The following is a 114016-nucleotide window of genomic DNA, read 5'->3' as shown; positions in this document are numbered from 1 at the left end:
TTCCCGGGTCGTCTCCGAGATGAACTGCCCGGAGGCGCCGGTGATGATCCCGATCAGGCCTGCCCACGAGCTGATGAGGTGCAGGCTGTTGAAGGCTGCCGTGATGAGAGCGGTGACTCCGAGCACCAGAGTCACCGCGAGCAGCGTGTCTTGGAGGGGGTGGGGTTTGTGGTCCGTCGCGAACAGAGAGCCGGCAACGGTGGGTCGCGTCTGTGCCATAGGGCACCTCCTGCGGAAGGCGGCGCATCGTAGCGCCATACACACCCGATGTGTACAGATTGACGGTGACCCCGGCCGGATTTCAACCGGAAGCGGGTGTGCAGGTACTCTGTACCCTCTGCACCGGTGTCTGCCCAGGCCATGGCCAGGTCACGACAAGGATTCCCCTTCGGTTCACCGATCACTCGGTTCATCGACGGAGTCCTCTTGTCAGTGGCGTTGTCAGTGGCGGCGGATACCGTTGCGAACGCATCACAACCCTCCTGCCACGGAACCGCCGTGGCCGTTGAGTCCAAAGGAGGTGGGTTCCACATGCGTCACTACGAGGTGATGGTCATCCTCGACCCCGATCTCGAGGAGCGCGCTGTCTCCCCGCTGATCGAGAACTTCCTCTCCGTCGTCCGTGAGGGCAACGGAAAGGTCGAGAAGGTCGACACCTGGGGCCGTCGTCGTCTCGCGTACGAGATCAAGAAGAAGCCCGAGGGCATCTACTCGGTCATCGACCTGCAGGCCGAGCCTGCGGTCGTCAAGGAGCTCGACCGCCAGATGAACCTGAACGAGTCGGTCCTCCGGACCAAGGTCCTCCGTCCCGAGACCCACTGAGCTCTGCAGCTCAGCTGATCTCGGGCATCGAGTAGCAGCACTAGCAGCCAGCAGCAAACCCGCCGAGAGGTTCCCCCATGGCAGGCGAGACCGTCATCACGGTCGTCGGCAATCTTGTCGACGACCCCGAGCTGCGCTTCACCCCTTCCGGTGCGGCGGTCGCGAAGTTCCGTGTCGCGTCCACTCCCCGCACCTTCGACCGTCAGACCAATGAGTGGAAGGACGGCGAGAGCCTGTTCCTGACCTGCTCGGTCTGGCGTCAGGCGGCGGAGAACGTCGCCGAGTCGCTCCAGCGAGGCATGCGCGTCATCGTGCAGGGCCGGCTGAAGCAGCGGTCCTACGAGGACCGTGAGGGCGTCAAGCGCACGGTCTACGAGCTGGACGTCGAGGAAGTCGGCGCCAGCCTGAAGAACGCCACGGCCAAGGTCACCAAGACCGCCGGTCGAGGTGGCCAGGGCGGTTACGGCGGCGGCGGTGGCGGCGGCCAGCAGGGCGGCGGCTGGGGCGGAGGCTCCGGCGGCGGCCAGCAGGGCGGCGGCGGAGCTCCCGCGGACGACCCCTGGGCGACCAGCGCTCCTGCCGGTGGCAACCAGGGCGGCGGCGGTGGCGGCTGGGGTGGAAACTCCGGCGGCTCCGGCGGCTCTGGCGGCGGCTACTCGGACGAGCCCCCCTTCTAGGCCCTCGGGCCGAGGGTGGGCCGTACCCCCACTTCTTGATCACACAGGAGATACACCATGGCGAAGCCGCCTGTGCGCAAGCCGAAGAAGAAGGTCTGCGCATTCTGCAAGGACAAGGTCACGTACGTGGACTACAAGGACACGAACATGCTGCGGAAGTTCATTTCCGACCGCGGCAAGATCCGTGCCCGCCGCGTGACCGGCAACTGCACGCAGCACCAGCGTGACGTCGCCACGGCCGTGAAGAACAGCCGTGAGATGGCGCTGCTGCCCTACACCTCCACCGCGCGATAAGGGAAGGGTGACCGACCAATGAAGATCATCCTCACCCACGAGGTCTCCGGCCTCGGTGCCGCGGGCGACGTCGTCGACGTCAAGGACGGTTACGCTCGCAACTACCTGATCCCGCGGAACTTTGCGATCCGCTGGACCAAGGGTGGCGAGAAGGACGTCGAGCAGATCCGTCGTGCTCGCAAGATCCACGAGATCGCGACCATCGAGCAGGCCAACGAGATCAAGGCCCGCCTCGAAGGCGTGAAGGTCCGTCTGGCCGTCCGCTCCGGCGACGCCGGTCGTCTCTTCGGTTCCGTCACCCCGGCCGACATCGCTTCGGCGATCAAGGCTTCCGGTGGCCCCGAGGTCGACAAGCGCCGCATCGAGCTGGGCTCGCCGATCAAGACCCTGGGCGCCCACGAGACGTCCGTGCGTCTGCACCCCGAGGTTGCCGCCAAGGTCAACATCGAGGTCGTCGCGGCCTGACCGCTGCGCTCGGCATAGCTGAGAGAAGGGCCGTACCCGCTGGGGTACGGCCCTTCTTCGTCCAGCAGGGCGAGCTGCTCTGTGTTTCACGTGAAACGGGCCTGAGCGTGACGGCGAGGACGACAGCGATGGCGACGGCCTGGGCGAGAGGCAGGGCCAGGGCGGGATGGCCGGCTGCACTGGCCGTTTCACGTGAAACGGCCAGTGCACTGGTTCAGCGTGTCGCGCCCGTGACGATCCAGCGTCCCGAGTGAGAGCGCACCCACAGGGTCAGCATCCTCACCGTCATCATCAGCGTCATCGCTCCCCAGAGCGCGGTGAGCCCGCCCCCGAGTGTGGGCACCAACAGCGCGACGGGAGTGAAGAGCGCCAGGGTGAGCAGCATGGCCCACGCCAGGTAGGGCCCGTCTCCCGCGCCCATCAGGACTCCGTCCAGGACGAAGACGACTCCGCTGATCGGTTGTGAGACGGCCACCAGAACCAGGGCGGGAAGCGCCGTGTTCTGGACGGCCGAGTCGCTGGTGAACAGGGGAAGGAAGATCGGGCGGGCGGCGATCACCAGCAGGCCGAGGGCGACACCGGAAGCGATGCCCCACTGGACCATGCGGCGGCAGGCCTCGCGAGCACCCTGCGCGTCGTTCGCACCGAGATAGCGTCCGATGATGGCCTGTCCGGCGATGGCGATGGCGTCGAGCGCGAAGGCGAGCAGACTCCACAGGGACAGGATGATCTGGTGTGCGGCCATGTCGGCGTCCCCGAGTCGTGCGGCGACAGCCGTGGCGATCATGAGGATCGTCCTCAGCGACAGCGTGCGCACGAGCAGCGGCGCACCGGCCTGAGCGCAGGCCCGTATCCCGGCGGCGTCCGGTCGTAGCGAGGCCCCGTGCTTCCGGGCTCCGCGGACGACGACGAAGAGATACACCGCGGCCATACCGAACTGGGCGATGACGGTGCCCCAGGCGGAGCCGGCGATACCCAGTCCGGCGCCGTAGACGAGGCCCGCGTTGAGCGCGGCGTTGGCGACGAAGCCCCCGACGGCGACATAGAGGGGGGTCTTCGTGTCCTGCAGTCCGCGCAGGACACCGGTGGATGCGAGCACGATGAGCATCGCTGGGATACCGAGCGAGGAGATGCGCAGATAGGTCGTCGCGTACGGGGCCGCGGTGTGCGAGGCGCCGAAGAGTTCCACGAGGGCGGGTGCCGTGGGCAGGACCGTGGCTATGACGACCGCGCCGAGCAGCAGCGCGAGCCAGATGCCGTCCATGCCCTGACGTATCGCGGCCCGCAGATCACCGGCGCCGACCCGTCGGGCGACGGCGGCGGTGGTGGCGTACGCGAGAAAGACGAAAACACTGACGGCGGTCGTGAGGAGGGCGGAGGCGACACCGAGGCCGGCCAGTTGCGCGGTGCCGAGGTGCCCGACGATGGCGCTGTCGGCCATCACGAAAAGAGGCTCGGCGACAAGAGCGCCGAAGGCCGGAACGGCCAACGCGACGATCTCTCGGTCGTGCCGGCGTCGGGCGGCCTCGGGTGCCGGGGGAGCCTGTGTCATGGGCACCAATCTAATCTTCCACAGGTAAGAGATGCAAAGTGATAGTGACCATTACCTGTGCGCTCGTCGGGCGTGTCGCCGTGTACCGTTTGCAGCGATCTTGGTCTGACCGGGAAAGTTTTTCTTCTGCACAGCCGGTGGATGGTTAAAGAGCAGGTCAGGGCGGTTTCTTTCGAGTGGTTGAGGGCTTGTTCACAGGCCTGTCCACCGGGTCGTGCACAGGTTTTGTGGAGTTCTCCACAGCATCGGGGCCGTCGTCCACATGGCCTGTGGATAACCAGATTGGCTGACGGTGCCCGCGGGCCTAACGTGGTGCGTCGCCCGCTCTCTTTTCTGCCCTCGGAAGCCTCGCAAAACCGACACGTCAGAACCGGAGTTGGGCCTCTTATTTGTCAGTGCCGTGCCGTAGAAATGAGAGGCACGGTTAGGTCCGCTCGGCGGACGGGAGGAGGTGGCTCGGTGAGTATTTCCGAGCCCTTGGACGACCCGTGGGCCGACAGCGGTCCCAGTGATCGTCTGCCCGCTTCCCGCCGGGGCCGCGAGGGTGGCCGGGGCCGCGACGAACAGCACGACCGCGACCGGGACAACGGGCCGTGGGAAGGCGGAGGATCGTCCTTCGAGCGCGTGCCTCCCCAGGACCTCGACGCGGAGCAGTCCGTTCTCGGTGGCATGCTCCTGTCCAAGGACGCCATCGCCGACGTCGTCGAGGTCATCAAGGGCCATGACTTCTACCGGCCCGCGCACGAGACCATCTACACCGCGATCCTCGATCTGTACGCGAAGGGCGAGCCGGCCGACCCGATCACGGTCGCAGCCGAGCTCACCAAGCGGGGTGAGATCACCAAGGTCGGTGGTGCCTCGTATCTGCACACCCTCGTCCAGACGGTCCCCACGGCGGCGAACGCCGAGTACTACGCGGAGATCGTCCATGAGCGCGCGGTCCTGCGCCGCCTGGTCGAGGCCGGCACGCGCATCACACAGATGGGGTACGCGGCCGACGGCGACGTGGACGAGATCGTCAACACCGCCCAGGCCGAGATCTACGCGGTCACCGAGCAGCGCACCACCGAGGACTACCTGCCGCTGGGCGACATCATGGAGGGTGCGCTCGACGAGATCGAGGCGATCGGTTCACGGTCGGGGGAGATGACCGGTGTGCCGACCGGCTTCACCGACCTCGACTCGCTCACGAACGGTCTGCACCCGGGCCAGATGATCATCATCGCGGCTCGTCCCGCCATGGGTAAGTCGACGCTGGCGCTGGACTTCGCGCGGGCCTGTTCGATCAAGCACAACATGCCCAGCGTGATCTTCTCGCTCGAAATGGGGCGCAACGAGATCGCGATGCGCCTGCTGTCAGCCGAAGCACGTGTGGCCCTGCACCACATGCGATCCGGCACGATGACCGACGAGGACTGGACGCGACTCGCGCGCCGGATGCCCGACGTCTCGGCCGCACCGCTCTACATCGACGACTCCCCGAACCTGTCCATGATGGAGATCCGCGCCAAGTGCCGGCGCCTCAAGCAGCGCGCCGATCTGAAGCTCGTCGTCATCGACTATCTGCAACTGATGCAGTCGGGCGGCAAGCGGTCCGAGAGCCGGCAGCAGGAGGTCTCCGACATGTCGCGAAACCTGAAGCTGCTGGCCAAGGAGCTGGAGCTGCCGGTGATCGCGCTGTCGCAGCTCAACCGTGGTCCCGAACAGCGCACGGACAAGAAGCCCATGGTCTCCGACCTGCGTGAATCCGGATCGATCGAGCAGGACGCGGACATGGTGATCCTGCTGCACCGCGAGGATGCCTACGAGAAGGAGTCACCGCGCGCGGGCGAGGCGGACATCATCGTCGGCAAGCACCGTAACGGCCCGACGGCCACGATCACCGTGGCCTTCCAGGGCCACTACTCGCGCTTCGTGGACATGGCACAGACCTGATCCCCCCTGGGCGCGGTGCGGAAGACATGAGCCCGCTTCGGGGAAATGCACTCGACGTGCGGTGCCGGGCCGGGTGGACTGAGGGCATGACGACACCCCAGGAAAAGCTCCTTCCCGGCACACGCCGGGCTCTGTTGCACCGCATCGCCGTCGCTCAGGCCGAGGGGCGGACGCCGTCGCTGGTCGCGGCGGTCGTCCGGGGCGGGGAGCCGGTGTGGCACGGGTCGCGCACCTCGGTGGACGGGCACGGGCCGGACGAGAACGTGCAGTACCGAATCGGTTCGATCACCAAGACCTTCACGGCCGTGCTGGTGCTGCGGCTGCGCGACGAGGGACTGCTCGACTTGGGCGACCCGCTGGAGAAGCATCTTCCGGGCACCGGCGCGGGGGAGGCCACCATCGCCCAACTCCTCGCGCACACCGCCGGGCTGGCGGCCGAGACGCCCGGCCCCTGGTGGGAACGCACACCCGGTTCGCTGCGCCCCGAGCTCTCGGACGTGCTCGGTGAGCAGCCCTTCCTGCATCCGGCCGGGCGGCTGCATCACTACTCGAACCCCGGCTACACCCTGCTGGGCGCACTGATCGAGGAACTGCGGGGAGTCCCCTGGGAAGAGGCCCTGCGGCGCGAGGTGCTCGACCCGCTGGGCCTGCACCGCACGAGTGGGCAGCCGCAGGCACCCCATGCGGGGGGCTGGGCCGTGCATCCGTGGGCGGACGTCATGATGCCGGAGCCCGCCGAGGACCTCGGCCGGATGGCTCCTGCCGGGCAATTGTGGTCCACCACCGGGGACTTGGCGCGGTTCGCCGTCTTCCTGACCACGGGACACGCGGCGGTGCTCGGCGCGGAGTCCCTGCGGGAGATGCGTACGCCCGCGGCGCCCTTGGAAGCCGACCAGCTGGCCTCGGGAGACTCCTACGGTCTGGGGCTGCAGGTGCTGCATCGATCGGGCCGGATCCTGGTGGGTCACTCGGGGTCTCTGCCCGGCTTCCTTGCGGCACTCGCCATCGGTGTGGAGGACGACGTGGCGGCGGTGGTGCTGTCCAACTGCACCTCCGGTCCGCGGGCGCTGACCGTCGCCACCGATCTCGTACGGATCGTCGCCGAGGCCGAGCCGCGCATTCCCGAGCCATGGCGTCCGGTCGCCGAAGTCGATCAGTCCGTCCTGGAATTGGCCGGCCCCTGGTACTGGGGCACCCAGGCCTGCGCGCTTCGCCTGAGGGCCGACGGCATGGTCGAGCTGGGCCCGCTGGCAGGGGGTGGCCGTGGGTCGCGCTTCCGGGCGAACGGGGACGGGACCTGGACGGGACTCGACGGCTACTACACGGGGGAGCCGCTACGGGCCGTACGGCGCCCGGACGGGTCCCTGAGCCACCTCGACCTGGGTTCGTTCGTCTTCACACGTGAGCCGTACGACGAGGGCGCTCCTGTGCCGGGCGGAGTGGACCCCGAGGGCTGGGGAGGGATTCAGTAGCCGCTGTCATACGGGGCCTGTTTCACGTGAAACAGGCCCTGGCGCACGCAGGTGGCTCAGAGCGCCAGCTTGAAGCCCACATGTGAGGCCGTGAAGCCGAGCCGCTCGTAGAAGCGGTGGGCGTCGGTGCGGGTGGCGTCGGAGGTCAGCTCGACCAACTGGCATCCCTGGCGCCGGGATTCCTCGATCGCCCACTCGATGAACCGGGTACCGAGACCGCTGCCGCGCTCGTCGGAGTGGATGCGCACGCCCTCGATGAGGGAGCGGGTCGAGCCCTTGCGGGACAGCCCGGGAAGGACCGTGAGCTGCAGGGTGCCGACGACGCGTCCCTCGCGCACCGCGACCACCAGGTGCTGATTCGGGTCGGCGCTCAGCCGCTCGAGCGCGGCCAGGTAGGGGGTCAGGTCATCGGGTGACTCCCGCTGGGCGCCGAGCGGATCATCGGCGAGCATCGCGACGATGGCGGGGACGTCGTCCGAAGCGGCCGGTCGAATCTCAAGATCTCCCATGGCCACAGCGTATCCAGGCACCCGTTCGGGCTGTGTGGACACCAGGCAGCGGGACGGGAGGCCGTCCCTGCCTAGGCGGACACACTCGCCGATTCCACGACGCGGACCAGTGGGGCCAGTTCGGGGGACTTGGCCGCTTCGTCGAGCGCCTCGCGCAGGGCGGTGTCGTTGGTGGGCCGTGCCTCTTCGAGGAGCTTGAGCCCGGCCTCGCTGACATTCGTGTAGATGCCGCGACGGTCGGTCGGGCACAGATAGCGGGCCAGCAGACCACGGTCCTCGAGCCGGGTGACGAGCCGTGTGGTGGCGCTCTGACTGAGCACGACCGCGTCCGCGACCTGCTTCATCTGCAAGTGACCACCCTCGCCGTCGTGCTGCCGGCTGAGCACGTCGAGCAGGGAGTATTCCCTCACGCTGAGCTCGTGCTTGGTCTGCAGGGCGCGCTCGATGTGGGCCTCGATCCTCCCGTGCAGCAGGGAGAGGGCGCACCACCCCTGAGCAAGGGCGGTGAGCGCGGGGTCCGTGGCTGTCATGGCGTGTTCCTCCGTCCCGGAGCGGCTGACACCAGGGTAGAGCACGAGCGCAATAGTCCGCGCTTGCACCTAGCCCGCGTGTGCAACTATTGTGAACGCACGCAAAGCGCTCCTGCAATCGTTTGGGAAGGTGTCCCCACCATGCCTCTCGCGCTTCTGGCCCTCGCGATCGGGGCCTTCGGAATCGGAACCACCGAGTTCGTGATCATGGGTGTGCTGCCCGAGGTCGCCGGTGACTTCGGTGTCTCCATCCCCACGGCCGGACTGTTGGTGACCGGCTATGCCCTCGGTGTGGTGATCGGCGCCCCGATCATGACCGCGCTCGGCACGAAGGTGTCCCGCAAGCGGATGCTGATGCTGCTGATGGGGTTGTTCATCGTCGGCAACCTGCTCTCCGCCGTCGCCCCGGCCTTCGGGCTGATGCTGGCGGGCCGGGTCGTCGCCTCTCTCGCTCACGGCGCGTTCTTCGGTATCGGATCGGTCGTCGCCGCCGAGCTTGTCGCGCCGGAGAAGAAGGCCGGTGCGATCGCCATGATGTTCAGCGGTCTCACCATCGCCAATGTGGTCGGTGTCCCCCTGGGTACGTTGATCGGACAGTCCGCGGGCTGGCGGGTCACCTTCGCCGGAGTCGCCGCGCTCGGAGTGATCGGTCTGCTCGGTATCGCCAAGCTGGTCCCCGAGATGCCGAAGCCCGAGGGTGTGCATCTCCGCCACGAGCTCGCCGCCTTCAAGAACGTCCAGGTCCTGCTGGCCATGGCGATGACCGTGCTCGGCTTCGGAGGTGTCTTCGCGGCCATCACCTACATCGCGCCGATGATGACCCACGTCGCCGGCTTCGCCGACACCTCCGTCACCTGGCTGCTGGTCCTCTTCGGCCTCGGCATGGTCGCCGGAAACCTCATCGGCGGCAGGTTCGCCGACCGCGCTCTGATGCCGATGCTGTACGTGTCCCTGGGCGGCCTCGCCATCGTGCTCGCCCTGTTCACGGTGACCGCGCACACCAAGATCCTGGCTGCCCTCACGATCGCGCTGATCGGCGCCCTCGGGTTCGCGACCGTGCCGCCGCTGCAGAAGCGTGTCCTCGACCAGGCGCACGGTGCCCCCACCCTGGCCTCAGCCGTGAACATCGGTGCCTTCAACCTCGGCAACGCCCTCTCGGCCTGGCTCGGTGGCCTCGTCATCGCAGCCGGCCTCGGTTACACCGCCCCCAACTGGGTCGGTGCGGCGCTCGCCGCGGGAGCTCTGGTTCTGGCCGTCGTCTCGGCAGCCCTGGAGCGCCGAGCCGATGCGGTCGGCACCGTCGCCACCGCAAGCGCGCCCATCGAGCAGCGGAGCGCCGTCCACCTCTGAGCCACTGAGGAGCAGCCGGCCTCTCACGGCTGAGCCCACCCCCCTGGTCGGCCACGCCCGAACAGCACCTCAAGGAGAAAGTCCCTCATGACCACCACCGTCGCCGTTGCTCCGCTGACCATCCAGGACGCCGAGGTTCTCGTCTCTGCGGCCCGCCGTGCCGCCGAGGCCGCCGGAGTCACGGTCAGCGTCACCGTCCTCGACGCGGGCGGCCATCTGCTCGCCTTCCGGCGCGACGACCGCGCCGTACTGATTTCCGGCGAGACCAGCACACGCAAGGCCTACACGGCCCTCCAGCTGGACTCCGCCACCAGGGAACTGGTTGACGCCGTCCAGCCCGGCGGCCTCTTCCACACCCTGCCCACCGCGCTCGACCGTCCGCTCCTGTTCATCGCGGGCGGTGTTCCGGTCCGTCGCGACGGCCGTCTGATCGGGGCGATCGGGGTCGGTGGCGGAGCGCCCGACCAGGACCACGACTTCGCCGTCGCGGCGGTGGAGACGCTCGTCTGACTGCGCCCCCGTAGACAAGCGCCGGTCCCCCACGGACGACGGGGACCGGCGCTTCTCTACGCGGTGAGTGGTTCTCCGGGCGGTGGATGCGACTGCACCCCGGCGGCTCTCAGCCCGCCGCCACCGTGAGCGGAGCGAAGCGTCGCGTCCAGTCCCCGGGCAACTCCGAGATCCCGTACGTCATGACCGCGTTGAAGCTCGTGGGCTCCAGGCCGTGTTCCTTCGCCCAGGACAGCAGCTTTTCGTGCCGTACGTCGATGTCGGTGCGGAGCGGGCGGTCGGTGTGGGCGGCGAGTGAGGCGATGAGTGCCTTCGCCGTCTCGGTGTCACGGGCGATCAGTGGACCCACCACATGGGTGTCCATGTTGGGCCAGGCCGCCGCATAGCCGATGATCCGGCCGTTCTCCACGGCGACACGCAACTGGTCGGAGAAGACGGGCAGCCGCGTGATCACATGGGTGCGGTCGGAGCCGAAGACCTCGGCGTCGAGCCGAAGAATCGTGGCGAGGTCCTCGGCGGTGGCCGCACGCGTGGACACCTTCGGATCTGGCCCGCCAGGAACGAAGTGTCCACGGACCATCTCGGCGCGGCCCGTGACCTTGAAGCCCAACTCCTCGTAGAGCGGTTGGCCATAGGGAGTCGCGTGCAGGGTCAGCGGGGTGGTGCCCATCTCTGCCACGACATGCCGCATCAGGCGTCGTCCGACACCCTGGCGGGCATGCCGCTCGGCGACCAGCACCATTCCGATCGCTCCCAGTTCAAGTCTCTCCGGCGTTCCGTACTCGGTCACGACGCAGGCGGTGACGAGACCGCCGTCGGGGTCGTCGATGCCGTAGCCCGTCCCGGCGGTGAGGAGCAGACCCCACTTGTGTTCCTCACGGGGCCACCCCCGGTTCTCTGACAAATCGGCGCAGGCGGTGAGATCGCGAGGCGTCAGGCGGCGGATGGGCAGAGGGGCGGGGGAAGGTGTCGACACGCAGGTCAGGCTGTCTGACATACACCCCTGGCGTCCACCTGTTTGCCCAGGGATCTATGCGCTTTTGGCCATGTCATGTCTCGGGTGAGGGCATGGAGACAGCGTCGCTTCCCACAGCGCACGGACAGATGTTTCACGTGAAACAGCGACAGACGCTCGGGCCGCTAGCCTCGGCTTCCATGCCACGACTTCACCTCTTCGACCTTGACGGAACGTTGCTGTACGGGAGTTCCGCGCCCCAGGAGATCTCACGGCAGATCGGTCTGGAGGCCGAGACTGTCGCGCTTGACCGAGCGATCTCGGCAGGACGGATCGGTCCGCCGGAGTACGCCGTACGGGTGCACGCCTTGTGGGCGGATCTCAGGGAGGAACATGTGGCGGCGGCCTTCGAGGGTGCGCCGTGGCTGTCGGGCATCGAGGACGTCTGGGCGGAGATCAGAGGCAATGGCGACTACTGTGCCGTCGTCTCCCTCTCGCCCTCGTTCTTCGTCGAGCGATTGACGGCGTGGGGTGCGCATGCGGCGTACGGTTCGCGTTTTCCCGCTCTGCCATTCAGCGAGCCCGTTGATCTCGCGGGCATTCTCAGTGCCGCGGCGAAGGTGCAGATCGCGGACCGGCTCTGTGAAGAGTTCGGGGTGATGCGGGCCGATTGTGTCGCCTACGGCGACTCGCTGTCCGACAAGGACCTGTTCGAGACGGTGCCGGTCTCCGTCGCCGTCAATGCGGATCGGCACCTGGCAGGCCTTGCCACGCACTCCTACGTGGGACGAGACCTGTGGGACGCCTATGAATTGGTCCGACGCGCCTTGTAATCAAGGCAGTTGAGAGTGGGGCAGCGCCTCCCCGGGCGGAAGGCAGGGGGTACTTGTTTGTGGGGCGGCTGCCGGTATGGTCGACTCCGGTTCGCGTCCATCGTGATGTACGCACGTCTCGTGGGGCACGAACGCAGGCCAATGCAGCGTAACGGGACGGAGAGATCGAAGACCCGTATTTTCCGTTATGCGGCCGGGTGCTGACTCGGAGTGGGATGCTGCAGTGAGGGTGGTGCGGCCAATGTCACATTCTCGCCTTACTTGTCCGTACAGAGTAGGAATGCGGGTTGAATGTGGCCGCATTGGCTGGTGGGGACTGAACGGGGCAGGAAAGCAAGTCGTCTACGGGGGAAAGTAGGCATCTTCCGACCGCGGAAGTGCGCAGACCGACCGAAAGATGTTCGAGGCGAGGCACACCATGGACGCTCCGACCACCACGTCGGCCGACAACGGCACTTCCGGAGGCAATGGCGGGGGCGGCTGGTTCACGCCGCGCAAGGAACCACTGCCGTCCGATGGGGAGAGGGAGCCCGCCGACGGCCGCCGTCTGGCCGCGATGCGCCCGGTCGGCCGACCTGCCGCGGGTCGGGCAACGACACAGCAGGAACGAATATCCTCCGCGGTGGAGGCAGAGCCGACTTCCCAGCCCGCACCCACTGAGGCCCCACGCCCCGAGCAGGAGCCCGCCCACGCATCCGCTCGGCCGTGGTCAGGTCCGGCCGGGCCCGGCCATGGCTCCTCTGCGCAGTCCGATGCCGGCCCGGAGCAGTCCGTGTTCGGGCGGGAGTGGACGGATCCCGGGCGTGAGCAGTCCGGCCCCGGCTCGCAGCCGCGTGTACCCGCCCAGGAGCAGCGGCTTGCCGAGCCTCGGGTCCCGGTCCAGGAGCAGCGGTTCCGCGAGCCTCCCGCGCCCTTCGACGGGCCTCGGTCGCCTGAATCTCCCGCTCCTTTCGACGGGCCGCGGTTGCCGGAGCCGCCCGAGCCCTTTCAGAAGCCGCGGTCGCCCGAGCCTCCCGTCTCCCATCAGGCGCCCCCACTGCCCGAGCCGGGACCGTCCGGCCCGGAGCCGCGGTTGTCCGTCCAGAGGTCCGCCCCCACTCCGCAGCCGTCTCCGGACGCCGTGCTCATCCGCCGGACCATGGCCGAGGTCGGCCCCGTCGCCGACAAGGTCACTTCTTACTTCTACGCACTCCTCTTCGTGCGCCACCCGGATCTACGGCCGCTGTTCCCCGCGGCGATGGACACCCAGCGAGACCGACTGCTCAAGGCGCTGCTGACCGCAGCCGAACACATCGACAACACTCCGGTTCTCGTCGACTACCTGCAGAACCTCGGCCGTGGCCACCGTAAGTACGGCACCCGGCCCGAGCACTACCCGGCCGTCGGTGAGTGCCTCATCGGCTCGCTCAGCCGGTTCGCCTCGGCGATCTGGGACGCGGAGACCGAGGCGGCCTGGGTGCGCGCGTACACGACGATCTCCCAGGTGATGATCGACGCGGCGGCCGCGGACGAGCTGCGCGCCCCGGCCTGGTGGTACGCCGAAGTCGTCGCGCACGATCTCAGGACGCCGGACATCGCCGTCATCACGGTCCGCCCCGACCAGCCGTACCCCTTCCTCGCCGGGCAGTACACGAGCCTGGAGACTCCGTGGTGGCCGCGTATTTGGCGGCACTACTCCTTCGCCTCGGCGTCCCGGTCCGACGGACTGCTGTCCTTCCATGTGAAGGCGGTCCCGGCGGGCTGGGTTTCCAACGCGCTGGTGCACCGTGCCCGTCCCGGTGACATCATCCGGCTCGGCCCGCCGGCCGGCTCGATGACCGTCGACCACACCACCGACAGCGGACTGCTCTGCCTCGGCGGCGGCACCGGCATCGCGCCCATCAAGGCGCTGGTCGAGGACGTCGCCGAGCACGGGGAGCGGCGGCCGGTCGAGGTCTTCTACGGTGCCCGCACCGATCACGACCTGTACGACATCGACACGATGCTCCGGCTGCAGCAGAGCCACCCATGGCTTGCCGTACGTCCGGTCGTCGACCAGCGGGCGCATCTCCATCTGCCCGACGCCGTACGCGAGTACGGCCCGTGGAACGAGTACGACGCCTATCTCTCGGGGCCACCCGGCATGATCCGCAGCGGGGTGGACGCTCTGAGGGAAGCGGGCATCCCGTCGGACCGCATACGCCACGACTCGGTCGAGGAACTCGTCGCGGCCGGGGACTGACCGGGCCCATCCGGCAGACCGGGCCACGACCCCGGCCCGAAGAGCCTCAGCCCAGGTCCGGTGCGTGCATCGCCCGTACGCCTTCGATGTTCCCGTCGAGATAGTGCCGCAGGGACAGCGGTACGAGGTGGACGGAGGCGATGCCGACCCGGGTGAACGGCACCCGCACGATCTCGTACTCGCCGCAGGGCTCGTCCACCTCGGGGCCGTGCCGCTGGGACGGATCCATGGACTCCAGACGACAGACGAAGAAGTGCTGCACTTTCACGCCGGTCGCGCCGCCGTCATCACCGATGTGCTCGACGGTGTCGACGAAACAGGGCACCACATCGGTGATCTTGGCACCGAGTTCCTCGTGCACCTCACGATGGAGTGCGTCGACGACAGTCGTGTCTTCCGGTTCGACCCCGCCACCGGGTGTCAGCCAGTAGGGATCGACGCCGGGTTTGGTGCGCTTGATCAAGATCAGGTCGTGGCCATCGAGCAGGATGGCGCGTGCGGTGCGCTTGACCACGGGTCGGACGGTCATGGGAGAAATGTGGCCCGGCTGGTTCCACGTGAAACATCGCGAAGCCCCAAGGCACTCAGGAAGGGCTCAGAAAGCCCCCTGGGGGGCTCAGGGGGCCCTGGGAGGCTCGGAGGGCATCAGGACCAGTCGGCCGCGGCATGGAGCAGCCAGTCGTGCGCCCGTGCGATGTGCGGCATGGCCAGTGTGCCGGTGCGGACCACCAGGAAGTACGTACGCAGCGGAGGCACCGCCGGGTCGAGAAGCGCGACCACGTCACCCCGTTCCAGGGCTCCGGCGCACAGATACCGGGGAAGCACCGCGAGGCCCGCACCCGTGGCGGCGCAGGCAAGCACGGCGCGCAGATCGGGGACGACGACGGTGCCCGAAGTGGCCGGGTGGGAGTCGAAGACGGATGCCCAGTAGCGGGCGACAAGCGGCAGCGACTCGTGCACTTCGACCACGGGGAAGTTCTCCAGTGCCGGCGAGCCCTTACGGCGGAGCTTTCCGGCACCTATACGGGCGGCCCAGCGCGGGGCGGCGACCAGCACGTGCTCCTCGTCGCAGAGCGGAGTCGCGGTGAGCAGGGTGCCACGGGGACGGGCCGTGGTGATGGCCAGATCATGATGTCCGGCGGCGAGCCCTTCCAGTGTCTCCTCGGCGTTGCCGAAGGAGGCGCGCAGCGCGAAACCCTGGCCGTCCTCGCCCGTGAGCTCCGTGAGCGCGGGCAGCGCCCGCTCGGCGGTGAACTCCGGTGGCCCGGCCAGATGCAGGGTGCGCAGTGACGAGTCCTCGTCGAGTCCGGTCTCGGCGATCTCCACCAGGGCGTCGAGATGCGGCGCGGCCTTGTGGGCGAGCTCGTCACCGATCGTCGTGGGGGTCACCCCACGGGCCTGGCGAAGAAAGAGCGGCCGCCCCACCTGCCGCTCCAACGTGCGGATCTGTGAGGTGACGGCAGGCTGCGAGAGACCGAGCAGCGCGGCGGCGCGAGTGAAGGAACCGGCCCGGTGCACGGTCACAAAAGTGCGCAGCAGGGCCAAATCCATGGTGCCCCTCCCCTCCCAGCACCCCCGACCGAGCCCCAACTATAAATAAGTCGATAGGTCTCTGTCGCTACTGTGATTGGACACTGACACAGAGTCAACTAGCCTTGTTCGCGCGGTTCTTCGCGCAAAGAACCGGGACGGTCCGAGCCACGAGGGGGGAGGCTCGGACCGTCCGTTGTACGTAGCAAGGTATTAAGCGGACAGCCTGGATGTATGCCGCAGGATACTCACCGGTCGTTCAGGCAGGGGTCACTGCGCGGATTCGTCGAGCGCGCGCAGTACGTCCGCCACCAGGTCCTCGTGGTCCTCGGCGCCGGCCGAGAAACGGATGAAGCCCTCTGGCACCGCGTCGCCGCCCCACCGGCCGCGCCGTTCGGCGGTGGACCGCACCCCGCCGAAGCTCGTCGCGTCGTCCACCAGGCGCAGCGCGTCCAGGAATCGGTCGGCACGCTCGCGCGTGGGCAGGGTGAAGGACACCACGCATCCGAAGCGCCGCATCTGCTGCGAGGCGATCTTGTGCGAGGGATCGTCGGGCAGTCCCGGATAGCGCAGCCCGGTCACCTCGGGCCGACCGCGCAGCGCCTCGGCGATCACCAGGGCGTTGGCGTTCTGCCGGTCGGCACGCAGCTGGAGCGTGGCGAGGGAGCGATGGGCCAGCCAGGCCTCCATGGGCCCGGGGATCGCTCCGACGATCTTCCGCCAGCGCTGCACGGGCGCCATCAGGTCGGCGTCCAGCGCGGTGACGTATCCGAGGAGGATGTCGCCGTGTCCGGTGAGCATCTTGGTGCCGCTGGCGACCGAGAAGTCGGCACCCAGCTCCAGCGGGCGCTGCCCGAGCGGGGTCGCCAGGGTGTTGTCGACCGCGACAAGGGTGCCCTGCGCGTGGGCTGCCGCGACGAGGCGTCGTACGTCGCAGACGTCGAGCCCCGGGTTCGACGGGGTCTCGATCCACAGCAGCTTCGCGCCGTCGAGCACCTCGAGCTGGGCGTCGCCGCCGGTCGGGGCGGTGCGTACCTCGATGCCGTACGCGGTGAGCTGCTCGCGCACCAGTGGCAGCACCTGGTAGCCGTCGGCGGGCAGGACCACCACGTCTCCGGCCTTCAGCTGGGAGAAGAGCACCGCCGAGATGGCGGCCATCCCGGAGGGGAAGGCGAGCGTCGTGGCACCGTCCTGCCCGGGTGCCTCCAACTCGCCGATGGCACGCTCCAGGAGCGTCCAGGTCGGGTTCTGGTCACGACCGTAGGTGTACGGGCCGGTCGGATCGCCCGGCAGATGGAAATGCGCGGCGAAGACCGGGCCCGGAAGCGTCGGCTCGTATTTGACGGGGTCGGGCAGCCCCGCCCGTACCGCTCGCGTGCCGTCGCCGCTTCCCGTGACGAAATCCCCTGACGTCATGCTGCCCGTCCCTCCAGTTCTTGCTGCACAGCGGCGAGCAGTCCGGGGCTCGCCGCCTCCACCATCTCAAGACATTCCTCGAAGCCGTCCATGGGTCCGTAATACGGATCGGGAACCTCCAGGTCGTCGCCCGCGGCGGGGTCGTACGACCGCAGCAGCCGGACCTTCGCCGCGTCCTCGGGAGTGGGCGCGAGCCGGCGCAGGGCCTTGAGGTGGCCGGAGTCGAGGGCGATCACGAGGTCGAGGCGGGAGAACCACGAGGCGTGGAACTGGCGGGCCGCATGGCCGCTCTCGTAGCCGGCCGCCTCCAGGACGGCGACGGTGCGCGAATCCGCACCGTCGCCCTCGTGCCAGCCGCCCGTGCCCGCGCTGTCGACCTCTACCAGGCCATCGAGTCCGGCCTCTTCTATGCGGGCACGGAAGACCGACTCGGCCATCGGCGAGCGGCAGATGTTGCCGGTACAGACGAAACAGACGCGAAAGGACATCGGACGCTCTCAGTCCTCGCCGTCGGGCAGCACGACATTGAGCGCCCAGGACACGACCGAAACGATCAGGCCGCCCACCACGGCGGTCCAGAAGCCCTCCACATGGAAACTGAGGTCGAGCTTGCCGGCCACCCACGAGGTGAGCAGCAGCATCAGGGCGTTGACCACGAGGGTGATCAGGCCGAGCGTCAGAATGAAGAGCGGGAAGGTCAGCACCTTCACCACCGGTTTGACCAGGAAGTTCACCAGACCGAAGACCAGGGCGACCACCAGCAGCGTGCCGACCTTCTTGCCGGTACTGGTCCCTGTCAGGGTGATCTTGTCGAGCAGCCACACCGCGACGGCCAGGGCCCCCGCGTTGGCGATCGTCTTGACTACGAAATTCTTCATGTGTCTGATCGTGGCAGAAGAGATCGACTGGCGAGCAAGGCTGTGGACACAGCTTTCGGAGCACGGGAGCGGACGAGGGCGATGAAGGCATTCCGGCTGGACGAACTGGAGGCGGAACGGGCCGCCAACGACGGTGCTTACCTGCAGTTTCTGCGCGAACGGAACATGTCGGTCGGCCTGTACGCGCTCGACGCGGGTGCGCCCGATCCGCAGAAGCCGCACCAGCAGGACGAGGTGTACTTCGTCGTGAGCGGCCGCGCTTCGATCACGGTGGGCCTGGAGACCACCCAGGTCGCACGCGGCAGCGTCGTCTACGTACCCGCGGGGGTCGCCCACAAGTTCCACCACGTCACCGAGGACCTGCGGGTTCTGGTGGTGTTCTCTCCGCCCGAGAGCTGACGGGGACCTCAGGGTTCCCTAGGGGGACGGTCAGGGGAGGACAAGGGGTGCGGGACCCCCGTCGGCGCCTTCGCGGCTCTAGCATCGAATGCAGGACATCACAGAACCCGGAATCAGAGTCCCGGACTTGGGGCCACGGGCGTAGAGAGGCTAAGGACAAGGGCGATGCGAGAGATCTTCGGCGGGATGCCGTGGTGGGTGAAGTGGATCGCGGTGCCGGTCATCGCTCTGGTCGTGTTCGGCACGGTGATAGTCAGCGTGCTCAGTGTGTTGATCGGCCTGCTTTTCAAGGTCCTGATCTTCGTCGCCCTCGTCGGCGGATTGATCTACGTGGTACGGAAGTTCATGTCGAGTTCGTCGTCGCGCAGCGACTGGTGAGACACAACCGGGTGAGTAACGGGTAACGGGCAGGTCGGGAAAGGGAACTCAAGGTTCCCTCGGCCGAGGGAAGTTTTCCGGCGAGGCCGTCTGCATGCGGTGATGGGCGGTTACAGTCCGGAATTCCACGCGGGGCCGACCCCCCGCGGGCAGCGCACAGCCCCCTCCCGTGTGCCCCCGCACGGGCGGTTCCCCTCGCGCTTCGGGAGTGCCCCTTGGCCACGGTTGACACCGCACCCGCACAATCACCCGTCCCACCCCTCCAGCGGTCCAGCGCTTCCGCGGGGACATGTCTCCCGCCCACCCAACCGCGCACCTCGCCCGCCGAGGCGCGTACCCCTCTGCCGGAGGCGCGTACTCCTCCCCTGGAAGCCGTGTCGCCGGAGCCGCATACCACGACCCTGATCGGCTCCGTCCAGCGGGCGATGCGCCTGCTGGAGGCCGTTGCCGCGCGCGAGCACGGGGCGCCCGCGAAGCAGCTCGCGCGGGAGGCCGGGCTCGCGCTGCCGACGGCCTACCACCTGCTGCGGACCCTGGTCCACGAGGGCTATCTGTGCCGTGACAAGGGGCTGTTCTTCCTCGGTGAGGCCGCCGAGCGGTTGGGCAGTAGCGGAGCGCAGCAGAAACGTCGCAGCATGGTGAGCGCGACGCTTGCCCAGTGGCGCGATTCGATCGGTGCGCCCGTGTACTACGCGGTCTACCGTGACGGCGAGATCGAGGTCATGTGCGTCGCCGACACTCCAGGGATTCCGGCGGTGGAGGAGTGGGCGGACTTCCGGGAGACCGGACACGCCCATGCGATCGGCCAGTGTCTGCTGTCCCAGCTCGACGAGAAGGCCCGTCGGGATCATCTCGACCGCTATCCCGTGCAGTCGATCACTCCCTATACGGTGCGCGACAGCGTCAGTCTGCTGCGGCGACTGGAGCGGACGGGACGGATGGAGACTGTCGTCGAGCGCCAGGAGTACGCGCTGGGCACGGTCTGCGCGGCCCTTCCCATCACGGTCGGCACAACTGCCGCCGCAATGGCCATTTCTCTCCCTCTTCACCAGGCCGATCGACTGCTGCCTGCGGCACGACAATTGCAAGGTGAGATCGGCAGACTACTGGGGACACTCTCGATCTCTATCAGCATCTGAAAACTCACTCCTTGTGATCTCTTGTGCACGTTGAGCAATATTTCAGCAGAGTCAGGGGGATGATTCCTGGCCAGTCGACGGCAAACGACGGGGTAGGCGATGCGCGAGTCGGTCCAGGCAGAGGTCATGATGAGCTTCCTCGTTTCGGAGGAGCTCTCTTTCCGCATTCCGGTGGAGCTGCGATACGAGACCTGTGATCCCTATGCCGTGCGGCTGACCTTCCACTTGCCCGGCGACGCGCCCGTGACCTGGGCGTTCGGGCGGGAATTGCTGATCGACGGCGTGGGACGGCCGTGCGGTGACGGGGATGTGCACATCGCGCCCGCCGACCCGGAGGCGTTCGGTGAGGTGCTGATCCGGCTCCAGGTGGGTGGCGACCACGCGCTGTTCCGGTCCGGGGCGGCGCCGCTCGTGGCCTTCCTCGACCGCACGGACAAGCTGGTGCCCCTGGGGCAGGAGCGTTCCCTCGCGGACTTCGACGCCCATCTCGACGAGGCGCTGGACCGCATCCTGGCGGAGGAGCAGAGCGCGGGCTGAGCCCCAGCACCCGCCAAGCGGAGTAACGCTTCCTCACCGGTGACGAGAGTGCGGGGAGGCTTCAGTGCTTGCGGCGACGGCCCTTCCCGCCGCGGGCCGGCGCCCGGCTCTCGACAGGCTCCGTGGCGGCGGCCGGGACGGCCGGACGGTCCGCGGAGACCACCAGGGCGGCCAGCAGCGTGGTCACCGGCACCGAGGCGACCAGTCCGATCGAGCCGACCAGGGTGCGCACGATCTCTTCGGCGACCAGTTCGCTGTTGGCGACCGTGCCCACACTGCTCTGCGCGATCGAGAAGAGCAGCAGCAGGGGAAGCGCGGCACCCGCGTACGCCAGGACGAGCGTGTTGACGACCGATGCGATGTGGTCACGGCCGATCCGGATGCCCGCACGGTACAGATCGCGCCAGCCCATCGTCGGACTGGCCTCGTGCAGCTCCCAGACCGCCGAGGTCTGCGTCACCGTCACATCGTCGAGCACACCGAGCGAACCGATGATGACGCCCGCGAGCAGCAGACCGCTCATGTCGATGGACGGATACAGGCCATGGATCAGACCGGTGTTGTCGTCCGTGTTGCCGGTCAGCGCCGCCCAGCCGATGAACTCCGAGCCGAGGATGCCGATCAGCACCAGGGAGAGCAGGGTGCCGAGCACCGCCACCGACGTACGGGCCGAGAGGCCATGGCACATGTAGAGCGCGATCAGCATGATCGCGCTTGCCCCGACCACGGCCACGACCAGAGGATTCGAGCCCTGAAGGATCGCGGGCAGGATGAAGAAGGTCAGGATCACGAAGCTGATGGCCAGTGCGACCAGCGCCATGACACCGCGCATCCGGCCCACCACCACGACGGCCAGCGCGAAAATCCCGGCGAGCAGCGCCATCGGGAACTTCCGGTTCACATCGGTGACCGAGTACTGCAGGTCCCTGGGCGCGGAGGGTTCGTAGGCGGCCACGACCTTCTCGCCCTCGTGCAACTGCCGTGACTGGTCGGGCTGGATGATCTCCGTGAACGTACGGCCCTTGTCCTTGCCGGTGTCGATCCGGATCGTCGCCTTTTTGCAGTCGCCCGTCGCCTCTTGTTGCGCGGAGGAGCCCTCGGCGGTGGATGTGTCGCCGGTCGGGGTCTCCCCCGACGCGTTCACGGACTTGCAGCTGACCTTGTCGACCTTGGTGACCGTGGCCTGCTGGGTCTGCCGGTCGAAGCCGACGCCGGTGCGCTCGTGGGAAGGGGCGCCACCGGGCCAGAGCACCGCGAGACCCACAACGACCGCGGCGGCGAAGGGGATCAGGATGGCCGCGATGACCTTGCGCAGATGCTTGGAGACGGGCGTGGCGGGCCCATGGCTGTGACTGTGCGAGTGCCCAGCCCCATGCCCTTCCCCGGGGCCGTGCCCGTCTCCAGGGCCGTGCCCGTTCCCCGGTCCAGGACCCTTCCCGGGCCCGCCCCCAGACCCGGACCCATGTCCGTGCCCGCCCCCGGGGCCGTGCCCGTGTCCCTCACCCGGTCCGTGCCCATGCCCGACCCCTGGACCGGGGACGCCACCACCGTCCGGCCCGTGTCCGCGGCCGTCTCCGGAGCCAGGTCCATAGCCGTCTCCGGGACCGCGTCGGCGCGGCGGCTCGGACGGCGGGAACGGGGGCTGCTGCGTTGTGGTCACCGACCGATCATCGCAAGAACGGCGAGGGCCCTCTGTTCACCGCGCCAGATATGACGCTAGCGTGGAGTCACCTTTGCACACGCGGGAGCTCGGAGCACCGGGCTGAGAGGGCGCTGACCTCCGTCTTAGCGATGTTTCACGTGGAACGAGTGATGTTTCACAAGGGACGTCTGCAGACGGAATCCGCTGCGTCGACCGCCGAACCTGTTACCGGGTAATGCCGGCGTAGGGAGTAGGTCTCATGACCAACAAGGACGTACGCACGCCTGCCTCCAGCCAGATGGGCGAGGCGCCTGCCGCGCCCGAGGGCGAACAGCCACGGGAGGCCGGGAAGTCCATCGGCTGGCACAAGGGGTACGTCGGGGGTTCGCGCCCTGATCTGCGGGTGCCGGTCCGTCAAGTGCACCTCACCAACGGGCAGTCCGTCACGCTGTACGACACCTCAGGGCCGTACACCGATCCGATCGTCGACACCGACGTACGCAGGGGTCTCGCGCCACTGCGCGAGAACTGGATCATCGCCCGCGGTGACACCGAGGAGTACGCGGGCCGTCCCGTCCGTCCCGAGGACGACGGAATCAAGCACACCTCACCGCGCGGGGGCCTGCGCAACCTCGACGCGGTCTTCCCGGGGCGGCCGCGCCAGCCGCGTCGAGGCCGTCCCGGAGAGGCGGTCACGCAGCTCGCGTACGCCCGGCGGGGTGAGATCACGCCCGAGATGGAGTTCGTGGCGGTTCGCGAGAACGTCGACCCCGAGGTTGTACGCGAGGAGATCGCCGCCGGTCGCGCGGTGCTGCCCGCCAACGTCAACCACCCGGAGATCGAGCCGATGATCATCGGCAAGCGATTCCTGGTGAAGGTCAACGCCAACATCGGCAACTCCGCCGTCACCTCCTCCATCGAGGAGGAGGTCGAGAAGATGACCTGGGCGACCCGCTGGGGCGCGGACACGGTGATGGACCTGTCCACCGGCCGCAATATCCACACCACGCGGGAATGGGTCCTGCGCAACTCCCCCGTCCCCATCGGCACGGTGCCGCTCTACCAGGCTCTGGAGAAGGTGGACGGCCGCGCCGAGGAGCTGACCTGGGAGATCTACAAGGACACGGTCATCGAGCAGGCCGAGCAGGGCGTGGACTACATGACGGTCCACGCGGGCGTGCGGCTGCCGTACGTGCCGCTCACCGCGAACCGCAAGACCGGCATCGTCTCCCGCGGCGGCTCGATCATGGCGGCCTGGTGCCTCGCGCACCACAAGGAATCGTTCCTCTACGAGAACTTCGAGGAACTCTGCGAGATTCTCGCGGCGTACGACGTCACGTACTCGCTCGGCGACGGGCTGCGGCCCGGGTCGATCGCGGACGCCAACGACGCAGCCCAGTTCGCGGAGTTGAGGACGCTCGGGGAACTCAACACGATCGCGAAGCGTTTTCATGTACAGACGATGATCGAGGGCCCGGGACATGTCCCGATGCACAAGATCAAGGAGAATATCGACCTTCAGCAGGAGATCTGTGATGAAGCTCCGTTCTATACGCTCGGCCCGCTGACGACGGACGTCGCGCCGGCTTACGACCACATCACCTCCGGCATCGGTGCCGCGATGATCGCCTGGTGGGGCACGGCCATGCTCTGCTACGTCACGCCCAAGGAGCACTTGGGCCTGCCCAATCGTGACGACGTCAAGACCGGCGTCATCACCTACAAGATCGCCGCCCACGCAGCCGACCTTGCCAAGGGGCACCCAGGTGCACAGGAATGGGACGACGCGCTGTCCGACGCCCGCTTCGAGTTCCGGTGGGAGGACCAGTTCAACCTGGCCCTCGACCCGGACACGGCACGGGAGTTCCACGACGAGACCCTGCCGGCCGAACCCGCCAAGACGGCGCACTTCTGCTCCATGTGCGGTCCGAAGTTCTGCTCGATGAAGATCAGCCAGAGCATCACCGAGCAGTTCGGCGGTACGGCGGCCGCGGGGGCGTCGGCTGAAGAGGTCGCCGAGGGGATGCTGCAGAAGTCTCGGGAGTTCGCCGCCGCGGGCAACCGGGTCTATCTGCCGCTCGCGGACTGAACCGCACGCACGCGCAGTCGTGCCCGGAGCCGTTCGCGGCGTACATCAGGCGCAACGAACGGCTCCCGGGCCGTGTTCTCTCGGCAGACTGGGCCCATGACATCGACATCCATGAGCAAGGGCGCCAACCTTCCCGTCGCCGCCGGGGCGGTGCGGGCCGTGCTCGGCTGGAGGGGAGGGGCCGGTGCGCCGGACGCGGATGCCTCGGCGCTGCTGCTCGGCCCGGGCGGACGCGTGCGGGACGACGGGGACTTCGTCTTCTACAACCAGCCGCAGCACGCCTCCGGCGCCGTACGGCATCTCGGGAAGCAGCGGGACGGCGCTGCCACGACGGACACCGTCGAGGTGGACCTGCGTGCCCTGGAACCGGAGATCGAGCGGGTCGTCCTGTGCGCCTCGGCCGATGGCGGCACCTTCGGCGGGCTGTCCGGACTGACGCTGCGGCTGCTCGATGCCGGGACCCAGCAGGAGATCGCGCGCTTCGAGATGGAGGCCACGACGGAGACGGCGTTCATCGGAGGCGAGCTCTATCTGCGGGGAGGTCAGTGGAAGTTCCGGGCGGTCGGACAGGGCTATGCGTCCGGGCTGGCCGGTCTCGCCACCGACTTCGGTATCAGCGTGGAGTCCGACGGGGCCGGTGAGTCCAGGCCGGAGCCGGCGGTTTCGTCCGGGGGCACACCGGCGGTCTCGCCCGCGCTCCCGCCGACGGGCTCGCTGACGGCCGCTTCCAGCGCTGCGGGCGCCTCGCCGGCACCTCCGGCACCGCCAGTGTCCCCAGTGTCTCCAGTGTCCCCGGCTTCCTCCCCGCGTCTCAGCAAGGGTGAGGAGCGGTTGCCCGTGGACATGCGCAAGCGGCTCTCGTTGCGCAAGGAGCAGGTGGCGGTCAGCCTGCGGAAGCACGGTGCGGAGGGGGTCACGGCGCGCGTCGTGTTGATTCTCGACGCCTCCGGTTCCATGTCGTTCCTGTACTCGAAGGGCGTCGTGGCCGATGTGGTGGAGCGGATGGCCGCGGTGGCGGCGCAGCTGGACGACGACGGGGTGATGCAGGCGTGGACGTTCGCCTCCCACGCCGCCCGGCTGCCGGACCTGAGTCTGGGCGAGCTGCCCGGGTGGCTGCAGCTCCATGTCCGGGTCGGTGAGCTGAGCCTGTTCCGGCGGAGCAAGAAGCCGCGGAAGGGCCTGCAGCCGGGGCAGGTGGACATGCGGTCGGTCGGTATCCAGAACGAGGAGCAGAAGGCGATCGCCGAGGTGCGTACGTATGTACGAGAGCACCCGGCTGTCGATCCCACGCTGGTGTTGTTCTTCTCCGACGGAGGTGTCTATCGGAACAAGGAGATCGAGCAGGAGCTGAGGGACGCGGTGGAGGAGCCGATCTTCTGGCAGTTCGTGGGCCTGGGGCGGTCGAACTACGGCGTGCTGGAGCGGTTCGACACGCTGCCCGGTCGGCGCGTCGACAATGTGGGGTTCTTCGCGGTGGACGACATCAGCGGCGTACCGGACCCGGAGTTGTACGACCGGCTGCTTTCCCAGTTCCCGGCCTGGATGAGGGCGGCCCGGGGGCTCGGCATCATCTGACGGGCGCGCCGGGACCGTACCGGCGGGACGAGCGGGGCGGCGTCGGTGAAGGGGCGGGCAGCGGCAAAAGGGCCCGCGCCGTATCGGCGCAGGCCCCTCGTTCCCGTCACCCCGGTGTCGGCCCGCCGGGTGTCACTCCGGCTGGTGCTCGGGCCCCCCGAAGTCCGGGCTGGTGAAGTCCGGGCTGGTGAAGCTCGGGCGCGGACCCGCCGCGGGGCCGCCGTCGGGGCTGCTGAACCCCGGCCGGTTGTAGCCGAGGTGCGGCATGCGGCCGGTGGTCGGTGTCGGTGACGGACGGGTCAGTGCCGCCGTGCCCGGATCGGCGAGGGCCTCCCGGAGGAACGGCATGATGCCGCGCTCCAGCAGGGCCTCGCGCCAGGCTTCCCTGGCCCGGGCCACCTCCGCGTTGAGCTCGCCGGGTGCTCCGGCCTGGAGCGAGGACGAGCCGTTGCGCAGAGCGGTGAGCAGCAGCCCGGCCGCGGCGACCAGGATCGCGGCCGCCGTGACCGCGCCGAAGACCCACCCGGTGGTCAGCAGGGTCTGGGCGAACGCCAGCTCGGGGGTGAGGACCTTCAGGATGAATCCCACGAGCAGGAAGATCGCCGCGGCTGTTCCGGCAAGGACGGGCGCGAGCACCGCGACGACGGCGATCGCGCCGGCTCCGGAGGTCTCGGTGACCTCGCCCATGGTGGCGGCGAGCCCCATCGCGGTCGCGCCGGGCTCCGCGGAGCCCGCTCCTTCGCTCACGGTTGGGGTGGACGGCGCCGGGCGGCGCAGTTCCTCGCGGACCTTCACGTAGTGCGCGTACTCGGTCGCCGCGGCCGCCGTGATGAGTGCGGTGGCGTTGAGCGCCATGGTGCGCAGCTGTTCGGCATTGAGCCGCCGGCCGACAGCGGCGAGTTCCGGGCGGTGTGGGGCGGAGCGCAGCGCCTCATCGAGGATCCGCTCGTATTCCTGGCGGTCCTCGCTCAGCAGGTGCTGCGGAACGCTGTTCATGTGCATCCCCCGATGCTCCGTAGGGCTGGTGGCTCGCACGCTGACGAGCCGTCGGGCAGAAACGGAGGGGAGCCTGCTACGGATAAGCCGATGGTAGAGCGGTGACGGCACGCCGTGACAGGGGGTTTCCAGAAATTGCCCCCTGGCCAGCGCTGTCCTTCGTAGGGGACGCTTGCCCGAAGAACCCTCAGCTATCCAGGGGCAGTTGCTGGACCAGCAGTTTTCCGGCCATGGTCACTCCGCCGTCCATCGCGATGGCCAGTCCGTCGGCGTAGAGATGTGGTCCCTCGACCACGGGTCCCGCGGTGTCCTCGCCGTCCTCCGAGCCGACCTCGCCCAGGAGGTACGGGATGGGGCTGTGGCCATGGACGACACGGGTGCCGCCGTAAGTGTCCAGCAGGGACAGCGCTGCCTCGGCGCCGCCCTCGTCGCGGAAGGCGAAGCGTCTGGTGAACTTCCGGAAGAGGTCCCAGCACTCGTCCGCGTCGTTGCGCGTGAGGGTTTCGCGGATGGTGTCGTTGACCGCCTCGATCGAGTCGCCGTAGTCGAGGTAGGCGGTGGTGTCGGAGTGCACGAGGAGGTGCCCGTCGACCTGCTCCATGGCGTCCAGGCGGGCCATCCACTGCAGGTGGTGGTCCTGGAGGCGGTCCATGTCGGTCTTCTGGCCGCCGTTGAGCAGCCACGCGGCCTGGAAGGTGGCGGTGCCCGCGCCGGAGTTGACGGGGGTGTCGCCGAACCGCTTGGCGCCGAGCAGCAGCAGCTCGTGGTTGCCCATGAGCGCCTTGCAGTAGCCGCCGACTGCGGCCGCCTCGGCGGACAGCCGCATCACGAGGTCGATCACGCCGATGCCGTCGGGGCCGCGGTCGGTGAAGTCGCCGAGGAACCACAGGCGCGCGGTCCCGGCGGACCAGTTGCCCGCGGCGTCGAGGAGGCCCTGCTCCTGGAGCGCGGCGACCAGCTGGTCGAGGTAGCCGTGCACGTCGCCCACGACGTACAGCGGACCCGGCCCGTCGGCGGGCTGGGGGGCCGCCACGGCGGCGGGGTCCATGGCGACCTGCACCGTGTCGCCCCGGTTGATGACGGGCAGGTCGCGCCGGGTGGGCGTGTAGCCCTCGGGCTCCTCGCCGACTCCGGCCGCCTCGCCGGGAGCTGCGCTCGGCGGGTACGGACCGGTCTCGTGGATGTACGCGGGCACCCGGAAGTCGCGCAACGTCTCCGTCCGCACCGCCTCGGGTCCCTGACCGGCCCCCTGAGTCATCGACCCCTCCACCACCATCGCGCCGCATCTGCACCGGATCGGACTGCCTGGTCGCAGCGGCCCGCGGTGTCGTGGGCCCATCATAGGAATGCGGATCGCGCCATGTGATGACCCAGGGGTGGTGAATCGGAGCAGGAGCCCTGTTCGCCACGGTTTTCGCCCGAATTGGGCGGGGCTTTCCCTGGTGGATGCCCCGCCGCCGACATGACGGACGTCAACCTCAGCGTACGCCGGGCCACTCCTCCCCGGGTGACCCGGACTACCCCTGCTCGGGTGACCGGGGCGGGCTGACCGTCGTACGGGGTGGACGGCGCTCGGAGGAGGTCCGCACGATCAGCTCCGTCGGTATGACCTGTTCGACGGGTTGGTCGGCTTCCGCTCCCTCGATGGCGTCGATGAGGAGCTGGACGACGGCGGTGCCGATGCGGCGAGGTTTGAGCGAGAGGGTGGTGATGGGCGGCTCGGTGCTGGCGTAGACGGTGGACTCGCTGCAGCAGACCAGCAGCAGGTCGTCCGGGACGCGCAGTCCGTAGCGCCGGGCCGCGGCCAGCAGATCGGTGCCGTTGGGGTCGAAGAGGCCGTAGACCGCGTCGGGGCGGTCGGGCCGGGCCAGCAGCCGGTCCGCGGCGACGGCGCCCGCACACGGGTCGTGGGCCGGGTAGGCCTCGTACACCGGATCCTGTCCGACCCGCTCGCACCAGTGCAGATACGCGGTGGTGGAGAGGTGGGTGTAGGTGTCGGTGGAGGTGCCGGTGAGGAGGCCGATGCGGCGGGCGCCGGCGTCGGCGAGGTGGTCGAGGATGTCCAGGACGGCGGCTTCGTGGTCGTTGTCGACCCAGGCGGTGACGGGCAGGGTGCCGGCGGGGCGGCCGTCGGAGACGACGGGTAAGCCCTGCCGGACGAGTTCGCTGACCACGGGGTCCTGGTCGGAGGGGTCGATGACGACGGTTCCGTCGAGGGCGACGTTGGACCAGACGTCGTGGCGTGAGGTGGCGGGGAGGATGACCAGGGCGTAGCCGCGGGCGAGTGCGGCGGAGGTGGCGGCTCTGGCCATCTCGGCGAAGTAGGCGAATTCGGTGAAGGTGAAAGGTTCATCCCCGTAGGTGGTCACGGTCAGGCCGATGAGGCCGGACTTGCCGGTACGGAGGGTGCGGGCGGCGGCCGACGGGCGATAGCCCAGCCGGTCGGCGACTTCGCGGACGTGGCGTCGGGTGGCGTCCGGGAGCCGGCCCTTGCCGTTGAGGGCGTCGGAGACGGTTGTGATGGAGACGCCTGCGGCCGCGGCGACGTCTCTGATTCCCGCTCGGCCCGGTCGACCGCCTCGGCGGGTAGTCTCCGCCCGGCTCACCTGGTGCTTCCCTGCTGCTGTCATGGCGAGCCGATAGTAGGGCTCATGCGGTGGGGTAGTGCGGACGCATATGCACGCGTTGACAGGCACGTTTCTGCATGATCAATAAGGCCCTACTTCCTTTGAAACCAAGTCAGTTAAACGATCCAATGGCAGTACGTGACGCGTCGGCGCGCATGGGCCTGCCAAGTGGGTCATGTTTCGAAGAGGTCTCAACTCACCTGCACGGGTGATGCGCGCTACGGCGTGAGCCACCAGCGCACAGCCTTGAAGGCAACGCGCCCCCCGATTCGTGCGCCTTCGTACGAGGATGACCGCGGAGTCCGCACGGAGACGGTCGCCGGGGAGTATGACGATGATCACCAAGGCGTACGCGGCGGGTCGTCGGCCAGGGCCAGGGGCGTCGCATGGTTGTCCCCGGCCCATTCGCAGCGGCGCCGAATCCTCATAAGGTGAGAAGCATTGGTAGCCGGTGGTGGTCATGAGCCAGCGGTGGTCGCGAGGAGGACTGCGGTGAGCGAGACGAGCCCCAAGCTGCGTGCCGAGCTGGCGGGTATCCCCAGCTACAAGCCGGGCAAGCCCGCCGCGGCCGGCGCGGTGGCGTACAAGCTGTCCTCCAATGAGAACCCCTACCCGCCGCTGCCCGGAGTGATGGAGAGCGTGACCGCCGCGGCCGGTACGTTCAACCGCTACCCGGACATGGCGTGCACAGGACTGATGAGCGAGCTGTCGGACCGCTTCGGGGTCCCCCTCTCGCACCTGGCGACCGGCACCGGTTCGGTCGGGGTGGCCCAGCAGCTGCTGCAGGCGACCAGCGGACCGGGCGACGAGGTGATCTACGCCTGGCGGTCCTTCGAGGCGTACCCGATCATCACGCAGATCAGCGGGGCGACCTCGGTACGGGTGCCGCTGACCTCGGACGAGGTGCACGACCTGGACGCCATGGCCGACGCGATCACCGACAGAACGCGGCTGATTTTCGTCTGCAACCCGAACAACCCGACCGGCACCGTGGTGCGCCGGGCCGAGCTGGAGCGATTCCTCGACCGGGTGCCTGGCGATGTCCTGGTGGTCCTGGACGAGGCGTACCGCGAGTTCATCCGGGACGTCGAGGTGCCGGACGGCGTTTCGATCTACCGTGACCGTCCCAACGTCGCTGTGCTGCGTACCTTCTCCAAGGCATACGGGCTCGCGGGCCTGAGGGTCGGTTTCGCGATCGCGCACGAGCCGGTGGCCGCGGCGCTGCGCAAGACCGCGGTGCCCTTCGGGGTCAGCCAGCTCGCGCAGGACGCGGCGGTCGCCTCGCTGCGCGCCGAGGACGAGCTGCTCGGCCGGGTCGGCGCTCTGGTGTGCGAGCGCAACCGTGTGGTCGAGGCGTTGCGCGGTCAGGGCTGGACGGTGCCCGAGACGCAGGCCAACTTCGTGTGGCTCAGGCTGGGGGAGCGCACGCTCGAATTCGCCGCCCACTGTGAGCAGGCCGGGGTCGTCGTGCGGCCCTTCGCCGGCGAAGGGGTGCGCGTGACGATCGGCGAGACCGAGGCGAACGACATCTTCCTCAAGGCGACTGACGGGTTCCGCAAGGAGCTCTGACGTCACATCCCGCTGACAACCCCGCTGCTCCAGTGCCTCGCGGCGCCGGAGCGGCGGGGTTGTTTCGTCGGTCCGGAGGACACCGTGGTGTGGTCCGGAGGACACCTTGGTGTGTTCGAGACCTTCCGAGGGGTTGACGCAAAGGGGGACCCCCCTTCGAGGGTCGAAAGCCGGTGCGTCATAATTGCTTGTGAATGTGAACGCGTTCACAAGCGTGTCCCGATTGTCCCGTGATGTATGTAGCAAAAGGGGCAAACTGCCGCTGTAACTACGGTGGCGTAAGGAGACTGACGACGTGGAACTGGCTTTGGCACCGGAGACTCTGGCTCGGTGGCAGTTCGGCATCACCACCGTCTACCACTTCCTTTTCGTCCCTCTGACGATCTCGCTCGCCGCTCTCACGGCGATTCTGGAGACCGCCTGGGTGCGGACGGGCAAGGAGCACTACCTCAGGGCGACCAAGTTCTGGGGAAAGCTGTTCCTGATCAACATCGCCATGGGTGTCGTGACCGGCATCGTGCAGGAGTTCCAGTTCGGCATGAACTGGTCCGACTACTCGCGCTTCGTCGGTGACGTGTTCGGTGCCCCGCTTGCCTTCGAGGCCCTGATCGCCTTCTTCTTCGAGTCCACCTTCATCGGGCTGTGGATCTTCGGCTGGGACAAACTGCCGAAGAAGGTGCACCTCGCCTGCATCTGGGTGGTCTCCATCGGCACGATCCTGTCGGCCTACTTCATCATGGCGGCCAACTCCTTCATGCAGCATCCGGTCGGCTACCGGCTGGTACAGAAGGCGGACGGCACGATGCGCGCCGAGCTGACCGACTTCCCCAAGGTGCTCTTCCAGGAGACGGCGCTCGTCAACTTCTGGCATGTGATCAGCGCGTCCATCCTGGTCGGCGGGGCCTTCATGACCGGCATCGCCGTGTTCCACCTGCGCAAGAAGCGGCACGTCCGCACCATGCGGATGTCGCTGCGGCTCGGCCTGATCACCGCGCTGGTGGGCACGCTGCTCACCGTCGTCAGCGCCGACACCCTCGGCAAGGTGATGTACGAGCAGCAGCCGATGAAGATGTCGGCGGCCGAGGCCCTGTGGGACTCGCAGCAGCCCGCGCCCTTCTCGCTCTTCGCATACGGCGATGTCGCCAAGGGCCACAACACCGTCGCCATCGAGATCCCGGGGATACTCTCCTTCCTCGCCAAGAACGACTTCAACGCCAAGATCCCCGGCATCAACGACATCAACAAGTCCGAACAGGAGAAGTTCGGGCCCGGTGACTACCGGCCCAACATCCCCACCGCCTACTGGGCGTACCGCTGGATGATCGGCTTCGGTGGGGTCTCGATGGCCCTGTGCACCGCCGGCCTCTGGCTGACCAGGCGGAAGTTCTGGCTGGGGCCGGAACACCGCACCGGGGACGAGGACGTCCCGAAGCTCATGCTCACCAAGAACATGGAGCTGACGCCGAAGCTCGGCATCTGGTGGTGGCGGCTGTCCCAGTGGACGTTGATCTTCCCGCTCATCGGCATCTCCTGGGGCTGGATCTTCACCGAGACGGGGCGTCAGCCCTGGGTGGTGTACGGCCTGTTGAGGACCAGGGACGCGGTCTCGCCCGGGGTCTCCCAGGCGGAGGTGCTGACCTCGCTGATCGTGTTCACCCTCATCTACGCGATCCTCGCCGTCATCGAGGTGAAGCTGATGCTCAAGTACGTGAAGCAGGGTCCGCCGGAGCTCACCGAGGCCGACCTCAACCCGCCCACCAAGATCGGCGGCGACCCCCATGACGCCGACAAGCCGATGGCCTTCTCCTACTAGGCTCAGGGAGCTGCTGAGTCATGGAACTCCACGACGTCTGGTTCGTCATCATCGCGGTCCTGTGGACCGGCTACTTCTTCCTGGAGGGCTTCGACTTCGGGGTCGGCGTCCTCACCAAGCTGCTGGCCCGTGACCGCACCGAGAAGCGGGTCCTCATCAACACCATCGGACCCGTCTGGGACGGCAACGAGGTGTGGCTGCTCTCGGCGGGCGGCGCGACCTTCGCCGCCTTCCCGGAGTGGTACGCCACGCTCTTCTCCGGCTTCTATCTGCCGCTGCTGCTCATCCTGGTCTGCCTGATCGTGCGCGGAGTCGCCTTCGAGTACCGGGTGAAGCGGCCCGAGGAGAACTGGCAGCGCAACTGGGAGGCGGCGATCTTCTGGACCTCGCTCGTCCCCGCGTTCATGTGGGGCGTGGCCTTCGGCAACATCGTGCACGGAGTGAAGATCGACAAGAACTTCGAGTACGTGGGCAACCTCGGTGACCTGCTCAACCCGTACGCGCTCCTGGGCGGTCTGGTCACGCTGACGCTGTTCACCTTCCACGGGACCGTGTTCGTGGGGCTCAAGACCGTCGGGGACATACGGGAGCGGGCGCGCAAGCTTTCGCTCGGGGTCGGGCTGGTGGCCTCCGTGGTGGCGCTCGTCTTCCTGATCTGGACCCAGGCCGACAACGGCGACGCGAAGTCCCTGGCCGCGTTGATCGTGGCCGTGGTCGCCCTCGTCGCCGCGATCGCGGTGGCTCAGACGGGACGCGAGGGCTGGGCGTTCGCGTTGTCGGGGCTCACTATCGTGGCGGCCGTCGCGATGCTCTTCCTGACGCTCTTCCCGAACGTCATGCCGTCCTCGCTCAACGCGGACTGGAGCCTGACGGTCAGCAACGCCTCGTCGTCGCCGTACACGCTGAGGATCATGACCTGGTGTGCGGGAATCGCCACACCGATGGTCCTGCTGTACCAGTCGTGGACGTACTGGGTGTTCCGCAAGAGGATCGGTACGCATCACATCGCCGCGGATGTTGCGCACTGAGCCCGGCCTTATGGGCTGAATCCGACCTCATGGACCAAGTCCGCCCCAAGGGCATGTTTCACGTGAAACATGCCGGATGAGCCAAGGGTGTGTTTCACGTGAAACCAATCGACCCGCGTCTGCTGCGGTACGCCCGTGCCACTCGCTTCTTCCTCATGGCGGTCGTGGGGCTGGGCGCGGCCGGGGCGGCGCTGGTCATTGCCCAGGCGATGCTGATCGCCGAAGTGGTCGTCGGCGCTTTCCAGCACGGTGACTCGGCTTCCGAGCTCCGGACGCCTCTGATCCTGCTGGTCGCGGTCGCCATCGGGCGAGCGGTTGTCTCCTGGCTTACCGAACTCGCCGCGCACCGGGCGAGCGCGGCAGTCAAGTCGGAGTTGCGGGGACGGTTGCTGGAGCGAGCCGCCGCGCTCGGCCCCGGGTGGCTGAGCGGGCAGCGAACCGGGTCGCTCGTCGCCCTCGCCACGCGAGGAGTGGATGCGCTCGACGACTACTTCTCGCGCTATCTCCCTCAGTTGGGACTCGCGGTCGTGGTGCCCGTGGCGGTGCTCGCGCGGATCGTCACCGAGGACTGGGTGTCGGCGGCGATCATCGTCGTCACCCTGCCGCTCATCCCTGTCTTCATGGCGCTGATCGGCTGGGCGACCCGGTCCCAGATGGATCGTCAGTGGCGACTGCTGTCCCGGCTCTCGGGGCACTTCCTTGATGTGGTCGCCGGTCTGCCCACGCTGAAGGTCTTCGGGCGGGCCAAGGCGCAGGCCGAGTCGATCCGGCGGATCACCGGCGAGTACCGCCAGGCGACCATGCGGACGCTGCGGATCGCCTTCCTCTCGTCCTTCGCACTGGAGCTGCTCGCCACGATCTCGGTCGCCCTGGTCGCGGTGACCATCGGGATGCGGCTCGTCCACGGCGACATGGATCTGTACGTCGGGCTCGTCATCCTCGTCCTCGCTCCCGAGGCGTATCTGCCGCTGAGGCAGGTGGGGGCGCAGTACCACGCTGCCGCCGAGGGGCTCGCGGCGGCGGAGGAGATCTTCTCGGTGCTGGAGACCCCAGTGCCGGCCACCGGTTCGCTCGTCGTGCCGGAGGGGGAGATCGGCTTCGAGGGAGTGACGGTCCGCTATCCGGGGCGCTCCGGGGACGCGGTCTCCGATGTCTCCTTCGTGGTCGGGCCCGGCGAGACGGTGGCCCTCGTCGGACCGAGCGGTGTGGGCAAGTCCACGCTGCTGAACGTGCTGCTGGGGTTCGTGGAGCCCGTCGCGGGGCGGGTGCGGATCGGAGGAGTCGATCTCGCCGAGGTCGACGTGGAGGAGTGGCGGTCCCGGGTGGCGTGGGTGCCACAGCGGCCGCACCTCTACGCCGGCTCGATCGCCGAGAACGTACGGCTCGCCCGGCTCGACGCCGACGACGCGGCGGTGCGGCGGGCGTTGGCCGACGCGGGGGCGCTGGAGTTCGTGGACGCCCTGCCCGACGGGGTCGGGACGGTCCTCGGCGAGGACGGCAGCGGACTCTCCGCCGGGCAGCGTCAACGTCTCGCGCTGGCCCGGGCGTTTCTCGCGGACCGGCCCGTGCTGCTGCTCGACGAGCCGACGGCCTCGCTGGACGGGGCGACGGAGGCGGAGGTCGTGGCGGCGGTGCGCAGGCTCGCCGTCGGCCGGACGGTGCTGCTGGTGGTGCACCGGCCCGCGCTGCTGGAGGTGGCCGACCGGGTGGTGCGGCTCGAGGCCGCGGCGTCGGTCGTCGCGACCGGTTCCGTCCCCGGCGAGGGCACGAAAGAGCCCCCGGCGGTCGAGCCGGAGGGTGTGCCCGCGGCCGCTATGGAAGAGGCTGACGCGGCCCCTCCGCGGCGCGGAGGCGTGCTTGCCCGGGTCCGCGCCGCGGCCGGCGCCCGGAGAGGCCGCTTCACGCTCGCCCTTCTCCTCGGGGGCCTCGCCCTTGGAAGTGCCGTCGGGCTGATGGCCACCTCCGGGTGGCTGATCTCGAGGGCGTCGCAGCAGCCTCCGGTGATGTATCTGATGCTGGCCGTGACCGCCACGCGGGCGTTCGGGATCGGCCGGGCCGTCTTCCGGTACGCCGAGCGGCTCGTGTCGCACGACGCGGTGCTGCGGATGCTGGCCGACACCCGGGTCGCCGTCTACCGACGCCTTGAGCGCCTGGCCCCCGCCGGACTGCGGACGGCCCGGCGGGGCGACCTGCTGTCGCGGCTCGTGGCCGATGTGGACGCGCTGCAGGACTACTGGCTGAGGTGGCTGCTGCCGGCCGGGGCGGCGCTTCTCGTGTCCGCCGCCTCCGTCGGCTTCACCGCCTGGCTGCTCCCCGAGGCCGGGGCCGCCCTCGCCGCCGGGTTGCTGGCGGCCGGGGTCGGTGTCCCGCTTCTGACCGGCGCCGTGGCGCGCCGCGCGGAGCACCGGCTGTCCCCCGCTCGCGGCGCCCTGGCGACCCGGGTGACCGACCTCCTCACAGGGACGGCCGAGCTGACGGTCGCGGGCGCGCTGCCCACCCGTACAGCCGAGGCGCGGCGGGCCGACACCGTGCTCACCCGCATCGCCTCGCGAGCTGCCACCGCGACCGCGCTGGGCGACGGGCTCACCGCGCTGGCGACCGGACTGACCGTCGCGGCGACCGCCCTCGTGGGCGCCCAGGCGGTCGCCGGCGGGCGCCTGAGCGGCGTGGCGATGGCCGTGGTCGTCCTCACTCCGCTGGCGGCGTTCGAGTCCGTCCTGGGGCTGCCGCTCGCCGTCCAGTACCGGCAGCGGGTGCGCAGGAGCGCGGAGCGTGTGTACGAGGTGCTGGACACCCCCGATCCCGTACGCGAACCGGAGCTCCCGCAGCCGGCGCCCGCGTCACCGTTCCCGCTGCGCGTACAAGGGCTCGGGGCGCGCCATGCCGGACAGGACCGGGACGCGCTCGCGGGCCTCGACCTGACCCTCGAACAGGGCCGCAGAGTCGCCGTCGTCGGCCCCTCCGGGTCCGGCAAGACCACGCTCGCACAGGTGCTGCTGCGGTTCCTGGACGCGGAGGCGGGGACGTACACGCTGGGCGGCACGGACGCGTACGGGATGGACGGGGACGACGTGCGCCGACTGGTCGGGCTCTGCGCCCAGGACGCGCACCTCTTCGACAGCACGGTGCGCGAGAACCTCCTGCTGGCCCGGAAGAACGCCACCGAGGCCGAACTGCGCGACGCGCTCGCACGGGCCCGGCTCCTGGAGTGGGCGGACGGACTGCCCGACGGGCTCGACACGCTCATCGGCGAGCACGGGGCGCGGCTGTCCGGTGGTCAGCGCCAGCGGCTGGCGCTCGCTCGCGCGCTGCTGGCCGACTTCCCCGTGCTCGTCCTCGACGAGCCCGCGGAACACCTCGACCTGCCGACGGCCGACGCGCTCACCGCGGACCTCCTGACCGCGACGGAGGGCCGTACGACGCTGCTGATCACGCATCGGCTGGCCGGTCTCGCGGCGGTGGACGAGGTGATCGTGCTGGCGGCGGGACGCGTGGCGCAGCGGGGTGCGTACGCGGAGCTGTCGGTCGTGGAGGGGCCGTTGCGGGAGATGCTGGAGCGGGAGGCGGCGGGGGATCTGCTGGTCGGGGCGGCGGCGCGCTAGCGACTCCCCGGGCAACGGTCCGACTTTCCTGCCCAAAGGGGACTGACTACTCTCGAGGCATGCCAGTGGTCCCCGCCTCCCCTTGTTCGGACGGCGGCCCGGACGTGCCGCGGCTGTTGGAGGCGGTGCGGTCGATCGGGTCGGGGCTGGAACTGCACTCGACGCTGGACCGGATCTGCGAGAAGGCGGCCGAGCTGGCGGACACGCGCTACGCCGCCATCGGGGTCGTGGCGGAAGACGGTGAGGGACTCGCGGACTTCGTCTTCCACGGCGTCGACGAGGAGACCGCCCGGCGGATCGGGCGGCTGCCCGACGGACACAAGGGGCTGCTCGGGGCGCTCATCCACGACCCGGCGCCGGTACGGCTCGCGCGGCTGGACGAGGATGCGCGCGCGTGCGGATTTCCCGAGCACCATCCGGCGATGCGCAACTTCCTTGGGGTTCCGATCCGGGTGCAGGGGGAGATCTTCGGGAATCTGTATCTGGCCGAGAAACGCGGCGGTGGCCCGTTCACCGACGACGACCTCAACATGGTCCGTGTGCTGGCCGCGGAGGCGGGTATCGCGATCGGCAACGCCCGGCTGTACGAGGCCGCCCAGCAGCGCGAACGGTGGATTGACGGCTCGGTGGCCGTGACCCGGGCACTCCTGTCGGCAGACGACGCCGAGGACGCGCTCCAGGTCGTCGCGGAACAGGCCCGCAGGCTCTCGGGATCGGTGGCCGGGATCGTGCTGCTGCCCGCGGCGGAGGGCGGTCTGGAGATCAGCGCGGTCGCCAAGGACCGCCCGTCCAAGGTGCTGGGAGCCGTCGTCCCGCCGGAGAGTGAACTGGTCGCCGAACTCCTCGACGGAGAGGCCGTGTTCCTCGACGACGCGGCCACCGACCCGCGCATGGTCACCGACTTCGCCCGCGAGTACGGGCCGACGATGATGCTTCCCCTGCAGAGCGACGGCCGTCTCCTGGGAGCCCTCGTCACTCCCCGCGAACGGGGCGGGCGTCCTTTCACCGAGACCGAGCGCACCCTCGCCGCGCACTTCGCCTCGCAGGCCGCCCTCGCGCTGATGATGGCCGAGACACAGCGCGACCGGGAGCGGCTCGCGGTCTACGAGGACCGTGACCGGATCGCCCGTGATCTGCACGACCTCGTCATCCAGCGGCTCTTCGCCACCGGGATGATGTTGGAGAGCGCACAGCGGAACTCGGCCGTGCCCGAGGTGCGGCAGGGCGTCGAAAAGGCGGTCGACGAACTCGACGTCACCATTCAGGAGATCCGCACCGCCGTCTTCGCGCTCCAACAGGGACCCGCCGAAGTGCCGTCCGGGCTGCGCACCCGGGTGCTGCGGGAGATCAACATGGCCGCCGTGCCGCTCGGCTTCAAGCCCACGCACGGCTTTGTCGGGCCCGTCGACACGGCGGTCGGTGAACTTACGGGCAAGAACCTCATCGCGGCCCTGCGGGAGGCGCTCTCCAACGCCTTCCGGCATGCCGGGGCCTCCCGCATCGACGTCGTCGTCGACGCGTCCGTCGTCCTGCCGGACGGTCGGCAGGGTGTCCGGCTGACCGTCGAGGACAACGGCATCGGCATCCCCGCGGGCGGCCGGCGCAGCGGCCTGCGCAACCTCGGGCGGCGCGCCGAGTCGCTGGGCGGCGACAGCTGGTACGGACCGGGGCCCGGAGCCGACGGCGGCGGTACGACGGTGGTGTGGCAGGCCCCGCACGTTCCGCGGGCGGAACCGCTTTAGAACCCCGGCCGCGGAACCGGTTTGGAACCCCGGGCCGCTGTGGAACCGCCGGTCCTGCCCAGCCGCTCCTACAGCCGCTCGGCGAGGATCTTCTCGATGACGACCGCCACCCCGTCCTCGTTGTTGGCGACCGTGCGACCGGAGGCCGCGGCGATCACGGCGGGGTGCGCGTTGCCCATCGCGTACGACGTGCCCGCCCAGGTCAGCATCTCGACGTCGTTCGGCATGTCTCCGAAGGCGACGACCTCCTCGGGGGAGATACCGCGCTCGGCGCAGCAGAGTTCGAGTGTGCTCGCCTTGGAGACGCCGGGGCCGCTGATCTCCAGCAGGGCGCTGGGGCTGGAGCGGGTGATGGTGGCGCGGTCGCCGGCGGCGCGACGGGCCACGGTGAGGAAGGCGTCGGGGTCGAGCTCGTGGTGGAAGGCGAGGATCTTGAGCACCGGTTCGCCGGCACCGGGGGCGTCCGGGGCCAGGAGCCGCTCGGCGGGCGCGAGGTTGTCGGGGATCTCCATGTGCAGCTTGGGGTACGCGGGCTCCTGGTAGAAGCCGTACGTCTGCTCGACGGCGAACACCGTGCCCGGTGCGGCCTCCCGCAGCAGTCGTACGGCGTCGAGCGCGTTCTCCCGCGCCAGCTCTCGGACCTTGACGAACCGGTGGGCGCCGGGGCCGCCGTGCAGGTCGACCACGGCGGCGCCGTTGCCGCAGATCGCCAGGCCGTGGCCGTGGACGTGGTCGCTGACGACGTCCATCCAGCGGGCCGGGCGGCCGGTCACGAAGAAGACCTCGATACCGGCCTCCTCGGTGGCGGCGAGGGCGGCGACCGTGCGCTCGGATACGGACTTGTCGTCGCGCAGGAGGGTGCCGTCGAGGTCCGTGGCGATCAGGCGCGGCGGAAGGGCGGCTGCCGGGGTCTGTGGCTGTCGGGTCGCTGAGGTCACCGGGCCATTCTCGCGCATATGCCCGCACGGCCGTGCGGGAGCCCGCACAGGTGAGTGGTTACCGCTCTCACCAGTACCGTTACACCCCGTTGTCGCCATCCGTGGTGCCGCTGGCCGTCAGGCCAGCTGCGCCGGGGCCTCCATGGCGATGCGCTCGAAGACCTTCTCGTCCGCGGCGAAGTCCGAGTCGGGGACGGGCCAGTGGATCACGATGTCGGTGAAGCCCAGCTCCGCGTGCCGGCCCGCGAACTCGACGAACGCGTCGAGGGACTCCAGCGGACGGGCTCGGTCCGGGGTGAAACCGGTGAGCAGGATCTTGTCGAGTCCGGACACGTCACGGCCGACCGCGGCGCAGGCGGCGGTCAGCTTCTCCACCTGTCCGTGAATGGCCTGAACCGACTGTTCAGGGGTGCCCGTTTCGTACAGCTTGGGGTCGCCGGTCGTCACCCAGGCCTGTCCGTGGCGGGCGGCGAGCTTCATGCCGCGCGGACCGGTGGCGGCCACCGCGAAGGGCAGTCGGGGCCGCTGGACACAGCCCGGGATGTTGCGTGCCTCGTGTGCCGAGTAGAAGTCGCCGTCGTAGGAGACCGAGTCCTCGGTGAGGAGGCGGTCGAGCAGCGGTACGAACTCACCGAAGCGGTCGGCGCGCTCACGCGGGGACCAGGGCTCCTGGTCGCTCTTCAGAAGCGTCGTGGCGTCGAATCCGTTGCCGCCCGCGCCGATGCCCAGGGTGATCCGGCCGTTCGAGATGTCGTCGAGGGAGATCAGTTCCTTGGCGAGGGTCACCGGGTGCCGGAAGTTCGGCGAGGTCACGAGCGTGCCCAGGCGGAGCCGGTCGGTGGCGGTGGCCGCGGCGGTGAGCGTGGGCACGGCACCGAACCAGGGGCCGTCCCGGAAGGTCCGCCACGACAGGTGGTCGTACGTGAACGCGGTGTGGAAGCCGAGCTGCTCAGCACGCTGCCAGGCGGCACGCCCGCCCTCGTGCCAGCGGAGGTACGGCAGGATCACAGTGCTCAGACGCAGACTCATGCATCGAGCGTAAGCGGAGTCGCGGGGTGGTCGCGGCCACCGTGTGATCGCTCCACCGGTGCCCCTTGGCCGGCCGGTCGGCGGACGATCAGTGCGGGCCGGGGAAGCGCAGGTACTTCGGCGGTACGGCCTCGGTGAGCCACACCCCGTTCGCGCTGACCCGGAAGACATGGCCGTCGCGGTGCATGGCGGCGGCGTCCACGCCGAGCACGACGGGCCGGCCGCGGCGGGCGCCGACGCGGGTGGCGGTCTCGCGGTCGGGCGAGAGATGCACGTCGTGCCGGTTCATGGGCCGCAGGCCCTCGGCCCGGATCGCGTCCAGATTGCGGGCCACGGTCCCGTGGTAGAGGTACTCCGGTGGGGTCGCCGGGGGCAGTCCGAGGTCGACCTCGACGGAGTGTCCCTGGCTGGCGCGGATGCGGGTGCCCTCCACGGCGAAGCGCCGCTTGTCGTTCGTGGCCACCACATGGTCGAGCTCCTCGCGGGTGATCCGGAAGCCGTGCTCCGCCGCTGCCGCGATCAGCGTGTCGATCTCGACCCAGCCTCCCTCGCCGAGCGTGAGCCCGATCCGCTCGGGCTGATGCCGCAGATGCTTCGAGAGGTACTTCGACACCTTCACGGTGCGTCTTTCATCCATCGGTTCGTTCATCCTGCCAGCGTGCCTGGCGAGAGGCGGATCACGCATTTGATTTTGGTTCGGAGGTTTGATCCACAAGCAAGTCTGGTTATCCACAGGTGAATTGACGAATCTGTGGACAACGCGCGGGCGATTTAGGGCTTTTCGTCAACGGTATTGTAATGGTTGTAATTTGAGGTGAGATGGTCCAACGTCCTGGTCTGGACCTCCCGTTCGGCTGCCGCCGCGACGAATGCCGCCACCTGTCCGGAACCAACCAAGGTCTCCACAGCGCGCATTGTGGAGACCGGGAGCTGAACGGAACGCGTCTCTTCCATGGCGTCCTGGGGCGGCCCCGCCCCAAGACGTTCACGCAGGTGCCGGGTCGCGAACAGCCGCATGGCACGGGCCAGTTCCGCGTCCACCGTCTGCTGCGCGAGCGGTCGCAGACGGCGTACCAGGGAGGCCGCCTCGACCGCCTCCGCGTCGCTCGGCGGATGCTCACCGAGATAGCGCGCGAAGACGTGCTCGGTCGTGAACTCCAGGAAACGCGCGGCGATGTGCTCGACCTTTCCTCTCAACTCCCGCAGATGGCCCGAGATCGCGGACAGTGGCACACCCGCCGCGTACAACTCCACTGCCACGGCGAGTTCTTGGGGGCTCGGGACGAGATACACCTCGCTCTCGCCGGGGAGGCGCTCCAGTACTCCGAGCTCCACCGCCTCCGCCACCGCCGCGTCGTCCGGGCTGCCACCGAACCGCTCGTCCAGCTCGGCCCGCGACATGCGCACGGCCTCCTCGTCGGTCCACGGTCCGTCGACCTCCGCGACCAGCCCGAGGATCCCGCCCAGCCCCCGGCCCGCGTCCCAGGCCTCCAGGAGTTCCTTGATGGAGGCCAGGGTGTAGCCGCGGTCCAGGAGGTCGGCGATCTGCCGCAGCCGGGCCAGATGCGCGTCCGCGTACACGTTGGCGCGACCGCGCCGCTCGGGGCGGGGGAGCAGCCCGCGGTCCTGGTAGGCGCGGATCGTCCGGACCGTGGCGCCGCTGTGATGCGACAGATCCTCGATGCGGTACGCGACCCGGACCGGCTCGTCGTTCACGCTGTCTGCCTCCCGACCCCCTGGGTACTACGCGACGGCCCCGCGCGGCGAGCCCTCCTGCGAGGGATGGTACGACCGCCGCGGACAGCGGGACATGGCCGTGCCGCGCTCCTCCAGAGTGGGCAACTGGCCCGTGCCCACGCCCCTGTTGCGGGCGGCCACGAACCTCACAGCGGTGGCTCCATCCGCGCGATCGCGCGCAGCGCCCTCGGCGCCAGCCGGGACATCAGGCGGCCGCCGCGCGCCTCGGGGGTGACGGGCACGACCGCCTGGTTGCGGACGACCGCGCGCAGGATCGCGCCGGCCACCTTCTCCGGCGGGTAGTTGCGCAGCCCGTACAGCCGCGCCGACTTCTGCCGGCGGCGCTTCTCCTCGCTCGCGTCCACCCCGGCGAAGTGCGCGGTCGAGGTGATGTTCGTGTTCACGAATCCCGGGCAGATCGCCGAGACGCCGATGCCCTGCCCGGCCAACTCCGCGCGCAGGCACTCGCTGAGCATCAGCACGGCCGCCTTCGAGGTGCTGTAGGCGGGCAGCGCCTTCGAGGGCAGGTACGCCGCCGCCGACGCGGTGTTGACGATGTGGCCGCCCTGCCCGCGCTCGGCCATCTGCCTGCCGAAGAGCCGGCAGCCGTGGATCACGCCCCACAGGTTGACGTCGAGAACCTTCTTCCAGTCCTCCGGAGTCGTGTCGAAGAAGGACCCGGACAGTCCGATCCCGGCGTTGTTCACCAGCACGTCCACCACGCCGTACTCGCCGGCGACCCTTTCGGCGAGCTTCTCCATGGCCTGCTCGTCGGAGACGTCGACCGTCTCGGCCCACGCTTCGGGGGAGCCGATCAGCCGGGACATCTCCGCCGTGCGCGCCGCGCCCTCCGCGTCCCGGTCGACGGCCACCACGCGCGCGCCGGCCTCGGCGAACGCCAGGGCGGTGGCCCGCCCGATGCCGCTGCCCGCGCCGGTGACCAGCACGAGCTGCCCGCCGAACCGGTCGGCGTATCTGCCCGAGGCGATGGTGTCCCGCACCGGCACGCCGTCCTCGTTGGCGCGCACGAAGTCCCTGATCCAGGAGGCCAGTTGGTCGGGCCGCGTGCGTGGGATCCAGTGCTTGTCCGGGAGGGTGCGGCGCACCAGCTGCGGGGCCCACTCCTCCAGGTCGTCGTAGAGCCGCTCGGAGAGGAACCCGTCCCCCAGGGGCGTGATGAGCTGCACGGGCGCGTGCGCGTAGGCGTCCGGGCGTGGCCTGCTCAGCCGGGCCCGTACGTTGTCGCGGTACAGCCAAGCGCCGTGCGCCGCGTCCGTCGGCAGCGAGGGGGTCGGATAGTCACCCGCGGGCACCTTCTCGACCCGCCGCAGGATCTTCGGCCACTGCTTGCCCAGGGGGCCGCGCCAGGCGAGCTCCGGCAGCACGGGCGTGTGCAGCAGGTACACGTACCAGGACTTGGCGCCCTGGCCGAGGAGCTGGCCGACCCGGCGCGGAGTGGGCCGCCGCACACGCCGCTTGATCCAGTGGCCGAAGTGGTCGAGGGACGGCCCGGACATGGAGGTGAAGGAGGCGATCCGGCCCTGGGTGCGCGCGACCGTGACGAACTCCCAGGACTGCACCGAACCCCAGTCGTGCCCCACCAGGTGCACCGGACGGTCGGGGCTCACCGCGTCGACGACGGCCAGGAAGTCGTCCGTGAGCTTCTCCAGGGTGAACCCGCCGCGCAGTGGCTGCGGGGCCGTCGATCCGCCGTGGCCACGGACGTCGTACAGCACCACGTGGAAATGCTCCGCCAGGCGGGTCGCGACCTCGGACCACACCTCCTTGGAGTCCGGATAGCCGTGCACGAGCACCACCGTGGGCCTCGCCGGATCGCCCAGCTCGGCGACGCACAGCTCGATCCCGCCCGTCCGAACCCGGCGCTCGCGCGCGCCTTCGAGAGTCACGAGAGTCACTTCTCCTTCGCCCAGCGCCGCACGGTACGTGTCCGTAACTTGACACTGGCGAATGTGACAGTTGTTAGAGGCTGCGTCAATAGGCCTGCGCGGCACCTGTGGACAACCGGTCCGATGTGGATAAATCCCCGCCGGTTGTTCGACTTCAGGGGGACCCCTACGGGCTCGTACGCCTGGAGTCGGACGCGGATACAGCTCCGTGGGTTGACGACCGCTGTGGCGTGCGCCACTACCTTCGACAACGTGACTGTGATCGCGACCGAAAGCCTGAGCAAGCGGTACCCCCGGGTGACCGCTCTTGACCGGCTCTCCGTGGACGTCGGACCCGGTGTGACCGGACTCGTCGGAGCCAACGGAGCCGGCAAGTCCACACTGATCAAGATCCTGCTGGGTCTTTCCCCCGCCACCGAGGGCCGCGCCGAAGTGCTCGGACTCGATGTCGCCACCCAAGGCGGCGCCATCCGCGAGCGGGTCGGGTACATGCCCGAGCACGACTGCCTGCCCCCCGACGTCTCGGCCACCGAGTTCGTCGTCCACATGGCGCGGATGTCCGGGCTCCCGCCGGCCGCGGCACGCGAGCGCACCGCGGACACCCTGCGCCACGTCGGGCTCTACGAGGAGCGCTACCGCCCCATCGGTGGCTACTCGACGGGCATGAAGCAGCGCGTCAAGCTCGCGCAGGCCCTCGTCCACGACCCCCAGCTGGTCTTCCTCGACGAGCCGACCAACGGCCTCGACCCGGTCGGCCGCGACGAGATGCTCGGCCTGATCCGCCGTATCCACACGGAGTTCGGGATCTCGGTCCTGGTCACCTCGCACCTGCTGGGTGAGCTGGAGCGCACCTGCGACCACGTCGTGGTCGTCGACGGCGGCAAGCTGCTGCGGTCCAGCTCCACCACGGACTTCACCCAGACCACGACGACCCTCGCCATCGAGGTCACCGACACCGACGAGCACCCGGACGGCACCGGCGCGGTCCGCGAGGCGCTCCACGCGCGCGGGGTCGAGACCCACGACGGCAGCGGGCTGCCGGGCGCCGGCCACATCCTGCTGCTGACCGCCGAGGGCGAGGAGACCTACGACCTCGTCCGCGACATCGTCGCCGACCTCGGCCTCGGCCTGATCCGGATGGAACAGCGCCGCCACCACATCGCGGAGGTCTTCCGCGAGGAACAGACGGACGGGACGGACGTGCAGGGCGTACGGAAGGAGGCAGTGGGCCATGGCAGTTGAGCAGTCCCTCACCCCCCGCGGTGAGCAGACCCGGATCCACGACATCGGCTACCGCCACTACGACGGCCCGCGCCTGGGCCGCGCCTACGCCCGCCGCTCGCTGTACTCGCAGTCCCTGCGCGGCTCCTACGGCCTGGGCCGCTCGGTCAAGTCCAAGGTGCTGCCGATGCTGCTCTTCGTGGTGATGTGCGTCCCCGCACTCATCATGGTGGCCGTCGCGGTCGCCACCAAGGCGAAGGCCCTGCCGGTCGACTACACGCGCTACGCGGTCATCATGCAGGCCGTCATCGGCCTGTACGTCGCCTCCCAGGGACCGCAGTCCGTCTCGCGCGACCTGCGCTTCAAGACCGTGCCGCTGTACTTCTCACGCCCCATCGAGACCGTCGACTACGTACGCGCCAAGTACGCGGCGCTGGCCTCGGCGCTGTTCGTCCTGACGGCCGCGCCGCTGATCGTGCTCTACGTAGGGGCACTTCTGGCGAAGCTCGACTTCTCCGACCAGACGAAGGGCTTCGGACAGGGGCTGGTCTCCGTGGCGCTGCTGTCGCTTCTCTTCGCCGGGATCGGCCTGGTCATCTCGTCGGTGACCCCGCGCCGCGGCTTCGGCATCGCGGCTGTCATCGCGGCGCTGACCATCTCGTACGGAGCCGTGTCGACCGTCCAGGCCATCGCCTTCGAACAGTCCAGCTCCTCGGCCGTGCCCTGGCTCGGCCTCTTCTCTCCCATCACGCTCATCGACGGGGTGCAGACGGCCTTCCTCGGCGCCACCTCCGCCTTCCCCGGCGGGGAGGGCCCCTCGTCCGGACAGGGAGTCGTCTACCTCGTCGTCGTCCTGGGGCTCATCGCGGGCTCCTACGGCCTCCTGCTGCGCCGCTACCGAAAGGTCGGGCTGTGACCACGCTCAACATCGACCATGTCTCGCGCTGGTTCGGCAACGTGGTGGCGGTCAACGACATCACGATGACGATCGGCCCCGGCGTCACCGGCCTGCTCGGCCCGAACGGCGCCGGGAAGTCCACCCTCATCAACATGATGGGCGGCTTCCTCGCCCCCTCGACCGGCACCGTCACCCTCGACGGCCGGCAGGTCTGGCGCAACGAGGAGATCTACAAGCACATCGGCATCGTCCCGGAGCGCGAGGCGATGTACGACTTCCTCACGGGCCAGGAATTCGTCGTTGCCAACGCAGAGTTGCACGGCCTCGGAGCGAAGGCCGCCCAGCGGGCGCTCGCCACGGTCGAGATGGAGTACGCGCAGGACCGCAAGATCTCCACGTACTCCAAGGGCATGCGGCAGCGCGTGAAGATGGCCTCCGCCCTCGTCCACGACCCGTCCCTGCTGCTGCTCGACGAGCCCTTCAACGGAATGGACCCGCGCCAGCGCATGCAGCTCATGGACCTGCTGCGCCGCATGGGCGACGAGGGCCGCACGGTGCTGTTCTCGTCCCACATTCTCGAAGAGGTCGAACAGCTCGCCGCCCACATCGAGGTGATCGTCGCCGGACGGCACGCGGCCAGCGGCGACTTCCGCCGCATCCGGCGCCTGATGACCGACCGCCCGCACCGCTACCTGGTGCGCTCCAGCGACGACCGGGTACTGGCCGCCGCGCTGATCGCCGATCCGTCGACGTCCGGCATCGAAGTGGACCTGGCCGAGGGCGCGCTGCGCATCCAGGCGGTCGACTTCGGCCGGTTCACGGCGCTGCTGCCGCGCGTCGCGCGCGAGCACGGCATCCGGCTGCTCACGGTCTCGCCGTCCGACGAGTCCCTCGAGTCCGTCTTCTCGTATCTCGTCGCGGCGTAGGAGGCCAAGATGTACGACCCCACAGTCGCCCGGCTCACCTATCGAGCCCTGCTCGGCCGCCGCCGGGCCCTCATCCTCTGTGCGCTGCCCGTCCTGCTCATCGTGATCTCCGCGGCCGTACGCAGCTTCGCCGGAGCCGACGACCAGGTGGCATCGGACCTGCTCGGCGGCTTCGCGCTCGCCACGATGGTGCCGATCATCGGCGTCATCGCCGGCACCGGCGCGATCGGCCCCGAGATCGACGACGGCTCGGTGGTGTATCTGCTGGCCAAGCCCCTGAAGCGGCCCACGATCATCTTCACCAAGCTGATCGTCGCGATCGCCGTCACCATGGCGTTCTCCGCCCTGCCGACGTTCATCGCGGGCATGATCCTGAACGGCAACGGCCAGCAGGTCGCCGTCGCCTACACCGTGGCGGCGCTGGTCGCCTCGATCGCGTACGCCGCGCTGTTCCTGCTGCTCGGGACGGTCACCCGGCACGCGGTGGTGTTCGGGCTCGTCTACGCGCTGGTCTGGGAGGCCCTGTTCGGGTCACTGGTGTCCGGCGCGCGCACGCTCAGCGTCCAGCAGTGGGCGCTCGCCGTGGGCCACAAGGTCACCGGCGGCGACCTCGTCACCTCTGACGTGGGCCTGCCCACCGCCACGGTGCTCCTGGTCGTGGTCACCGTGCTCGCCACCTGGTACGCCGGGCAGCGGCTGCGGTCGCTGACGCTGGCCGGCGAGGAGTGAGCCGGGGGTTCCACGCGCGCGTGCCGGTTGTCGCCACGCACGCGCGCGTGGCGCCCCCTTTTTCTTGACAGTGGCTTCACCTCTGTCCGGGCACACTGGGCGCAGGGGACGCGCGGCTAGGAGGAACGGGGATGGCGGAACCGCAAGGTGAGGGACAGAGGGAGACCGAGGACGTCTGGGACGGCCTCGTACTTGACGAGAGCTTCATACGGTCGGCGGAGACGACCGAGCCGTCCGCCCGCGCCCGTATGCTCGCCGCCCGCTGGCGCGAGGGGGGACCCGACCCGCAGCCCTGGCGCTCCGACGAGCCGCCCGCGGGGTGGTTCTTCAGCAAGGCACGTCGGCGCAAGTGGCGCCGCCGGTAACCCTCTTTGACATCGACAGCCCCCTTTGAGGGGCGGCTTTATTCAGTGGCGTCCAAGTCGGCGTACGGGCACAGTAGTTATGTCCACGTCGCCGCATCGAGTCGGCGCCACGTTCTGGGAGAGGAGCGCGACGATGCCCATGAGTAGCAGTCCGTCGAGCTCCCTACAGGGCAGCCCGCGGCAGGCTCAGGAGTAGTTACCCCTCCGTGGAGCCCGCCCGCACGGGGGGCTGCCCGGGGCGGCCGCTTCGAGCGCGCGTATGTCGCGCGGGCCGCCCACCCGGAGGATTGGCCGAGAGGCAAGGCACCGGCTTGCTAAGCCGTGGTCGGGGTCAACCCCGCGCGCGTTCGATCCGCGCATCCTCCGCAAGCTCTCACCCGCTAACCCAGCAACCGCTCCAGCACCACCGCGATGCCGTCCTCCTCGTTCGAGGACGTCACCTCGTCCGCGACGGCCTTGAGCTCGTCGTGGGCGTTCGCCATGGCCACACTGTGGGCCGCCCAGGCGAACATCGGGATGTCGTTGGGCATGTCACCGAAGGCGATCGTGTCCGCGGCCTTCACACCGAGCCGTCGGGCGGCGAGGGACAGCCCCGTGGCCTTGGAGAGGCCGAGGGGGAGGAGTTCCACTATCCCCGCGCCCGCCATGGTGACGCCGACCAGGCCGCCCGCGACCTTGGCAGCCACCGCGGCCAGTTCGTCGTCGGAGAGCGTGGGGTGCTGCACGTACACCTTGTTCAGAGGGGCCGACCAGAGGTCCGTCGCGTCCCTGATCGGGACGACCGGGAGCGAGCCGTCCTGCCTGCGGTAGCCGGGGCCGACCAGCACCTCGCCGTCGAGCCCGTCGCGGCTCGCGGCCAGCAGCAGCGGGCCGACCTCCGCCTCGATCTTGGCGAGCGCGAGCCCGGCCAGCTGCCGGTCCAGCGTCACCGAGGTGAGCAGCCGGTGCTCCCCCGCGTCGTACACCTGCGCGCCCTGGCCGCACACCGCGAGGCCCTCGTAGCCGAGGTCGTCGAGGATGTGCCGGGTCCAGGGCACCGCACGCCCGGTGACGACGATGTGCGCGGCGCCCGCCGCGGTCACCGCGGCGAGTGCCTCACGCGTGCGCTCCGAGACCGTCTCGTCGGAACGCAGCAGCGTGCCGTCGAGATCGGTCGCGACGAGCTTGTAGGGAAACGATCCGGTCGGACCCGCGGATCCGGTCGGACCGGTCGACCCTGCGGCGGCGGTCACTTGGAGATCGGCTCCAGGACCTCACGGCCGCCCAGGTACGGACGCAGCACCTCGGGCACCCGTACGGAGCCGTCGGCCAGCTGGTGGTTCTCCAGGATCGCCACGATCGTGCGCGGGACGGCGCACAGCGTGCCGTTCAGCGTGGCGAGCGGCTGGACCTTCTTGCCGTCGCGCATGCGCACGGACAGGCGGCGGGCCTGGAAGCCGTCACAGTTCGAGGCCGAGGTCAGCTCGCGGTACTTGCCCTGGGTCGGGATCCACGCCTCGCAGTCGAACTTGCGGGACGCGGATGAACCGAGGTCGCCCGAGGCCACGTCGATGACCTGGAAGGGCAGCTCGAGCCCGGTCAGCCACTGCTTCTCCCAGTCCAGGAGCCGCTTGTGCTCGTTCTCCGCGTCCGCGGGGTCGACGTACGAGAACATCTCGACCTTGTCGAACTGGTGCACGCGGAAGATGCCGCGGGTGTCCTTGCCGTAGGTGCCGGCCTCGCGGCGGAAGCACGGCGAGAAGCCCGCGTAGCGCATCGGCAGCTGGTCGGCGTCGAGGATCTCGTCCATGTGGTACGCCGCGAGGGGGACCTCGGAGGTGCCGACCAGGTAGTAGTCGTCCTTCTCCAGGTGGTACACGTTCTCCGCGGCCTGGCCGAGGAAGCCGGTGCCCTCCATGGCGCGCGGGCGGACCAGAGCAGGGGTCAGCATCGGCGTGAAGCCGGCCTCGGTGGCCTGTGCGATCGCCGCGTTGACGAGGGCGAGCTCCAGGAGCGCGCCGACACCCGTCAGGTAGTAGAAGCGCGAGCCGGAGACCTTGGCGCCCCGCTCGACGTCGATGGCACCGAGCGCCTCGCCGAGTTCCAGGTGGTCCTTGGGCTCGAAGCCCTCGGCGCCGAAGTCGCGGATCGTGCCGTGCGTCTCCAGGACGACGAAGTCCTCCTCGCCGCCGACCGGGACGTCCGGGTGGACCAGGTTGCCGAGCTGGAGGAGCAGACGCTTGGTCTCCTCGTCCGCCTCGTGCTGTTCGGCGTCGGCGGTCTTGACGGCGGCGGCGAGCTCCCCGGCCTTCTTCAGCAGCTCGGCCTTCTCGTCGCCGGACGCCTTGGGGATCAGCTTTCCGAGCGCCTTCTGCTCGGATCGGAGCTCGTCGAAGCGGACGCCGGACGACCTGCGCCGCTCGTCGGCGGAGAGGAGGGAGTCGACGAGGGCGACGTCCTCTCCACGGGCGCGCTGGGAGGCGCGAACACGGTCGGGGTCCTCACGGAGCAGGCGAAGGTCAATCACCCCTCAAGGCTACCGGTGCGCGCTTCCGGCCATCGACTCGATATTCCGCTCCGTCACTTCTGTGACGTTATGAGTGAAATGCCGTATCGATATTCCTTGATCGCCAATGATCACTCATGAGCGCCGGTCCGCGTCAATAAAAGGGACGGTACTCCCTGAAACGGGGCAGACGGTAATCAGGTGGTTGACCGGATTCCCTTGTGGAGAGCGGTACTTGGGAAGGGTTGTCCACAGGGATCCACGCCTCCGCAGAGTTATCCACAGGCTGTGCGGAAGATCTGTGGACTTCGGAGGTGATCGTTCCGAAAGCCGCATGTGGGGCGAAGAATTCCCGGGTCAAACCATCCGTACACCCACGTTCGAGTGGAAATGCTTCGCTCCAAAGGATTGATCAAGGGAAAAGAGTGGACGAGGGGTGACGTGCGGGGCTGTGGAAGAACTTGGGCCCTGTGGGCCGATTTGTCGACCATGTAGTGCTTCCTTGTCGACTTGTCCCCAGGTCGAGAAGCACACCTGTGGATAACATCTGTGGATGACGAAAATCGGCAGGTAGGACTGATGGAATGCGGAGATGGGCAGTGGAAAAGCCCATGCCGACGAGCCGCCGACACAGGAACCCGAACGGGCCTGATCCGGCCTGGACCCGGCTCTGGTTCTGGATCTGGCCTGGAACCGTCCGTCCTCTCGGCCTAGAACCGTCCGTCCTGGCAGCGCGCCAGCCAGTCCGACGCCGCCGAGAACGCACTGTCCGACGTCCCGGGCCGCAGCGGCCGTACGTCCTCCAGGGCGACCCCGGCCCGCGGATAGGACCCGAGGAAGCGCACCTGGGGGCTGATGCGCTTGAGGCCCATCAGCGCCTCGCCCACACGGCGGTCGGTGATGTGGCCCTCGGCGTCCACGGAGAAGCAGTAGTTGCCGATGCCCCGGCCGGTCGGCCGTGATTCGATCCGCATCAGGTTGACGCCGCGCACGGCGAACTCCTGGAGCAGTTCGAGCAGCGCACCCGGGTGGTCGTCGCCGAGCCAGATGACCACGGACGTCTTGTCGGCGCCGGTCGGGGCCGCGGGCCGGGCCGGACGGCCGACCAGCACGAAGCGGGTCTCGGCGTTCGCCGCGTCGTGGATCTCGGTGACCAGCGGTTCGAGCCCGTAGGTCGCTGCCGCGAACTCGCCCGCGAAGGCCGCGTCGTACCGGCCCTCCTGGACCAGCCGGGCACCGTCCGCGTTAGAGGCCGCCGACTCCCACACGGTGTTCGGCAGGTGGGTGCCGAGCCAGTTGCGCACCTGCGGCTGGGCGACCGGGTGACCGGTGACCGTCTTGATGTCCTTCAGGGCCGTGCCGGGCCTGACCAGCAGGGCGAAGGCGATCGGCAGGACGACCTCGCGGTAGATCATCAGCGGCTCGCCCTTGGCGAGTTCGTCGAGGGTGGCGGTGACACCGCCCTCGACCGAGTTCTCGATCGGGACGAGGGCGCCCGCGGCCTCGCTCGCGCGCACCGCGTCGAGCGCGGCCGGCACGGACACCATGGGCACCAGCTCCCGTGTCGCGGCTTCCGGGAGCGTGCGGAGGGCGGCCTCGGTGAACGTTCCCTCGGGGCCGAGATAGGTGTAGCGCGTCGCCGACATACCCGTCACCCTAATGGGCCCCGTCCCGCACGGATCACCCTTCCAGCAGCCGCTGCCCCACGTACTCCCCCTCGGCCGCCCCGCCCGGCACCGCGAACAGCCCGCTCGCCTCGTGGCGGATGAAGGTCGACAGGGCGTCGCCGCGGTCGAGCTTGCGCTGCACCGGGACGAAGCCGCGCAGCGGATCCGCCTGCCAGCAGACGAAGAGCAGGCCCGCGTCGGGCACCCCGTCCGTGTCGAAGCCGTCGTGGAAGGAGAACGGGCGGCGCAGCATCGCGGCGCCGCCGTTCTGGTCGGGCCGGGTGATCCGGGCATGCGCGTTGAGGGGGACGACCAGGTTGCCGTCGGCGTCGGTCTTGTCGAGGTTCATCGCGGTCGTCTCGGTACCACCGGTCAGCGGCGCCCCGGTGGATTTCTTCCGCCCCACGACGTCCTCCTGGGCCTTGACCGACAACTTCTCCCAGTCGTCGAGGAGCATTCGGATCCGGCGTACGACGGCGTAGGAGCCGTTCGCCATCCAGGCCGGGTCGCCGGCGGCCGGCACGAAGATGCGCCGGTCGAAGTCGGACTCGGACGGCTTCGGATTGCGGGTGCCGTCTATCTGGCCCATCAGGTTGCGAGCCGTCATCGGCTGGGCCGTGGCGCCGGGCGAGCGGTTGAAGCCGTTCATCTGCCAGCGCACCCGGGCCGCGCTGCCCGCGTCCTTCTGAAGCGTGCGCAGGGCATGGAAGGCGACCAGGGCGTCGTCGGCGCCGATCTGCACCCACAGGTCGCCGTTGCTGCGCGCCTTGTCGAGGTGGTCGGAAGAGAAGTCGGGCAGCGGGTCGAGGGCGACCGGGCGCTGCTTCTCCAGACCCGTCCGGGCGAAGAAGCTGTTTCCGAAGCCGAAGGTGACCGTCAGGGACGACGGTCCGGCGTCACGGGCGACGTCCGTGTCGTCCTGCGCGGCCGCCTCGCCCGCCATCAGCCGCTGGGCCGTCGTCGACCAGCGGCGCAGCAATGCGGCGGCCTCCTTGCGGCCCGCGCCCGCGGCCAGGTCGAAGGCGACGAGGTGGCCACGGGCCTGGAGCTCGGTGGTGATGCCGGGCTGATGTTTCCCGTGAAACATCACCGCGTCCGCGCCGAGCGAGGTCAGGGGCGCGGCCTTGTCGGCGGCGGGCGCTGCCGCGTACCCGGCGGCGCCTCCGGCCGCGCCCAGGGCGAGACCGGTGGCACCGGCGGTGCCGAGCAGTCGGCGCCGGGAAAAGACCCCGCCAGAAGAGGGCTTCTGGGAAACGGCCTCTCCTGGAGGGGTCTTTTCCGTGGTGGCTTCCGGAGTGGGCTGGTCAGCCATGGTGAGGTTCAGCCGATCTTCGCGTTCTTGGTGACGGTCGTCTGGTCGATGTCGGAGGTGCGCACGGTCACCGCGATCTCCCAGTCGCCCGCCATGGGGATCTGCACCCCGATCGCCGACCAGTGGCCGGTGGCGATGTGGTCGGGGGTCACGGGCAGCGGCCCGATCTTCTTGGCCTTCAGGGTGAAGGCGACCTTCACCTCGGGGACGTCGAAGGCCTTGCCGTTCGGTCGTTCCACGAAGACGTGCATCTCATTGCCGCCGCCGCCCCGGGCCGGGTCGAGGGTGACCTCCGCGGTGCCCTTGCCGTCCTGGCCGCCGGTGTCGAAGGGGAGCTTCAGGGAGAGCGGTCCGGACCGTTGCGACGAGGACGAGGTGGACTGCTGGGCCGCCTCCTCCGTGCGCCCCGGCTCGGTGGACGTCAGCACGGTCGTCACGCCCAGCAGGACGACGGCGATGCCGGTCTCGGCGAGTACCGAGCGGCGCAGGCCGGCCCGGGCCGGGTCGGCGTCGCGGAGGCGCTTTTGACGCGCGGTGTTCACGGCGGCCTGCTGCCGGGCGAGTTGAGCGGCGCGCCGGGAGTCTCCGGAGTTCGAGCCCCCGGAGTTCGAGTCCCTGGAATCCGAGCCCATGGAATCCGAGCCCCCAGAGCTGGAGTCCCGGGAATTCGCGGGCACCTTCGTCGGCTGCTTCGTCCGCAGTTCGGCGAGAGCCGGCGCCCCGGCTTTGGTCCCGGCCGTCGCCATGGCCTTCGCCTGCGGCGCCTCGGACAGCTGCGCCGTCCAGCGCCGCGAGATCCACCCGATGCCGACGAGGACCGCCACCAGGCCGATCTTGATGAGCAGCAACTGCCCGTACCACGTTCCGGTCAGCGCCGACCAGGAGCCGACCTGGCGCCAGGACTGGTAGATCCCGGTCGCGGCCAGCACGGTCACGCTGCCGAATGCGAGGCGCGAGAAGCGCCGTACGGCCACCGCGTCGATCTGTGTCTCGGCGGGCGCCCGGAACAGCGCCACGAGCAGCGCCGACAGGCCGCCCAGCCAGACGGCGACCGCCAGCAGGTGCAGCACGTCGACGGGCATCGCGAGGCCCGCCTGGATACCGGTGGAGGCGTGCTCGGCCATCGCCCAGCTCGCCGCCAGGCCCGCCGCGACGACGGTGCCGCCGATCGCGAGCCCGAAGGTGAGGTCCCTCCTCGCGGCATCGGCATCGGCATCGACACCGCTGTTGTCGGACCCGTCCCCCTTGTCGGACCCGGCACTCCTGCCGGACACGTCGCCCTCGTCGGTCACGTCGGCCTCGTCCCGCCGCGCGTACGCCCCGAAGAGCACCGCGATGAACAGCGCGCCCGCGGCGAGCAGCAGCAGCCGCGAGACCAGCGCCGCGCCCGCCTTGGTCTGCAGCACCTGCCCGAGCAGCGTCAGGTCGAAGATGTCGCCGACCTTGCCGGAGCCGACGTAGGAACCGCGCAGGAGCAGCAGCGCGAGGGTGGCGCCGGTCAGCGCGAGCCACCCGGAGACCACGAGCCGTTGCACCGGACGGACCCCGGCGCCGCGCTGCCAGCAGGCCAGTACGAAGGCCGCGCCACCCACCAAGAGGATGAATCCGGCGTACGAGACATACCGCCCGACCCCATAGAGCGCGCCGACGACTCCGCCGCCCACGGCAGGGTCGGAGAGCGCGACGGAGGTCTGCGAGGGCGCACCGACGGAGAAGGTGAAGGCGCCCGAGACGGGATGGCTGTCCGCCGACACCACCTGGTAGGTGACGGTGAACGTGCCGTCGGGCAGCCCCGGGTGGAGCTTCACGCCGTAGGTGGTGCCGCCCAGGTCGGTCGTCTTGCCGGTGTCGACGCGCTTGCCCCTGGGGTCGAGCACGCGCACCGAGCCGTCGGACATCGCGACCTTCTCGGAGAACGTCAGCGAGACCTGGGTGGGTGCCCGGCTGACCACCGCTCCCTGCTGGGGGTCGCTGCCGGTCAGCGCGGCGTGCGCGGAGGCGGGCGCCGCGCCGGCCAGGACCGCGCCGATCACGGCGAGGAGCAGCAACAGCAGTGCCCGTACCCGGAAAGCGACCCCTCCAGTGGTGGTGGCAGCCGCACGGGGAGCGATGGCCTGTGTCACGGTGATCCCTCCCTCAGTGCCCGGTCTTGGGGTTGTACGTCGCGGACTTCACCGGCATGGAGACCTTCACCGCACCCGCCTTGGTGAAGTGCAGCGTCACCGACACCTTCTCGCCCTCCAGCGGCTTGTGGGTGAGCTTTTCGAACATGAGGTGGTTGCCGCCGCTCGCGAAGTCGAGTGACCCGTCGGCGGGCACGGCGAACGACTTCTCCTCCTCCATCGCGCCGCCCTTGGTGGAGTGCAGCGTGACGTCAGGGGCGAGGTCGCTGGTGACGGAGGTCAGGGTGTCGGCGCCGCCGGAGTTGGTGACGGTGAAGAAACCCGCCGCCATGGTGTCCATGACGGGGGCGGGCATGTAGGCGCCGGTGATCTTCAGTTCGGGCTTGCCCGCGTTGTCCGAGGAGGAGTTGTCGGAACCGCAGCCCGCCAGCGCCAGCGCCGTGGCCGTCAGCGCCACGCATCCCGCGAGACGCCTCGAAGGGGCTCCGGGTCGGCTCACGGATTCTCTCCCTTGATGAGCTTGGGGAGGTCCTTGGTGTAGTCGTCGACGGTGGCGTCCTCGCCGTAGATCACATAGCCCCCGTCGGTCTTCGGTGAGAACGCGATGACCTGGGTGCCGTGCACGGAGACGAGCTTGCCGTTCTTGTCCTTCGCCGTCGGCTCGATGGAGATGCCCAGGGTGCGGGCGCCCGCCTGGATGGTGGGGAAGTCGCCGGTGAGGCCGACGAAGGCGGGGTCGATCCCCTTGAGCCACGTGCCGAGCGCGGCGGGGGTGTCGCGGGCCGGGTCGGTGGTGACGAACACGACCTTGACCTTGTCCTGTTCGGCCTTGGGCAGCTGCTTCTTGGCGACGGCGAGGTTGCTCATCGTCGTCGGGCAGACGTCGGGGCAGTGGGTGTAGCCGAAGTAGATCAGTGTCGGGACGCCCTTGGTCTCGGCCCGGAGGTCGTACTTCTTGCCGTTCGTGTCGGTGAGGACCAGGTCGGGCTTCTCGAACGCCTTGTCGAGGACCGTGGCGGCCTTGCCCGTGCCGGCCTCGGCGGACACGTCGGCGATCGGCTTGTTGCTGTCGTCGCCGCTGCCGCAGGCGGAAAGGGTCAGTGCGGCGGCGGCGAACAGGGCGGCCGCGGCATACGTCTTCTTGCGCATAGAAAAATGTCCCAGATGTGAGGGCTCCGGTGTGCACCGGGGTCGTACGACCTCTTTGACGAGGGCGTACGACCTACCGGTGCACAAGGGAGGGGTGCGGTGGGCCTCAGGCCTCGGTGCGCCGACGGCCGGCCAGAACGCCGTACGCCACGCCCGCCGCGCCGACGACGATGCCGACGACACCGAGGACGCGCGCGGTGGTGTCACTGCTGTCCGCGGAGGAGGCGGAGGTCGACGAGGCGGGGGCCGCCGTGGAGGTGTCGGAGGCGTCCTTGGCGGTGCCGGAGGACCCGTGGTGGCCGTCCGTGGTCGCGTCGGAGAGCGTGAGTACCGGAGCCGGGTTCTCGGGCTCCTCCTGGCCCTCCTGCTGCGGCTCGATCCAGCGCACGACCTCCTTGTTGTCGTACGTCTGGATCGCCTTGAAGACGAGCTCGTCGGTGTCCTCGGGGAGCGCGCCGACGGAGAGCGGGAACTTCTGGAAGAAGCCCGGCTCGATGCCCTTGCCGGTGGCGGTCCAGGTGACCTTGCTGACGGCCTCGGAGATCTTCTCGCCGTGCATCGTGAGCGGCTTGGCCAGCTTGCTCTTGGTGACCTTCACGGACCAGCCGTCGAGGGGCTGTGGCATGACGGAGGCGAGCGGGTGGTCGGTCGGGAAGTTCACCTCGACCTTGTTGGTCGAGGCGTCGTCGCGCTCGTTGGGAACCTTGAAGTCGACGACGGCGTAACCGCCCTTGGCGGCCTCGCCCTCCGGCTGCACGCTGACGTGCGCGAAGGCGGGGGCGGAGACGGCGAGGACGGCCGAGGCGGCGACGGCACCGGCGGCGGCGATACGGGAAGCCTTCATGGAAGAGAGCACTCCACTTTCAGTCCGATGAGAAGAGAAGGGGGTGCGCGTGCGAAGGGCGCGATGGGCCCCTGGGGCTGCTTTCGCGTGCACGCGCGCGTGCCGCACGACGGCGTCCCCTTCGGATCCTCGGATCTTTCGGATCCGTTCCGGACGGATCCTTCGGATCGGTCCGCGGAGTGGCGCGTCGTGTCAGGCGGCGAGGACGAGAGCGGTGGAGTGGGGCGGTCCTCGGCGGACGACGCTGTGCTGGAGCTCGGCGGTACGGGGCTTGGACGGCGTCAGAAGCGCGGTGCGCCGGGCGCGCGGTGTCGCGTCGGGCGTAACCGGCAGTCCGGCCCGCAGGGCGCGTACGAGCGCGAGCGCCCCGCGCAGGGACCGTACGAGCGCCCCTTCCGCGACTCCGTGCGCGGACAACCGCATCAGCCGCAGCAGCGCCAGATCACCGTGGCGCAGCACCCAGCCGGAGGCGACGGCCGCGAGGACGTGGCCGAGCAGCATCGGCAGGAACGGCCACACGGACATCGAGGACCCCGTGGCGGCCGACATCGCGTCCGAGGAGTGGGGCATGGGCATGGACATCGACGGGGCCGTGCCCGTGTCGAGCCGTGCGTCGGCGAGGATCTTCATGGCCTGAGCCGGGCTGATCGCCGCCGCGGTCGTGCCGCACACGATGCGCGCGGCACGTTCCACAAGTGAGGCGTCGGCCATCGACATGGAGCCCGAGCCCGACGTAGCGGCCCCGGCGAGTCCGAAGAGCGTGTGCAGGGCGGTCTGACCGCCCGCGAGCAGCGCGACGATGCCCAGCAGTGAACGCTCCCGCCCCGCCAGCGCGGCGGCGACGCCGAAGGTCGCGAGGAATCCGGCACCGAGCGTCCACAGCGGGATGGTGGCGCAGGAGGCGAGCCCATGACCGGCCGCAGCCAGCACGACACAGACCGCGGCGAACACCGCGGCCCGCAGAATCCGGAGCTCGTGTCCGGAGCGCGCCCTGGGCTGTTGGGGGGCAGTCATGGCGGGCTCATCATCGCACTCGACCCACCCGCCTCCGACGGCAGGTCCGCAAGATGACGGTCCGCGAGCCATGGTCCGGAAGATCACGTTCTGGGCCGGACCACCCGCACATACACCGATCGTTGTCGCGTGCGCATCCGCCATATGGGCGGCATCACGTCATGCAGGCGATTGCGCACAGGCGGTTGCGGCAATACGTAACGGTATGTCGAGCCGCGGCCGGGAGGCTGGAGCATGAGCATCTGGTGGTCACTCCATTTGCGGCGTGAGGCTGCGAGCGTTCCGCTCGCCAGACGTCTGCTGCTCGGCACGATGGAGACGGCGGGTGTCGATCCGGACGTCTCGTACGACCTCTCCGTGGCCCTCACCGAGGCCTGCGCCAACGCCGTGGAGCACGGCGGCGACGCCGCTCCCGGTACCGCGTCCGAGGCCTATCGGGTCACCGCCTACCTCGACGGCGAGAAGTGCCGCATCGAGGTCTCCGACTCCGGCCCGGGCTTCGCCCCGGGCCGTGCGCGTCCCGCGCTGCGCCCGGTGCGCGGCGACGCGGAGCACGGCCGGGGGCTCTGCCTGATCCGGGAACTCGCCGATCACGTCCAGATCGGCAACGAGCCGGGGCGGGGCGGCGCGGTGGTCAGCTTCGACAAGATCCTCAAGTGGAAGAAGGACGCACCGCTGATGGCGGTTTAGCGCCCGGGGATGGCGGATTGGCGCTCGGGCGGAGGCCGAACGCCAAGGCGGTCTCTGTGAGCGGGAGTTCGGCCATGACCTCGAAGCCGCCTCCGGGCCGGGCCCCGGCCCGCAGGCGGCCGCCCACGGACTGGGCGCGTTCGCGCATGCCGACGAGACCGAAGCCGCCGCCGGGGACCTGCGGTGTGGGTGGGGCGGATCGGATGGTGCCTCCGTCGTCGGCGACCGTGAGGGTCAACCGGTCGTGGCAGTAGGCGAGCCGGACCCGGGCGGTCTCGGCGGCCGCGTGTTTGGTGACGTTGGTGAGCGCTTCCTGCACGATCCGGAACGCGGTGAGATCCCCCGCTGGGGTGAGCTGCCGGGGTTCCCCCTCGGTGCTGACGATGACGTCGAGACCGGCTGACCTGAAGGAGGCGGTCAGGCCGGCCAGGCGGGCGAGTCCGGGAGCGGTCGGCGAGGACGCGCCCTCGGTGTCCTCGGCGTCTTCAGTGTCCTCGTGCCGCAGCAGGCCGACGGTGGCCTTGAGTTCGCGCAGCGCCGCGGAGGTGGTGGTGGCGAGGTCGGCGAGGATCTTGTGGACCTGGTCGGGCTGGCCGCGCAGAAGGTGGGAGAGGGTGCCGGCCTGGGCGTTGGCCAGGGCGAGGTGCTGGGCGGTGACGTCGTGCAGCTCGCGGGCGATGCGCAGCCGCTCCTCGGCGACCCGGCGCCGGGCCTCCTCCTCGCGGGTGCGCTCGGCGTGCTCGGCGCGGGCCCGGACGGCGTCGAGGTAGGCGCGCCGGAGCCGGACCGCGCTGCCCAGAGCCGTCGGCATCAGCACCCAGGCGGCGGGGCCGACCGTCTTGAGGTCCAACGGGCGGTCGGCGGGCCCGGCGATGACCTCCGTGATCATCAGGAGCGCGACGACACCGAAGGCGTAGCTCCTGCGCAGGGCGTTGTGCTCGGTGCGGAGGGCGAACGAGTAGAGCGCCACCATGAGCGGGCCCAGCGACAGCACGGTGAGCAGCCGGCCCTGCGCGGCCGAGGTCACGCCGGCGGCGGTGGTCAGGGCCAGTGCGGTGCGCGGGTGGTCGCGGTGGAAGAGCAGGGCGGTGCAGGAGACACAGGACAGGAGCGCGGCCGTCCACCACGGGGCGGCCGGGCCGGGGGAGCCGGTGGCGACGTACAGGCTGCCGGGGAAGGAGACGGCGAACAGCAGCAGGGCCGTTGTCGTGTCCTGGGCGCGGGGGCTGCTTCGTACGTGCCGCTGCCAGTTGGCGATCATCACCGGTTCCTGTCGGGGGTACGGGGCGAGGGCCGCCCGTGCTCGGCGCGGGCGGCCCTTTGGCGTGCGGGGAGGGTCGGACGCGGGCCGGTTTCCGTGCGGCCGGATCGTCGTGTGCCGGGGGTGCCGGGGCGACGGCGGAGTGCTGGGTGAGTGCTTCGCCTTCCACGTCGACCTTGGGGAGGATCCGGTCCAGCCGGCGCGGCATCCACCAGGCGGTTTCGCCGAGCAGGGCCAGGACGGCTGGTACGAAGGCCATGCGGATGACGAAGGCGTCGAACAGGACGGCGGCCGCCGTCGGAGCGGCAGGTGCGTCAGGCCGGGGTCGGCGCTTTGCGGCCCTGCGTTTCGAGGGCCTGTGCCCCGCGGTTCTCTGTTCCGCGGCTCCCCATTCCGCGGCTCCGCATCCCGCGGCTCTGGAGGAGGCCGAAGCCCGCGCCGAGCGAGACGAGGCCCATACCGGCGGCGGCCGTGATCCCCTGCACGCCGTCGAGGGCGAAGCCGGCGGCCGCGGCGACGACTCCGTTGAAGAGGAACAGGAACCAGAGCACCGGAGGGGAGGAGAGGAACGACTTGATCGGGTCCTTCTTGGCGATGCGGGAGCCGGCCACGAGGGAGAGGGCGATCCCGCCGTAGGTGGCCACGTCCTTCTGTGTGCCGTCGAATACGGCACCGGAGGCCACGGTGGCGGAGAGGCCGACCAGGAACAGCGACCAGAGCACGAGCGAGGAGAGCAGCGACTTCATGAACCTTTTCCTTCGGCGGGGAGCCTGCGGGGAGTCTGTACGGGCGTGAGCTTCCGGATTCAACGATCCCGTCGGAAGGTCGCCGCCACGAGTGAGTGCTCTCCCGAACCTGTGGTGTAGCGGGCTACACCATCTATCCGGAGCCTGCTCTCCCGCGCAGCCGCACCAGGCGTGCCTAGCCTGGACGGCATGGGAACGACGGTGCGGCAGGCAGCGCGAGCCACGGTCCAGTTGGGACGGGCCGCCGTACTGGCGTTCGGCTCGATCATCTTCATCACGGTGCTGCTGTTCACGGCCGTCGCCACCCTCGTGGTGGTCGGTGCCGGACTGCTGCCCGAGACGGTGCTCCTGGTGCGCCGCTTCGCCGGTGCCAAGCGGCGCCAGGTCGCCGAGTGGACGGGCCGGGAGATCCCCGAGGCGTACCAGCGCGTCGAGGGTCCGCTCCGCCGGCGGCTGCGCACGGCGGTGCGTGACCCGGGCACCTTCAACGACCTGCGCTGGATGGTCGCCCACTACGCCTACGGCTTCCTGGGCGTCCTCGCGCTGCCGCTGTGGCCGGCCGGCCTGCTCGTAGACGGCGTACGACAGGGTGTGCTGGGCCGTTCACCGCTGGTCCTGCCGCTGATCAGCCGTCTCGCGGACCTCGACGCCGGCTGGTCCACCGCCCTGCTCAAGCCCTCACCCAAGGCCCTGCTCGCGGAGCGGGTCGAGGAACTGACCGAGACCCGGGCGGGCGCGGTCGCCGCGCACGAGGCCGAACTGCGCCGCATCGAGCGGGACCTGCAGGAGGGTACGCAGGCGCGGCTGGTGTCGCTCTCCCTGCGGATCGGCGTCGCCAAACGGGCGTACGAACGCGACCCGGACGCCGCCCGCGAACTCCTCGACGACGCCCAGGACCAGGCCGAAGAGGCGCTCACCGAACTGCGTCATGTCGTCCGTGGCATCCACCCGCCGATCCTCACCGACCGTGGACTCGTCGGGGCGGCGCGGGCGCTCGCGGCGAGCAGCGGGCTCGACGTGACCATGGACGTGGACGGTCTGGAGGACGGGGCGCAGAGCGGGGTCCGGGCTCCCGCGGCGATCGAGGCGGCCGCGTACTTCGTGCTGGCCGAGGCGCTGACGAACGCGGGCAAACACAGCGCATCGGAGCGGGTGGCGGTCCGGCTCGCCCGTACGCCGACGGGGCTGAGCGTGGTCGTCCGCGACGAGGGCCGCGGCGGCGCCGACGAGGCGGCCGGTTCGGGACTGATCGGTATGCGACGGCGGGTCGCCGCGCTCGACGGGGCCGTGCGCCTGACCAGCCCTGTCGGGGGGCCGACGGTGATCGAGGTGGACCTGCCGTACGCGTGGTGACGCTCTCGGCGTTTTCGGCCCCCTCGTTGTTTTCGGGCCCCCTTGTGTTCGGGCTCCCTCGTTTTCGGGCCCCCTGTAGAGGGCGATTTCCCGTCGACTTCAGCTTTCTCAGGATTCTTACCCTCCTCACAGCCCCGCCCCATGCCCCTGACGGCTGCCCTTCCTAGCTTTCCGATCATGACGAGAAGCCACAAAGACACTTCGGTCACCCGGCGCCGTGCGCTCGCGGTGACGGGCGGCACCGTCGCCGCGGGCGGGCTCGCGGTCGCCGGCTACCAATCGGCGTTCGCCGACGAGACGACCACCGCCACCGAGGCCGAGGCGACCGCCTCGGCGACCTCGACCTCCACCAGCAGTGGCCAGTGCGTGCTGATGTCCAGCGTCACGGAGGGGCCGTACTACCTCGACGGCGCTCTGGTGCGCAAGGACATCACCGAGGGCAAGGGCGGCGTCCCGCTGACGCTGCGCATCACGGTGCAGGACACCACCGACTCCTGCGGCCCGGTCGCGGGCGCGGCCGTGGAGATCTGGCACTGCGACGCCTGGGGCTACTACTCCGGTTACACCACCGCCAACCCCGGCGGCTCCGCGCCCGCCGAGAGCGAGGACGGCTCGACCGCGAACGACCAGACCTACCTGCGCGGCTACCAGGTCGCCAACGCCAACGGAGTCGTCAAGTTCGAGACGATCTTCCCCGGCTGGTACACGCCCCGCACCACGCACATCCACGTCAAGGTGCACACCGGCGGCGAGAAGGCGGACGGCACCTACGAGGGTGGCAAGGTCAACTTCACCGGCCAGCTCTTCTTCGACGACGACATCGCCGCCGAGGTCCAGGCCCTGGAGCCGTACTCCAAGCACACCGGCAGCTACACCAAGCTCGCCGACGACATGGTGTACGACGGCGGCGGCACCTCCAGCGGGCTGCTCACCCTGAAGCCGGTCCACAAGAAGGACCCGTCCAAGGGCTTCAAGGGGTCCATCATCCTGGGCATCGACCCCGACGCCGAGAGCACCGGCGCGGGCAGCGGTGGCGGCGGTACGCCCCCGAGCGGCGCTCCGACCGGCACGCCGCCGAGCGGTGCCCCGAGCGACGCCCCGAGCGACAGTGCCAGTCCGTCCGCCTCGGCGTCCTCGTAGGGCTCGCGCGTGAGTGACCGCGAGGACGAGACGCTGGCGCGGGCCGCCGTGGCCGCGCTGACAGGGCAACTGGAGCTCACCCCCAAGCCCGGCCTGCCCGATCCGCGGGATCTCGGCGCCCGGGCCACCCGCCGGGACCTGTGTTCCCTGCGCTGGTCGGCCAAGGCGCTGACGCCCGGCCTCGCGGCCATGGCGGCCGCCGCCCGCCGCATCGGCGGGCCCACGCCCGAACTCCGCACGGAACTGGGCGCGATCGGCCGGTCCACCGAACACTCGGTGACGCTGGCGGGCGGTGGCCACCGCGGGGCGCTGTGGGTCCTGGGCTTTCTGGTCGCGGCGGCGGCCCTGGAACCAGGAGCCAAGGGTTCCGAGGTCGCCGCCACCGCCAAGCGGATCGCGGCGCACCCCGACCGGCGGGCGCCGCGGCGGCCCTCCCGGGGGTCGTCCATGTCCGCGAAGTACGGTGCGGCCGGGGCGCGGGGCGAGGCGCGCGCCGGATTCCCGCACGTACGGCGGGCGTTGGACGCGCTCGCCGCCTCCCGCTCCGCCGGCGCGGCCGAGCCGTACGCCAGGCTCGACGCCCTCCTCACCGTCATGTCCACCCTCCAGGACACCGAGTTGCTGTACACGGCGGGCCCGCACGGGCTCCGGCACGTCCAGGCGGGTGCCCGGGGCGTGCTGGAGGCGGGCGGTACGGCGACGGAGGCCGGTCGCGCGGCTCTGGCCGCCTTCGACGACGACCTCCACGCGCGCGCGTGGAGCCCGCGTGGCACGGGGGGACTGCTCGCGGGCGCCCTGTTCGTGGACTCGCTTCCGGTGGTGGTCAGTTCGCCGGCACGGGTTGCTGCTTGACCCGGTCCTGGGGCTGATTCCCGCCTCGGTCCCGATCCTGGTCCTGGTCCCGATCCTGGTCCTGGTCCTGGTCCCGGTCCCGGTCATGGTCATGGTCATGGCTCCGGCGGTGGGCTGTCACCTCGTGTGCGGCGGCCCACCGCACCGCCGGGCCCATACCGTACGAGGCCCCCAGCATCAGTCCCCCCAGCAGCAGCCATCCCGGCGTGCCCCAGCCCACCAGCAGCGCGGTCAGGACCAGCGGGCCCGCGGTACGCGCCACCGTGACGCCCGTGCCGAAGAAGCCCTGGTACTCGCCCATGCGGTCGGCCGGGGCGAGGTCGAAACCCACCTGCCAGGAACCCGCCGACTGCTGCATCTCGGCGAAGACCTGGAGGACCGCGCCCGCTACCAGGACCCCGGCCGCGACCCATGGCGAGGCACCGGCGGACAGTGCGAAGACCGCGCAGGACACCAGCATCACGAGCCCGGAACGGCGTATCGCGCGTGTGGCCGAGGCGAGGCCTGTGACACCGCGCGCCATCCGCACCTGGAAGACCATCACCGCAACGGTGTTGAGGACGAACAGCGCGGAGACCAGCCAGGCGGGCGCCTGGGTGCGCTCGGTGATCCACAGCGGGATGCCCAGACTGAGCAGCGGCATCCGCAGCAGCAGCACGGTGTTGAGGAACGTGACGAGCACGTACGGGCGGTCGCGCAGGACACCGGCCCCGTGACCGCGCCGTACGGTCACGCGAGGCACGGACGGCAGCCGCAGCAGCACTACCGCGCAGAGCAGGAAGCTCACCGCGTCCAGCGCGAACACCCCGAGATACGCGTCCCGTGTTCCGGCGTGCAGTGCGAGCCCGCCGAGGCCCGCCCCCACCGCCAGCCCGGCGTTGAGGGTCGACTGAAGATGGGCGAGCAGCCCGGTCCGTTCCCCGGCCGGTATCAGTCCGGCGAGCAGCGCCTGCCGTGCCGCTCCGAGTCCCGACTGTGCGGAGGCGTACGTGCAGGCCGCGAGGACGAAGGGCAGGAAGCCGCGGACGACCAGGAAGGACGCCACCGCCGCTCCGGTCGCGAGGGCCAGCAGCACCGCCGTGCCACGCGGCCCGCGCCGGTCGGCGAGCCGCCCCAGCGGTACGCCCACAAGGGAGCCGATCGCCCAGGCGACGGTCAGCCCGAGCCCCACGCGCGCGGGGGCCAGCCCCACGACATGCGTGAAGTACAGCGCGGAGGTCACGTAATAGGCGCCGTCCCCCACGGAGTTGGTCAGCTGGGCGAGGGCCAGGACGCGTTGCGGTCCCGCGGGCGGGACGAGGCGGCTCGACTGCGCGGATGCTGCCGGATTCGTCATGGCTTCGACGCTACGGGCCCGGTGGACCCGTCAACAGGCCCAATCCTCAAGCCTTTTCGCGACCCAATCGGCTCCCGTCCAGCACCCGCCCCAACGCCTCCAGCGCTTCCGGATAGATCCGCTCCCGGGGAGTCCCGTAGCCCACGACCAAGCCCTGAGGCCGCCCCTCGCCGCGCTCGTGCCAGTGCTCGCCGAGATGCCCGACCGCGAGGCCCTCCTCCTCCGCCCGCGCCAGCACCTCCGCCTCGTCCGCCACATCCACCAGTGCGTGCAGCCCGGCCGCGATACCGCGTACGCTCCTGCGCGCCCCCAGCCGGTCGAGCAGCTGGTCCCGGCGTCGCCGGTACCGCAGCCGGCAGGCGCGCACATGACGGTCGTACGCGTGGCTGGTGATCATCTCGGCCAGCGCCAACTGGCCGATGGACTCGGTGTGATGGTCGCTGTGCAGCTTCACGTCGACCACCGCGTCGACCAGGTGCGGCGGCAGCACCATCCAGCCGAGCCGCAGGGCGGGGCCGAGCGTCTTGGACGCCGTACCCAGGTAGGCGACCTGCCCCGGTGCCATGCCCTGGAGGGCGCCGACGGGTTGCCGGTCGTAGCGGAACTCACCGTCGTAGTCGTCCTCGACGATCAGTCCGCCGCGCGCGCGTGCCCAGTCGGTGAGCGCCCGCCGCCGCTCGGGGTGCAGGGTCACCCCGGTCGGGTACTGATGGGCGGGCGTGACGACGACCGCGTCCGCCGGTGAGGAGGCCAACTCCCCCGCGCAGGCGCCTCGTTCGTCCACCTTCAGCGGGACCACCGTGCCTCCGCCCCGCCGCACCACGTCCCGGTGGAACGGCAGCCCGGGGTCCTCCATCGCGACCGCCCCGCCGTCCAGCACGCGCGTGAGGAGCGCGAGCCCCTGCACGTATCCCGAGGTGATCACGATCCGCTCGGGCGGCGCGATCACGCCCCGGGCCCGTCCCAGGTAGCCGGAGAGCGCCGTCCGCAGTTCGATCCGGCCGCGCGGGTCCCCGTAGTCGTACGCCAGGGAGGGCGCCGTCGCGATCGCGCGGCGCAGCGCCCGCAGCCACGCCGCCGCCGGGAACGTACCGACGTCCGGGCTGCCCGGCCGCAGATCGAAACGGGGCGCACGCGCGCGGGGAGCCCCGACGGACTCCGACACGGCGTCCGCGGGCAGCACCGCGACCTCGGTGCCCGACCCCTGCCGGGCCGTCAGATACCCCTCGGCGACCAGTTGGTCGTACGCCCCCTTGGCAGTCCCCCGCGAGATGCCGAGTTCGGCCGCGAGCCGCCGGGTCGGGGGCAGCCGTGTGCCCGGAGCGAGCCGTCCGTCGCGCACCGCGTCCCGCAGAGCCCGTTCCAGCCCGGTCCTGCGCCCCGCGGCCACGTCCGGTTCCAGATGCAGATCCACTCCGACACCGGACCAGAAGTCGTCGCCCACTAATTCCCCCCCCGTGAGTTCCCGCGCCCAGAGAGGCACGGGGAACTGCGCGACCAGCCACGACCTACCCGCAGACGAATGGCCGGGCACTCACTTCTCGTACCCGGCCATCAGCCCTACGTCAGCCCTGGGTCAGCCCTGGACCAGCCCTACGTCAGCCCTTCAGAGCCGCCATCCACGCCTCGACCTCGTCGGAACGACGAGGCAGCCCCGCCGACAGGTTCCGGTTGCCGTCCTCGGTCACCAGGATGTCGTCCTCGATGCGCACGCCGATGCCCCGGTACTCCTCGGGGACGGTCAGGTCGTCCGCCTGGAAGTAGAGGCCCGGCTCGACGGTCAGGCACATGCCCGGCTCCAGCGTGCTGTCCACGTACGTCTCCGTCCGCGCGGCGGCGCAGTCGTGGACGTCCATGCCGAGCATGTGACCGGTGCCGTGCAGGGTCCAGCGGCGCTGCAGACCCAGCTCCAGGACGCGCTCGACCGGGCCCTCGACCAGACCCCACTCGACGAGCTTCTCGGCCAGCACGCGCTGCGCGGCGTCGTGGAAGTCGCGGTACTTGGCACCGGGCTGCACGGCCGCGATGCCGGCCTCCTGGGACTCGTACACGGCGTCGTAGATCTTCTTCTGGATCTCGCTGTAGCGGCCGTTGACCGGCAGCGTGCGCGTGACGTCGGCGGTGTAGAGCGTGTGCGTCTCCACGCCCGCGTCGAGCAGCAGCAGGTCTCCGGAGCGCACGGGCCCGTCGTTGCGCACCCAGTGCAGCGTGCAGGCGTGCGGGCCGGCGGCGCAGATCGAGCCGTAGCCGATGTCGTTGCCCTCGACCCGGGCGCGCAGGAAGAAGGTGCCCTCGATGTAGCGCTCGCTGGTCGCCTCGGCCTTGTCCAGGACCTTCACGACGTCCTCGAAGCCGCGCACCGTCGAGTCGACGGCCTTCTGCAGCTCGCCGGCCTCGAAGTCGTCCTTGATCAGCCGCGCCTCGGAGAGGAAGACCCGCAGCTCCTCGTCGCGCTCGGCGGTGACCTTGTCGGTCAGGGCCGCCTCGATGCCGGCGTCGTAGCCGCGCACGACCCGGACCGGGCCGGTGGCCTCACGCAGCTTGCCGGCCAGCTCCCGCACGTCGGAGGCGGGGATGCCGTACAGCTGTTCTGCCTCGGTGAGGGAGTGGCGGCGGCCGACCCACAGCTCGCCCTGCCCGGACAGCCAGAACTCGCCGTTCTCGCGGTCGGAGCGCGGCAGCAGGTAGATCGTCGCCTTGTGGCCGCCGTTCCCGTCCGGGGCGACGGTGGGCTCCAGGACCAGGACGCCGTCCTCGGTCAGGTTGCCGGTGAGGTACGCGTACTCGACCGAGGCGCGGAAGGGGTAGTCCGTGTCGTTCGAGCGCGTCTTCAGGTTGCCCGCCGGGATCACCAGGCGCTCGCCCGGGAAGCGCGCGGAGAGCGCGGCGCGGCGGGTGGCGGTGTTCTCGGCCTGCGCGATCGGCGTGAGGCCGCGCAGCTCGGTGTCGGCCCATCCGGACTTCATGTTCTCGGCGAGCTCGTCGGACACGCCCGGGTACAGGCCGTTCTTGCGCTGCTTGATCGGCTCTTCTTCGCCCGCTGCGTCAGCGGCATCGTCGAGCACGGCTTCCGGGGTCTCCGGGTTGAGCGCCTCCGACACGGTCTGCCTCCTAGATACGACTCTGGATCTTCCCCTCCAGCTCTCCGCTGTGCTCGAGCAGGGGGACACTCATCATCGTACGGTCGTACAGAAGTGGGCCCAGGGCCGGAAGTCCTGTTACGCGCAGAACTCGGCGCGGCGGCCCCCGGAGCGGCACGCGAAGGCTGGACCTCGCCCTCACCCCAAGTGCGGAGCTCACGCGAAGCCCGGATCTCACGCGAAGCCCGGATCTCACGCGAAGTGCGGACCTCACGCGAAGTGCGGACCTCACTCGAAGCGCGCCGCCAGGAGTACGACGTCCTCCGCGCTGTCCGCCTCGTCCAGCCCGTCCGGCAGCACGGACCGCAGAACATGGTCGGCGAGCGCGCCGGGGTCCTCACGCAGCGTCCTGGGCACGCTGGCGGCCGCCGCGTGCAGCCGGGCGAAGGCGCGGTCCATGGGGTCGCCGGTGCGGTGCAGCAGGCCGTCGGTGTAGAGCAGCACGGTCTCGCCGGGCTCAGCCGTCAGTTCGACGCTGGGCGCCTCCCAGCAGGCGAGCATGCCCAGGGGCGCGGACAGCGAGGTCTCCACGAACTCGGTGCGCCGCGCGCCGATCACCAGCGGCGGGCTGTGTCCCGCACCGGCGAGCGTGATCTTGCGCAGGGCGGGCTCGCAGTACGCGAAGAGGGCGGTCGCGGAGCGGGCGGGCTCGGTCAGGCGCAGCAGCAGCTCGAGGTCGGACAGGACGGCGACGGGGTCCTCGCCCTCCATCACGGCGTACGCCCGCAGGGAGGCCCTCAGCCGGCCCATGGCGGCGACGGCGCTGGGCCCGGCTCCGGTGACGGAGCCGACCGCGAGGCCGAGCGCGGCGTCGGGCAGCGGCAGCGCGTCGTACCAGTCGCCGCCGCCGCGCGGGCCCGTGCGGTGCCGGGCGGCGAGCTGGACACCGGAGACCCGGGGCAGCCGCGGCGGCAGCAGCTCCTGGGAGATCGTCTTCATGCACGCGCGTGTGCGGTCCAGTTCCAGCAGCCGTGCCAGGTGTTCGGTCGCGTAGCGGGCGTAGAGGCCGACGAGGTGGCGCTGGCGCTCCACCGGTTCGGCGGGTTCGTCGTAGAGCCATACGGCGGCGCCCAGCCGGCCTGCCGCCTTGGTGGACAGGGGCAGCGCGTAGCTCGCGGCGTAGCCGAGCCGGGCGGCCACCTCGCGGTGGCGGGGGTCGAGCCCGTCCTCGGAGAGGAGGTCGGGCTGGGAGATCTCGCCCTCGCCGCCGGGCAGCCCGTCCAGGATCCTGCCGTACGACATGGCGCTGCGCGGGACGGTCTCGATGTGGCCGAGGTCGGCGCGGGCGAGGCCCAGGCCGATGGTGGTGTCCGGGCCGAGTCCGTCGCCCGGTTCCAGGACGACGAGACCGCGCCGGGCACCCACGAGGGCGGCTCCGGCGCGCAGCAGCTCCTGCAGCGCGTCGTTCAGTGTCGCGGTGCGCACCAGGCGCTCGGTGAGTTCGTGGAGGGTGGTGAGGTCGGACACCCAGCCGGCGAGCCGATCTTGGAGAACGGCTCCGGGGCCGGTGGACGAGGTGGCCGAAGAGGAGCCTGTTGCGGAGCCCGCCGTGGAACCCGTGACGGAGGTCGTGGGCGCGACAGTGTGTGCGGGCGCGGGAACCGTTGAATCGATTCCGGCCACTTTCGGAACGTGAGGGGCGTTCATGGCGTCCGGCTTTCCGACCGGTGCGTATTGCTCAATAGCATCGCAAACCCCCATGTCGTTCTGCGCCGCTAGCAGTGTCTCCACATGTACACGCACTCGTGAGGGGATGTCCAGCATTGTCCTGCTGGGATTCCTGGTGTCCATGAGACCCTCGGTAACCCTTGCGGGAAAGCAAAGTTGGCTTAAAACTGACTCGGGTAACGGGTCATTGAGGTCGACTGGCCTCGTTCGACGGAGCGTCACAGCGGTCGTGATGGGTACGTACTCGGTGAAGGCCAGGGGTGGTTGGGATCCGCCCGGAACCTGGCGACGGACCCGGGCGTCTTAACCACCGACGACCGTGCCCCATCCTCCCGTGGCGGAGGCGGCAAGAAACAGCGGGACGGCAAAACGCCAGGCGCCGCCACCCCACGCCATGCCCATGCTTCAGACAGACGCAGTATGGACGCGGACGCAGCCAATGCTCGGCCCAGATGGGTTCCCCTTGCCCTACGCAGGGGTGTGATGCGCCAGCAGGTACGCACAGTGAAGTGATCGACACATGGTGTGATGTGATCCACGGTGTTGCCAGGCGTGCAACGGAAAGGAACGAGCGCTCATGCGCGAGATCCTCGGAAGGCGACGCAGGCTCCTGTCCAGGCGAAACAACGGGAGGCCTGAGATGCTCAGCGCGGCCCTGACCTTCGCGAACGATTGGCAGTGGCCCGTGCTCCCGGGTGTGGCACCGGACCCGCAAGGGCGTGCCCGCTGCGGGTGCCCGGACCCGGAGTGCACGGTCCCCGGTGCTCACCCCTTCGACCCCGGCCTCCTCGCGGCCACCACCGACGAGCGCATGGTGCGCTGGTGGTGGACCAACCGGCCGTCCGCACCCATCGTGCTGGCCACCGGAGGCATGGCCCCCTGCGCGGTGAGCCTGCCCGCCCTCGCGGCGGCCCGCGCACTCGACGCGCTCGACCGCACGGGCATGCGCCTCGGCCCGGTCGTCGCGGCGCCCACGCGCTGGGCGATCCTCGTCGCGCCCTACTCCATGGAGCAGCTCGGCGAGCTCCTCTACGCCAAGGACTTCGTGCCGGGGTCCCTGCGCTTCCACGGCGAGGGCGGCTACATCGCGCTGCCCCCGTCCGAGACCGGCCAGGGCCAGATCCGCTGGGAGCGCGCCCCACTGCCCGGCTCGGCCGCGCCCTGGGTGCCCGATGTGGAGGCCGTGGTGGACGCGGTGGTGGAGGCGCTCACTCGTACGGGTGTGAGCGCGCCCGAGTTGTAGGGTGCCCGGCGCGCGGTGAGCCGCGCGCCCACCCGCGCTCGTTATGTTCCGCACTATGCAGCGTCATTCCGGGGGACACAGAGCCCCATCGTCTCTACGTGCCGGGCCGGACCTCCAAAGGGTTCGCCTGGTGGCGCTGGCGGGCCTCGTGGTGTTCACGGTCGCCCTGCCACTGACCGTGGCCTCCGCGGGACCCGTCGGTGACGGGAGCTCCGAGGCCGTACGCGCGTCCCAGAGGATCGACGACAAGGGAACGGTGGCCCCCGCCGCGCCCCGTTCCGCCTCCGCGGCCCCTCCCGCTTCCGCGCCCGTGCCCCGGCTTCTGGGTCTCGGCCGGGCCACCGCCGCCCGGTGCGGCCCCGAGCTCTCCTCCCCCGACGGCGTCGAGGCGCAGACCTGTGTCATGACCCAGGGGGAGGACACCTGGGCGCGCACCTACTACCGCAACGCGACCGGTGACGAGCTGAGCTCCGCACTGAGCCTCATGGGCCCCGGTGGCCGCACCGTGCAGATGAACTGCGTGGTGGGCGCCGAGGACGACCCAGGGGTGTGCGAGACGCCCAGAGGGCGTACGGCGGGGGGTGTGGGGGCGTACACGGCGGTCGCCGAGTTCGCGAGGAGCGCCGGGAGCGGGCCGATGCTGCTGCGCTCGGGGAGCGAGGTGGAGAGCGCCTCGGGGAGCGACTCCGAGAGCACCTCGGGAGGCGGCCCGGAGAGCGGGCCGTAGAGCGCCTCGGGGAGCAACTCGGCCCCGTAGCAAGGCGGTTGGCGCCGCGGGGAAATCCGTACATGGAAAGACCCGGTTGCTGGCGACGGGGGATGCACCAGCAACCGGGCTACTCGAACGGTAACAAGAGATCGGCGGTTCGCAAATTCGATCTCGGCTATTCGGACACGGATTTACCTGTCACCGCCGGGAGTTGTGACAGGAGTCACCCGCTCCGTGAAGCGCCGACCAGCTGACCGGTCGGTCAGTGCCCCGGCTGTGTGTCAGCTGAGCGTGACCTGTCGGTTCGTGAGGCCGCCGCGTGCCCGCCGCTCGTCAGGAGTGAGCGGTGCGTCCGAGGCCAGGGCGGTCGCGAGGCGCTCGGCGAACTCGGCCGCCGGCTTTTCCACGTCGTCGGCCGTGACGCCCGTGGGCAGGTCCCAGACCGGCACCGTGAGCCCGTGCGCGCGGAAGGAACCGACCAGCCGCGTGCCCTCGCCGAGGCTCGAGCGACCGGCCGCGTGCAGCCGCGCGAGCGCGTCCAGAAGCTGCTCCTCGGGGTACGGCATCACCCAGCGCAGGTGGTTCTTGTCGGGGGTCTCGCACCAGTACGCCGCGTCCACGCCGGAGAGCTTCACGGTCGGGATCGCCGCCGCGTTGGCCCGCTCCAGGGAGGCGGACACCTCCGGCGTCGAGTGCTCCGCGTCCGGGACCCAGAACTCGAAGCCCGAGTGCACAACTGGCTCGAACGCGCCTTCGGGGTCGAGCAGTTCCTGCAGTCGCGGGCCGTCGGCCGGGGCGCGGCGGCCCTGGATCGGGGTGCCGGGCTCGGCCGTGAGCGCGCGCTGGAGGGTGTCGGCGAGGTCGCGGCTGATGTCGCCGGACGCCGTGTCGTTCTGCAGGCCGATCAGGACCGAGCCGTCGTCGCGGCGCAGCGCGGGCCAGGCCATCGGCAGGACGGTGGCGAGCGTGACCGAGGGAACTCCCTCGGGCAGGCTCTCCTTGAGCTTCAGCTCGACCGTGGCGGCGGGCACCAGCTCGCGCAGAGCGACCCAGTCGCCCTCGCTCGGCAGGCCCTCGAAGGGGCGGTGGACCAGCTCCGTCACCGCGTGTGCGGCGGCCCGGCCGTGGCAGGCCTTGTAGCGGCGGCCGCTGCCGCAGGGGCAGGGCTCGCGAGCGCCGACTACCGGGATCTCCCCGTCCTTGAGCTGAGGCTGCTTGGCCTTCGTCTGGGGTCGCTTCTTGGCCATCGTGGGTGTCTCCCGATCACGGCTCGTCTCGTACTGGCGCGAGCCTAGCCGCTCGTACGTCGGCCGACGGGACCCTGTGGACAACGCACCGAGTCGTCCCGGAACCGGACCTTCCGTCCGTGGCTTCCGCCCACGGTTTTCCGCCCCGCTCCGTCGAGCTCCGCCCCGCCCCCGCTCCGTCGTGCCCCGCCCGTCCTGGCCTGTCCCGTCCTGGTCAGTCCAAGTCGTCGAAGGCGTCCGCGAAGTCGAGCCCGGGCAGCCCTGTCACACCGGGTGACGCGACGCGCGTAGCGAAGTCGTCACGCCGGCGCGCGGCGGCCGTGTCCGTCACGTCGTCCTGGACGACGACCCACACGGTGACCTCTCCGTGGGTGTCGTCCCGTACGCCCCAGTCCTTGGCCAGCGCCGTGATGATGTTCAGCCCGCGGCCGCCGTGTGCGGTGACCGAAGGCGTGGCGGGAACCGGGCGGGTCGGACCACCGCCGTCCGTCACCTCGACGGTGAGCCTGCCGGACGCGTCGACGCGCCACGCGGCCCGGACGTCGCCGTCCCCGGCGAGGGCGTCGCCGAGGGGCCTGCCGTGCCGGCATGCATTGCTCAAAAGTTCGGAAAGGATCAGTACGGCGTCGTCGATGACCGATTCCGTCACTCCACCGGTGCGCAGTTGATCGCGCATCCGATGTCTTGCTTTCCCCACGCCCGCAGGGCCATGGGGAACGGCCATGCTCGACGACGTGGGCACCTCCTGTGCCACCACCAACGCCACCCCCGAGACCTCCTTTGCCCCACGCCACGGTGTGGATGCCCCTCTGGACTGGACTGGAAACCGGCCAATCCACGTCTGCTGACGCACTCGTAACGATCGAATACGGAACGAACGCGCCGGTGCACTCCCTGTAACCGGGTGGCTGGATTTCGGCGGTGATTGACGTGATCCGACGGCCGTCGTCGGCACCTCGAGCGATGGTTTCCGGACGACGAGCCGCGAGGTCAGCGGCCGAGTTGGTGCAGCACCGCGCGTGGGCGGTTGGTGATGATGGCGTCGATGCCCAGTTCAACGCAGAGATCGACGTCCTCGGGTTCGTTCACCGTCCAGACGTGGACCTGATGACCGGCTTTTTTCAGCCGTTCGATGTATCCGGGGTGGCTGCGTACGATCCGCATCGAGGGGCCTGCGATCCGGACACCGGCCGGCAGTCGTCCGTCGCGCAGCCGGGGCGAGATGAACTGCAGAAGATAGACCGTCGGCAGCGTCGGGGACGCGGACCGGACGCGGTGCAGGGAGCGCGCCGAGAAGCTCATGACGCGCACCGGAGAGGTGGCGGCGCTCGCCGGGGCGTCCAGGCCGAAGCGCTTCAGGAGGAGCAGCAGCCGGTCCTCGACCTGGCCCGCCCAACGCGTGGGGTGCTTGGTCTCGATGGCCAGCTCCACGCGGCGGCCCGCGTCGGCGACGAGTTCGAGCAGTCGCTCCAGGGTGAGGACGGAGGTGTCCTGCGGGTCCCCGGGGCCGTACTCCCAGTCGGGGGACTCGTCGCGGTTCTTCCAGGAGCCGAAGTCCAGGGCGGCGAGCTCGGCGAGCTCCAGGGCGGAGACGGCTCCGCGGCCGTTGGACGTACGGTTGACGCGGCGGTCGTGCACACAGACGAGATGTCCGTCCGCGGTCAGCCGGACATCGCACTCGAGGGCGTCCGCACCGTCCTCGATCGCCTTCTTGTACGCGGCCAGGGTGTGCTCGGGAGCCTCTTCGGAGGCCCCGCGGTGGGCGACGACCTGAATCGGGTGCTGTCGTGCGTGGGTCACCGCGTCATGGTGCCACCGTCACAGGGCCGACGTGGGGGCCGAGACACCAGGAATGTTTCTTTTTAGTATAAAAAGCCCGATATAAAGGATGGTCGTGGACCCACAGCCACCGCTTATGGTGCTCTGACGTCCCGTGGGAAAAGCTGACGGCGTACAAAAAGCACATGCACACCAGCACAGCTGCATCGCGCCGGACCGTCTGACAAGCGTGAGTGAGCGTGACCGAGTGCGACCGAGAACAACAGCCGTGGACCGAGGAGAAGAGCTGTGAGCACCGAGAACGAGGGCACTGCAGTACCCCCGGCCCCGTCCGCACCTCCTGTGCCGGTGGAAACTCCCGCTGCCTCCGCGCAGAGCGCTGCGCCCGAAGGGGGCGCGCCGACCGCCCAGCTCCCGGCGGTGCCTCCGAGCGCCCCCGGCGCAACGGAGCAGACGTACGCGGCGATGGGCGCCGGGGCTCCTGAGGCGCACGGGCACGCCCCCGGAGCGTCCGGAGCGCCGGTCTCCGCCGCCGAGGCGGGCTGGCCGCCTCCGCCGCCCGCCGTTCCCTCGTACGCGGACGGTGGCGGCTCGGGAGCGGGCGGCTGGGGCTCCTCCTACGAGCAGCCCGCGCCGAAGCCCAGGAACGGGCGCGGCGGCCTGGTCGCGGCCATCCTGGTGGCCGCGCTGGTCGCGGGAGGCGTCGGCGGCGGCATCGGCTACTCGCTGGCGAAGAACAACGACAACTCCACCGACTCGACGACCGTCTCCGCGCCGAGCGGCAGTGGTGACGTGAAGCGGGCCTCGGGCACGGTCGCGAACGTGGCGGCCAAGGCGCTGCCGAGCACCGTCACCATCGAGGCCGAGAGCACCAGCGGCTCGGGCGGTACCGGCACCGGGTTCGTCTTCGACACCCAGGGCCACATCCTCACCAACAACCACGTCGTGGCGGACGCGGTCGACGGCGGCAAGCTCACCGCGACCTTCCCCAACGGCAAGAAGTACGACGCCGAGGTCGTCGGCCACGCCCAGGGCTACGACGTCGCGGTCATCAAGCTCAAGAACGCGCCGTCGGACCTGAAGCCGCTCACCCTGGGTGACTCCGACGCGGTGGCGGTCGGCGACTCCACGATCGCGATCGGCGCGCCCTTCGGCCTCTCGAACACGGTGACCACGGGCATCATCAGCGCCAAGAACCGCCCCGTGGCCTCCAGTGACGGCAGTGCCAGCAGCAAGGCCTCCTACATGAGCGCCCTGCAGACGGACGCCTCGATCAACCCGGGCAACTCCGGTGGCCCTCTCCTGGACGCCCAGGGCTCGGTCATCGGCATCAACTCGGCGATCCAGTCCTCGAGCAGCGGCGGTCTGGGCGGCACCAGCCAGTCCGGCTCCATCGGCCTCGGCTTCGCGATCCCGATCAACCAGGCGAAGCATGTCGCCCAGCAGCTGATCAAGACCGGCAAGCCGGTCTACCCGGTGATCGGCGCCTCGGTCTCCCTCGAGGACGGCACTGGCGGCGCGAAGATCACCGAGCAGGGTGCGAGCGGCTCCGCGGCGGTCACCTCCGGCGGCCCCGCCGACAAGGCCGGTCTCAAGCCCGGCGACGTCATCACCAAGCTTGACGACCAGGTGATCGACAGCGGCCCGACCCTCATCGGCGAGATCTGGACCCACCAGCCCGGTGACGTCGTGAAGCTCACGTACACGCGCGACGGAAAGACCCACACGGCCGAGGTCACCCTCGGACAGCGCGACGGCGACAGCTGACCGGTCAGCCTTGTCCCCGCGCCACCGACGATCGCCGGTGGCGCGGGGTGGGTCGCCCGAGCGGCCTAAGGGAACGGTCTTGAAAAACGTGAGGACGTGAAAGCGTCTCCGTGGGTTCGGATCGCGCCGCCATCGCAGGTCATATACATGCTGGTCAGAAGGGGTGCCTCTCGCTGAGGGGCACCCCTTCTGCATCAGGTCTGTCTCACCTTGATCCGGCTCCGTCACGTTGTGGATCAGCGTGTGTGGATCAGGCGTGGACCGGATGTCGGGCCGCGGGATTGGCCGCGACCTGGGCTTTCGTCGGGCTGATGGTTTGAAGGACTCCAAGCCCGAAGCAGGCGGCACGGGTGTTCACGCCTAGGTCCGGTGCTGTCCGGTGGACTCACTGGGTTTGTTCGAGCGTGGGGCGTGATGCCTCATGCCACCCGCTGTGAAGCCCGTTCATAGAGCGGCGGGTGGCCCCGTGCTCGTGGTGGTGGCGGTCGCGTAGGTCCCGGGCGGACGCCTTCAGATCATCAGGCGAGCAACGCCTCGTCTCAGACCGCGCGGCGCCCGGTGTCCTCTCGACCGCCACCTGCCCTGCTGCTCAGCTGCCGTGCCGCCCAGTACTCGCTGCCGCCCGAGATGTCGCTCAGCCCACGGAGACGGCGGCCGTGATGTGCGAGCCTGGCCGCGGAGCCCGATGTCTCCTGACCGTGTGACGCACGCCACGGGAACCTGCCATGCCTCGCGGACAAGACTGCACGTGGACTACTCATTGCACACCCGGATACGGGCAGGCGACCCCGAGGCGTTCCGCGAGCTCTTCCGTGACCACGCCCGACTGGTCCACCGGCACGCGGTGCGCGTGACGGGGGACTGGACCGTCGCCGAGGAAATCGTCTCGCTGACCTTCTTGGAGGCGTGGCGGCTGCGCGCCAAGCTGCGGGACGAGGGCGAAAGTCCGCGGCCCTGGCTGATGGGCATCGCCGTGAACGTACTGCGCAACACCACCCGCGCTGCGCGCCGTCACCAGCGGGCCCTGGAGCGTCTGCCGGCCAAGGAAACGGTCCCGGACTTCGCCGACGAACTCGTCGGCCGCATAGCCGATGCCGACCAGCTGGCTGCCTCCCAGCGGGCGCTGAAGAAGCTGAGCCGGAGCGAGCGCGAGGTCTTCACACTCTGTGTGTGGTCCGGGCTCAGCTACGCGGAGACGGCGGCCGTGCTCGGCGTCCCGGTCGGCACCGTGCGCTCGCGCCTGTCCCGTGCCCGTAAACGGCTGACCAAGCTGGCCGACGAAGAACTGAGAAAACGCAGGGAACCGCTACCGCGCAACGGACAAGTACAGGGCGGCCGCACTTCTGCGGCCCGGTCACACGAGTCGTACGAGGAGAGGTCCGAATGATCCGCAAGAAGTCGCGGCGTGAGGAGTCGCTGGACCACGCGGAACTGGCCCGGTTGCTGTCGGCGCCGGGAGACCCGCACCTGTCGCTCGACCGTCACCTGCTTCTCGAGGAGCACCTGATGAACGAGATCCAGCGCACCGCCCCCGCCCCCGCCCCTGCGCCGTCCCACCGCCCGGCACGCCGTGTCCTGCTGATCGGTGTCCCGGTCACCGCCGCCGCCCTGGCCGGCGCATTCGTCTTCACCGCGCTGACCAATTCCGGGGGCAGCGGCACGACCGCGGCCACCCCGCCTCCGGTTGAGGCACCGGTCGTCCGCATCGAGCCCGGCAGCACCGCTCAGCTGGCCTCCACCGTCGAGCACATCGCCGCCGCCGCCTCAGCCCGCAAGACGCCCGAACCCGGCCCGGGCCAGTACATCTACATCAAGAGCGAGGTCTCCTACCTGTCCGTCTCGCACACCGACGCAGACGACTCCAAGACCTTGGTCGAGCCCCTGCATATCCGTGAGGTTTGGAATTCCTCCGACGGCAAGCAGGGCTGGCTGGACGAGCCCGGCTACAAGCCCAAAGGCGGTGTCACCCTCGACAGCGACGTCGAGAGCAGCTTGAACGCCCCTTCCTACGACTACCTCAAGACGCTGCCCACCGACCCGGACGTCCTGCTGAAGAAGATCTACAAGGAGACCAAGGGGCAGGGGAACTCCCCGGACCAGGAGGCATTCGCCATTGTCGGTGACCTGCTCGGGGAGGAGCTCGCACCGGCGAAGCTGAGCGCGGCGCTGTACCGGGCCGCAGGCAAGATCCCCGGGGTTGTGGTGGTGGACCATGCCAAGGACGCCGCGGGACGCGAGGGCATCGCCCTGGCCCACGTTGACCAGAAGAGCGGCGACCGCACCGAGTGGATCTTCGACCGCAAGACGTACGCCTATCTCGGCAGCCGCGGTGTCCAGGTCAAGCAGGCCGACGGCGTGCAGCCCGGTACGGTCATAGAATCCACCGCCGTGCTGGAGCGGGCCGTCGTCGACGCCCAGAAGCAGCGCCCCGGCGCGCAAGGTACCGGTGTGTGAGAACGCGATCGCTCTGCTGGGACCCCGCCGGGACGGCGCTGGGCAGCGCGTATGGTGCCACGCGATCAGGACCGGCGCGTCGAGCGGCACTCCCGTCGTCGCGGGTGCAGGTCTCGCGGTCGTGGTCGGTCGGCACCGGCGCAGTGTTCATCGCGCGCAGGCGCCGCACGGCCGGCCAGAGCTGACGGCAGGCAGTAGAACTGCTACGAGGGAAGTAGGGCGCTCGCCGTGTCGTGAGCGGCCTGCTCGTACTCCGAACCGCTCGGTGAACGACCACTACGGGCGCCCGGGGTGTTGGTGGTCGCCCTTGCCGTCGTTTCAGCTCCGAGGCGTGCCCCTCTTGCAGCGGTTACCCCCGCCAATGGACGCACCACCGAGCCCACCCAAAAGGCCGGCGCCAGCAGATACGAGTGCTGGCGTAGAAGCGGAACAGGACCGCGATGCTGTGACCTGCCCGGCGTGCGACCTCGGCTGGGGAGACGCCGGACTCAAGCCAGAGCGAGACGCCCGCGTGGCGCAGGGAGTACGGCACGTCAGCCAGTGGTGAGGCCGCCTCGGACTCCGTCAGTACCGCGAGGCGGGCCGCCTTCCACGCCTCCCCGTACTCCTTGGACTGGGCTGCGTGCACGGGCGTTCACCTGCGTTCATGGCCGCTTGTCCCTCGGCGCTGGGACGGCTTCGGGTCCCGCCCGAACGACCGTGAACGGGGCTGAATGAGACGGGAACTGAGACGGCCCGGTGCGGGGATCTGTTGGTTCGTTCACCGCTTGTGGACCTGCCACCGTGCGCGGTTGTACGCCCCTGTTGATGTCAGGGCACAGCTGGGCTGTTGTACCCGAGTTGCCGCACGCCGGGGCCCATTTCGCGGCGAACCCGGCGCCGGCAAGAGCGTGCTGCTGAGCCGGCTGCTGCAGGACCTGATCGCACGCCGCACCGCAGGCACCCCCGTGCCGGTGCTGTTCTCCCTGGGGGAGCGGCTGCAGACGCGCGAGAGCCCTGGCCGGATGGGCTTCCGACCGGGAGTTGATAGCCGACACCGCTCCGAGGGGGATGCCGTCAGGAACCGACGCGCTCGTAGCGGAGCGAGGTGTAGCCGGCGCCGTCGGAGTAGACCTGTGCAATGGTGGCGGAACCGAGGGCGTTGATCAGTCGAGCCTGCAGCCGGATCGTTGTCGGCCCGCTGACTCTGATCAGCTCGCTGATCGGTGCGGTCTGGTTGCCGCCGGCCGTGGCGTCGCCCGGGTTCAGGTTGATGATCTGGTACACAAACCGCTCGCTCTTCGGCACCTCGGCACCGGAGTTGACGTTCCACAGCCGCGCGCTGATGGACGTGTTGAGGGGCGGAGTGCCTGCGAGGCGTCCGCGGACGTTCGCGTCGAGTTCGTATGTGCCAGCCCTGGGGAGGGTGACCTCGAGCGGGGTGTCAGTCCAGACTCCGTTCGGCAGGTTGACAATCGTATTCAGCGTTGCGATCCCTGCGATCCCTCCTCTGTTCGCTGCGGGTGCGATGGGTGCCGTATTCGCGTTGCTCGGCGCAGTGAACGCGGTCGTGGTGCCGATGAGCAGCGTTGCGGCGATGGCGGCGAGGCCGGTGCGCAGGACGGATTTCATGGTTCCTCCCGGACGAAGGCTATGTGGAATATGCCTTGGATAAGGTACGGAACCTGACAGAATATGAATGTATTGAACATGCCGGTTGAATGGGTGACAGCGGCTCGTGCAGCAGACAAGTGAGGCACGCGGGGGCTGCAGACATGCGAAAGGCCCCGCCCATTCGCCACGGGTGTGGCCATTGGGGGTCCTATTCCACTGAGCCAGTCGCGGCCGTGCCGTGATAATGGTCGGGTGAAAGAAGAGTCGCCCGTACCAACGCCCGTCATTCTCGGCATAGACGACCTCCGGCCGCTGCCCTGGACCACGCGTATCGCGCGCAGTAGCGGCGAAGGTATCAAGCTCCTGCAAGAGCACCGCGACAGCTTCATCGACGAACTCTGGCTCGACCACGACCTCGGCGGCGACGACAGCATCTTGCCCGTGGTGACCCTCATGGAAGAAGCCGCTTTCAACGGGCGGCCCTTCCGAATCGGCACGGTCTTCGTACACAGCGCCAACCCCATTGGCGCCGAGACCGTCGTCCGGTCGCTCACGCGCTGGGACTACCAGGTCCGGCGGGCGACGGTCTAGGAATCTGATTTCGAGGTCTGGCCTCATCCTTATCAGGTCGATCACGGGGGCCGAATAGCCGCTGCGGCGGCCGGAGCCACCGTTCGGAGGTGACGGCAATGACGGCAATGACGGCACAGAGGCCGGTGATCACCAACCTTGACCATCCAGCCGGGCCAGGGCCGAGCCCCTCCGTAAGACATTGCCCGATCCTGCGGATCAGAAGGTCGCAGAGTCCTCTCCGCGCTCTTGCTCCACGGAGCCGCGGGAGGGCGCTGAGGCAGGGCCCAGCGGGGCCGATCTCTCCGGAGATGCCGACAGGTCCAGCACAGCCCTGGGCTTACCCGCGTCGACCTGGGGCCGCGGACCGCGTGCTGATGATCGGCGCAGTGGGCATCGGGCGCGGACGGAGCCAGTGGACCCCGTGTGGACCATGGCCGCTGCGAAACGCCTGGAGCCGGTACGCTGTACCCGCTCCGCCCCTGGTGGGCGGGGCCAAGGTGGGTTGCCCGAGCGGCCTAAGGGAACGGTCTTGAAAACCGTCGTGGCAGCGATGTCACCGTGGGTTCAAATCCCACACCCACCGCAGGTGAACGGCCCCTGACCAGGTAAATCGGTCGGGGGCCGTTCTCATGTGCGCTGCCCGGCATGTGGCCGGCTCGTTGCGCGTTGACCCAGCCTCTGGACTGCCGGCCTGCCAGGCTGGACACACGCGCTCTCAGGGGTTTTCCGCGACGGCTCACAGTTCGAAGTCCTGGGCGGTTTCCTCCCAGGGGATGGCGCGCAGGGCAGGATCGGCGGTGTGGTCGGACGGGACGTCGGGGGTGGCCTGGAACCACGCGACCGCGAGGGCCGAGCGGTGGAGGACGGTGTCGACGGCGGGGTCCACCGCGCTGGAGAGGAAGAGGCCGACGCAGATCACGGCGGGGAGCAGTTCGACCGGGCCGAAGCCGCCGCCGGGCACGTTCGGATGGTCTCGGTGGGGTGTGACGAGGTGCGTCGGGGTGTTGGGGAACGCCGCCGCCGTACGTCGGACCAGGCCGTCGACGATGCGGTCGTTCCAGCGCTTGAAGGGGTAGCCCTCGAGCATTCCGCCGTAGGTCGAGGTGAGACGCAGGTCGGATATCTCGACGGTTCTGCCCGAGGTGAGAGTGATGCGGGTCAGGGCCATGGCGCGCAGCCTAGGGACGGGCGGTTCGTGGTGTCGTTCCGTTTTCCGGTGGCCCGGGGCGTGGGAACGTCATCCGGGACGCCGAGGCGATCGTCGAGCGGGCCTCGCGTTCGGTGAGGCCGGTGCGGACGGCGGCCTCGACGAGTGCGGTGCTCAGCTCCGGTCCGATGCCGTTCTCATAGGCGCGGCAGGCGGCCCAGAAGAGGCGGGTGTTGCGCTGGCCCTCGTGGGCGGCGAGCACGAACTGAACCAGCCCCTGGCCGTGTTGGCCGGTCACAGGGGGCGCGCGGTGGTGTGTGCGGGGCGGGGGCGTGAGCAGGCGCAGGAGTTCGCGCGGACAGGGCGCGGGCGCCAACTGGGCGGTGCCCGGGGCCGTTCCGTACACGCCGTGCTCGGTGCGGGAGCCGGGGCCGACGAGGTAGCCGCCGGCGCCGCGGATGTCGATGCCCGGGGCCAGTCGGCTCGCCGAGTTGGGGACGATCACGTCGGGCGGTCCGGTCAGCCAGAGGTGGCGGCCGCCGCTCGGGGTCAGCACGACCACCGTCTCCGGGATCGTGAACAGGTGGCGCAGGGCCAGTTCGCGCAGGGCGGCCGAGGAGTCCGTACCGGATTTGGTGTCGAGGTCGATGCCGATGAGGCGGTGCGGGTCGAGGCCGCAGGCGATGCCGTAGCCGGTCGCCCAGGGTGCGGCGGCGAAGAGCGCGCGGATGCGGCGGGGGTCGGTTGAGGCGTCGTACACGCCGTGTCCGAAGCGGCCGCATTCGCCGTGGCAGGGAGGGGACGTCGGGTCGGGATCGGGGTCGTCGCGGTGGGGGGAGCGCAGGGCCGGGAGCTTCGTGCGGGACAGCGGGATCACCGCGAGGCCGCGTTCGGCGGCGGACAGGGCGTGGGCCAGGGCCAGGGTCGTGGCCTGCCGGTCGATGGTGGCCATGCATCCATGTTCGTACGAGTGTTCGAAAAAGGGAAGGGCTTGCCGGGCCTGGGGGTGCCGGGAAGGTGATTCAGGAGAGATTGGCCAAAAAGTGGCGGAACGGTTCCTCCCTTGGGATGCCCGGGATGTGGCTGTCCGACCCGGTCTGAGCTGGGGTTTCTTGTCATGAAGAGGGTTTATCGACATGTACTCACGCTTGAGGGCGAATCACGGCTTCCGGGGTGGTTCGCCGGGGATTCGGTGGGCAACTCTGGAGTCGCGACGTCGTGATCAGCGCCGGGGTGGTCGGCCAACCGCCTTGGAACGAGCAGTAATTCCCGGTTCGCACCGGTCCGTACATCCGGTTCTTGGAGGAATTCACATGGCAAGCATCCGTACCGCCCGTGTTCTCGCCGCCGTCTCGGCCCTGCCCCTCGCCGCCGCCCTCTTCACGGGTGTGGCCACGGCGGACAACGGCGCTTTCGCGGACAACGGATCGAACGCGGGCGTGGCAACCGTCAGCGGCAGCGGGGTCGGGCACAACAACAGCGGCAACTCCTCGACCACGCAGCAGCAGGCGGTCGGCTCCGGGGCCTCGAACCAGAGCAATACGGCTCAGGTCAACGGCTCCGCGTTCACGGCCATCGACCAGTCGAACGCCGTCGTCAACTTCACCAACCTCTGGTGAGCCGGGGCCGATTCGCCCGCTCTCGACGGGCTCGTCGGCCCGGAAGCACCGTGTGGGGTGCTCTTGTGGGGTGGTAACGCGTCTGCGCGACGGCACTTCGGTGTCGTCGCGCAGACGTTTTCGCGTGTCCGAGGAGCTGGGCCGCCGGCTGTCGTCCTCGACGGTCCCGTCGTGACCTTCCCGGCGGTCACGTCGTGACCTTGACAGCTCCCGTTATCTGACGGACAGTCAGAAAACCTTGTTCGTACGAGGTCCGGGAGGGCCGCCGCCGTGCACCTCGCCCCCACCGAGCGCCAGCAACGGCTGCGCGCCGAACTGCGTACGTACTTCCGGGACCTGATGCCCGACGGTCCCCCGCCCGCCGACGACCCCGGCAGGCAGCGCGCGCTGCTGCGCCGCATCGGCGCCGACGGACTGCTCGGGATCGGCTGGCCCGTCGCGTACGGGGGCCAAGGGCGCGGAGCCGACGAGCAGTTCGTGTTCTTCGACGAGGCGTACCGGGCCGGAGCGCCGGTGTCGATGGTCACGCTGAACACCGTCGGACCGACCCTCATGAAGTACGGGAGCGAGGCGCAGAAGGAGTACTTCCTGCCGCGCGTCCTCAGGGGCGACCTCGTCTTCGCGATCGGGTACTCGGAGCCCTCGGCGGGCACGGACCTGGCCTCGCTGCGCACCCGCGCCGTGCGGGAGGGCGAGTCCTGGCTGATCGACGGGCAGAAGATCTTCACCTCCAACGCCCAGCACGCCGACTGGATCTGGCTCGCCTGCCGCACCGACCCCGACGCGCCCAAGCACCGGGGCATCTCGATCGTCCTCGTGCCCACGGACGCGCCGGGCTTCTCGTGGACACCGATCGAGACGGTGGGCGGGCTGACCACCACGGCCACGTACTACGACGGCATCCGCGTCCCCTCCACGAACCTCGTCGGCGAGGAGAACGGCGGCTGGGAGCTCATCACCAACCAGCTCAACCACGAGCGGGTCGCCCTCGCCGCGATCGGCATGCAGGCCGAGGACTTCTACGCGGCCGCGCTGCGGGCGGCGCGCACCCCCGATCCGGTGACGGGGCGGTGTCGGGTTGACGAGCCCTGGGTGCGTTTTCGGCTGGCCGAGGTGCATGCACGGCTGGCGGCATCACGCCTGCTCAACTGGCGTTTGGTGGGGGATGTCGGGGCCGGCCGACTGGCCCCGGGCGACGCGAGCGGCGTGAAGGTCGCGGGAACGGAATCGGCGGTCGCTTCGTACCGAATGTGTCAGGAAGTCGTGGGTGCGCAGGCGCTGGTGCGCTCCGGTTCGCCGGGTGTGTTCGGGGACGGCGAGCTGGAGCGGATGAACAGGGCGGCGCAGATCAACACCTTCGGGGGCGGGGTGAGCGAGGTGCAGCGGGAGATCGTGGCGACCATGCGGCTCGGGATGACGAGGGGGCGGCGGTGAGCGAGAAGGCGGCCGAGCCGGCAGCGCGGCTCAAGGCGTACGAGGCGCGGCTCAAGGCGTACGAAGGGCGTGCGGCCGCCGTCGCGGGCGTGGGCAAGGACCCGGTCAACGAGCCGATGATCCGGCACTGGTGCGAGGCGATGGGCGACACCAACGCGGCGTACACGGGTCCGGACGCCGTGGCGCCGCCCACCATGCTCCAGGCGTGGACGATGGGCGGCCTGTCCGGGCACGAGGGCCGCTCGGACGCGTACGACGAGCTGCTCGGCCTGCTCGACGAGGCCGGCTGCACCTCCGTGGTCGCCACCGACTGCGAGCAGGAGTATCTGCGCCCGCTGCGGCCCGGCGACGAGATCACCTTCGACGCGGTGATCGAGTCGGTCTCCGGGCGCAAGACCACCAAGCTGGGCACCGGGCACTTCGTCACGACACGGATGGACGTACGGGCGAACGGGGAGCCGGCGGGGACGCACCGGTTCCGGATCCTCAAGTACGCCCCGGCGCGCACCAGGTCCAAGGCGGCCCGGCCGCGACCGGTCGTCAACCGGGACAACGCCGGGTTCTGGGAGGGCGTCGGCCGGCACCAGCTGCTGATCCAGCGGTGCGGCGGCTGCGGGACGCTGCGGTTTCCCTGGCTGCCGGGGTGCGGCGCGTGCGGCTCCCCGGAGTGGGACACGGTCGAGGCGAGCGGAGAGGGGACGGTCTACTCGTACGTCGTCATGCACCACCCGCCGTTCCCCGCCTTCGACCCTCCGTACGCCGTGGGCCTGATCGAGCTCGCCGAGGGCGTCCGGATCGTCAGCAACGTCATCGGGGTGCCGTACGACAAGGTGCGGATCGGGATGCCCGTGCGGCTCCGGTTCGAGCGGTACGACGAGGAGCTGGTGCTGCCGGTCTTCCGCGCCGGTGCGGAGGGGGGACGCTGACATGGACTTCACGCCCACCGAGGAGCAGGCGGCCGCCCGCGACCTGGCCGCGCGGATCTTCGGCGACCTCTCCACCCCGGAGCGGCTCGCCGCGGCCGGCACCGGCAGCGACGCCGAGACATGGAAGGCGCTGTGCGCGGCCGGGCTGGTGGCGGCCGTCGCGGACACGGGGCTCCTCGGCCTGGTGCTGCTTCTGGAGGAGCAGGGGCGGACCACGGCCCAGGTGCCGTTCGCGGCGAGCTGTGTGTACGGGCTGCTGGCGGTGTCCGCCCACGGTTCTCCGGAGCAGCGGGAGCGGCTGCTGCCGGGGATCGGGGACGGGACGGCGGTGGTGTGCGGGGCGGTCTTCGAGCCGGGAGGCGTTCGGGCGGACGCGGCGGGGCGGTTGAGCGGAGTCGTCCCCGTGGTGCCGTGGCTGCGGGACGCCACCCATGTGCTCGTCGCGGACGACCGGCGCCGGTTGTGGCTCGTGCGGACCGCTGACGCGCGGTGCGCGCCGGTCGAGCTGACAGCGCCCTGGGCGGCGGGGCGGCTGACGCTCGACGGGACGCCGGGTGAGCCGGTGGGCGGGGCGGACGCCTGCGACGACGTGCTCGCCACCGCCCGGACGGCCTTCGCGGGGCTGCAGGCCGGCGTGTGCGCCGGGTCGCTGGCACGAGCCGTGGAGCACACCAACACACGCGAGCAGTTCGGACGTCCGCTCGCCGCCAAGCAGGGTGTCCAACTCCGGGCCGCGGACGCGTTCATGGACACCGAGGCGATACGGGTGACGGCGTACGAGGCGGCGTGGCGGCGCGACGAGGGGCTCGCGTACGCGACGCACGCGCTGACCGCGGCCTGGTGGGCGTCGGAGGCGGGTCAGCGGGTCGTTCACGCGGGCCAGCATCTGCACGGAGGGACGGGCGCCGACCTGGAGCACCCGGTGCACCGGCACTTCCTGTGGGGGCGGCAGTTGGACGCGTACCTGGGATGCGGGAGCGAAGTCCTCCAGGAACTGGGGGAGCTGATCGCGAGCGGGGAGGAGGAGACATGAGGGTCGGGGAAGGGGAGCGGGTGCGGGTCGCAGAGGGCGAGTGCGTGCGGGCCGGGCAGGGCGAGCGGGCCGGGGAGGGCGAGCGGGTGCGGGCCGGTGCCGAGCTGCCGCCGCTGGAGATCGAGATCACACGCACGCTGATCGTGGCCGGGGCGATCGCGTCCCGGGACTACCAGGACGTGCACCACGACGCCGAGCTGGCACGGCACAGGGGCTCCCCCGACGTCTTCATGAACATCCTGACCACCAACGGCCTCGTCGGGCGCTACATCACGGACCACTTCGGACCGGACGCCGTCCTCCGCAAGGTCGCCATACGGCTGGGAGCGCCCAACTACCCCGGCGACACGATGGTGCTGACCGGCAGGGTCGAAGAGGTCGAGGGCGACACCGCGACCGTGCGCGTCGTCGGGGCGAACGGCATCGGCAGACATGTGACCGGGACCGTGACGGTCACCCTGCCGCCCGGCGGTGCCTCGTGAGCGTACGCACGAGGGACCGGCTCGGCGGCCGGGCGGCGATCGTCGGCATCGGGGCCACCGAGTTCTCCAAGGACTCCGGGCGCAGCGAGCTGACGCTCGCCGCGGAGGCGGTGCGGGCGGCGCTCGACGACGCGGGGCTGACACCGGCCGAGGTGGACGGGATGGTCACGTTCACCATGGACACCAGCCCGGAGATCACCGTCGCCCAGGCGGCCGGGATCGGCGAGCTGTCCTTCTTCTCGCGGGTGCACTACGGAGGCGGTGCGGCCTGCGCCACCGTCCAGCAGGCGGCGCTCGCGGTGGCGACCGGGGTGGCCGAGGTCGTCGTCTGCTACCGGGCGTTCAACGAGCGGTCGGGGCGGAGATTCGGAGCGGGGGTGCAGCAGCGGGAGCCGTCGGCCGAGGGCGTCGCGCTGGGCTGGGCCCTGCCGTTCGGGCTGCTCACCCCGGCGTCCTGGGTGGCGATGGCGGCCCAGCGGTATCTGCACACCTACGGACTGACGCCCGAGGCGTTCGGCCACGTCGCCGTGGTGGACCGCAAGTACGCGGCGACGAACCCGGCGGCGTACTTCCACGGCAGACCGATCACCCTCGCCGAACACGCGGCCTCACGGTGGATCGTGGAGCCGCTGCGGCTGCTGGACTGCTGCCAGGAGACGGACGGCGGCCAGGCGTTGGTCGTCACCTCCGTGGAGCGTGCCCGGGAGCTGCCGCACCCGCCCGCGGTGATCACGGCGGCGGCCCAGGGCGCCGGCCGGGCGCAGGAACAGATGACGAGTTTCTACCGGGACGAGCTGACCGGGCTGCCGGAGATGGGGGTCGTGGCGCGTCAGTTGTGGCGGACCTCGGGGCTGATCCCTACGGACATCGACGTGGGCATCCTGTACGACCACTTCACGCCGTTCGTGCTGATGCAGCTGGAGGAGTTCGGGTTCTGCAAGCCGGGGGAGGCCGCGGACTTCGTCGCCGAGGAGCGGCTTCCGCTGAACACTCACGGGGGGCAACTCGGGGAGGCGTATCTGCACGGGATGAACGGGGTGGCGGAGGCCGTACGCCAGCTGCGCGGCACGTCCGTGAACCAGATACCGGGCGCCGGTCGCATCCTGGTCACCGCGGGCACCGGGGTCCCCACGTCGGGGCTGATCCTGGGGACGGACGGGGGATGAGTACGCTGTCGGGCTCGCGCCGCTCGCGCCGCTCTCCCCGCTCGCTCCGCGTCACGGAGCCCCTCGGGGACATCCCGGGTGGTACGGCGGCAGCCGCCGTACTACGGCCGTACGAGTCTCTCAGGGGTGAACCCTCAGGGTGCGGGCGCCGCTCGTCCACCCTCAGGAGGTGGGGCCAGCCCCCCTCCTACAACCTGAGGGGGACACCTCTTCGGGACCTGCGGCCGATCCGAAAAGGTAGGGGTCACTCCTAGCGTGGAGCCATGACCTCACTCGTCTGCACCAGCGGTTCGAACGGCGGGACACGGACCCTTCCGTACCCGTCGTTCTCGTCGTACATGAAGGCCCGCCAGCCGGTGCTGCTGCGTACGGCCCGCTCGCTGACCGCGAACCCGAGCGACGCCGAGGACCTGCTGCAGACCGCGCTGACCAAGACCTACGTCGCGTGGGAGCGGATCGAGGACCACCGCGCGCTCGACGGCTATGTACGGCGTGCGCTGCTGAACACCCGGACCTCGCAGTGGCGCAAGCGCAAGGTCGACGAGTTCGTGTGCGACGAGCTCCCGGAGCCGGAGGACGTCCCCGCCGGGGACCCGGCCGAGCAGCAGGCGCTGCACGACGCGATGTGGCGCGCCATCATGAAGCTCCCGGCGCGGCAGCGGGCCATGGTCGTCCTGCGGTACTACGAGGACCTGAGCGAGGCACAGACCGCGGAGGTGCTCGGTGTCTCCGTCGGCACGGTCAAGTCTGCGGTGTCACGGGCGCTGGGCAAGCTGCGTGAGGACCCGGAGTTGGAACCCGTGCGCTGACCTTCGGCGGATGGCCGAACGGCCCCTGCGGAAAAGTTCCCGTCCGAGCCGAACGACCCCTGTGACCTGATCGATCGTCCGGAGCTAGTGACATACCACGTGGTATGTGCGCAGAATCAGCGCATCCCTTACCGCCTCGTAGGCAATGTCGCCCCGGGAGGACGCCGTGCTGAGCACGATGCAGGACGTACCGCTGCTGATCTCGAGGATCCTGACCCACGGGTCGGCCATCCATGGCACCTCGCAGGTGATCACCTGGACAGGTGAGGGAGAGCCGCAGCGCCGTTCCTACGCCGAGATCGGCGACCGGGCCGCCCAACTCGCGCACGCGCTGCGCGAGGAGCTCGGTGTCGAGGACGACGACCGTGTGGCGACGCTGATGTGGAACAACGCCGAGCATGTCGAGGCGTACTTCGGGATCCCCTCCATGGGCGCGGTCCTGCACACGCTCAACCTCCGCCTCCCCGCGGAACAACTCGTCTTCATCGTCAACCACGCCGCCGACCGCGTGATCATCGCCAACGGCTCGCTGCTCCCGCTGCTCGCGCCGCTGCTCCCCCATCTGCCGACGGTCGAGCACGTGGTCGTCTCGGGCCCCGGTGACCGTTCGCTGCTCGAGGGCGCGAGCGTCCAGGTGCACGAGTACGACGAGTTGATCGCGGACAAGCCGACCACGTACGACTGGCCGGAGCTGGACGAGCGTGCCGCCGCGGCCATGTGTTACACCTCCGGCACCACCGGCGACCCCAAGGGCGTCATCTACTCCCACCGTTCGATCTACCTGCACTCCATGCAGGTCAACATGGCCCAGTCGATGGGGCTCACCGACCAGGACACCTCGCTCGTGGTGGTCCCCCAGTTCCACGTCAACGCCTGGGGCCTGCCGCACGCCACGTTCATGACCGGCGTCAACCTCCTCATGCCGGACCGTTTCCTCCAGCCCGCGCCGCTCGCCGAGATGATCGAGTCCGAGCGGCCTACGCACGCCGCGGCCGTCCCCACCATCTGGCAGGGCCTGCTCGGTGAACTGCACGCCAAGCCCCGGGACGTCTCCTCGCTGACCCAGGTCACCATCGGTGGCTCGGCCTGCCCGCCCTCCCTCATGGAGGCCTTCGACAAGCTGGGCATGCGCGTCTGCCACGCCTGGGGCATGACGGAGACCTCCCCGCTGGGCACGATCGCCCGGCCGCCGGCCAGCGTCGTCGGCACGGCCGAGGAGTTCGCGTACCGCCTCACCCAGGGCCGCTTCCCGGCCGGCGTGGAGGCCCGGCTCACCGGCCCCGGCGGCGAACGCCTCCCCTGGGACGGCGAGTCCGCGGGCGAGCTGGAGGTGCGCGGCCCCTGGATCGCGGGCGCGTACTACGGCGGCCAGGGCACCGAACCGGTTCGCCCCGCCGACAAGTTCAGCGAGGACGGCTGGCTCAAGACCGGTGACGTCGGCACGATCAGCCACGACGGCTTCCTGACCCTCACCGACCGCGCCAAGGACGTCATCAAGTCGGGCGGCGAGTGGATCTCCTCCGTCGACCTGGAGAACGCGCTGATGTCGCACCCGGCCGTCGCCGAGGCCGCCGTCGTCGCCGTCCCCGACGACAAGTGGGGCGAGCGCCCTCTCGCCACGGTCGTCCTGAGGGAGGGCGCCACCGCCGACTTCGCGTCGCTGCGCACCTTCCTCGCCGAGGAGGGCAGGATCGCCAAGTGGCAGCTTCCGGAGCGCTGGACGATCATCGAGTCCGTCCCGAAGACGAGCGTCGGCAAGTTCGACAAGAAGGTGCTGCGCAGGCAGTACGCGGAGGGCACGCTGGACGTCACCCAGCTCTGAGGTCCTCGGCGGCAGAATGACGGTTGGGGTGCTGTTTCACGTGAAACAGCACCCCAACCGTCGTATGGGTGAACCCAGTTCGAGGCCAGCAGGTCCGCAGGCCAGCAGGGCAGCGGGTCAGTTCGTTCCGATGCGCGCCAGCAGATCCACGATCCGGTCCTGCACCTCGACGCTCGTCGAGCGTTCGGCGAGGAACAGGACCGTCTCACCCGCGGCGAGGCGCGGCAGTTCGGCCTGGTCGACAGCCGCGGTGTAGACGACGAGCGGTGTGCGGTTCAACTGCCCGTTCGCTCGCAGCCAGTCCACGATCCCGGCACGCCGACGCCGTACCTGCATCAGATCCATCACGACCAGGTTCGGCCGCATCTGAGAGGCCAGCGTGACCGCGTCCGCGTCCGTGGACGCCCGCGCCACCTGCATTCCGCGCCGCTCCAGCGTCGAGGTCAACGCCAGCGCGATCTCCGCGTGCTCCTCGATGAGCAGCACGCGCGGCGGGTGCTGCTCGGAGTCCCGCGGCGCGAGCGCCTTCAGGAGTACGGCGGGATCGGCGCCGTACGCCGCCTCCCGCGTCGCCTGCCCCAGTCCCGCCGTCACCAGTACCGGGACCTCGGCGGCGACGGCGGCCTGGCGCAGCGACTGCAGCGCGGTGCGTGTGATCGGACCGGTCAGCGGGTCCACGAACAGCGCGGCAGGGAACGCGGCGATCTGCGCGTCCACCTCCTCGCGCGAGTTCACGATGACGGGCCGGTAGCCGCGGTCGCTCAGCGCCTGCTGGGTCGTCACATCCGGCGCGGGCCACACAAGGAGGCGGCGGGGGTTGTCCAGCGGCTCCGGGGGCAGCTCGTCGTCGACGGGTCGCGGCTGCGGCTGGTCGGCGACCTCGACCGCGCCACCGGGGCCGTCCAGGGGCTCAGGACCCTCGTCGGCGTTCTTGTCCGGGGCTCCTATGGCGTACGACCGACCGGCGCCCTCGGTCGCTCCGGGCAGCCTCGGCCCGGGTGCCGTGGCGGTCTGCCCGGCCTGCGGATGCGGGCGCGCCGTCGCTTCGGGGCGCTCGGCGGCGGGCTCCGGGGGAGTGCCGAGCTTGCGGCGGCGGCCGGAGCCGTTGGTCTGGTGCGGGGGAGGCGTGGCGGTCTGCTGCGCCTGCGCCTGGGCCGGTACGACCCCCGGCTGGTTCGGCGCCGACTGACGGCTGAACGGCACGCCCTGCCCGAGCGTCCGCACACTGAACGCGCGCCCCTGCGTCGAGTTGGGGTCGACCGGCGCGGCGGTCTCGGCGGGCAGCGGCTGGGCGACCCGCGGCTGAGCCCCCGGCCGGGGTACCGACTGCGCGGGCTGCTCCGGCGGCAGGGGGGTGCCGGGGGCAGGAGTCTGCGCCTGCGGTCGCGGCTGGGCCTGACGGGCGGCGGCCGCCGCCGGGGCGGGTGCGCCGGGCGGTGCAGGCGCACCCGGAGGTACGGGGCCGCCGGGCGGCACGGGGATGCCGGCGCCGGAGGTGTCGTCGGCGTTCGAGGCCGGCCAAGGGGCCGGGGCCTGCGCGGGGACGGCCTGTGCCGGGGCTCCGGGCGCCGGGGTGGCCGGTACGGGGACGCCCTGGGCCGCAACCGCCGCCGCGTCGGGCCGGGCCGGAGCCGGTGCCTGGCGGGTCCGCACTCCCGACGGCGCGGGAACCGGGTGCGGCTGCGGCGGAGTGTGATCGTCGGCCGGGTCGAGCGGCATCCCGTCGTGCCGGCCCTCGTCCCCCTGGCCACGACCGGCTACGGCACCGACGGCGTCGCCCGCCTGCTCCAGGAGCTGCTGCTGGGCCCGCTGTGCCTGCTGTGCCTGTTCGGCCTGGATGTACTCGGGTGAGCGGTCGGCCTCCGCGGGCGGAAGCGCGAACACGGTCCGAGTGCCCCCTTCCTGCGCGGCGGCCCGCTCGGCCGCCGCGGCCAGCGCCCGCCGACGTCGCCCGGTCGGCTGCGCGCCTGCACCTTCGGCGGGGACGGCCTCCGGGGCACCCGGAGCACCGGGCGCGCTCGGGGCGCTGGGAGCCGCGGGCAACGCGGGCGGCAGAGCGTGCTGTTCGCCGTCACGCCGTGCCCGCCGCCCGGACGGCACGGGCACCCCTTGCGGGGAAGCCACGGGGACCCCCTGCGGAGGCACCGTCCCGCCCAGACCCGTACCCACGGCCGCGGTTCCCGCCCCGTGCTCGGCCGCCATGACGACCGCGCCCTCCGACACACCCTCGGCCGCGTCGCCGTCCGCGCCCTCGACCGTGCTCGGCCGCCCACGACGGCGCCCGGTGGCGACGCCGTCGCCGTCACCGGGGCCCTGGGCCTGCGCGGGCACGGACACCTCGGCGGCCTCCTGCTCCGCGGCCGTACGGCGCCTGCGCCGCCCGGTGGGAGCGGCCGCACCGCCCTCGGTCGTGACCGGCTCCGCGGGGGCGACCTCGCTCTCCAGGAAGGCGTCCACGGAGGACCGCCGGGCCCGCCGCCTGCCACCGCCCTGGTTGCCGCCGTTCTGGTGCGAGGCCTGCTCGGGGAGGGCGATCTCGGCACCGGTCGACACCGGGGCCGCGGGGGCCATCGCTCCGGCCCCGTCGCCGATCGGCACCTCCAGGACGAACGCGCTGCCGCTCATGCCCGGCACCTCGTGCGTCTGCAGCACGCCGCCGTGCGCGCGCACGATCCCGCGCACGATCGGCTCGTGCACCGGGTCTCCCCCGCTGTACGGCCCGCGCACCTCGATCCGTACGACCTCGCCGCGCTGTGCCGCGGCCACGACGACGGTGTTGTCCATGTAGCCGCCCGCGGACACCGGCGCGTTGCCGGTCGCGTCGACTCCGGCCACGTCCGCGATGAGGTGCGCCAGCGCCTGTGCGAGCCGCTGCGGGTCGACCTCGGCCTCGATGGGCGGCGCGTGCACGGCGAACTGCACACGCCCGGGCCCGATCAGTTCGACGGCCCCGTCGACACCGGCCGCGACGACCGCGTCCAGCATCACGTTCGTACGGACGATCTGCTCGGCCCCCGCGTCCAGCCGCTGATAGCCGAGCACGTTGTCGACGAGGGTCGTGATCCGCGAGTAGCCCGCCGCGAGGTGGTGAAGCACCTGGTTGGCCTCGGGCCACAGCTGGCCGGCGTCGTCGGCGGCGAGCTTGGAGAGCTCACCGCGCAGCTGGTCGAGGGGCCCGCGCAGGGACTGGCCGAGCACGGAGAGAAGCTGATCGTGCCGGGCGGTCAGCGCCTCGTAGCGGTCCTTCTCGCGCTCGCCGAGCGCCGCGTACCGCTCGTCACCCGCGGCGAGTTCCTCCTCGTGGCGCTCGCTCACCTCGGCGAGCTCGGCGGCGTGCCGTTCGCGCAGTGCCGCCAGCTCCGCCGCGTGCTCCTCGCCGATCCGCTCGATCTCCTCCGCGTGCTGGGTGGCCTCGGCGTCCTTCTCCTCGACGAGGCTGTCGTACGGCCGTCGGTCGGTGAAGGTCATCACGGCGCCGACGAGCTGGTCCCCGTCGCGCACCGGAGCGGTCGTCAGATCGACCGGCACCTTGTTCCCGGACTTGGACCACAGGACCTGCCCGCGCACCCGGTGCTTGCGCCCGGAGCGCAGGGTGTCGGCGAGCGGGGACTCCTCGTACGCGAAGGGCTCGCCGTCCGCGCGCGAGTGAAGGATGAGGGCGTGCAGGTCCTGCCCGCCGAGATCACTCGCCCGGTATCCCAGTATCTGAGCGGCCGCCGGATTGACGAGGACGACCCGCCCCTCCGTGTCCGTGCCCACGACACCCTCGGCCGCCGCGCGCAGGATCATCTCGGTCTGTCGTTGCGAACGCGCGAGTTCGGCCTCGGTGTCGACGGTGCCCGACAGATCGCGTACGACGAGCATGAGCAGCTCGTCAGGGGTGGGACCGTAACTGTCGTAGGCCTGCTGGCCGTTCTCCAGGTTCGCGCTGGTGACCTCGACCGGGAACTCGCTGCCGTCGGTCCGCCGCGCGATCATCCTGGTCGGCTTGGTCCGCCCGCGCTGGTCGATCGTCTCGGGCCGCCGCATGGACCCGGGGATCAGCCGCGAGTCGAACTGCGGCAGCAGATCGAGCAGCCCCCGGCCCACCAGAGCCGTACCCGGGGCCTCGAAGGCCTCCAGGGCGATGGTGTTGGCGTTGACGACCGTGCCATTGGCGTTGACCAGCACCAACGCATCGGGCAGCGCGTCCAGTATGGCTGCGAGGCGAGCAGCGCCTCGGGATGGCCTGCTGCTCACGAGACGCTTCCTCCCTGTTACCGCACCTTGCCGACCGCGAGGGCCATCTTGCCAACCTGCCCGCAGCGTGTCACGCGAGGGAGTCTACGGGCAGAGCTTGCGCTCGCGGCGCCGGATGAGAGGGAGGTCGCACGCAGAAGAACGGAAGAACCTGTGACCGCGCATTTCATCCCTTCCCTCCCTACCTCGCCGAACCGTGGTGTCACCATGGCCGAGCCGTGCCGCGGCTGTGCGTGGAGCCGGGGAGCAGGGGGACGAGGGCGTCCCAGCGCGCGATCTGGCAGCCGTCCGCCCGGTCGAACCGCGCGTCGACGGGCCGCCCGGCCCAGGTCCCGGTCACATGGGCGGTGGCCGGACCGCCGTACATCATCGTGCACATCGTGCCGGGCGCCACGGGGGCGAAGGGGTCCTTGCCCCACGTGGTCCGCTGGTCCAGCGTCGCGCACGCCTTGCCCACGTCGGGGTGACTGCCGCCATCGGGATGACATCGCAGCTCGTACGTCCCGTCGCCGCCTTCCGTGTGCCGGACGGTCACGGTCAGCCGGTCCCCGGAATCCTCGCCGCGGGCCGGCGGAGGCATCAGGCTCAGGGAGGCCGGTTCCGCGCGGGCGGCTCCGGCCTGGGCGACGGCGGGCAGGGCGGGTACGGCGGACAGCGCCGCGACGGACGCGGCGGCGGTGAGAACGAGACGACGCAACATGACCTGACTAACGCGAGGGGCCCCGAGCGGTTGCGCGCGGCCGACGCCCGCCCCGCGCGCCTCTCAGAGGCTCGGCGCTCCGGCTCACCGGCTCCCCGGGACTTTGCTCTGTGACCCGACTGCCTAGTACCGTAGGAGCCGATTGGTGACACCCCACCCGGCTGTGTCATCATCTGCACGCACCACTCGCGCTCGCGTGGGCGGTTGTGCGGGAGGCGTCGCCTAGTCCGGTCTATGGCGCCGCACTGCTAATGCGGTTTGGGCCTTAAAGCCCATCGAGGGTTCAAATCCCTCCGCCTCCGCGCCAAGATCCGAAGCCCCGGTCCACCTGGACCGGGGCTTCGGCGTTGAGTACCTCCGGAGCGCGTTTGCCCAGCTCACAAGGGGTGCGGCAAACGGATTTCACATGGCGGCGGCAGTCATGTAATGTTCTTCCTGTCGCCGCGAGCGGGCCGAAAGCCCGGGAAGCGAGACGAAGCAGGAAACAGCAAAACAAGCACTCGTAGCTTAACGGATAGAGCATCTGACTACGGATCAGAAGGTTGCAGGTTCGAATCCTGCCGAGTGCACAAAGAAACACCAGGTCAAGGCCCTGATTCTCTCAAGTGGAGGTCAGGGCTTTTGCGTTGGCGTCTCACGGAATCTCACACGTCACCATCCGCGGTTGATCGGTTACAGCTCAGCCGAGCAGGTCCATCAGTTTCTCGGAGCCCGCCATGAGCGACTGCGGGTCGGGGTGGACATAGGTGCGCTTCGTGAAGGACAGGTCGCTGTGCCCGGCCCACGCCGAGACGACCGTGTCCGGCACGCCGTTGTTCGCCATCCACGACAGGCAGGCATGGCGAGCGTCGTACAGCCGGGTCTTGCGGACCCCGGCGGAGGCCATGAGCTTGTACGCCTCGCGCCGCAGCTTGTCCGTCTTCCAGTCCTTGCCGAGATCGTCGACCACGACGCGGCCGGACGCCTCGTACGCCTCGCCTGCCTTCAGACGCTCGCGAAGCTGGCGGGTGTGGAAGGCCCTTAGCGCCTGCAGGACGACCAGGGGCAGCGGAAGCCAGCGGTCGCCCGCAACCGACTTCGTGTCCTTCTCGATGACCTTGCCCGCAACCAGGGTGCGGGTGACCTCGACACGGACGGTGCCCTGCTCCAGATCGACGTCCATCCAGCGCAGACCGACGACCTCGGCGGGGCGCAAGCCGATCAGGGACAGGAGCATCACCGCGTACAGCCGGGTGTTGGCGCAGCGCGTGAGGAAGGTCTTGACCTCATCCTCGTTCCAGGGCTTCCTCTCCTTCTTCTTCCTGCGGGCCTCCTTGCGGGCGGCGCGCGGGACCTTCACGTACTGGGCGACGTTCCTGGTGAGGACCTGACGCCGGATGCCGAGTTCGAGTACGGCGCGCAGACGCCCCAGAGTCAGGTCTGCGGTCCGGACGCTCAGGCCGGTGCCGGGCTTACCCCCGATGCGCCGGGCCTCGGTGAGCATCCAGGTGATCAGGGCGTCGACGTCGTCCTCGGTCAGCTCCTGCACGGGCTTCTTGCCCAGGCGGGTACGCACATAGCGCATGGCGTCTTCGTAGGAGCGCTTGGTGGCGACCTCGACGTCCTTGGTCGCCTCCACCAGCCAGGCGTCGACGAGCTCCACGACGGTCATTTTCGAAGGGGCGACGTACGTGCCCTGGGATCGCTGGTGCTTGATCCGGGCGTACTCGGCCTCCGCCTCCTTCTTGGTGTCCTTGGTGACGGTGAGCTGCTTGCGCTTGCCCGTCTGAGGGTCCTTGCCGACGTCGATGACGAAGCGGTAGCGGACCGTTCCGTCGCCGAGCGTGATCTTCTTGATGGGGTCTGCCATCAGCCTTCTTCCTGTTGTTCTCCGAATGGCTCCCAGCCTTGCCACCCCTGGGCCTCGCGGACGGCGCCAACCAGCTCGCCGACTGCCCGTTCGTAGGCATCCACGGTGTGCTGTGGCGCGTCCAGGAGGGCGCACAGGTGGCCGAACTGGTGCACCGGGGGCAGGGCTTCCTCCAACACCTCGCGTCCGTGCTCGCGGAGCCAACCGATGGTGCGGAGCTTGACCTGCCCAGTGGGAATTGGAGTCGTCGCGGTCGCTGGTTCAGCCTCTGGGGTACCGAGGGGGAGTCGGCTCGGCTCCTTGTCGGCGAGGACCGCCTCCATGCTGCCCACGCTCCACCCCAGAGCTTTTTCAATCTGCGTCAGGCTCTGCGGCCAGCGCAGGCCTTTGGGCACGCGGCCCGCCTCGGCGTTGCGCACGGTACCGACGGAGACTCCAGCCCTGTCCGCGAGTTCCTCCTGCAGCAGCCCTTGCCGTTCGCGTTCCGCACGGATCGCCGCTCCGAGGCGCGCCCAGGCTTCAGGGTTCTTGGTCCAGGGCATGCGGTGGTCTCCCTTTGTCGGTGGCGTTGGCGGTGGTGTTGGCACCTCCTTATCAAATCTCGCCGTGCACCCGTTGTGGCCATCAGCGGAGCGCTAATCTAGCACTAACATGGCGCGAAAATCTGTCCCTTGATTTCTTTGCGTTGGTGCCCGGTTGATGATTACGTTGATGATGTGAAGACGAACGGACTTGCGATCCGCCGTAAGCGGATCGAGGACGGCATGACCCTCCGTGACCTGTCCGCCAAGGTGGGCATGGGGATCGACGCCCTGAGCCTCATCGAGCGCGGCAAGCGCCAGCCCCGTCCCGCGACCCTCCAACGGATCGCCAACGGCCTCAACGTAGCTGTCGGTGTGTTGCTGCTGGAGGCAGACGGGTGACCGCCCAGCCGACGCTTGCCGAGGTCCGCTCCTGGCCCGCGACCGTCTCGGTGCAGCGGGCTGCCCAGGCGCTCGGCTGCGGCAAGAGCAAGCTCTACGACCTCATCGCCCGGGGCGAGGCGCCCGTGCGAACGCTGTCGTTCGACAAGCGGGTGGTCGTCATCACCGCGTCGCTTGTACAGGTCCTCGGAGGCGACGTGGCTCCGACGACTGCGAGCGAGTTGCTCAGCGCCTAACGCGTTCCCCGACGCCACGAGAAGCCACTGCCGCTGTTCCTGGCACTGGCCGACTACGAGACCGCCGTCGGCAGGCCAGGCACGACCCTCCGGCTCGGCCGACGACGCGGAGAACGAGGGCGACCATCACGCCCCTGAAACGCGAGAAGCCGCCCGTTCGTCCCGGGCGGCCGCTCGAAGGTCCGAGTCTCCAAGGGAGATCGAAACCACGATGACGCTGTCCACGATACCGGAGCGGCCTGTGCGTCCCAAGCGACCGCTGAAGGCTGAGCACCAGGACGCACTGGTCACCGGCGAGCACGGATACGCCTCCCGCAACGAGGCCGTCATGGCGTTGACCATGGCGATGGTCAACGCGGGCTGGGACGAGGCCGACTTCCGTTACGAGATGTCCGATCCCGAGCGGAATCATCTCGCCCGCTGGTTCTACTACCGATCGGGTGACCAGGCGCACCGTCGGCGCTCCCGCTCCGACACTCTCTCCCGCCTGGATAAGACCTGGGCCAAGGCCGTGGCACGTGTTCGTGCCAACCCGGCCATTTCCGACCCGCAGGCTGCTCTACAGGAGGTCGGCGAGATCCGAGCGACCTTCAGGGCTCAACCACTGCAAGGGCGTACGGCCGTCGTCGACTCTCTGGTCCTGGAGTTCTACCACCAGGAGGCCACCAGGATGCGGCGTGTGCGGGTGTACCTGCCGGTCCGCACCGTCGCTGAGAAGGTAGGTGTCTCCAGGGCTACCGCTGCACGTGCGGTCAAGCGGCTGGCCGAGGCCGGGTGGCTGGTCGAGACCCAGCGCAGGGAGCTGGTCTCTCACGCCAACGAGTACCGCCTGACCGTACCCCCTGCTGCACAGGCCGTGTTGCACAGGGAGACACAGGGGCGTAGCCCCTCTACCGGGCGTGAGGACTGTGTCTCCTCCTGCAACAGGCCCGTGCACCAGGCGATACACACCAGCGGCGAGGACATCTTCCTGCTCCTGGGCAAGCACGCTGCGCTCGTGCACACCGCCCTGACCGGCGAAGGCATGACCGTCCGCCAACTTGCCGAGACGGCAGGCGTCCACCGCACCACGGTGTGGAGGAACTTGAAGAGACTTCACGAACTCGGCCTGGCCGCCGAGGCTGCCCACCTGTGGACCCGTACAGAGAAGCCTCTGGACGACGCGGCCCGGGAGGCCGGAGCTATCGGCATGAAGGAGCAGCGCCAGTTCCGCCACCAGCTGGAGAAGGCCCACTGGCTGTCCATCGTTGAGCGGGTCCAGTTCAAGGCTGACGAGAAGCACTACGACCGCACCACGGCCGTACGCAACGCCATCGAGCGAGGAGCCGGGAAGTCGGAGCCGGCAGATACCGAGCTGGTCGACACCGCCACGGGCGAGATCCACACGGCCGAACAAGTGGTTCAGGCGGCCGTCCAGGAGCGTCAGAGGCCCGCCACCGTCATCTTCCTTCCCTCGGCCCGTCGTGAAGCACAGAGCGCGCAGCTCGGGGCGGCGGTGGCCGCCTGAAGGCGGGCTTCTGACCGTGGCCACGGGCCGCCACGCCTGACCTATAACCCCTCGCCTGACGGGAGTACGACATGGCTTCGAGCCACAGGAAGCGCCTCATCAAGCACAGCATGACCGCTCAGGTGCCTGAGCGTGTCACGGCCACCGAGGAGCAGCTGCTCACCCACAGGCGCCGCAGCTCGTACCGGATACCTGGCCCGGCTCACGTCGCTCAGCGCACCCCGTGGTGGGTTACGGTGCTGACCGATGGAGGGCGCCCCATCGTCGCCGTGATTGTCCTGATCATGTGCGCCCCCGGTGAGCACCACCTTGCTCGCCTCGCCGGATGGAACGAGACCCTCGCCTGGGGCATGCCGAGCGTCCTCGCTGCCTACGCGGGCATCGCAGCCGCTGTCGCGAGCAAGCGCGCCAAGGGAGCACCCGGGAAGAAGTCCGCCGTCATCGGAGCGTGGTTCGCCCTTGCAGCCGCCATGACTGCGCAAGGTCTGTCCCACGCCATCGTCACCGGCCACCTGCCGACCCGGCCCCTCGTCCCGCTGTGGCTCGTGCTCGCCGTCTCGGCTGTCCCGCCTCTCGTATTCGGGCACTTGTTGCACCTTGCGGCCATGCCCGTCGCCCGAGCTGCTGAGGAGCCCCCGGCGGTGCCCGAGACGCCTGCCGTGTTCGCCGAACCAGTTAGACGGGCATGGCCGGGCTCGGCACCCGTAGGGGCATGCCTGCTGCCTCTCGTCCCTACCGCTGCTGAGCGACCTCATGAGCAGCTCACTGGGTGGGCCGAGCAGGTCCCGAGCAACCTTGAGCAGGCGCGCTTGCTCACGACTCGCGAGGTCGCGGCCCGCTACGGCGTGAAGTCTTCGACGGTCGGCACCTGGAAGGAACGAGGCAAGATCTCTCCCGCGCTCACGGATCCGCGCCTGGGCAACCTCTACGACCCCGAGATGCTCCCCGCCCTGGCCTCGCTCACCTGAGAGGCCGTTGCCGGCTCACCGTTATCGGAGCGCTCATCGTTGGTGCTGCCTGGCTCGGTCTTCGAGCGGCGCCTTCGTCAATCCGCCGTGATTGCGCTACGAAGGCAGATCGCTATCCGTATGGAACAGCTCGTAGTACCAGGACAGTGCCAAGACGATCGCTTGGCGGATCAGTCCTTCGTGTTCTTCTCGAACATCTCCAACGCCGAGTTCCTCATTGAGGAGTTTTTCGATGACGTCGGTGTGCTGTCCCGTGAGATCCGAGATTTCTCCTATAATCCGGATCAGCCGTTCCTGAGGGCGGGGCCAGGTCGCGATGGTTTTGTATTCCACCAGGTCTTCGGGGGAAGTGTGGCCAAGCCGGCGGGGTTGATCCTGACGCCCCCAGCGATCCCACTCAGCCTGAAGTGTGCACGAGCGGCAGGTCCCCATGAATTCATCAGACGGCTCCTTGCCGCACGTTGTGCAGACGTATCCCGGGCAGTTGGCACAGTGGGACGCAGCGCCATCTCCCAGCTCGGCGTGCGTATAGCCACCGTCCTTGAATTCGGCGGGGAGATGGGGGTGATCCCGATTCCAAGCGGCCTTAAGAGAAACGCATTGCCCAGGGCAGCCGGACTCTTTAAGCATGGCTGGACGCTACGGGAAAGGTATGCGATTTGTCCAACTGTGACATATTCTCACTTCGGCAATATGTCAATCTGTGAAACCCTTGCGACTTTAATTACAAAAATACCGGCGGGATTTCTACGGGTGAGTTGCGCGACAGGTAAACGTCACCTCATCTTTCGATCGGCTGAAATCTCAGGCTGTGTATCCGTCGAGTTCGGGTGCCATCGCGCGCCCTTGCTGCGGCCCAGTGCTGCTAAGGGGGCGGGCGTACGCGCCCAAACCATGTATCGGCCCAACAAGGGGCAGAATCAGGGGCGGAAGAGGGTGGATGTCTCCATCTGCCCCGCTCTTTTTGTGACATTTGCACAACTATCTAGCCTTTCCCGTACCCCGTGAATGGGGACGGTTCCGGGCCGCTGCCGGGCACTCCTCTACCTGCCCCAAGGGTGGAGGTGGGCGAGCGGACATGGATCGCCGCCTCACGGTGGTGAACGACTGACAGCGCTGCCCTTCACACGGCGCCCGGCCGCTGTTGCTGGGTGGATATTCGACTTCGGTGAGGGCCTTCTGGACGGCGTCGCGCTGGAGCCGCAGGTAGATGCCGGTCGTGTCGTTCTCCGCGAGCTGCCTGTCGAGATGAGCCAGGATCGCGCAAGGCTGCGTTTCGTGCATCGCGTCTCACGGTCGCGAGCTTGGGCTGGGGGGTTGCCTCCCCGTGAACGCCCCGCCTCCCCGCTAACCGCATACCTCATGCGGTTTGAGCCACGGATATTACGGAGCAGGACGCGGGGGCCAGAGACACGCCGCCGTGTCGAGGTCGATGGCTTCCGTCCACTCAGCCTTCGGTATGGGCCGCTCGACGACGAACCAGACGCTCGGTGTGCCGTTCCACTGGTTCGGCCGATCGGTGCGCGAGGGATCGCTGTCGGCGAGGAGGGCCCACCGTTCCTCGGGCGGTATGCCATGAGCTTCAGCCCAGGGGATCCAGGCGTGACATTCGGCGTCCGGGACGTTGACCATGATGCGAATACGGCGCTCCCGCAGCGCCCAGGGAAGCGACTGGGGGTCGGCGTCCGCCGTGAGATTCACGATGGGAGGTGCGGCCTCCCAACGCTTCCAGGTGGCATCGATGGCGCCGGACTCAAGTATCGGCGGCCACTGGGCGCGGTCGGTGAAGTGGTAGAGGTGCACGGCCGCACGATACGGCCGTGACGGGCCGTCTGGCGGCTTTCCGCTGCCCCGACGACAGGATTGCCCGCAACCGGCCTGTGGGGCGCTCAGCGCGCAATCTGCTGCAATCCTCAGGCAGTCCTGCGCCATCCCGCGCATCCTGAACGTCCAACCACCAGGCGACGGAGGCGTGATGACGCTCAGGTTCCTTGGCACGACCAGCGACGGCGGCGACTGCCCCACCCTCTACGAGATCGAGGGCACCGACGAGATCCTCGTCCAGGGCGACCGCGAGACCGACCCCGCCCACCTCGTCCAGCTGCGGGACGTCAAGCCGTCCGAGACGTTCGTACGCGTCCCCCGCGACCTCCTCACCCGGTTCGCGCCGCGCCACGAGCCCACGGGCGTGATCCCGTTCCCCGAGATCACGCACGTCTTCACCGACTTCAAGCACACCGCCTGGCGGCTGGAGACCCGCCGCGGCTACGCCACCGACCGGCGCAGCGAGACGTGGGCACGCTGGCAGGCCGGCGAGGACGTCACCCGCGACGCCCCCGACGGGTGGCGCCGGAACGTCGCCGAGCAGACCGCGCAGGGCAAGACGTTCGGCCGCGTCCGCCTCGTCGACGAACCGCCCACCGAGGGGCAGCGGTTCCTGCTGACGCGGGCGCCGGGCAACGCGGCCGTCGGCGACGAGATCCGCTACCTGTGGCGTACGGACGCCGAACGGCTCGGCCTGCCGGACTTCGACTTCTGGCTCATCGACTCCCGCACCCTGCTGCGGTTCGTGTTCGACGAGGACGACACCACCCGCGGTGTGATCCGCTCCGAGGACCCCGTCGAGGTGCTCGCCGCCTGCCAGGCCCGCGATGCTGCCTGGCATCACGCGATCCCTGCCGCCGACTTCGCCGAGCAGGTACGTTCCATGGTGTGAGCACGGACTACCAATCCGGGCGGGTCTCCCTCGGCGCACGCATGCGGGAGTTGCGCACCGAGGCTGGGTACGACGGCAAGGGCATCGCCGAGCGGCTCGGCTGGCAGCGCTCCAAGGTCTCGCGGCTGGAGAACGGCAAGCAGACCCCCAGCCGCGAAGACCTGGAGCAGTGGGCCGAGGCCGTCGACCGGCCCGACGTGGCGGCCGAGTTGGCCGGGCGCCTGACCGGGCTGGAGACCCGGTACCGGTCGCTGCGCCGCCAGTACGCCAACGGGCACCGCGCCCGCCAGGAGCAGGGGGTCGTCGAGACCGAGCAGACCACGCTGCTCCGCGCCGTCGAGATCATCCGTATCCCGGGGTTGCTGCAGACACCGGAGTACGCGCGGGCGGTGTTCGCCGCGAACGCCCGTTTCCGCGATGTCCCGGACACGGACATCGAGGACGCCGTGCGAGCCCGGATGCGCCGCCAACAGGCCCTGTACGAGCCGGAGCGGTCCTTTCGCATCCTGCTGTGGGAGGGCGCCCTGTACGCGCTGAACGCACCGCGCGAGGTCATGGCCGCCCAACTCGACCGACTCCGCTCGATGATCGGCATGGACACCGTCGAACTCGGGATCATCCCGTTCGCCGCCGAGCTGAAACGCTCCCCCTCGCACGGGTTCTGGATCTACGACCGGCGGCTCGTCATCGTCGAGACCCTGTCGACCGAGATGTGGCTGGACGACGAGGAGTCCATCGCCCTGTACGAGAAGGCGTGGAACTGGCTCGACGAGTCCGCGGTCCACGGGCCGACGGCACACCGGTTGATCGGCCGCGCGAGCGCCGCTCTGCACCTGTCGTAGCAACCCGCGGCAACCACCGCACCCGCGCGCGCAATCCGGCGCAATCGCTCTGCCGCCGCGCAATCGCCCTGCATACCGTCCTGGTCATGCCCCAACCGACCAGCTCTGTCATGCGGTACGAGGAAGGCGACGCGTGGCTCGCCGCCAGCTCCGCGCAACCAGACCTCGTACGTCAGGCATGGGAGGCCGATACCCTCGCGCCCATAGCAGCCGGTGCCCACTGGCTTGTTGCCGAGGCCCGGCTCATCTACTCGATGCCCGCCCTCACCCGCATCCTCGACGGGCAGCGCGGCCCCGTCCTCGCAGATCCCCATGGGGACCGAGCTTGGTGGCTGGTCCCCCTCGACGCCGCCGAGGAACTCGCAGACGTCCGGGCGGTGTCCGTCAAGCCGCACGGCTGGTCGCTGGACTGTCCGCCCTCGGGACGGATGCTGTTCGGGTACATGTGGCTGTGCCACCCGGACGGTACGGGCCAGCTCACTGACCCGGCCGTCCTCGCCGCCGCCCTTGGCCCCGGCGGGTACCGGTTCCGGACGGGTGTGGCGGGATGACCGCGGACGCGACCATGACCGAGACACAGCAGCAGGCGGCGCCGGACATCGAGATGATGCGCCGGACCGCGCGCCGGTTCCTCGCGCCGGACGCCCGCCCCATCCCCAACGGCGAGGTGGCGACGCTGCTCACCGCGCTGCGCGGGCAGATCGAAGAACTGATCCCCACCATCGAGTCGATGACCCGTACCCTTCCGGCGGACGACGTCCCGGCGGCGTGCGCGCTGGCCGGTGTGCGGGAGGCCCGTATGCGCCTCGGGCTGCGCCCCGGTTACAACAGCCCCGGTCGGATGACGGTTGCGATGAGATGCGCCCGCTCGGTGCAGGCTCTGTGTGATCACTACGAGAATCTCGGCGGCCAGTGATGTCAGGGTTCGGGTTCTGTGCGTGGTGCCAGGGCTACACGCGGAACGTGCGGCTGATCCACGTCGAGGACCAGGGTTCGGGGAGCCGTCAGGTCAGCCGGTACGCCTGCCCTGCGCACATCCGGCTGCGAGGTCTCACCCCGCTCTCGAACGGCCCGATCGGATCGCCGTCCGACGCCGAGAAGTAGCCGCCACCCGAACGCCCGCCCGTCCTGCTGGCGTACCTGCGCCGGCTTCTGGATCCCCTCCCGCACAACGACGCGGGAGGCCAGGCGCCCCGCCCAGGGGCACCCGCCCACAACAGGAGGACAACGTGACCATCGCGTTAGAACAGCCCGCCACGACGGGCACCCGGGACCCGCAGGAACTCCTCAACGCGGTCGCCCCGCACATCACCGACCTGACCATCAACGTCTTCGACTCCGGCATGAGCCTGTGGGACCGAGAGGTCGCCCTGCTCCTCCGCGACCACACCATGGTCCGGGACATGGCCGAACGGATCCTCGGCAACGCCGTCATGTACGTCATGGGCTCAATCGAGAACCCCGATCAGCACCTCGGAGTCGGCAAGCTCGTCGACATCGGTGTGCATCAGCTCATCCTCGACACGCCCGTCTGGTGGGGCATCTGCCGCCTCTACAACCGCGGCCGATTCAAGCACCATGCCCCGTTCATCCAACGCCGCCAAGACGGGCTGTGCCTGCGCACCGGCGACTTCCTCCGCTCCCAGGGCTGGGCGATCGACGAGGAACTCTGGGCCATCGACGGCACTGACTGCTCGCCGTGCGACGACAAGGTCCCCGACAGCCACTGATGGTCCTACGCTGGCCCCTGTCCTCCGCCCCCGGAGGACAGGGGCCAGCCCTGGTGAAGAGGAATTGCCTTGCCCGCACAACACGACATCGCCGCCGAGACGGACCTGTGGGACACCTTCGCCGAGTCCGCCTTCAAGGACGACGCGGAGCCGAGCTTCTGCTGGACCCAGTACGCCGGTCACGGACCCGGTCCGGAACTGCTCGACGACCCGCGCTCCGTCCTGGAGATCGGCTGCGGCACCGGCCGCGCCCTCGCCTACCTTGCTCAGCGTGGCATCGCCGCTCGGGGCGTTGACCTGTCTCCCGTCATGGTCAAGAAGACCACCACGAAGTGGGCCAGCACCGGCGCGGAGTTCGTGTGCCATGAGGTCCTGGAGTACCTGAGCAGGCACGAGGACGCGTACGACGCCGTTTACTCGATCTTCGGAGCAGCCTGGTTCACCGACCCGAGCCGCCTCTTCCCGCTTGTCCGCCAGCGGCTCAACCCCGGCGGCGTCTTCGTCTTCTCGCAGCCTCCAGCTATCCCCGGCGCGTACGGGCCCCAGGGCATGTACAAGGGAGGGTTCGCCGGCAAGGCGATGTTCACCTACCGCTACAGCTACCGTCCGGCGGTGTGGGAGCGTCTACTCACCCGGGCCGGATTTGCCACGACCGACGCGGAGGTCCTTGACGCGCCTCAACCTGGCCACATCGGGACGCTCCTCGTCCGTGCTGGCGTGGCGTGACCGGATCTTGCATAGCCCTTGGCTCCCCTTCGCCGCGGTGATTCGCCCATGGCCGGTCAAAATTCCCACCGGTCACTGAACCGGGGCCTCTATGGTCATCACATGGCCAAAGTCTGCGTTTTCTGCGGAGGTTCGCCCCTCACGAAGGAGCACGTTCTCCCACGCTGGCTCAAGGTCGCGCTTGACCCGACGGTTCGGCGCCACCGGTACATCCGGCTCAGTGCCGATACCGTCCGACGCCATGACGCTCCACCGCTGAACGACCAGGTCAAGGTGGTCTGTTCCAACTGCAATAGCGGCTGGATGAACCAGTTGGAGGAGAACGTCAGGAGCTTCCTGCCTGACCTGATTCGGGGAACCCCGCGCGTCATCGACGCAGAGGCACAGCGGGCACTAGCGTCGTGGTCGCTGAAGACTGTGCTCATGTTTCAGCACACGCATCCTCCCGAGGTGCGAGGCGTGATTCCGGCGAGCGACTGCACGAGGTTCTATGAAGTCCGCGAGCCTACCCAGTCGATGCTCGGGCGCCTGGGCTTCATGAACTATCCACCTGACGACTCAGTCCCTCTTGTGGACACCTTGTGCCAGGGCTACGGGACTGCCGAGTCGGGCGGTGTTGCTTGGGTCGGCACCCTCAAGATCGGCTGCATGGTGGTGCAGATCATCCGGGCGCCTGATGTAGCCGACGGCTACAAACTCGCTTCCTACGAGCCCTTGCCCTCACTGCGCCACATGTGGCCGCCGCACGACGTCATCGAGTGGCCCCTCCCACTCGCAATCCCGCACGAGTTCATGAACGCCTTGGCAAATCCAGAGACGTTGGATGTGACCATCACCCCGGCCTAGATCAGAATCGATTCGCGCTGGCAGTGCGCGGGTAGCTAACGTCCTGTCATGGACGCTTCGCTCACATTCGAGAGCTTCTTGGAGGGCGCCAAGAAGGCCGCCCACAAGGCCATGGACGATCACGGGCGCGGTGAGTACGACGAGTTCGCTCTCCACGCTGGCGTTGCGATCGAGCGGCTGGCTAAGGCAGTCCTGGCCTCGAAGAACCCGATTTACATCGTCGAGATGCGGGGCAGCGCTGAGATGCTCTTTCACCTCGGAGGTCACCGCGCGGCGAGTAAGGTCCGAACGATCGGAGCTGTCGAGGCGATCAGTCGGGTCCGGACGCTAGGCATTCTGCCGGTCGACCGCCAGTTGGACCTCCTGATCGACCTCCGGAACGGAGTTGCCCATTCGACAGGTGGTGACGAGGCAAAGTCTCTGCTTGCCACCCTGGCGAAGGCAATCGAGGCACTACTGGAGGATCTAGGCGGATCTCTCAAGTCGTTCTGGGGTCGGTGGAGCAACACGGCTCGGATTGCCGTCGACCACCAGCGCGACCGGACAGAGCGCGAGGTACAGGTCCGAATCGGTCAGGCGCGGCATCGCTTCGAGGACCGCTTCGCGGGACTGCCTCAGGACGTGCTGGAACAAGCGCAGGCTCCTCTGAAGACGCGACGTCGAGGCTGGTTTCCCGCCGGGATACACAAGGAGACGGGCGAGCCTGGCCCGCTCATGGGATGGTTTGCCTGCCCTGCCTGTGCGAATAACGCGCTGGTGATCCTTGAGTCCATGGATGACCAGGGAGGCGTGGCCACCGACATCTTCCAGTGCATGCTCTGCGAACTGAGGTTGGAGGGGCCCGAAGAGTTCAAGGCTGCCCAGATCAGCGTGCCCGGGCAGCCGGAGAGCGATTCGTGACCTTTCGAGCAGGGGCCATGCCACGACGTGGTGTGGTTGTGTGGGCGAGCTTGGCCCCCGATCGCCTCACTTATAACGGCGATCGGGGCCTCTGGTCGTCTCACGCGCGTCTCACACAGGTCTCACGGACAGACGGAGGGAGGGCGGCCGGACGGGTGACGCGGAGGGCTCCCAAGGGCTCCACATGGACCACACGGAAGGCCAGGAAGCCCTTCATTGCACTACGGATCAGAAGGTTGCAGGTTCGAATCCTGCCGAGTGCACACCAGACCAGAGGCCCTGTGGAGTGATCCACAGGGCCTCTGGCTTTTGCCTTGACGGCAGTGTTTGACGGCAATCGGTTCTGTTCTGTCCATGAGCCCAGAGGTCTGTCCATGAGCTCGGAGGGAACACTGTTCGGCATGCCTGTCTCGCTGCATCACATCGTCATCGACGCCCACGACCTGCCCGCCCTGGCCCGGTTCTGGGCCGAGGTGCTGCGCTGGCGGATCCTGTCCGAACGGGAGCGGGAGGTCGTGATCGGGCCGGACGAGACGGCCCCGGTGGGAATCTGCTTCATGCCGGTGACCGACCGCAAGGTCGTCAAGAACCGCCTGCACCTCGATCTGACCTCCACGGCGGAGGACCGGGAAGCCGAGATCGAGCGAATCCTCGCTCTCGGCGCTCGCCGAGCGGAGGTCGGACAGAGCGGCGACGAGTCGTGGACCGTGCTGGCCGACCCGGAGGGGAACGAGTTCTGCGTGGTCCGTCCGAAGGAGACCCTCATCGGATAGTCCCGGGAGCCGGTCGGACGGCTACCGGGACACCGCCCGCGCAGAGCGCCTCGAAGGAGCGGTCCCGAGCCGCCGGCCCGACGGTTGACGACCCGGTGCCAGCGCCGTGGGCAGCCATATCGGCCCAGGGTGCCCGGTTATGACACATAAACGGCAAATCGTCTTGTTTGTCATTTTGTTGTGTACGGTGCGCTTGTGTGCCGCCGGATACGGAGGTGCAGGCCTGCTGCTGATCAAGCACGGGCATCGCTTCAAAAGCCTCGGGAGAGATCGGTGGACAACAGGCATGCGCGGAAACCGGCTCTGATCGTGCGATCAGCGCCTCGCCACGGCAGGCTCGGCGGCGCGCGGTGGTACGGCGCGGGCACGGCGACGGCCCTGTGTGTGGTCCTGTCCGGTCTTGGGCTGGTTCCGGCTACGACGGCCACGGCGTCGCCCCGTGCGGTTCCCCTCACTGAGACTTTCACCTTCACGGGTGCCCCGCAGACCTTCACCGTCCCGGCCAACACAGCGGTAACGATCACCGCGGACGGGGCCGGCGGTGGCACCACCCGCAACGGCTCTTGCGTCAATGGCGGAACGGGTGGCGCAGGGGCGCGGGTGGTCACCACTCTCCCGGCCTCCGCAACCCCGACGCCCGTCACGGTCAATGTGGGTGGAGCCGGCGGCAGGGGCTGTAGTAGCAACGTGGGTGGCGCCGGCGGGTTCAACGGCGGAGCGTCGGGTGGAGCGGGACCCACCACTCCAATTTCCAACGGTTCGGGCGGGGGTGGGGCGTCAAGTGTGTCAACGGGCGGCAGTCTGCTCGTGGTAGCGGGCGGGGGCGGCGGTACCGGGGGACGCAATTTCCCTTCCAACGGGGGTAACGGCGGCACCCCGGACGGCACTGCCGGCGACCCAGGAGGAACTGTCGGCGGTTCACCCGGAGGCGGCGGTGGCGGGGGTACCACCAGCGCAGGAGGCGCAGGCGGTACAGCCGGCGTCGCCCCGCCGTGTATGGCCGAGGCCGGCGGCACAGGGAGTGGTTTCTCCGCCGGCATGGTCGGCACCGGGGGCTCAGGCGGCAACTACTCCGGCTGTGGCACCGGTCTTGTCGTTGCCGGCGGCGGAGGTGGCGGAGGCGGTTACTTCGGCGGTGGTGGAGGGGGTGCTTCGGCCACCACCTTGGGTGCCGCCGGTGGAGGGAGCGGCGGTGGAGGCAGCAGTTTCGCCGCCCCTACGGGCACCAGCACCGCGTACTCCACCTCGCCCGTTGGAACCCATGACGCGAATGGTCAGGTGACCATCGCCTACACGGTCCAGGACCTGGCCTTCAGTACGGTGAGCCCGCTGCCTGACGCGACCCGGAACGTCGCCTACTCCACCACCCTGCAGACCACCGGCGGCACCGGGAACCCCACCTTCGCGGTGACTTCCGGCTCCCTGCCGCCCGGCCTGAGTCTCGACCCGGACAGCGGAGTGATCTCCGGCACTCCCACCGCACAGGGCACGTTCACGTTGACCGTCACGGCCACCGACCCCAACCCGAACGTGCCTGCGGCCTCACAGCAGTTCACACTCACTGTGCAGTCCCCCGCCGCCCCCACCTGCGCCACCAGCCCCGCCGATCTGCGGGCCCAAGGCTTCAACGTCATCACCGGCAA

General features: G+C 69.6%; 104 protein-coding genes, 4 tRNA genes and 2 pseudogenes (2 of these 110 only partly in view). 62 read left to right on the top strand and 48 right to left on the bottom strand.

The genetic code is table 11. The annotated features are described in order from the left end of the window. A protein-coding gene (locus tag ACZ69M_RS37105; protein ID WP_054236452.1) for a hypothetical protein crosses the window boundary here: on the bottom strand, positions 1-219 show its 5' portion. 93 nt of this gene lie to the left of the window's left edge; only the first 219 of its 312 coding nucleotides appear in the window; the start codon lies at positions 217-219; its stop codon lies off the left edge, out of view. A 312-nt stretch (positions 220-531) separates the two neighbouring features. On the opposite strand from ACZ69M_RS37105, the gene rpsF reads away from it, so the two are divergent. The 4 genes from rpsF (at position 532) to rplI (ending at position 2258) form a co-directional block, all read left to right on the top strand. Continuing rightward, entirely contained in the window at positions 532-822 is a 291-nt protein-coding gene (rpsF, locus tag ACZ69M_RS37100) for a 30S ribosomal protein S6 (protein WP_004950685.1), read from the top strand. A gap of 77 nt (positions 823-899) precedes the next feature. Beyond that, entirely contained in the window at positions 900-1499 is a 600-nt protein-coding gene (locus ACZ69M_RS37095; protein WP_470056956.1) for a single-stranded DNA-binding protein, read from the top strand. A gap of 57 nt (positions 1500-1556) precedes the next feature. Further along, positions 1557-1793 carry a 30S ribosomal protein S18 gene (rpsR, locus tag ACZ69M_RS37090; RefSeq protein ID WP_003949403.1) on the top strand — a complete coding sequence of 79 codons (237 nt, stop codon included), beginning with the start codon at positions 1557-1559 and terminating at the stop codon, positions 1791-1793. A gap of 18 nt (positions 1794-1811) precedes the next feature. Then, complete coding sequence (gene rplI, locus ACZ69M_RS37085; protein ID WP_054236454.1) at positions 1812-2258, top strand: 50S ribosomal protein L9; 447 nt, start codon at positions 1812-1814, stop codon at positions 2256-2258. Positions 2259-2472: 214 nt separating this feature from the next. On the opposite strand, the gene ACZ69M_RS37080 is transcribed toward rplI, so the two are convergent. Beyond that, the gene (locus tag ACZ69M_RS37080; RefSeq protein ID WP_470056954.1) at positions 2473-3810 is read right to left on the bottom strand and encodes an MATE family efflux transporter; all 1338 of its coding nucleotides are present in this window, start codon (positions 3808-3810) and stop codon (positions 2473-2475) included. Between the two features lie 459 nt (positions 3811-4269). Here ACZ69M_RS37080 and dnaB point away from each other — a divergent pair, with 459 nt between their 5' ends. Both dnaB and ACZ69M_RS37070 read left to right on the top strand, forming a co-directional pair. Then, positions 4270-5745: a replicative DNA helicase gene (gene dnaB, locus ACZ69M_RS37075; protein ID WP_054236456.1), complete on the top strand. Its 1476-nt coding sequence runs from the start codon at positions 4270-4272 to the stop codon at positions 5743-5745. A gap of 86 nt (positions 5746-5831) precedes the next feature. After that, positions 5832-7217, top strand: a complete 1386-nt coding sequence (locus ACZ69M_RS37070) for a serine hydrolase domain-containing protein (protein ID WP_470056952.1) — start codon at positions 5832-5834, stop codon at positions 7215-7217. A gap of 56 nt (positions 7218-7273) precedes the next feature. Here the strand turns inward: ACZ69M_RS37070 and ACZ69M_RS37065 are convergent, their stop codons facing one another. Continuing rightward, positions 7274-7726, bottom strand: coding sequence for a GNAT family N-acetyltransferase (locus ACZ69M_RS37065; protein WP_097285426.1), 453 nt, complete (start codon positions 7724-7726; stop codon positions 7274-7276). Positions 7727-7797: 71 nt separating this feature from the next. Next, entirely contained in the window at positions 7798-8256 is a 459-nt protein-coding gene (locus ACZ69M_RS37060) for a MarR family winged helix-turn-helix transcriptional regulator (RefSeq protein WP_470056950.1), read from the bottom strand. Positions 8257-8397: 141 nt separating this feature from the next. Between ACZ69M_RS37060 and ACZ69M_RS37055 the strand changes: the two genes are divergently transcribed. After that, positions 8398-9606: an MFS transporter gene (locus ACZ69M_RS37055; protein ID WP_470056948.1), complete on the top strand. Its 1209-nt coding sequence runs from the start codon at positions 8398-8400 to the stop codon at positions 9604-9606. A gap of 87 nt (positions 9607-9693) precedes the next feature. Then, complete coding sequence (locus tag ACZ69M_RS37050; protein WP_470056946.1) at positions 9694-10116, top strand: GlcG/HbpS family heme-binding protein; 423 nt, start codon at positions 9694-9696, stop codon at positions 10114-10116. A gap of 109 nt (positions 10117-10225) precedes the next feature. Here the strand turns inward: ACZ69M_RS37050 and ACZ69M_RS37045 are convergent, their stop codons facing one another. Continuing rightward, a complete protein-coding gene (locus ACZ69M_RS37045; protein ID WP_470056944.1) occupies positions 10226-11092 on the bottom strand; it encodes a GNAT family N-acetyltransferase in 867 nt (288 codons plus the stop codon). 179 nt (positions 11093-11271) lie between these two features. Between ACZ69M_RS37045 and ACZ69M_RS37040 the strand changes: the two genes are divergently transcribed. Together ACZ69M_RS37040 and ACZ69M_RS37035 are read left to right on the top strand one after the other, a co-directional pair. Continuing rightward, entirely contained in the window at positions 11272-11904 is a 633-nt protein-coding gene (locus tag ACZ69M_RS37040; protein WP_470057050.1) for an HAD family hydrolase, read from the top strand. A 397-nt stretch (positions 11905-12301) separates the two neighbouring features. Further along, positions 12302-14125, top strand: coding sequence for a globin domain-containing protein (locus tag ACZ69M_RS37035; protein WP_470056942.1), 1824 nt, complete (start codon positions 12302-12304; stop codon positions 14123-14125). A gap of 46 nt (positions 14126-14171) precedes the next feature. Here ACZ69M_RS37035 and ACZ69M_RS37030 read toward each other — a convergent pair whose 3' ends face one another. From ACZ69M_RS37030 to ACZ69M_RS37010, 5 genes are all read right to left on the bottom strand, one after another. Next, a complete protein-coding gene (locus ACZ69M_RS37030) occupies positions 14172-14654 on the bottom strand; it encodes an NUDIX hydrolase (protein WP_358241800.1) in 483 nt (160 codons plus the stop codon). Between the two features lie 116 nt (positions 14655-14770). Then, positions 14771-15676: a LysR family transcriptional regulator gene (locus ACZ69M_RS37025; protein ID WP_470056940.1), complete on the bottom strand. Its 906-nt coding sequence runs from the start codon at positions 15674-15676 to the stop codon at positions 14771-14773. 249 nt (positions 15677-15925) lie between these two features. Further along, the gene (locus tag ACZ69M_RS37020) at positions 15926-17071 is read right to left on the bottom strand and encodes a cystathionine gamma-lyase (protein ID WP_470056938.1); all 1146 of its coding nucleotides are present in this window, start codon (positions 17069-17071) and stop codon (positions 15926-15928) included. Next, entirely contained in the window at positions 17068-17559 is a 492-nt protein-coding gene (locus tag ACZ69M_RS37015; RefSeq protein ID WP_470056936.1) for a low molecular weight protein-tyrosine-phosphatase, read from the bottom strand. The genes ACZ69M_RS37020 and ACZ69M_RS37015 overlap by 4 nt, the downstream gene beginning before the upstream one ends. Positions 17560-17568: 9 nt before the next feature. Then, on the bottom strand, positions 17569-17949 hold the full coding sequence (locus ACZ69M_RS37010; protein WP_352052910.1) for a phage holin family protein: 381 nt from the start codon (positions 17947-17949) through the stop codon (positions 17569-17571). A gap of 81 nt (positions 17950-18030) precedes the next feature. Here ACZ69M_RS37010 and ACZ69M_RS37005 point away from each other — a divergent pair, with 81 nt between their 5' ends. From ACZ69M_RS37005 to ACZ69M_RS36990, 4 genes are all read left to right on the top strand, one after another. Then, positions 18031-18348, top strand: a complete 318-nt coding sequence (locus tag ACZ69M_RS37005) for a cupin domain-containing protein (RefSeq protein WP_266432725.1) — start codon at positions 18031-18033, stop codon at positions 18346-18348. A 165-nt stretch (positions 18349-18513) separates the two neighbouring features. Beyond that, the gene (locus ACZ69M_RS37000; RefSeq protein WP_054236469.1) at positions 18514-18726 is read left to right on the top strand and encodes a DUF5326 family protein; all 213 of its coding nucleotides are present in this window, start codon (positions 18514-18516) and stop codon (positions 18724-18726) included. A gap of 365 nt (positions 18727-19091) precedes the next feature. After that, a complete protein-coding gene (locus ACZ69M_RS36995) occupies positions 19092-19865 on the top strand; it encodes an IclR family transcriptional regulator (RefSeq protein ID WP_470057048.1) in 774 nt (257 codons plus the stop codon). 99 nt (positions 19866-19964) lie between these two features. After that, positions 19965-20402 (top strand): SsgA family sporulation/cell division regulator, encoded by a 438-nt coding sequence (locus ACZ69M_RS36990; RefSeq protein WP_067376783.1) that lies wholly within the window; start codon positions 19965-19967, stop codon positions 20400-20402. Between the two features lie 61 nt (positions 20403-20463). Here ACZ69M_RS36990 and ACZ69M_RS36985 read toward each other — a convergent pair whose 3' ends face one another. Further along, complete coding sequence (locus tag ACZ69M_RS36985) at positions 20464-22062, bottom strand: YibE/F family protein (RefSeq protein ID WP_470056934.1); 1599 nt, start codon at positions 22060-22062, stop codon at positions 20464-20466. Between the two features lie 241 nt (positions 22063-22303). Between ACZ69M_RS36985 and thiC the strand changes: the two genes are divergently transcribed. Both thiC and ACZ69M_RS36975 read left to right on the top strand, forming a co-directional pair. Beyond that, positions 22304-24133 (top strand): phosphomethylpyrimidine synthase ThiC, encoded by a 1830-nt coding sequence (thiC, locus tag ACZ69M_RS36980; protein ID WP_470056933.1) that lies wholly within the window; start codon positions 22304-22306, stop codon positions 24131-24133. A gap of 96 nt (positions 24134-24229) precedes the next feature. Beyond that, the gene (locus ACZ69M_RS36975; protein ID WP_470056931.1) at positions 24230-25708 is read left to right on the top strand and encodes a VWA domain-containing protein; all 1479 of its coding nucleotides are present in this window, start codon (positions 24230-24232) and stop codon (positions 25706-25708) included. 132 nt (positions 25709-25840) lie between these two features. Here the strand turns inward: ACZ69M_RS36975 and ACZ69M_RS36970 are convergent, their stop codons facing one another. From ACZ69M_RS36970 to ACZ69M_RS36960, 3 genes are all read right to left on the bottom strand, one after another. Further along, the gene (locus tag ACZ69M_RS36970) at positions 25841-26710 is read right to left on the bottom strand and encodes a hypothetical protein (RefSeq protein ID WP_470056929.1); all 870 of its coding nucleotides are present in this window, start codon (positions 26708-26710) and stop codon (positions 25841-25843) included. Positions 26711-26891: 181 nt separating this feature from the next. Next, positions 26892-27962 carry a metallophosphoesterase gene (locus ACZ69M_RS36965; RefSeq protein ID WP_470056927.1) on the bottom strand — a complete coding sequence of 357 codons (1071 nt, stop codon included), beginning with the start codon at positions 27960-27962 and terminating at the stop codon, positions 26892-26894. A 259-nt stretch (positions 27963-28221) separates the two neighbouring features. Continuing rightward, positions 28222-29334 carry a LacI family DNA-binding transcriptional regulator gene (locus tag ACZ69M_RS36960; RefSeq protein WP_470056926.1) on the bottom strand — a complete coding sequence of 371 codons (1113 nt, stop codon included), beginning with the start codon at positions 29332-29334 and terminating at the stop codon, positions 28222-28224. A 489-nt stretch (positions 29335-29823) separates the two neighbouring features. Between ACZ69M_RS36960 and hisC the strand changes: the two genes are divergently transcribed. From hisC to ACZ69M_RS36935, 5 genes are all read left to right on the top strand, one after another. Next, entirely contained in the window at positions 29824-30900 is a 1077-nt protein-coding gene (gene hisC / locus ACZ69M_RS36955) for a histidinol-phosphate transaminase (RefSeq protein ID WP_470056924.1), read from the top strand. 295 nt (positions 30901-31195) lie between these two features. Further along, positions 31196-32713, top strand: a complete 1518-nt coding sequence (locus tag ACZ69M_RS36950; protein WP_470056922.1) for a cytochrome ubiquinol oxidase subunit I — start codon at positions 31196-31198, stop codon at positions 32711-32713. Positions 32714-32733: 20 nt separating this feature from the next. Next, positions 32734-33741, top strand: a complete 1008-nt coding sequence (gene cydB, locus ACZ69M_RS36945; RefSeq protein WP_470056920.1) for a cytochrome d ubiquinol oxidase subunit II — start codon at positions 32734-32736, stop codon at positions 33739-33741. A gap of 98 nt (positions 33742-33839) precedes the next feature. Then, positions 33840-37343 carry a thiol reductant ABC exporter subunit CydD gene (gene cydD / locus ACZ69M_RS36940; protein ID WP_470056918.1) on the top strand — a complete coding sequence of 1168 codons (3504 nt, stop codon included), beginning with the start codon at positions 33840-33842 and terminating at the stop codon, positions 37341-37343. A gap of 59 nt (positions 37344-37402) precedes the next feature. Then, the gene (locus tag ACZ69M_RS36935; protein WP_470056916.1) at positions 37403-39085 is read left to right on the top strand and encodes a sensor histidine kinase; all 1683 of its coding nucleotides are present in this window, start codon (positions 37403-37405) and stop codon (positions 39083-39085) included. Between the two features lie 68 nt (positions 39086-39153). On the opposite strand, the gene ACZ69M_RS36930 is transcribed toward ACZ69M_RS36935, so the two are convergent. From ACZ69M_RS36930 to ACZ69M_RS36910, 5 genes are all read right to left on the bottom strand, one after another. Further along, the gene (locus tag ACZ69M_RS36930) at positions 39154-40041 is read right to left on the bottom strand and encodes a Cof-type HAD-IIB family hydrolase (protein ID WP_470056914.1); all 888 of its coding nucleotides are present in this window, start codon (positions 40039-40041) and stop codon (positions 39154-39156) included. 99 nt (positions 40042-40140) lie between these two features. Further along, complete coding sequence (locus tag ACZ69M_RS36925) at positions 40141-41052, bottom strand: LLM class flavin-dependent oxidoreductase (RefSeq protein WP_470056912.1); 912 nt, start codon at positions 41050-41052, stop codon at positions 40141-40143. A gap of 88 nt (positions 41053-41140) precedes the next feature. Then, complete coding sequence (locus ACZ69M_RS36920) at positions 41141-41689, bottom strand: RNA 2'-phosphotransferase (protein ID WP_060901684.1); 549 nt, start codon at positions 41687-41689, stop codon at positions 41141-41143. A 134-nt stretch (positions 41690-41823) separates the two neighbouring features. Beyond that, the gene (locus ACZ69M_RS36915; RefSeq protein WP_470056910.1) at positions 41824-42768 is read right to left on the bottom strand and encodes a MerR family transcriptional regulator; all 945 of its coding nucleotides are present in this window, start codon (positions 42766-42768) and stop codon (positions 41824-41826) included. 167 nt (positions 42769-42935) lie between these two features. After that, positions 42936-44696, bottom strand: coding sequence for an SDR family oxidoreductase (locus ACZ69M_RS36910; RefSeq protein WP_470056909.1), 1761 nt, complete (start codon positions 44694-44696; stop codon positions 42936-42938). 258 nt (positions 44697-44954) lie between these two features. Between ACZ69M_RS36910 and ACZ69M_RS36905 the strand changes: the two genes are divergently transcribed. The 6 genes from ACZ69M_RS36905 (at position 44955) to ACZ69M_RS36880 (ending at position 49201) form a co-directional block, all read left to right on the top strand. Then, positions 44955-45938 (top strand): ABC transporter ATP-binding protein, encoded by a 984-nt coding sequence (locus ACZ69M_RS36905; RefSeq protein ID WP_470057046.1) that lies wholly within the window; start codon positions 44955-44957, stop codon positions 45936-45938. After that, the gene (locus ACZ69M_RS36900; RefSeq protein ID WP_403700250.1) at positions 45928-46833 is read left to right on the top strand and encodes an ABC transporter permease subunit; all 906 of its coding nucleotides are present in this window, start codon (positions 45928-45930) and stop codon (positions 46831-46833) included. Before ACZ69M_RS36905 ends, ACZ69M_RS36900 begins: the two co-directional genes overlap by 11 nt. Next, positions 46830-47741, top strand: a complete 912-nt coding sequence (locus tag ACZ69M_RS36895) for an ABC transporter ATP-binding protein (RefSeq protein WP_452974509.1) — start codon at positions 46830-46832, stop codon at positions 47739-47741. The genes ACZ69M_RS36900 and ACZ69M_RS36895 overlap by 4 nt, the downstream gene beginning before the upstream one ends. Positions 47742-47750: 9 nt before the next feature. Continuing rightward, entirely contained in the window at positions 47751-48470 is a 720-nt protein-coding gene (locus tag ACZ69M_RS36890) for an ABC transporter permease (RefSeq protein WP_054236936.1), read from the top strand. 131 nt (positions 48471-48601) lie between these two features. Then, positions 48602-48835: an SGM_3592 family protein gene (locus tag ACZ69M_RS36885; protein ID WP_403700255.1), complete on the top strand. Its 234-nt coding sequence runs from the start codon at positions 48602-48604 to the stop codon at positions 48833-48835. Between the two features lie 281 nt (positions 48836-49116). Then, positions 49117-49201: transfer RNA gene (locus ACZ69M_RS36880), tRNA-Ser, on the top strand. A 14-nt stretch (positions 49202-49215) separates the two neighbouring features. Here ACZ69M_RS36880 and ACZ69M_RS36875 read toward each other — a convergent pair. The 9 genes from ACZ69M_RS36875 to ACZ69M_RS36835 all read right to left on the bottom strand — a co-directional run bounded on the left by ACZ69M_RS36875 (position 49216) and on the right by ACZ69M_RS36835 (position 59429). Then, positions 49216-50067: an HAD family hydrolase gene (locus tag ACZ69M_RS36875; RefSeq protein WP_470056905.1), complete on the bottom strand. Its 852-nt coding sequence runs from the start codon at positions 50065-50067 to the stop codon at positions 49216-49218. Further along, entirely contained in the window at positions 50064-51341 is a 1278-nt protein-coding gene (gene serS / locus ACZ69M_RS36870; protein ID WP_355487210.1) for a serine--tRNA ligase, read from the bottom strand. The genes ACZ69M_RS36875 and serS overlap by 4 nt, the downstream gene beginning before the upstream one ends. Before the next feature lie 689 nt (positions 51342-52030). Continuing rightward, positions 52031-52966, bottom strand: coding sequence for a prephenate dehydratase (gene pheA, locus ACZ69M_RS36865; RefSeq protein ID WP_470056903.1), 936 nt, complete (start codon positions 52964-52966; stop codon positions 52031-52033). A gap of 34 nt (positions 52967-53000) precedes the next feature. Beyond that, the gene (gene efeB, locus ACZ69M_RS36860) at positions 53001-54299 is read right to left on the bottom strand and encodes an iron uptake transporter deferrochelatase/peroxidase subunit (RefSeq protein ID WP_470056901.1); all 1299 of its coding nucleotides are present in this window, start codon (positions 54297-54299) and stop codon (positions 53001-53003) included. A gap of 8 nt (positions 54300-54307) precedes the next feature. Next, a complete protein-coding gene (locus tag ACZ69M_RS36855) occupies positions 54308-56422 on the bottom strand; it encodes a copper resistance CopC/CopD family protein (RefSeq protein WP_470056899.1) in 2115 nt (704 codons plus the stop codon). 13 nt (positions 56423-56435) lie between these two features. Next, positions 56436-56921 carry a copper chaperone PCu(A)C gene (locus tag ACZ69M_RS36850; RefSeq protein WP_470056897.1) on the bottom strand — a complete coding sequence of 162 codons (486 nt, stop codon included), beginning with the start codon at positions 56919-56921 and terminating at the stop codon, positions 56436-56438. Further along, positions 56918-57571, bottom strand: coding sequence for an SCO family protein (locus ACZ69M_RS36845; RefSeq protein WP_470056896.1), 654 nt, complete (start codon positions 57569-57571; stop codon positions 56918-56920). The genes ACZ69M_RS36850 and ACZ69M_RS36845 overlap by 4 nt, the downstream gene beginning before the upstream one ends. Before the next feature lie 106 nt (positions 57572-57677). After that, positions 57678-58415, bottom strand: coding sequence for a YcnI family copper-binding membrane protein (locus ACZ69M_RS36840; RefSeq protein WP_470056894.1), 738 nt, complete (start codon positions 58413-58415; stop codon positions 57678-57680). 192 nt (positions 58416-58607) lie between these two features. Next, positions 58608-59429 carry a hypothetical protein gene (locus ACZ69M_RS36835; RefSeq protein ID WP_470056893.1) on the bottom strand — a complete coding sequence of 274 codons (822 nt, stop codon included), beginning with the start codon at positions 59427-59429 and terminating at the stop codon, positions 58608-58610. 234 nt (positions 59430-59663) lie between these two features. Between ACZ69M_RS36835 and ACZ69M_RS36830 the strand changes: the two genes are divergently transcribed. Continuing rightward, on the top strand, positions 59664-60119 hold the full coding sequence (locus ACZ69M_RS36830; RefSeq protein ID WP_054236932.1) for an ATP-binding protein: 456 nt from the start codon (positions 59664-59666) through the stop codon (positions 60117-60119). Here ACZ69M_RS36830 and ACZ69M_RS36825 read toward each other — a convergent pair. From ACZ69M_RS36825 to ACZ69M_RS36815, 3 genes and pseudogenes are all read right to left on the bottom strand, one after another. Continuing rightward, a complete protein-coding gene (locus tag ACZ69M_RS36825) occupies positions 60082-61380 on the bottom strand; it encodes a sensor histidine kinase (protein ID WP_470056891.1) in 1299 nt (432 codons plus the stop codon). The two genes, ACZ69M_RS36830 and ACZ69M_RS36825, sit on opposite strands and share 38 nt — an antisense overlap. Before the next feature lie 106 nt (positions 61381-61486). Continuing rightward, positions 61487-61675, bottom strand: a pseudogene (locus ACZ69M_RS36820) (hypothetical protein); the annotation flags it as partial. A gap of 19 nt (positions 61676-61694) precedes the next feature. After that, on the bottom strand, positions 61695-62126 hold the full coding sequence (locus ACZ69M_RS36815; RefSeq protein ID WP_470056889.1) for a hypothetical protein: 432 nt from the start codon (positions 62124-62126) through the stop codon (positions 61695-61697). A gap of 189 nt (positions 62127-62315) precedes the next feature. On the opposite strand from ACZ69M_RS36815, the gene ACZ69M_RS36810 reads away from it, so the two are divergent. The 3 genes from ACZ69M_RS36810 to ACZ69M_RS36800 all read left to right on the top strand — a co-directional run bounded on the left by ACZ69M_RS36810 (position 62316) and on the right by ACZ69M_RS36800 (position 65471). Next, on the top strand, positions 62316-63479 hold the full coding sequence (locus ACZ69M_RS36810) for a sensor histidine kinase (protein ID WP_470056887.1): 1164 nt from the start codon (positions 62316-62318) through the stop codon (positions 63477-63479). A 177-nt stretch (positions 63480-63656) separates the two neighbouring features. After that, positions 63657-64619: an intradiol ring-cleavage dioxygenase gene (locus tag ACZ69M_RS36805; protein ID WP_470056885.1), complete on the top strand. Its 963-nt coding sequence runs from the start codon at positions 63657-63659 to the stop codon at positions 64617-64619. Between the two features lie 9 nt (positions 64620-64628). Then, positions 64629-65471: a triphosphoribosyl-dephospho-CoA synthase gene (locus tag ACZ69M_RS36800; protein WP_470056884.1), complete on the top strand. Its 843-nt coding sequence runs from the start codon at positions 64629-64631 to the stop codon at positions 65469-65471. On the opposite strand, the gene ACZ69M_RS36795 is transcribed toward ACZ69M_RS36800, so the two are convergent. From ACZ69M_RS36795 to ACZ69M_RS36780, 4 genes are all read right to left on the bottom strand, one after another. After that, positions 65443-66807: an MFS transporter gene (locus ACZ69M_RS36795; RefSeq protein WP_470056882.1), complete on the bottom strand. Its 1365-nt coding sequence runs from the start codon at positions 66805-66807 to the stop codon at positions 65443-65445. The genes ACZ69M_RS36800 and ACZ69M_RS36795 overlap by 29 nt on opposite strands. A gap of 46 nt (positions 66808-66853) precedes the next feature. Continuing rightward, positions 66854-68221 carry a MocR-like pyridoxine biosynthesis transcription factor PdxR gene (gene pdxR / locus ACZ69M_RS36790; RefSeq protein WP_470056880.1) on the bottom strand — a complete coding sequence of 456 codons (1368 nt, stop codon included), beginning with the start codon at positions 68219-68221 and terminating at the stop codon, positions 66854-66856. Between the two features lie 184 nt (positions 68222-68405). After that, positions 68406-69908, bottom strand: coding sequence for an aminopeptidase P family protein (locus ACZ69M_RS36785; RefSeq protein WP_470056879.1), 1503 nt, complete (start codon positions 69906-69908; stop codon positions 68406-68408). Positions 69909-70175: 267 nt separating this feature from the next. Beyond that, positions 70176-71711 (bottom strand): PP2C family protein-serine/threonine phosphatase, encoded by a 1536-nt coding sequence (locus ACZ69M_RS36780; protein WP_470057044.1) that lies wholly within the window; start codon positions 71709-71711, stop codon positions 70176-70178. Between the two features lie 481 nt (positions 71712-72192). Between ACZ69M_RS36780 and ACZ69M_RS36775 the strand changes: the two genes are divergently transcribed. Further along, the gene (locus tag ACZ69M_RS36775; RefSeq protein WP_470056877.1) at positions 72193-72858 is read left to right on the top strand and encodes a bifunctional DNA primase/polymerase; all 666 of its coding nucleotides are present in this window, start codon (positions 72193-72195) and stop codon (positions 72856-72858) included. 55 nt (positions 72859-72913) lie between these two features. After that, complete coding sequence (locus ACZ69M_RS36770; RefSeq protein ID WP_470056875.1) at positions 72914-73585, top strand: hypothetical protein; 672 nt, start codon at positions 72914-72916, stop codon at positions 73583-73585. A gap of 263 nt (positions 73586-73848) precedes the next feature. Here ACZ69M_RS36770 and ACZ69M_RS36765 read toward each other — a convergent pair whose 3' ends face one another. The 3 genes from ACZ69M_RS36765 to ACZ69M_RS36755 form a co-directional block, all read right to left on the bottom strand. Continuing rightward, a complete protein-coding gene (locus ACZ69M_RS36765) occupies positions 73849-74814 on the bottom strand; it encodes a DUF5926 family protein (protein WP_470056873.1) in 966 nt (321 codons plus the stop codon). Positions 74815-75028: 214 nt separating this feature from the next. Continuing rightward, positions 75029-75667: an ATP-binding protein gene (locus ACZ69M_RS36760; RefSeq protein ID WP_470056871.1), complete on the bottom strand. Its 639-nt coding sequence runs from the start codon at positions 75665-75667 to the stop codon at positions 75029-75031. 137 nt (positions 75668-75804) lie between these two features. Next, positions 75805-76614, bottom strand: a complete 810-nt coding sequence (locus ACZ69M_RS36755; protein ID WP_470056870.1) for a glycerophosphodiester phosphodiesterase — start codon at positions 76612-76614, stop codon at positions 75805-75807. A 267-nt stretch (positions 76615-76881) separates the two neighbouring features. Between ACZ69M_RS36755 and ACZ69M_RS36750 the strand changes: the two genes are divergently transcribed. The 3 genes from ACZ69M_RS36750 (at position 76882) to ACZ69M_RS36740 (ending at position 80814) form a co-directional block, all read left to right on the top strand. After that, positions 76882-78360, top strand: coding sequence for a S1C family serine protease (locus ACZ69M_RS36750; RefSeq protein WP_470056868.1), 1479 nt, complete (start codon positions 76882-76884; stop codon positions 78358-78360). Positions 78361-79108: 748 nt separating this feature from the next. Then, complete coding sequence (locus tag ACZ69M_RS36745; RefSeq protein WP_470056866.1) at positions 79109-79747, top strand: RNA polymerase sigma factor; 639 nt, start codon at positions 79109-79111, stop codon at positions 79745-79747. Next, positions 79744-80814, top strand: coding sequence for a CU044_5270 family protein (locus tag ACZ69M_RS36740; RefSeq protein ID WP_470056864.1), 1071 nt, complete (start codon positions 79744-79746; stop codon positions 80812-80814). Before ACZ69M_RS36745 ends, ACZ69M_RS36740 begins: the two co-directional genes overlap by 4 nt. A 415-nt stretch (positions 80815-81229) precedes the next feature. Here ACZ69M_RS36740 and ACZ69M_RS36735 read toward each other — a convergent pair. Further along, a pseudogene (locus tag ACZ69M_RS36735) lies at positions 81230-81430 on the bottom strand (site-specific integrase); the annotation flags it as partial. Between the two features lie 440 nt (positions 81431-81870). After that, positions 81871-82425, bottom strand: coding sequence for a hypothetical protein (locus ACZ69M_RS36730; protein WP_470056862.1), 555 nt, complete (start codon positions 82423-82425; stop codon positions 81871-81873). A 234-nt stretch (positions 82426-82659) separates the two neighbouring features. Here ACZ69M_RS36730 and ACZ69M_RS36725 point away from each other — a divergent pair, with 234 nt between their 5' ends. After that, positions 82660-82998, top strand: a complete 339-nt coding sequence (locus tag ACZ69M_RS36725; protein ID WP_356786692.1) for a cyclic-phosphate processing receiver domain-containing protein — start codon at positions 82660-82662, stop codon at positions 82996-82998. Between the two features lie 478 nt (positions 82999-83476). Then, positions 83477-83563, top strand: a tRNA-Ser gene (locus ACZ69M_RS36720). A gap of 153 nt (positions 83564-83716) precedes the next feature. Here ACZ69M_RS36720 and ACZ69M_RS36715 read toward each other — a convergent pair. Next, positions 83717-84148 carry a hypothetical protein gene (locus ACZ69M_RS36715; RefSeq protein ID WP_470056860.1) on the bottom strand — a complete coding sequence of 144 codons (432 nt, stop codon included), beginning with the start codon at positions 84146-84148 and terminating at the stop codon, positions 83717-83719. 10 nt (positions 84149-84158) lie between these two features. Then, entirely contained in the window at positions 84159-85079 is a 921-nt protein-coding gene (locus ACZ69M_RS36710) for a bifunctional DNA primase/polymerase (RefSeq protein ID WP_470056858.1), read from the bottom strand. A 361-nt stretch (positions 85080-85440) separates the two neighbouring features. Between ACZ69M_RS36710 and ACZ69M_RS36705 the strand changes: the two genes are divergently transcribed. From ACZ69M_RS36705 to ACZ69M_RS36670, 8 genes are all read left to right on the top strand, one after another. Continuing rightward, the gene (locus tag ACZ69M_RS36705; protein ID WP_388124250.1) at positions 85441-85746 is read left to right on the top strand and encodes a hypothetical protein; all 306 of its coding nucleotides are present in this window, start codon (positions 85441-85443) and stop codon (positions 85744-85746) included. 270 nt (positions 85747-86016) lie between these two features. Further along, on the top strand, positions 86017-87180 hold the full coding sequence (locus ACZ69M_RS36700) for an acyl-CoA dehydrogenase family protein (RefSeq protein ID WP_470056856.1): 1164 nt from the start codon (positions 86017-86019) through the stop codon (positions 87178-87180). Continuing rightward, a complete protein-coding gene (locus ACZ69M_RS36695; RefSeq protein ID WP_470056854.1) occupies positions 87177-88106 on the top strand; it encodes a bifunctional MaoC family dehydratase N-terminal/OB-fold nucleic acid binding domain-containing protein in 930 nt (309 codons plus the stop codon). The genes ACZ69M_RS36700 and ACZ69M_RS36695 overlap by 4 nt, the downstream gene beginning before the upstream one ends. Position 88107: 1 nt before the next feature. Beyond that, a complete protein-coding gene (locus ACZ69M_RS36690; protein ID WP_470056852.1) occupies positions 88108-89139 on the top strand; it encodes an acyl-CoA dehydrogenase family protein in 1032 nt (343 codons plus the stop codon). An 86-nt stretch (positions 89140-89225) separates the two neighbouring features. Continuing rightward, the gene (locus tag ACZ69M_RS36685; RefSeq protein ID WP_470057042.1) at positions 89226-89621 is read left to right on the top strand and encodes a MaoC family dehydratase; all 396 of its coding nucleotides are present in this window, start codon (positions 89226-89228) and stop codon (positions 89619-89621) included. Beyond that, positions 89618-90787, top strand: coding sequence for a lipid-transfer protein (locus ACZ69M_RS36680; protein ID WP_470056850.1), 1170 nt, complete (start codon positions 89618-89620; stop codon positions 90785-90787). The genes ACZ69M_RS36685 and ACZ69M_RS36680 overlap by 4 nt, the downstream gene beginning before the upstream one ends. A 263-nt stretch (positions 90788-91050) precedes the next feature. Further along, complete coding sequence (locus ACZ69M_RS36675) at positions 91051-91596, top strand: SigE family RNA polymerase sigma factor (RefSeq protein WP_095853762.1); 546 nt, start codon at positions 91051-91053, stop codon at positions 91594-91596. A gap of 145 nt (positions 91597-91741) precedes the next feature. Beyond that, a complete protein-coding gene (locus tag ACZ69M_RS36670; protein WP_470056848.1) occupies positions 91742-93418 on the top strand; it encodes a long-chain fatty acid--CoA ligase in 1677 nt (558 codons plus the stop codon). A gap of 117 nt (positions 93419-93535) precedes the next feature. On the opposite strand, the gene ACZ69M_RS36665 is transcribed toward ACZ69M_RS36670, so the two are convergent. Both ACZ69M_RS36665 and ACZ69M_RS36660 read right to left on the bottom strand, forming a co-directional pair. Continuing rightward, on the bottom strand, positions 93536-97657 hold the full coding sequence (locus tag ACZ69M_RS36665) for a hybrid sensor histidine kinase/response regulator (RefSeq protein ID WP_470056846.1): 4122 nt from the start codon (positions 97655-97657) through the stop codon (positions 93536-93538). 202 nt (positions 97658-97859) lie between these two features. Continuing rightward, on the bottom strand, positions 97860-98357 hold the full coding sequence (locus ACZ69M_RS36660; protein ID WP_470056845.1) for an SSI family serine proteinase inhibitor: 498 nt from the start codon (positions 98355-98357) through the stop codon (positions 97860-97862). Between the two features lie 211 nt (positions 98358-98568). On the opposite strand from ACZ69M_RS36660, the gene ACZ69M_RS36655 reads away from it, so the two are divergent. Both ACZ69M_RS36655 and ACZ69M_RS36650 read left to right on the top strand, forming a co-directional pair. Further along, positions 98569-98659: transfer RNA gene (locus ACZ69M_RS36655), tRNA-Ser, on the top strand. Between the two features lie 194 nt (positions 98660-98853). Further along, positions 98854-98926 (top strand) — tRNA-Arg (locus tag ACZ69M_RS36650). 110 nt (positions 98927-99036) lie between these two features. On the opposite strand, the gene ACZ69M_RS36645 is transcribed toward ACZ69M_RS36650, so the two are convergent. Together ACZ69M_RS36645 and ACZ69M_RS36640 are read right to left on the bottom strand one after the other, a co-directional pair. Next, positions 99037-100206, bottom strand: a complete 1170-nt coding sequence (locus tag ACZ69M_RS36645; RefSeq protein ID WP_470056843.1) for a tyrosine-type recombinase/integrase — start codon at positions 100204-100206, stop codon at positions 99037-99039. Next, entirely contained in the window at positions 100206-100748 is a 543-nt protein-coding gene (locus tag ACZ69M_RS36640; protein WP_470056841.1) for a helix-turn-helix domain-containing protein, read from the bottom strand. The genes ACZ69M_RS36645 and ACZ69M_RS36640 overlap by 1 nt, the downstream gene beginning before the upstream one ends. Before the next feature lie 174 nt (positions 100749-100922). Between ACZ69M_RS36640 and ACZ69M_RS36635 the strand changes: the two genes are divergently transcribed. The 4 genes from ACZ69M_RS36635 to ACZ69M_RS36620 all read left to right on the top strand — a co-directional run bounded on the left by ACZ69M_RS36635 (position 100923) and on the right by ACZ69M_RS36620 (position 103840). Further along, positions 100923-101129, top strand: a complete 207-nt coding sequence (locus ACZ69M_RS36635) for a helix-turn-helix domain-containing protein (RefSeq protein WP_470056839.1) — start codon at positions 100923-100925, stop codon at positions 101127-101129. Further along, complete coding sequence (locus tag ACZ69M_RS36630) at positions 101126-101365, top strand: DNA-binding protein (protein WP_470056837.1); 240 nt, start codon at positions 101126-101128, stop codon at positions 101363-101365. The genes ACZ69M_RS36635 and ACZ69M_RS36630 overlap by 4 nt, the downstream gene beginning before the upstream one ends. A 241-nt stretch (positions 101366-101606) precedes the next feature. Beyond that, positions 101607-102872, top strand: coding sequence for a hypothetical protein (locus ACZ69M_RS36625; protein ID WP_470056835.1), 1266 nt, complete (start codon positions 101607-101609; stop codon positions 102870-102872). 71 nt (positions 102873-102943) lie between these two features. Further along, positions 102944-103840: a helix-turn-helix domain-containing protein gene (locus tag ACZ69M_RS36620; RefSeq protein ID WP_470056833.1), complete on the top strand. Its 897-nt coding sequence runs from the start codon at positions 102944-102946 to the stop codon at positions 103838-103840. Positions 103841-103936: 96 nt separating this feature from the next. Here the strand turns inward: ACZ69M_RS36620 and ACZ69M_RS36615 are convergent, their stop codons facing one another. Then, positions 103937-104470, bottom strand: coding sequence for a hypothetical protein (locus ACZ69M_RS36615; RefSeq protein ID WP_470056831.1), 534 nt, complete (start codon positions 104468-104470; stop codon positions 103937-103939). 753 nt (positions 104471-105223) lie between these two features. Next, complete coding sequence (locus ACZ69M_RS36610; protein WP_470056829.1) at positions 105224-105643, bottom strand: hypothetical protein; 420 nt, start codon at positions 105641-105643, stop codon at positions 105224-105226. Positions 105644-105815: 172 nt separating this feature from the next. Here ACZ69M_RS36610 and ACZ69M_RS36605 point away from each other — a divergent pair, with 172 nt between their 5' ends. The 10 genes from ACZ69M_RS36605 to ACZ69M_RS36560 all read left to right on the top strand — a co-directional run. Then, the gene (locus ACZ69M_RS36605) at positions 105816-106556 is read left to right on the top strand and encodes a DUF6879 family protein (RefSeq protein ID WP_470056827.1); all 741 of its coding nucleotides are present in this window, start codon (positions 105816-105818) and stop codon (positions 106554-106556) included. After that, positions 106553-107398, top strand: a complete 846-nt coding sequence (locus tag ACZ69M_RS36600; RefSeq protein WP_470056825.1) for a helix-turn-helix domain-containing protein — start codon at positions 106553-106555, stop codon at positions 107396-107398. The genes ACZ69M_RS36605 and ACZ69M_RS36600 overlap by 4 nt, the downstream gene beginning before the upstream one ends. 86 nt (positions 107399-107484) lie before the next feature. Beyond that, complete coding sequence (locus ACZ69M_RS36595) at positions 107485-107949, top strand: hypothetical protein (protein WP_470056823.1); 465 nt, start codon at positions 107485-107487, stop codon at positions 107947-107949. Positions 107950-107963: 14 nt separating this feature from the next. After that, positions 107964-108314, top strand: a complete 351-nt coding sequence (locus tag ACZ69M_RS36590; protein ID WP_470056821.1) for a DUF6415 family natural product biosynthesis protein — start codon at positions 107964-107966, stop codon at positions 108312-108314. A gap of 313 nt (positions 108315-108627) precedes the next feature. Next, a complete protein-coding gene (locus tag ACZ69M_RS36585) occupies positions 108628-109128 on the top strand; it encodes a glycine-rich domain-containing protein (protein WP_470056819.1) in 501 nt (166 codons plus the stop codon). 69 nt (positions 109129-109197) lie between these two features. Beyond that, positions 109198-109854, top strand: coding sequence for a class I SAM-dependent methyltransferase (locus ACZ69M_RS36580; RefSeq protein WP_470056817.1), 657 nt, complete (start codon positions 109198-109200; stop codon positions 109852-109854). A gap of 102 nt (positions 109855-109956) precedes the next feature. After that, positions 109957-110700, top strand: coding sequence for a hypothetical protein (locus ACZ69M_RS36575; RefSeq protein WP_470056815.1), 744 nt, complete (start codon positions 109957-109959; stop codon positions 110698-110700). A 48-nt stretch (positions 110701-110748) separates the two neighbouring features. Then, on the top strand, positions 110749-111600 hold the full coding sequence (locus ACZ69M_RS36570) for a hypothetical protein (protein ID WP_470056813.1): 852 nt from the start codon (positions 110749-110751) through the stop codon (positions 111598-111600). 401 nt (positions 111601-112001) lie between these two features. Then, positions 112002-112373: a VOC family protein gene (locus ACZ69M_RS36565; RefSeq protein WP_470056811.1), complete on the top strand. Its 372-nt coding sequence runs from the start codon at positions 112002-112004 to the stop codon at positions 112371-112373. Positions 112374-113651: 1278 nt separating this feature from the next. Beyond that, on the top strand, positions 113652-114016 hold the 5' portion of the coding sequence (locus tag ACZ69M_RS36560; RefSeq protein WP_470056809.1) for a calcium-binding protein. Its footprint extends 334 nt past the window's final position; 365 of the gene's 699 nt are visible here — the first part of the coding sequence; its start codon is at positions 113652-113654; its stop codon lies off the right edge, out of view.

The organism is Streptomyces sp. NPDC107454 (assembly GCF_055582885.1).
Note: the sequence above shows the minus strand (reverse complement) of the source record. Positions and strands in the feature narration are given on the sequence as shown.

Coding starts and splice junctions, on each gene's coding strand:
- rpsF (WP_004950685.1), top strand. CDS start 532: ATGCGTCACTACGAGGTGATGGTCATCCTCGACCCCGATCTCGAGGAG.
- ACZ69M_RS37095 (WP_470056956.1), top strand. CDS start 900: ATGGCAGGCGAGACCGTCATCACGGTCGTCGGCAATCTTGTCGACGAC.
- rpsR (WP_003949403.1), top strand. CDS start 1,557: ATGGCGAAGCCGCCTGTGCGCAAGCCGAAGAAGAAGGTCTGCGCATTC.
- rplI (WP_054236454.1), top strand. CDS start 1,812: ATGAAGATCATCCTCACCCACGAGGTCTCCGGCCTCGGTGCCGCGGGC.
- ACZ69M_RS37080 (WP_470056954.1), bottom strand. CDS start 3,810: ATGACACAGGCTCCCCCGGCACCCGAGGCCGCCCGACGCCGGCACGAC.
- ACZ69M_RS37070 (WP_470056952.1), top strand. CDS start 5,832: ATGACGACACCCCAGGAAAAGCTCCTTCCCGGCACACGCCGGGCTCTG.
- ACZ69M_RS37065 (WP_097285426.1), bottom strand. CDS start 7,726: ATGGGAGATCTTGAGATTCGACCGGCCGCTTCGGACGACGTCCCCGCC.
- ACZ69M_RS37060 (WP_470056950.1), bottom strand. CDS start 8,256: ATGACAGCCACGGACCCCGCGCTCACCGCCCTTGCTCAGGGGTGGTGC.
- ACZ69M_RS37055 (WP_470056948.1), top strand. CDS start 8,398: ATGCCTCTCGCGCTTCTGGCCCTCGCGATCGGGGCCTTCGGAATCGGA.
- ACZ69M_RS37050 (WP_470056946.1), top strand. CDS start 9,694: ATGACCACCACCGTCGCCGTTGCTCCGCTGACCATCCAGGACGCCGAG.
- ACZ69M_RS37040 (WP_470057050.1), top strand. CDS start 11,272: ATGCCACGACTTCACCTCTTCGACCTTGACGGAACGTTGCTGTACGGG.
- ACZ69M_RS37035 (WP_470056942.1), top strand. CDS start 12,302: ATGTTCGAGGCGAGGCACACCATGGACGCTCCGACCACCACGTCGGCC.
- ACZ69M_RS37030 (WP_358241800.1), bottom strand. CDS start 14,654: ATGACCGTCCGACCCGTGGTCAAGCGCACCGCACGCGCCATCCTGCTC.
- ACZ69M_RS37025 (WP_470056940.1), bottom strand. CDS start 15,676: ATGGATTTGGCCCTGCTGCGCACTTTTGTGACCGTGCACCGGGCCGGT.
- ACZ69M_RS37020 (WP_470056938.1), bottom strand. CDS start 17,071: ATGACGTCAGGGGATTTCGTCACGGGAAGCGGCGACGGCACGCGAGCG.
- ACZ69M_RS37015 (WP_470056936.1), bottom strand. CDS start 17,559: ATGTCCTTTCGCGTCTGTTTCGTCTGTACCGGCAACATCTGCCGCTCG.
- ACZ69M_RS37010 (WP_352052910.1), bottom strand. CDS start 17,949: ATGAAGAATTTCGTAGTCAAGACGATCGCCAACGCGGGGGCCCTGGCC.
- ACZ69M_RS37005 (WP_266432725.1), top strand. CDS start 18,031: ATGAAGGCATTCCGGCTGGACGAACTGGAGGCGGAACGGGCCGCCAAC.
- ACZ69M_RS37000 (WP_054236469.1), top strand. CDS start 18,514: ATGCGAGAGATCTTCGGCGGGATGCCGTGGTGGGTGAAGTGGATCGCG.
- ACZ69M_RS36990 (WP_067376783.1), top strand. CDS start 19,965: ATGCGCGAGTCGGTCCAGGCAGAGGTCATGATGAGCTTCCTCGTTTCG.
- thiC (WP_470056933.1), top strand. CDS start 22,304: ATGACCAACAAGGACGTACGCACGCCTGCCTCCAGCCAGATGGGCGAG.
- ACZ69M_RS36975 (WP_470056931.1), top strand. CDS start 24,230: ATGACATCGACATCCATGAGCAAGGGCGCCAACCTTCCCGTCGCCGCC.
- ACZ69M_RS36970 (WP_470056929.1), bottom strand. CDS start 26,710: ATGCACATGAACAGCGTTCCGCAGCACCTGCTGAGCGAGGACCGCCAG.
- ACZ69M_RS36965 (WP_470056927.1), bottom strand. CDS start 27,962: ATGACTCAGGGGGCCGGTCAGGGACCCGAGGCGGTGCGGACGGAGACG.
- ACZ69M_RS36960 (WP_470056926.1), bottom strand. CDS start 29,334: ATGACAGCAGCAGGGAAGCACCAGGTGAGCCGGGCGGAGACTACCCGC.
- cydB (WP_470056920.1), top strand. CDS start 32,734: ATGGAACTCCACGACGTCTGGTTCGTCATCATCGCGGTCCTGTGGACC.
- ACZ69M_RS36935 (WP_470056916.1), top strand. CDS start 37,403: ATGCCAGTGGTCCCCGCCTCCCCTTGTTCGGACGGCGGCCCGGACGTG.
- ACZ69M_RS36930 (WP_470056914.1), bottom strand. CDS start 40,041: ATGCGCGAGAATGGCCCGGTGACCTCAGCGACCCGACAGCCACAGACC.
- ACZ69M_RS36925 (WP_470056912.1), bottom strand. CDS start 41,052: ATGAGTCTGCGTCTGAGCACTGTGATCCTGCCGTACCTCCGCTGGCAC.
- ACZ69M_RS36920 (WP_060901684.1), bottom strand. CDS start 41,689: ATGGATGAAAGACGCACCGTGAAGGTGTCGAAGTACCTCTCGAAGCAT.
- ACZ69M_RS36900 (WP_403700250.1), top strand. CDS start 45,928: ATGGCAGTTGAGCAGTCCCTCACCCCCCGCGGTGAGCAGACCCGGATC.
- ACZ69M_RS36890 (WP_054236936.1), top strand. CDS start 47,751: ATGTACGACCCCACAGTCGCCCGGCTCACCTATCGAGCCCTGCTCGGC.
- ACZ69M_RS36885 (WP_403700255.1), top strand. CDS start 48,602: ATGGCGGAACCGCAAGGTGAGGGACAGAGGGAGACCGAGGACGTCTGG.
- pheA (WP_470056903.1), bottom strand. CDS start 52,966: ATGTCGGCGACGCGCTACACCTATCTCGGCCCCGAGGGAACGTTCACC.
- efeB (WP_470056901.1), bottom strand. CDS start 54,299: ATGGCTGACCAGCCCACTCCGGAAGCCACCACGGAAAAGACCCCTCCA.
- ACZ69M_RS36845 (WP_470056896.1), bottom strand. CDS start 57,571: ATGCGCAAGAAGACGTATGCCGCGGCCGCCCTGTTCGCCGCCGCCGCA.
- ACZ69M_RS36840 (WP_470056894.1), bottom strand. CDS start 58,415: ATGAAGGCTTCCCGTATCGCCGCCGCCGGTGCCGTCGCCGCCTCGGCC.
- ACZ69M_RS36835 (WP_470056893.1), bottom strand. CDS start 59,429: ATGACTGCCCCCCAACAGCCCAGGGCGCGCTCCGGACACGAGCTCCGG.
- ACZ69M_RS36830 (WP_054236932.1), top strand. CDS start 59,664: ATGAGCATCTGGTGGTCACTCCATTTGCGGCGTGAGGCTGCGAGCGTT.
- ACZ69M_RS36825 (WP_470056891.1), bottom strand. CDS start 61,380: ATGATCGCCAACTGGCAGCGGCACGTACGAAGCAGCCCCCGCGCCCAG.
- ACZ69M_RS36815 (WP_470056889.1), bottom strand. CDS start 62,126: ATGAAGTCGCTGCTCTCCTCGCTCGTGCTCTGGTCGCTGTTCCTGGTC.
- ACZ69M_RS36810 (WP_470056887.1), top strand. CDS start 62,316: ATGGGAACGACGGTGCGGCAGGCAGCGCGAGCCACGGTCCAGTTGGGA.
- ACZ69M_RS36805 (WP_470056885.1), top strand. CDS start 63,657: ATGACGAGAAGCCACAAAGACACTTCGGTCACCCGGCGCCGTGCGCTC.
- ACZ69M_RS36795 (WP_470056882.1), bottom strand. CDS start 66,807: ATGACGAATCCGGCAGCATCCGCGCAGTCGAGCCGCCTCGTCCCGCCC.
- ACZ69M_RS36780 (WP_470057044.1), bottom strand. CDS start 71,711: ATGCTGGACATCCCCTCACGAGTGCGTGTACATGTGGAGACACTGCTA.
- ACZ69M_RS36775 (WP_470056877.1), top strand. CDS start 72,193: ATGCGCGAGATCCTCGGAAGGCGACGCAGGCTCCTGTCCAGGCGAAAC.
- ACZ69M_RS36770 (WP_470056875.1), top strand. CDS start 72,914: ATGCAGCGTCATTCCGGGGGACACAGAGCCCCATCGTCTCTACGTGCC.
- ACZ69M_RS36765 (WP_470056873.1), bottom strand. CDS start 74,814: ATGGCCAAGAAGCGACCCCAGACGAAGGCCAAGCAGCCTCAGCTCAAG.
- ACZ69M_RS36740 (WP_470056864.1), top strand. CDS start 79,744: ATGATCCGCAAGAAGTCGCGGCGTGAGGAGTCGCTGGACCACGCGGAA.
- ACZ69M_RS36730 (WP_470056862.1), bottom strand. CDS start 82,425: ATGAAATCCGTCCTGCGCACCGGCCTCGCCGCCATCGCCGCAACGCTG.
- ACZ69M_RS36715 (WP_470056860.1), bottom strand. CDS start 84,148: ATGGCCCTGACCCGCATCACTCTCACCTCGGGCAGAACCGTCGAGATA.
- ACZ69M_RS36710 (WP_470056858.1), bottom strand. CDS start 85,079: ATGGCCACCATCGACCGGCAGGCCACGACCCTGGCCCTGGCCCACGCC.
- ACZ69M_RS36705 (WP_388124250.1), top strand. CDS start 85,441: ATGGCAAGCATCCGTACCGCCCGTGTTCTCGCCGCCGTCTCGGCCCTG.
- ACZ69M_RS36690 (WP_470056852.1), top strand. CDS start 88,108: ATGGACTTCACGCCCACCGAGGAGCAGGCGGCCGCCCGCGACCTGGCC.
- ACZ69M_RS36675 (WP_095853762.1), top strand. CDS start 91,051: ATGACCTCACTCGTCTGCACCAGCGGTTCGAACGGCGGGACACGGACC.
- ACZ69M_RS36670 (WP_470056848.1), top strand. CDS start 91,742: ATGTCGCCCCGGGAGGACGCCGTGCTGAGCACGATGCAGGACGTACCG.
- ACZ69M_RS36660 (WP_470056845.1), bottom strand. CDS start 98,357: ATGTTGCGTCGTCTCGTTCTCACCGCCGCCGCGTCCGTCGCGGCGCTG.
- ACZ69M_RS36645 (WP_470056843.1), bottom strand. CDS start 100,206: ATGGCAGACCCCATCAAGAAGATCACGCTCGGCGACGGAACGGTCCGC.
- ACZ69M_RS36640 (WP_470056841.1), bottom strand. CDS start 100,748: ATGCCCTGGACCAAGAACCCTGAAGCCTGGGCGCGCCTCGGAGCGGCG.
- ACZ69M_RS36620 (WP_470056833.1), top strand. CDS start 102,944: ATGGCTTCGAGCCACAGGAAGCGCCTCATCAAGCACAGCATGACCGCT.
- ACZ69M_RS36615 (WP_470056831.1), bottom strand. CDS start 104,470: ATGCTTAAAGAGTCCGGCTGCCCTGGGCAATGCGTTTCTCTTAAGGCC.
- ACZ69M_RS36605 (WP_470056827.1), top strand. CDS start 105,816: ATGACGCTCAGGTTCCTTGGCACGACCAGCGACGGCGGCGACTGCCCC.
- ACZ69M_RS36595 (WP_470056823.1), top strand. CDS start 107,485: ATGCCCCAACCGACCAGCTCTGTCATGCGGTACGAGGAAGGCGACGCG.
- ACZ69M_RS36590 (WP_470056821.1), top strand. CDS start 107,964: ATGACCGAGACACAGCAGCAGGCGGCGCCGGACATCGAGATGATGCGC.
- ACZ69M_RS36575 (WP_470056815.1), top strand. CDS start 109,957: ATGGCCAAAGTCTGCGTTTTCTGCGGAGGTTCGCCCCTCACGAAGGAG.
- ACZ69M_RS36570 (WP_470056813.1), top strand. CDS start 110,749: ATGGACGCTTCGCTCACATTCGAGAGCTTCTTGGAGGGCGCCAAGAAG.
- ACZ69M_RS36565 (WP_470056811.1), top strand. CDS start 112,002: ATGCCTGTCTCGCTGCATCACATCGTCATCGACGCCCACGACCTGCCC.